Raw genomic sequence first — 112,930 nt, 5'->3', positions numbered from 1 at the left:
ATTCGCCATCACCTTGCTGCCATGCGCACAGCGGCTCTGGGCGATTTCGTTTTCGTGATGGGGGAATTGCAGGTCGATGCCGCCTGCGTGGATGTCGAACACATCGCCCAGCAGTTCCGCCGACATGGCCGAGCATTCGATATGCCAGCCCGGACGGCCCCTGCCCCACGGAGACGCCCAGCCCGGTTGCTCACCCTCTGACGGTTTCCACAGCACGAAATCCATCGGATCGCGCTTGAACGGTGCCACCTCGACCCTTGCACCTGCGATCATGTCGTCGAGCGAACGCCCCGACAGCTTGCCATATTCGTCGAATTTGCGGACCTCGAACAACACATGCCCCTCGGCGGCATAGGCGAACCCCTTGGCGATCAGCCCCTCGATCATGGCGATCATCTGGGGGATGTAATCCGTCGCCCGCGGTTCCTGCGTCGGCCGCAGCGCGCCGAGCGCGTCCATATCGTCATGATACCAGCCGATCGTCTCTTCGGTGATGTCACGGATCGCCCGCCCGGTTTCCGCCGCCCGCGCGTTGATCTTGTCATCCACATCGGTGAAGTTGCGCACATAAGTCACGGCACCCGCGCCATACACATGCCGCAGCAGCCGGAACAGCACGTCGAACACCACCACGGGCCGCGCATTGCCCAGATGCGCCCGGTCATAGACGGTCGGCCCGCAGGCATAGACGCGGATATTGCCCGGATCTATCGGGTCAAACCGTTCCTTCTTGCGGGTGCGCGTGTTGGTCAGATGGATGTCGACCATGAAGTCCCCCTTGCGGGACCCTGCTCACAGCATCTTGCCCCGCATGTAATGCGTCAGCGGATAATGCAGCAGATGGTGCGGCGAGCGAACATGCCCCCGCTTAGCCGATAAGCGCGGCGCTGCCAAGTCCATGCGGCAACGCGCCCCGTTAGCGCCGACAGGCTTGCCCGACCGCGCCGCCCCCCCTATGCAGGCGGCAACGCATTTTCATCAGGAGGACAAGATGGCCGCGCCAAAGGATTTCAATGACCGGATGCTTTCACTGGGGCTCGCGCGGGTTTCGGAAGCGGCGGCCCATGCCTCTGCCACGCTGATCGGGCGCGGCGACGAGAAGGCGGCGGATCAGGCGGCGGTCAACGCCATGCGCGAACAGCTGAACAAGCTCGACATCAAGGGCGTCGTCGTCATCGGTGAGGGCGAGCGGGACGAAGCCCCGATGCTTTATATCGGCGAAGAGGTCGGCGCGGGCAACGGCCCGGAGGTCGACATCGCGCTCGACCCGCTGGAAGGGACCACGCTGACCGCCAAGGACATGCCGAACGCCCTGACCGTGATCGCCATGGCCCCGCGTGGCACGCTGCTGCACGCGCCCGACGTCTATATGGACAAGCTGGCCATCGGGCCGGGATACGACAAGGATGTGGTCAGCCTCGACATGACCCCGACCGAGCGGGTGGAGGCGCTGGCGAAGGCGGGCGGCGTGAAGCCTTCCGACATCACCGTCTGCATCCTCGAACGCCCCCGCCACGAGGATCTGATTGCCGAGGTCAGGGCCACGGGCGCTGCGATCCGGCTGATCACCGATGGTGACGTCGCCGGTGTCATGCATTGCGCGGAATCGGAGATGACCGGCATCGACATGTATATGGGCGCGGGCGGCGCGCCGGAGGGCGTGCTGGCGGCCTCGGCGCTGAAATGCATGGGCGGGCAGATGTGGGGCCGGCTGCTGTTCCGCAATGATGACGAAAAAGGCCGCGCTGCGAAGGCCGGGATCACCGATCTGAACCGGATCTATTCCCGCGATGAAATGGTGACGGCGGATGTGATCTTCTCAGCCACCGGTGTGACAAACGGCTCCATCGTGCGCGGCGTGAAACGCGAGCCGAAATATCTGGAGACGGAAACCATCCTGATGCGCTCCAAAACCGGCTCCGTCCGCCGGATGATCTACCGCAACCCGATCCGCTGATATGACCGAAAAGGGGGCGCTCGCGCCCCCTCTGGCCTGACGGCCATTCACCCCCGAGGGTAGTTCCACGAAAACAACAGCGGCATGATATAATTGCTAAATATGTCGCTAGTCTGCTGAGCAAATGTAGGATATCCTAAGGTTATACAAGAGATTTTCCCTGCATGTATTTAAATTCGTTATAGAATCAGCTAGTGATTGTTTTACAGGACGGAACGGTATGGATAACACATGCGAAGCCCCTTGCCCGACATGAGCGGCCAAAACTCAGACCAACCTGAGTCAGGTTCAGATTTCAACGCACTCAAGGCAGAGAATGCTGAGTTGAAACAGCAACTTGCCGCGCGAGTTGAAGATATCGTCCTCCTCATGCAGCATACGGAGGCGGATCGGCAGAACAGCCGAAAATCTGATCAGGCGCTCATCCAAAAACTGCGAAAACAACGCGACGATGCCATGTCCGATCTGATTTCCGAACGTGCCGTTTTCCTGGATAAATTCACCGAACAGCGGGATGCTTACGAGGCAACACTCGCTGAATTCAGCTCCAGCTTGTCCTGGCGCATTACCAAGCCTCTCCGTGGTTTAAAGGGACTGATCGCTCGGTTACGCGGCTAGTTTCCTTCTTTCAGTTTTTTTGATCTCGCGCGGCAAAAGGTTTCCTTTACCGTAAACCGCCATGTCGCGACCGCCTTCGGTCTGATAAGACCGCTCGCCCCGACGATTTATAACCCTACCCCGCTAGGTACGCAGTATGAATAAATCCCATATACGTCATCTTTTTCAGGCTGCCGAAATTCTCGGGCAATATGGACGACATGCGTCTCAGAAATTCTTAATGGACGCCGCTCTCAAGCTAACGGCGGGCGAAGCTGCGCTGAAGGGACCGAGACAGAAGGAACCCAGACACTCCGCTCCTGGCGGGGTCGTACTCAACCGAGCAAAGCTCCAGAAAGAAACCCGCGAGGAGGCTGCGCGCAGACTCGTCGCACCTGACCTTTCCGCCGCAAGTTACGGTTTCTTTCGTGCGGGGCAGCTGCACCAACCGCATAAGATTATGGAAGAACTGGTTCGAACCCACGGGACCGGACATAAATCAGTTAACGAACTGAAAAGCGCGATCGAAGGACAGATGAGGTTGCTGTCCGGCTGGAAGCTGCCGCCGCGCCAGCCCAATCCGGGGCTTGCGCCGCAGCGTCGGCGCCTGCTTTACTGCCTCCATCAGTCCTTGCCGCATGTCACCAACGGATATGCCAACCGGTCTCATGGGATCGCTGTCGGATTGGAGAAAAACGGCTGGTCGGTGCGCGCCACCACCCGATGCGGCTTTCCGTGGGATATCAAGGGCAAGGGAATTTCAGAGCGTTTCCATGAAGCGAAGGTCGCGGGTATCACCTATGCGGCGCAGGCAGGTTACGATCTGAACAAGACTCCGCTTGATTATTATCTCGCCGAAACCGCCGATCATTTTCTGCGCGAGGCGCAGCTGAGCGGTGCGGAAATGATTGTGGCTGCATCGAACCATATTACCGCGCTGCCTGCCCTGATGGCCGCCAGACGGCTAGGGTTACCATTCATCTACGAACTTCGGGGGTTGTGGGAGCTTACCCGCGCCTCCACTCAGCCTGACTGGATGAACTCCGAACGCTACGAACTGGCGCGCACGCTGGAAAAACAGGTCGCACTTGAGGCCGATGGCGTCATTACGCTGACGCAGGAACTCGTCGATGAACTTGTTTCTTGGGGCGTGCCGCGCGACCTGATCAGCTTGGTGCCGAATGCGGTCGATACTGAGCGCTTCACCGCAACACCTGCGGACATGACAACTGCCGCCGAACTGGGGCTTGCCGACGGCGTTCCCGTTATCGGTTACGCGGGCAGCGCCGTCGCCTACGAAGGTCTGGACCTCCTGATGCGGGCGCTGGCGCAGTTGCACGAGCAAGGGCGGGATTTCGTCTTTGTTCTGGTCGGTGACGGGGCTTCGACGGACGGCTTGCAAGAAGCCGCCAAGGAACTTGGAATTGCGAAAAAATGCCGCTTTGTCGGACGTGTACCGTTCGATCAGGTGCCGCGTTACCTGTCCTGCATGGATATCATGCCGATCCCGCGACTTTCGCTGCCGGTAACCGAGATGGTCTCTGCTCTGAAACCGCTCGAAGCTATGGCAATGGGCAAGGCACTGGTTCTGTCGGATGTCTCGCCCCACAAAGTTATGTCCGGAGACGGCAAGCGCGCCAGGACATTCGCGGCCGGAGATGCGGCGGACCTCGCCCGCGTTCTGGGAGAGTTGATGGATGATCGGGCGGAGCGCGACCGGCTGGGTCGTGAAGCCCGCGCCTGGACGGAAGACGAACGGAGCTGGAACAGGGTCACGAAGACCTACAGCGATGCACTGGACGCCGTCCGGGACCGCACCATCCGTTCCGAGACGACCAAGGGGGCTGCAAAGCCTGTGGAGGAGATCACCCTAGGTCTGATCGCCGACCGCTTCACCACGGACAGCATTGCGGGTGCGGTCAACATCCTGCCTTTGTCGCCAGATGACTGGCGGCAGGAACTCGACCGGAACTCCATCGATGCCTTGTTGGTCGAGTCAGCTTGGGCCGGCAATGACGGAAAATGGCACCGCAAGGTCGGCCATTATGGAGAGGACGCCTTCGCAGCGTTGAAGGCGCTTCTGGAGCATTGCCGGGAAGCGGGTATCCCGACGCTGTTCTGGAACAAGGAAGACCCGGTGCATTTCGACCGCTTTCGCCGGACCGCAAGTCTTTGCGATCATGTATTTACCACCGACAGTCGACGGATCATTCCTTATCTCAGCACGCCAAACGCAGTTACGAAAACCGCAAGCAGCATATCCTTCTTCGCCTCGCCCCGACTGCATAACCTCTTGCCATCAAAGCGCCAATGGCAGGAAACCGCTGCCTATGGCGGCACCTATTACGGTGAACGCTATGCGGATCGGACGGAATATATCGATAAAATCGCCAGCGCGGCTTCACCCATCGGGCTTACGATTTACGATCGCCAGCACAACAACCCAGAATCTCCGTATAAATATCCGGCTGGGCTGGCAGGACATGTCGCAGGAGGGCTGGATTACGCCGATATGGTCGAGGCCTATAAGGCGCATCCGGTCCAGCTCAATGTCAATTCGGTCATGGACTCTCCAACCATGTTCTCACGCCGGGTGATTGAAGCAGCGGCCTGCGGCACGCCACAGATATCGGGACCGGCACAGGGGATGTCGCGGTATCTCGACGGCAATATCGAGGTGATCGCCAGCGAAAGCGATACAGCCGCCGCGCTGGAGCGGCTTATGGATCATCCTGCACATCGCTGGCGTATCGGGCTGGCGGCCGCGCGGGCGGTAATGCGGGCACATACAGTGCAGCACCGGCTGACGCAGATGTTGCGCACCGCCGGGCTGCGGATTGCGGCACCGCAACCTCCGGCAGTCGGCCTCATCACCGATAAGATTACCATGAAGATCGCAGAAATTCTGCGCAATCAGAGCATCCGGCCACAGATCATCGTCGCGACGGATTGGGAATCCGAGACGAAGGCGTATCTTGAGCAGGGCTTGATTGAATGTATCGAGCCCTATGAGAGAACAACCTCTGCGGGCGAAAGCTGGATTGTCACGGATGCAGCGACCCTGCTGACCTGCGAAGCAGATGATTTCGAAGATCTGATCTGGTTGTCCAGCTATGCACCGCATCAACGGATCGGCTTCCGACACGACACGGAGCCGCGTGGCGAGGACTGGCCCGGCCCGTCTTTCGAAACATCGGAATTCGATCCCGCGCCGGAGTTATTGCGTCCACCGGCGGGCCTGGCACTTACGCCCGATGCGCTCAAGGGCTGGGCTTCGACGCAGAATGGCCTCGGTCTTCGCAAGCCTGATGCGGTTTACCAACAAAAGCCCGTCTTGCAGCAACGAGAGACCTTACTGATCGCAGGCCATGATCTGAAGTTCGTCCGGCGCTTTTTCCCGTTTTTCCGTGACGCGGGATACCGTGTGCTGCTGGATTTCTGGGACGGACATAATAAGCACAACCCGAACAGCAGTCGGCGTCTGATTGAACAGGCCGATGTTGTTTTCTGTGAGTGGATGCTCGGCAATGCTGTCTGGTACGGTAACCATAAGCTGCCCGGTCAGCGATTGATTGGCAGGCTGCATCGGCAGGAAATCGTTTCGCCTTTGCTGCCCAAGGTTCCGCTCCAGGCCTTCGATTCAGTAATGTTCGTCGGTCCGCATATTCTCCGCGATGTTTCCGCGCGCTTCCCGGTGCTGCACCAAAACGGGCATGTGGTTTATAACGGCGTCGATGTGGCAGGGCTTCAGTCGGTGCCGCGGCGGACAAGCAATGGCAAGGTGCTGGGCTTTGTCGGTATGGTACCGCAGAGCAAACGCATCGATATCGCGCTGGATATCCTGCGGGAGTTGCGGCGTAGCGATGACAGCTACACGCTAAGGATCAAGGGCAAACAACCGGCGGATTTCGCTTGGATGAGCAACCGGCCAGAGGAAATGGCTTGGTTCGCGCATCAATATTCCCGGCTGGAAAACGATCCGCTGCTGAAAGGCGCGGTCGCTTTCGATCCGCAAGGCGACGATATGGCGGAGTGGTATGCGGGCGTGGACTTTGTGCTGTCGACCAGCGATTTCGAGAGCTTCCACTACAGCATTGCCGATGGCGCGGCAGCGGGTTGTCGTCCGATATGCCTGCCGTGGGACGGTGCGGATGAGATTTATCCGACAGCGTGGGTGTATGCGGATGTGACCGACGCCGTTGAGGGAATACGAAACTGGCGCGGCGATCTCGGCGAAGTTCGGGCTTTTGCCGAGCGCAACTTCGATCTGCCGCATATCGCGTCCGCGATCATCGACCAGCTCGCTCCGCATCGGATCGAGGGCGACGATAGCCAAAGGAATGTGATCGGAATCTGACTTGCATCCGACTTGCCAGGGAAAGCGGCCATCGCGGGGCAGTGGCCACTTTTCTGTTGCCGAGCTTGTTATCACATTATTTCGCCTCAAAATAACATAAAATTTGTTGAAATGTTCGCATTCCGTGTTATCAAGAGGATGAGTGAGGGAATCCCGGATGAAACGCGACGAGCGCAGGCAGATGATTATGGATCGCCTGATCCAGCGGCGGGCTGTCGATGTCGATGATCTCGCTTCGCGGTTCGATGTCTCGCGGATGACCATTCATCGCGATCTGGACGATCTGGAGCAGGCCGGTCTGCTGCGGAAGGTGCGGGGCGGGGCGACCATCGAGGCCGGCAACCAGTTTGAAAGCGATTTTCGTATCCGGGCCATGCAGGACGGCGACGCAAAGGCGCGGATGGCGAATGCGGCGCTGGAGATGATCGAGCCGGGCATGTCGGTGATGATCAATGACGGCTCCATGGCGGCGCATCTGGGCGCGCGGCTGACGGAAAAGGCACCGCTGACGGTCATCACCAATAATGGCGAGGTGATCGAGACGTTGCGCGAGGTGACGCGGGTGCAGCTGATCGCGCTTGGCGGCGTGTTCAGCGCCAAGTTCAACGGCTATTTCGGCGTCGTGACGGAGGCGGCTGTGGCCCGGTTGCGGGCCGATATCGCCTTTATCTCCACCCCCGCCGTGTCGGGGCTGCAAGCCTTTCACATGAATGCGGAGGTGGTCCGCACCAAGCGGGCGATGATGGCGGCGGCGGAGCGGAGCGTGCTTCTGGTCAATCACCAGCGGTTCCGGCGTTCGGCCCTGCATCTCATGGCCGATCTGGACGAGTTTTCATCGGTCATCACCGATGCGCCCCCTGCCCCCGATCTCGAAGCGTCGATGCAGCGTGCCGGGATCCCCCTGTTAATTGCGGAGAATGTGGATGGCTGATTTCTGGATTGGCACAAGCTGGAAGATGAACAAGACACTGGCCGAAGGCGTGGCGTTTGCCGAGGCTCTGGCCGCGGCGCATGCGGATCGCGATCCGCGCATCCAGCGTTTCGTCATCCCGCCTTTTACGCTGGTCCGGCAGGTGAAGGAGATCCTGTCGCAAAGCAGCGTCAAGGTCGGGGCGCAGAACATGCATTGGGAAGATCGCGGCGCATGGACCGGCGAGATCAGCCCGGTGATGCTGACCGATTGCGGTCTGGACATGGTCGAGCTGGGCCATTCCGAACGCCGGGCGCATTTCGGGGAGACCGATGAAACCGTCGGGCTGAAGACCGAGGCCGCCCTGCGTCACGGGCTGATTCCGCTGATCTGTATCGGCGAGACGCTGGCCGAGCGGGAGGCCGGGCGCGCGCAGGAGGTGCTGGCGGGGCAGGTTCGCGCAGCACTCGGACAATTGACCGGGGCGCAGAAACAGGCCGAAATCCTGCTGGCATATGAGCCTGTCTGGGCCATTGGCGATGGTGGGATTCCCGCGACATCCGATTATGCCGATGCGCGGCAGGCGGAGATCATCGGCGTCGCGGAAGAGGTTCTGGGCCGCCGCATCCCCTGTCTTTATGGCGGATCGGTCAACCCCGACAACTGCGAAGAGCTTATCACCTGCCCGCATATTGACGGGCTGTTCATCGGGCGCTCGGCCTGGAATGTTGAAGGCTATCTCGACATCCTCGCCAAATGCGCCGCCAAAATCTGAAGGAGTGACTTATGAAACTGGCAATTGCAGGCGACAGCGCGGGCGAAGGTCTGGCGAAGGTTCTGGCCGATCACCTGAAGGACAAGCATGAGGTGGCCGAAATCAGCCGCACCGATGCCGGGCCGGATGCATTTTACGCCAATCTCTCCGACCGGGTGGCGAGCGAGGTTCTGGCCGGCACCTATGACCGCGCCATTCTGGTTTGCGGCACCGGGATCGGGGTCTGCATCGCGGCCAACAAGGTGCCGGGCATTCGCGCCGCGCTGACCCATGACACCTATTCGGCGGAACGTGCGGCGCTGTCGAATAATGCGCAGATCATCACCATGGGCGCGCGCGTGATCGGCGCGGAAGTCGCCAAGACCATTGCCGATGCGTGGCTGGCGGAGACGCAGAACTTCGACAGCAATGGCCGTTCTGCCGGGAATGTAAACGCCATCGACGAAGTTGATGCGAAATACAGCAAGGGCTGAGGCTACCGGCCACCGGCAGGCACGGACGGCTGAAACCGTCCGTCACCGGGGCCGGTCCGGTCGCTCAGTTGTCGGAATAAAGCCCTTCATAGATCGGGCCGAGCGTATCGAGATCGAAGAGCGAGCTGACCGAGGTGCCGTTCCAGATATTGATGATCGCCTGCGCGAACATCGGCGCGGTCGGCACGATGCGGATATTGGCGGCCGATTTCACCGCAGCGGGCTGGTTGATGGAATCGGTGATGACCAGCGATTTCATGACCGAGCCCTGCACCCGCTCGACCGCAGGGCCGGACAACACGCCGTGGGTGATATAGGCGTGAACCTCGGTCGCGCCGTGATCGGTCAGAAGCTGCGCGGCCTTGCACAGCGTGCCTGCCGTGTCGCAAATGTCGTCGACGATCACGCAGGTCTTGCCCTCGACATCACCGATAACGGTCATGTCCGCGACTTCGCCCGCCTTTTCGCGCCGCTTGTCGACGATGGCCATGGGCGAATTGATCCGCTGCGCGATCTCGCGCGCCCGCGAGACGCCGCCGACATCGGGTGAGACCACCATCAGATCGTCCAGCTTGCCCTTGAAGTGGTGGCGGATGTCCAGCGCGAAGACGGGTGCGGCGTAAAGGTTATCCACCGGAATATCGAAAAAGCCCTGAATCTGCGTCGCGTGAAGATCCAGCGTCAGCACCCGGTCGACCCCGGCCTTGGTCAGCATATTGGCAACCAGCTTGGCGGAGATCGGCGTGCGCGCCTTGGCGCGCCGGTCCTGACGGGCATAACCGAAATAAGGAATGACGGCGGTGATCCGGTTGGCCGAAGACCGCTTCAGCGCATCGGTCATGATCAGCAGTTCCATCAGGTTGTCATTGGCCGGGTTCGAGGTTGACTGGATGATATACATATCCTCGCCCCGGACATTGTCGAACACCTCGACGAAGATCTCCTGATCGTTAAATCGCTCGACACGGGCATCGACAAGCGCGACATTCATCCCACGATGCATGGACATGCGCCGTGCGATGGACTGCGCCAAAGGCTTGTTGGCGTTGCCTGAAATCAATTTCGGTTCGGTCATCGCGGCCATGTTCTGTCCTTAGGGAGACGTGAATCGGAAGATTGCAGCGGACTTAGCACCACGTTAGCCTTGCCGCAAACCGCATCCGGCAAAACAGGGTATAAATGACACATATCGATTATTATCTCGGCACGATCAGCCCGTGGAGTTACCTCGCCGGAGACCGGCTGGAGCGGATGGCGGAAAAACGCGGGGTGACGATCCGGTATAAACCGCTTGATCTGATGCAGCTTTTTCCGCGCACCGGCGGGCAGCCCCCCGCTCAGCGTCATGAAAGCCGCCTTGCCTACCGGATGCAGGAACTTGAGCGCTGGCGTGATCATCTGGGCCTGCCGCTGAATACCAAACCTGCGTTTTTTCCGGTTAATATGGCCCCGTCCTCTTACGCGGTCATAGCTGCGCAGGAATCCGGGGCGGGCGATATCGGCGCGCTGGTGCGGGGTTTTCTGCGCGCGGTCTGGGCTGAGGAGCGGGATATTTCCGACGATGCCGTGATCCGCGAGATACTGGATGCAGAGGGCTTCGATCCCGGGATCGCCGATAAGGGGCTGTTCGTCGGCGCGGAAATCTATGGCCGCAATCTTGAAGACGCTGTCAATGCGGGCGTTTTCGGGTCACCTTTTTACATCGTTCGTGAAAGCGGGCAGAAATTCTGGGGGCAGGATCGTCTCGACCTGCTGGAGGCGCATCTGGACACTCTATGAGTTGCTTCGATCTTCACATCCGTCACTATCCCGGCGACCAGTCCCGCCCGGCCATCGGCCTGCATTGCATGATGGGCAGCGGCGGCATGTTCGCCCCGCTTGCGGAGCGGATAAACGGTGCTGTCGACCTTTACGCATTCGATTTCCCCGGACATGGCCGCAGCCCGGACTGGTCCTTCGATGAGAAGATCGACCTGCATACCGACGTCACAAGATGGGCCGCGCGGATGATCTCCCGGCCCGTCGACCTGATCGGTCACAGCTTTGGCGCGACCGTGGCGCTGCGCATCGCGGTCGGTGTGCCCGAAGCCATCCGCTCGCTGACGCTGATCGAGCCGGTGCTGTTCGCCGCCGCAAGCGAGACAGCGCGGCAGGCGGAGCAGGACCGTCTGGCCGGGTTCATCGAGGCGGAGGACTGGCCGGGCATGCTGCGGCGCTTTCTGGGCGATTGGGGTGCCGCCGCCCCGATTCCGACGGAGGGGCCCCGTGCGGAGCGGTTGATCCGGCAGGTGCGGATGGTCGTGGACACCAATGCCGCGCTGATGGAGGATCGTGCGCAAATCCTGCGCGAGAACGGGCTGGAGCGGATCGAGGCGCCGGTGATGTTCATTTCCGGCGCGGATTCGCCCAGCATCGTGCACGAAATCTCTGACGCGCTGGCCGACCGTCTGCCCGATGTCGCGCGCGCCACCATTCCCGGTGCCGGTCACATGCTGCCGGTCACGCATCCCGATCAGCTTGCGGATCTGACGATGGTCAATCTCGACCGCAGCTAACCGCGCAGCGCGGCGATCAGACCGTCGATGTCGTCGCCGGTCGTGTTCCAGCTACAGACGAAACGAACGGTGACCTGCTCGCCGCTATCCTCGCCCTGCGACGGCCATTTGTAATATTGCGCACCCGCCGCCCGCGCCCGGTCATCGGCATCTGCGGGCAGGATGGCAAAGACCTGATTGCTGTCCGCCGGATGCGCCAGACGCGCGCCCTCGACCTCGGCTGTCAACCGCTGCGCCAGATGTGCCGCGCAATCATTGGCGTGGGCTGCGAGTTCAAGCCACAAATCGCCGTTGAGCAGCGCATAGAACTGCGCCGCAAGGTAACGGTGTTTCGACAACAGATGTCCGCCGCGCTTGCGCAGATAGGCCAGCCGGTCGGCAAGGGCGGGATCGAAGGCGACAATCGCCTCTGCTCCCATGGCGCCGTTCTTGGTGCCGCCGAAGGACAAGATGTCCACTCCGGCAAGATGGGTCACATCGGCAGCGCTCGACCGGCTCGCGACGACCGCATTAGCAAAACGCGCCCCGTCCATATGCAGCACCAGCTCATGTTGTTTTGCCACGGCGGAGATTTCGCGGATCGCCTCCGGCATCCAGATCCGGCCCGATTCCGTGGCATTGGTGATGGAGACCGCGCCGGGCTGGCCGCCACCCAGGCCCTCGCCCGCCCAGAAGCCGGCGGCATGTTCAAGCGCATCCGCGTCGATCAGCCCACCCTCGCCCGGCATCAGCGTCAGCTTGGCCCCGCCTGTGAAGAATTCCGGCGCGCCGCATTCGGAGCCTTCGATATGCGCGTCCTCGTGGCAAAAGACCCGATGCCAGGGCTGCACCGCCGCAGCGAGTGCTATCGCATTGGCCGAGGTCCCGGTGCTGACGAACATCACCGCAGCCTCCGGCGCGTCCAGCACCTCCCGCACGCGATCCTCGGCGGCTTCGGTCAGCGCATCGCGGCCGTAGCCCAGAACATGACCTTCATTCGCGGCGGCCAGCGCCTCCATCACGGCGGGATGAACGCCAGAGGCATTATCAGAAGCGAAATTCATGACAGATCCTCGATAATATGGTCTTCCCAGTCATCCTCCGGCACCTCCGCCTCGGACAAGGTCCAGCCGCGGACAGAGACGCCCGCCCGATGCACCGACTCCCGGTCGCCGCTGATCAGATAATGCCAATCCGGCAGTTTCCGCCCCTCATGACGCAGCCGATAGGCACAGGTCGCGGGCAGCCAGTAACTTATATCCTTGATCTTCTCCGGCGTCAGCGTCACGCATTCCGGGACATAGGCGTGACGGATCTCATAGCGCGAGCAGCGGCAGGTTTCGCCATCCAGCAGGCGGCAGGCAATCCGGGTGAAGGCCAGTTCGTCGGTGTCCTCGAATTCCAGCTTGTTGAGACAGCATTTCCCGCAACCATCGCACAGCGCCTCCCATTCCTCGGAATCGAGATCGCTGAGCGGCAATTCCCAGAAACGCTCCCGCATCAGAGTGCCGTCAGCATCTCGCGGGCCTGCTGGCTGTCGCGATCCATCTGCGCACTCAGCGCCTCCAGCCCGTCGAATTTCCGCTCGGGCCGCAGATATTCGACCAGAGCCACAGACAGATGCGTCCCGTAAAGATCACCGTCGAAATCGAACAGATGAACTTCCAGATTGGGCTCGTTCTTGCCGAACATCGGCCGCACGCCGAGGCTGGCGACCCCGGGATAGCTTCCCTGATACGGGCCGCTCAGCACATCCGCGATCACCGCATAGACGCCCAGCTTCGGCAGATGCAGCCCATCCACCCCCATATTCGCCGTGGGATAGCCAAGCGCCCGGCCCCGTTTCTCGCCATGCACCACCTCGCCCTCGATCCGGTGCCAGTGGCCCAGCATCCGCTCCGCATCGCGGGGGCGCCCCTCGGCCAGCGCATTGCGGATCGCGGTCGAGGAAAATTCTTCGCCACCCTCACCGATCAGCGGCGCGACGGTGACGCCGAAACCATATCTTTCGCCAAGCGCCGACAGCCCCGCCGCATCGCCCTCCCGGCCCTTGCCGAAGCGAAAATCCTGACCGACGGTGACATGGGCCAGCCCAATACCTTCCGCCAGCACCTCGCGGGCGAACCCGTCCGGGCTCAGCCCCGCCAACTCCGGGCCGAAAGGCAGCTCGAACACATGCGCCACGCCGAGCCGCCGCAGACGGTTCGCCCGCGCCTCGGCATTCATCAGCCGGAAATCCGGGGCATCGGGGGCAAAGAACTGGCGCGGATGCGGCTCGAAGGTGATGACGCCAAGCGGGGCATCCGCCGCTGCCCGTGCCGCATCGATCACGGCGCGATGACCGCGATGCACCCCGTCGAAATTGCCCATTGCCGCGGTCGTGCCGCGCGCCGTGTCCGGCAATCCGGTCCAGTGGCGATGAATCTGCAATATGCTCCCCTTCCGGAACTGGCCGGGCGTCGTTATTCCTTGGCGGATCGCTCCGCGTCTCTCAGCATATCGCGCAGCGGGCAGGCGGTTGCAAGCACCCCGATCAGCCGCTTTTCCAGTCAGCGGGACAGTCGGCAAGCAGCGCCTCGGCCTCGATCCGGCGGGGCCGGTCCTGCATGTCATCGGGGACCACAGCCACGGCCCGCAGCCGCGCGATCCATTCCGCAGGCAAGCCATGTTCGCGCGCACCCGCAACGATCAGCGCCAGATACCAGTCGAACGGCGGCAATCCGGCATCGCGGAAACGCTCCGGCGCAATATAGGTGAAAGCGCCCGACTGATCACCGTCGCAGCGGATCGGGACGACCCGGCGGTCATAACCCTGCCCCACGCCCTCTATCACGTCGAGCAATGGCAGATCGGCGTCATCCAGTTCAAACGCCACACCATGCGCCCCGGCACCGCCCGGGGTCAGCGTCGCCTTGCCGGACCCGTCCCGCCCGATCTTGTCGAGTGCGACGTCATATCCATCCGCAAACGCCGCCCCGACAACCCGCGCCGAGGCGCAGCGCGCCCGCAGCCGTGACGACAGCATGTTCGAGCCGTAAGCGAAATAGCGCGCCACTCAGCGCAGCCGTCCTATCGAGAATGTCGGATCAAGCCCCTGCCCCGCCAGCCACTGCTCCAGCAACACCGGATCGGGCTTGTCGACATCATCGCCCATATGCTCCGCCGCCAGCCCGCCGGTGATGAACAGGCTGTCAATGCCCTCGCCGACGCCCCCGGCGATATCCGTCCTGATCCCGTCACCGATGACCAGCACCCGCGCCCCGTCCCACAGATTCAGCCGCCGTCGCGCAAGATCGTAGATCGGCGGGTGCGGCTTGCCGAAATAGAGCGAGGTGCCGCCCAACTCTTGATAAAACTCCGCGATCGCGCCCGCACAATAGATCCGCCGCTCGCCCACATCGACGACAATATCCGGGTTGGCACAGAGCAGTTTCAGCCCCTTCTGCCGCGCGATCATCAGGCGACCGCGATAATCCTCCGGCGTCTCGGTATCTTCGTCAAACGGGCCGGTGCAGACGATGCCCTCCGCATCCTCCAGCTCAACCCGCTTGATCGCTGGCGCGTTTTGCCATTCCGCAGGCACGTCGAAGAAACCGTCATCCTTTTCCGGCCCCAGATGCCAGACCCGGCGGCCAACGGCGCCCGCGAACAGGGCGTCCTGCGCGGCGTCACCGGATGTGACAATCGCGTCCCAGCAATCCTCCGGAATGCCAAGCCGCCCGAACCCCTCAATAACGCGGGCCGAGGGGCGCGGCGCATTGGTCATCAGACAAACCTGCCCGCCACCCTGACGGAAAGCACGCAACGCCTCGACCGCCGCCGGATAGGCGCTGATCCCGTTATGGACGCAACCCCAAAGGTCGCAGAACAGCACGTCGTAATTCGGCGCAATCCCGGAAAGCGCGTCGATGATCCGCGTCATGATTTCATCCTGGCTCAAATATCCTCGGGGGCCCGGGGGCAGACAGCCCCCGGCCTGACGTCAGATCACAGCTTCAGCGCCGGAATGATCTGCTTCTTGCGCGACATGATGCCCGGCAGCACGACCGTATCGCCCTCCACCGTCGCATCGAAGGAGGCTTCCGCGATCCGCTTCACCTCGTCATTCGGCACCAGCAGCGTCGCCTCTTCGTTCAGGATATCGACGACGAACAGCAGCACCTGATCGGCACCGTCCGCCGACAGAACGCCCGGCATCGCGGCCAGCAGACCGTCCTTGCGGTCCAGCAGCAGTTTCGGCGCCGTGGTTTCCAGGACCGAGACCCGCAGCTTCTTGCCGTCCAGATCGAATTCCTTGCTGTCCATCCGCAGCAATTCCTCATCCGAGAAGGCGGAGACATCGGATTTCGCGGCAAACATCTCGGCTGCATAATCAGCGATGTTCAGCCCCAGCTCGCCCGCAAGTTTCTCGGCAATGGCGCGGTCATGCGGGGTGGTGGTCGGGCTGCGGAATTCCAGCGTGTCCGACAGGATGCAGGTCAGCATCACGCCCTTCACCCATTCCGGTGCGGCGGCCAGATCATCGCCGATCAGATCGTGCATGATCGTCGCGGTGCAGGCCAGCGGGCGGATGGTGATATTGATCGGCGCACGGGTTTTCAGGCCGCCGACCAGCATGTGGTGGTCGATGATTTCCAGAATTTCAGCGTCGTTGATCGTCGCGGGAAGCTCGGCAGGGTTGTTGGTGTCGCAGATCACCACCTGATCGCCCGCGCCCAGATCGGTCACGATCTCCGGCATGTCCCGTTCCCAACGATTGAGCATCCACGCCGCTTCGGTGTTGGTCGTGCCCTGAATAATCGCACGCGCCGGGGTCTTGCGGATTTCGTTGAGATACCAGGCCCAGATAATGGGCGAGCCGGTGGCGTCGGTATCGGGCGATTTATGGCCGAGAACGGTAATCATCGCGGGCTCCTTTGCTGAATTTCGCGCCCTCGTAGCGCGCCCGCGCATGGGAGTCCACAATCCCCCGGCATGGCCAAGGTTTTTTGCGCCGGAACGGAAGCGCGAATGCGGGTTATTGCCGCAATCGGCTGATCGTCCAGCCCTGCTGTTCAAGCAGGCTCAGCACGCCGTTTTCACCCGGCAGGTGCAGCGCGCCAAAGGCCGCGACCACGGCCTTGCCCTCCGTCGCCGCCGCTTCCGCCGCGTCAGTCAGCGGACCGATCCAGCTTTCATTGCGGTTATCCATCAGGATCGCCTGCGCCTCATCGGTCAGCCGGTCCACCTCCGCGCGAGACAATCCGCTGTTGAGATAGGCGTCGAGGCGACCGAATTCCCAGATTTTCCAGACATCTTCATCCGCATAGGCATCCGCCAGCGTCACGGCGTAGTCATCGGCATAATCCGCCGCCGGCAGCGAATAGAGGATCATGTCGATCTGCTCCTCGGCGCTCAACCCGTCGAAAAGCTTCAGCACCGTATCCCACGGCTCAAGCGCCCTGATCTTGGTCCCCTCGCCGGTGGCCACATCCATCAATTGCCAGTCGAGCCCGGTCATCTCGCCGCTTGCTGCCATGCCCCGGATCATGCAGGGGGCGAGGCCGAGCATGGTCGCGGCGTACCAGGGCCGCATTTTCGCGATCATGACCGCAGGGATGCCCCGTTCTTCCATTGCCGCCGAAAGATCCTGCCATTGTTCTTCTGTCAGACGCTCGGGCAGGGTCGGCCCGTCCAGATCCAGCATCAGCGAGGGGTCCGTATTCATCGCGCTTTGCATCTGCGCCTGCTCCTGCGGTCCCATCTCGACCAGAAGCGCCCCGGCCTCCGCGATCAGCGGGGACAGCGTGGCAATGGTCTTCGCATGTTTCGGGTGATCGAAATGATAAGTGCCGACCATCGTCACCAGCGCATCGCCCTTCGCCGCCTGCCATATCAGCCCCTCATGATACGGCACCGCGTCGGTGCGCGCCGCGATCTCTGCCCGGTCAGCCGCTGGCAGCGCATCGATCAGGTTACGGCCCACACAGTCCTGCGCCGCCGCAGCGGCCCCGGACAGACACAGCAAAACGGCGGCGAGAGCGTGTTTCATCAAAGGTTCCTCATGGCTTTGCCCGACGGTCTCACAGCGCAATTGCAAAGGCCAGCCGGTTGAAAAAATTTCCGGATCACATAGTTGACAGGCAGAGGGCAGCGGCCTAGATCAGCGCTATTGGCACTCGCCCTTAATGAGTGCCAACAACACTGCAACCTGAAACACCGGAGTGTTATCATGGCTTTCAAACCGCTGCACGACCGCGTCCTGGTCAAGCGTGTCGAATCCGACGAAAAAACCAAAGGCGGGCTGATCATCCCCGACAGCGCCAAGGAAAAACCGGCTGAGGGCGAAATCGTCGCCGTCGGCGAAGGCGCCCGCAAGGATTCGGGCGAGCTGATCGCACCGTCCGTCAAGGCTGGCGACCGCGTCCTGTTCGGCAAATGGTCGGGCACCGAGGTCACGCTGGATGGCGAAGAGCTGCTCATCATGAAGGAAAGCGACATCATGGGTATCATCGGCTGATCGCCGACGCCCTGACAGACGCTTCAATTCAAAAGAAATTCCAGGAGAGAAAACATGGCTGGTAAGGACGTCAAGTTCAACACCGATGCGCGCGACCGTATGCTGAAAGGCGTGAACATCCTCGCCGATGCGGTCAAGGTCACGCTGGGCCCGAAAGGCCGTAACGTCGTCATCGACAAATCCTTCGGCGCGCCGCGCATCACCAAGGACGGTGTCACGGTTGCCAAGGAAATCGAACTGTCCGACAAGTTCGAGAACATGGGCGCTCAGATGGTCCGCGAAGTCGCTTCGCGCACCAATGACGAAGCCGGCGACGGCACCACCACTGCGACGGTTCTGGCCCAGGCCATCGTTAAGGAAGGCATGAAGGCGGTTGCCGCCGGCATGAACCCGATGGATCTGAAGCGCGGCATCGATCTGGCCACGGCAAAAGTTGTCGAGTCGATCAAATCCGCGTCGCGCCCGGTCAATGACAGCGCCGAAGTCGCGCAGGTCGGCACCATCTCCGCCAACGGCGAAGACTCGATCGGCAAGCAGATCGCGGACGCCATGCAGCGCGTCGGCAACGAAGGTGTCATCACCGTCGAAGAAAACAAAGGCCTCGACACCGAAGTCGAAGTCGTCGAAGGCATGCAGTTCGACCGCGGCTACCTGTCGCCCTATTTCGTGACCAACCCCGATAAGATGGTTGCGGAGCTGGAAGACTGCTACATCCTGCTGCACGAGAAAAAACTCTCCTCGCTTCAGCCGATGGTTCCGCTGCTGGAATCGGTGATCCAGTCGCAGAAACCGCTGCTGATCGTCGCTGAGGACGTCGAAGGCGAGGCTCTGGCCACGCTGGTCGTCAACAAGCTGCGCGGCGGTCTGAAAATCGCGGCCGTCAAGGCGCCGGGCTTCGGCGATCGCCGCAAGGCCATGCTGCAGGACATCGCGATCCTGACCGGCGGTCAGGTCATCAGCGAAGATCTGGGCATGAAGCTGGAAAACGTGACCGTCGACATGCTCGGCACCGCGAAGAAAGTTTCGATCAACAAGGACAACACCACCATCGTCGATGGCGCCGGTGAAAAGGCCGAGATCGAAGCCCGCGTCGCCCAGATCCGTCAGCAGATCGAGGAAACCACCTCGGATTACGACAAAGAGAAGCTGCAAGAGCGCGTGGCCAAGCTGGCTGGCGGTGTTGCCGTTATCCGCGTCGGCGGCATGACCGAAATCGAAGTGAAAGAGCGTAAGGACCGCGTCGATGACGCGCTGAACGCAACCCGCGCCGCCGTTCAGGAAGGCGTCGTTGTGGGTGGTGGTGTCGCGCTGGTTCAGGGCGGCAAGGCTCTGGAAGGTCTGACCGGTGCAAACTCCGATCAGGACGCAGGCATCTCGCTGGTGCGCCGCGCCCTCGAAGCGCCGATGCGCCAGATCGCCGAGAACGCCGGTGTTGACGGTGCGGTCGTCGCGGGCAAGATCCGCGAATCCAACGACAACACCTTCGGCTTTAACGCCCAGACCGAAGAATATGGCGACATGTTCAAGTTCGGCGTTATCGACCCGGCCAAAGTCGTCCGCACCGCACTGGAAGACGCTGCTTCCGTTGCCGGCCTGCTGATCACCACCGAAGCCATGGTCGCCGAGAAGCCGGAGCCGAAAGGCGCCGCCGGCGCGCCCGACATGGGCGGCATGGGTGGCATGGGCGGCATGGGGATGATGTAATCCCCTGCCCTTCATGGCAGAAAAGAGAGGCCGTCCCCCGGGGCGGCCTTTTTCTTTTGCGCAAACACAGGGCGAGCGTCCAACCGCGGGTTGACGCTTATACCGTTTCCGCTGTGTTACTTTATGGCGCAGGCGCGTCGGACCGGTGTTCTGTACGGACCGGCGAAGAAGCGTCCGCCCCGGGTGCGGTCGGACGCTCGCCCGGCGGGCTTCGCCCTTGTTCCGGGCGGGGTGTGGGCATCTGGGGAGGGGTTTGCGAACGCTAAGGAAACTGCGCCGCGACGCCTACCCCCTCACATCCCCCTCGACCCCCATCGACTTGCACAGCGACTGGAAGCGGGCTTCGGCCACCTCTCCGAACAGGGCGCGGCCGGTTTTGGTGAGCGTCAGTTCCAGCCGGTCTTTCTTCTTCGACAGCTTCAACTCCCCCGCCTCTGACGGGTCCTTGATGGAGAACATCGCACCAAAGCGCATCGCCTTGCCCAGCACCTCCGCCGACTGGAGTTCCTCGTCCGAGAGCATGGCGAACATCGGGGCCATCGACGCGCCGGAGCGGGAGTTCTTGTAGCGATGCAGCAGCGACAGGCCGAGGAACACCCGCTCGGGATGCGACAGCGCGGCCATATTGGCGCGGGTGACATTGTCGAAACAGGCATCGGCGCGGTAGTCGGGATGGGTGCGCCAGGTCGTGTCATGCAGCAGGCAGGCGGCGCGGATCAGGCGGTCGCGGGCCGGGGTGGCGTCCTCGAACAGGGGTTGCAGGAACTGATACAGCTTCTTGCCGAAACCCGGCATCCGCGCCATCTGCTTTTCCGTGAACCGCGCCGATTCCAGCAGCGGATCGCGGGCGCGCAGCGTGTCGGACATATGTTCGTAAAGCAGCCCCTCACGAATGCCATATGATGAGATGGCGAGTTCCCTGGGCCGGAACGTCTCCACCAGTTGCCGCAGGACGAGGCTTGCCAGCGGGACCAGCTCCATCCGCGAATTCGAGATGCCAACGCGGGAGCGCAGCGCCTGCAGATCGCTTTTCGCGATCCAGTTCACCGTCTGCTCGACCGCTGCGGGCGACATGACATATTCATGCAGCACCGTCATCGGATAGGCGGTGCGTTCCATATCCAGCCGCGCAATCGCCCGCCACGATCCGCCGACCAGATAGATCCGGTCGTGATCGGTGCCGACCGCAGCCGCCAGCTTCTCCATCACCCCGCGGATATGTTTGCGCAGCCCATCCTCGCCGCCCTTGACCTGTTGCAGGCGGAAGGGCCCGAGTTGAGAGGTCACGCGGCGGCCGACATTGCCCTTGCCGTCCAGCTCCGCCAGCTCCAACGAGTTGCCGCCGATGTCGCAGACCAGCCCTTTCGCCTCCGGCCAGCCGAGCAGCACGCCCTGAGCGGAAAGCCGCGCCTCCTCCTCACCGTCGATCACATTGAGCTTGAGGCCGGTTTCCTTCTCCACCCGTTTGCGGAAATCCGGGCCGTCCTTGGCATCGCGCACGGCAGCGGTCGCCACCACGGTCATCGGGCGGACCTTCATTGCGTCGGCAAGGGCGGCGAAACGGCTCAGCGCCTCGAACCCGCGTTCGATGCCGTCGGGATTCAGCTTGCCGGTTGTTGTCATGTCCTTACCAAGACCGGCCATGACCTTTTCGTTATAAAAATACGCTGGCGAGCGCGCCGCGCCGTCAAAGATCACCATGCGGATGGAGTTGGAGCCGACATCCACAACACCGACACGCGACAGCGCGCGGGCGGAGGCATCTTCGAACAACCCCTCGAACGGATCATGGTTTTTCGCCTTGCCGTTCATCTGTCCTGCCTCCTGCCGAATATCGGCGATTGTCCAGCTTCGGAAGTCTTGTTTCTCAATCGGAACTATGGGTCAAGGCGGGAACGTCGCCCGCGCCCGCGCGACCGCGACCGGACAGCGAGGGGTTTTCCATAAAGAACCTATGGCAGTTGAACAAATCGTCCCGATCTGCTGGCAAATGGCGCAGATAGCGGCCATCGGGCTGCAAAATCCAGCTTTGCGCCTCATCCGCCATATTCGCGGCCATAATCTGACTGACGATCTGGGCCTTCACGGTTTCGTTCATACACTCGACCTGGGTTTCAACGCGCCGGTTCAGGTTGCGGCCCATCCAGTCGGCAGAGCTGAAGAACACCCGCGCCTTGCGCGACGGCAGCCCGTGACCTGCCCCGAAACAGACGATGCGGGAATGTTCCAGAAACCTGCCGATGATCGACTTGACCCGGATATTTTCCGACAGCCCGGCAATGCCCGGACGAATGCCGCAAATGCCGCGAATGACCAGATCGATCTGCACCCCGGCCTGCGAGGCGGCATAAAGCGCATCGATCACATCCGGCTCGATCAGCGAATTCATCTTGGCCCAGATCGCGCCCGGACGGCCGGCACGCGCCAGTTCCGCCTCACGCCCGATCATCTCGATCAGCCGGTCCTTCATGCCAATGGGTGAGATGGACAGGTTTTCCAATCCTTCCGGCTGGACGTAACCGGACAGGAAGTTGAACACTTTCGTCGCATCCCGTCCCAGTGCCGGATCACAGGTGAACAGCGACAGGTCGGTATAGATCCGCGCCGTGATCGGGTGGTAATTCCCGGTGCCGTAATGGGTATAGGTGACGAGCGCGTCGCCCTCACGCCGAACGACGGTGCTGATCTTGGCGTGGGTCTTGTAGTTCACGAAGCCATAGACGACATGCGCGCCCGAGCGTTCCAGCCGCCGCGATTGGCGAATATTCGCCGCCTCGTCGAAGCGGGCGCGCAGTTCGACCAGCGCGGTCACGGATTTCCCCGCCTCCGCCGCCTCGCACAGCGCCTCCACGATCGGGCTTTCGCGGCTGGTGCGGTAAAGCGTCTGCTTGATCGCCAGCACATTCGGATCGCGCGCCGCCTGCGTCAGATAGCGCACGACCATGTCGAACGTCTCATAGGGGTGATGCAGCAGCATGTCCTTCTGCCGGATCGCGGCGAACATATCGCCGTTGTGATCCTGCACCCGCTCCGGCACGCGGGGGGTGAAGGTCGGCCATTGCAGATCGCGCCGCTCGTCAAGGACCAGCTCCTTCAGATCGGCCACGCCAAGCAGACCGGAGGCCTCAACCACCTCTTCGGGGCTGGCATGCAGCTCATCCATGATGATCCGGCGCAGGTTTTCCGGTGCACCCTCGGTGATCTTCAGCCGCACGACAGAGCCGCGGCGGCGGCGTTTCAGCGCGGTTTCGAACTCGCGCACCAGGTCTTCGGCCTCCTCCTCCACCTCCAGATCGGAATCGCGCAAGACGCGGAAGGCGCAATGCCCGGTGTTCCGGTAACCGGGGAAAAGCCGGCCGATATTCATCAGCAGCAGATCTTCCAGTGGAAGGAAACGCGTGCTGTGCGGCAGCCGGATAAACCGCGAAAGCTGCCCCGGAATCGGCAATAATGCCTGCATCCGCCGCCCGTCGCTGCCCCGCGTCAGTTCGAGCGCCAGCGAGAACCCGGCATTCGGAATGAAGGGGAACGGATGGGCGGGGTCGATGGCCAGCGGCGACAGGACCGGCAGCACCTGATCGAGGAAATAGCTTCTCAGGAACCCGGCGTCTTCATCGGTGATCCGGTCACGGGTCAGGATGACAATCCCCTCCTCCGCCATCTCCTGCCGCAGCCCATTCCACACCATCTGCTGCGCGCCCATCAGGCGGCGCGCATCGGCATTGATCAGTTCAAGCTGCTGCCCCGGCGTGCGGCCATCATGGGACGGCGTGGTGCTTCCCTCCCGCTCCAGCTCGCGCAGACCGGCGACGCGGACAGTATAGAACTCGTCCAGATTGGTGGCGGAGATGGCCAGAAAGCGCAAACGCTCCAGCAGCGGGACACGGGCATTCCGCGCCTCGTCCAGCACCCGCCAGTTAAAGCTGAGCCAGCTGAGCTCACGATTGAAAAACCGGGCCGGGCCAGTCGGTGTGCCCGATTCCAGTGTCTGCCCGGCAGGGGGCGGGTGTTTCAGAAAGTCAGCCTGGGTCATAGAGAAATAATACTTGTCAACCAGTTAGTTATGCACGGAAAAGGCCGGTTTTGTCCAGCCATTGAACTAACCGTTTTGCAGGCGCGAGAGAATTTCACCTGCGAGCACCCGCGTCAACCCACGATGTTGCGACATGGTCTCATTATCCAGCGTCGCGACAAGACGGCGGGCAAGACCCAGATCCCGGTCCATGCGCGGAACAAGCCACTCAACCAGCCCATGCGGCACAGCGACCTGCCGGTCGGCGAAGAGTTTCACCAGAACGGAGGCCAGCAGCGCCTCGTCCGGGGCCTCGATCCGGGTCACGGGCATGGCATTCATCCGGCTTGCCAGATCCGGCAAAGAAAGCCCCCAGCTTCGCGGCGCGTTCCGCGCGGTCAGCAGCATCCAGCATTCCCGCGCGGCGCAGAGGTTCCAGATATGGAACAGCGCCTGCTCTGCCCCCGCGGCCTGTGCGACCCGATCAGCGTCCTCGATCACGATTGCACTGCCGTCAGCGACCATGTCGTCGGCCCGCTCGGGCTGCAACGAACCCGCCGAAAAGCGCCGCGCCCCGGTTTCCGAAGCCCAGATCGTTGCAAGATGGGTTTTGCCAGACCCGTCCGGGCCAATCAGCAGCATCCTGCCCTGCGGCCAGTCCTGCGGCGCGTCAAGCGCGGCCACGGCAAGCGCATTCGCCGGGGTAACCAGAAAATCATCCCGCCCGAGCGCCGGGGCGTGGGGCAGATCGAGGATCAGTTGCCGCGCCAAATTCAGCCTGCCTTGCCGCCGTCGATCCTGCCGCCGCTGCTTCGGTCTGCACGATGCCGCGCCAGCGTTCCCTCCGGCGCGATTTCGACCAGCACCGGCGCTTTCGGTTCCGGCTCGCGCCGCCGCCCGGTATAAAGCGGGCTTTCCACATAACGCTCGGTCATAAAGCGGACCAGCACGCCAAGCGCTGCCGCCAGCGGCACCGCCACCATCAGCCCGACAAAGCCGAAAAGCGCGCCGAACACCGACAACGCCAGCAGCAGCCAGACCGGATGCAGCCCGACATGGTTGCCGACGATCTTGGGTTGCAGGTAATTCCCTTCGACCACCTGCCCGATCACAAAAATGGCTATGACAGCCCCGATCCAGACCGGCTCCCCCCAGAAATGGAACAGTGCCACCCCGATGGCTGTCGCCCCGCCGACCAGCACCCCGACATAGGGGATGAAGGAGAGCAGTGCTGCACCCATGCCGATGGCCAGCCCATAGGGCAGACCGACCGCCATCAGCCCAAGCGAGTAGAACGTGCCGAGGATCAGCATCACCGTCCCCTGCCCGCGCAGGAAGCCAGACAGCGTATCGTCAATCTCACGCGCCAGCCGCCGTATCGTCGGGGCATGCTGGCGCGGCAGCAGCCCGTCGACCCGCGCGATCAGATTGTCCCAGTCCAGCAGCAGATAGAACGCAACCACCGGCACAATGACCAGCAAGGCGATCACGCCCACAAAGCTCGCCACCGATCCCAGCACAGAGCCGATCACCGCCCCGCCCTTATCCGCAATCACCGATGACAGATCGTTCAGCGCCGCGCGGATCGTACCTCCCTCGGGCAGCAATCCGGGGAAGCGCTGCGTGACGAAGACCTGAAACTCCTGAATCATGCCGGGAATGGAATCGATCAGTTGCGAGACCTGACGCAGCAGCAGCGGACCCAGAAACAGCACGAAGGAAATAAACCCCAATGCCGCGATCAGCGTGATCAGCACGACAGCGGCGGTCCGGTTCAGCCCGGCACGCTCCAGCCGGTCGGCCAGCGGGTCCAGCAGATAGGCGACGCCCGCGCCGATGATGAACGGCAGGATCGCCTGCCCCAGAAACCACAGCACCAGCATCAGGATCAGCGCCGCCGCACTCCACCAGATCACCTGCGACCTTGTCGACATTTCCATTTTGCGCCCTTTGCCTCGCTGTTTCGGCCCTCTATATCGGGGGCATGGGTGATTACGTCAATCTGATGAAACTCTGCGTCGGTGCGGAAGGCCCCGAAGAGCTGGAGGCGTGGCAGGCGAAGCGCTATGGCGACGCCCCTGCCTGCCATGTGACGCGGATGTGGCCCAAGCGCGAGGCCGAGTTGCTGGCGGGCGGATCGATCTACTGGGTATTCAAGGGCACGATGCTGGCCCGGCAACGCCTGCTCGGGCTGGACGAGCGCATCGGCGAGGACGGCATCCGCCGCTGCGCACTGATCCTGGACCGCGACCTGATCCGCGTCGCCGCCGTGCCGCGCCGCCCGTTCCAGGGCTGGCGCTACCTGAAAGCCGAGGACGCGCCGCCCGATCTGCCCAAGGACCGCGCCCATGACGACGCGCTTCCTGCGGCACTTGCTGCTGAGTTGGCCGATATGGGACTGCGCTGACGCTTGACGCGCGCGCGGCCTTGCGATAGCCGGGGCGCATTGCGGGTGTAGCTCAATGGTAGAGCAGAAGCTTCCCAAGCTTACGACGAGGGTTCGATTCCCTTCACCCGCTCCAGCTAAAAATCCAAGCCTATGTCAGCCTCACTGGCTGAGGCGCTTTTCCCTCCATCATCAAGGGCCAGCAGAGATAGCGCATCATCGCGCTCGCAGCCATTCCCCCTCCCATTCCTATCGCCATTGCCGCCAGGACCGATTATCTGTTCACGAGAACAGCGAGGAATGCCGATGAAGGTCCTGATCCTGCCCGACCGCGCCGCCGCCATCGCGCGCGTTGCCGAGATTATCGTGGCGCAGGTCAGCTGCGCACCCGCCTCGGTTCTGGGGCTGGCGACGGGCGGGACGATGCTGCCGGTCTATGCGCATCTGCGCGAGGCGCATCGTGGCGGGCTGTCGCTGGCACGGATCACCAGTTTCAATCTTGACGAATATGTCGGGCTGCCGCCGGATCACCCGGCCTCCTATCATTGTTACATGCGGGAAAACCTGTTTGACGGCACCGATGCCGACGCGGCGCGGATTCACCTGCCACGCGGCGATGCGCCCGATCCGCAGCAGGAGGCAGACCGATATGAGGCGAAAATCGAAGCGGTTGGCGGGATTGATCTGCAACTGCTGGGCATCGGGCGGAACGGGCATATCGGGTTCAACGAACCGACCTCAAGCCTCGGCTCCCGAACGCGGGTCAAAACCCTGACGGAGGACACGCGGATGGCGAATTTGCGCTTCTTCGACGATGAAGCGCAGGTGCCACAATTCGCCATCACGATGGGTATTCAGACGATCCTGTCCGCCAGACACTGCCTGCTGCTCGCCACAGGCAGGAAAAAGGCTGCCGCCGTGCGGGGGATGGTGGAAGGGCCGGTATCGGCCTTCTGCCCGGCCTCCGCGCTGCAGATGCATCCGCGTGCGACCGTGGTGCTGGACCCTGACGCGGCGGAGGCACTGACGCTGCGGAACTATTACGACCATATCCATCCCGGCGGGCGGTCACGGCTGTATTCCGAGCTGCACAGGGGCTGAGCCTGCCGCAGGACGTGCGGCCCAACCAAGGGCGACCTTCAGCCCAGCTCAGCGGAAAGCTGATGCAGGAGGTCCATGAACTCCTGCTGCGCCGGTGTCGGCTTCCACCCCGTCCTTGTGCAGAGGCCGACGCTCAACGGCGCTGGCGTCACCGTCGTCGGCAGGACCGACAGGTCCTCACACCCCGTCGCCGAGGCGAATTGCTGCTGCGGTATAGCGGCGAGATAATCGCTCGACCGCAGCAATGCACGCATCAGCGTCTCCGACGAGGTAACGATGGCGCGCTGGAGGATGTTTTCGGGCAGAATATCCTCAAGGCTCTTGCGCACCGGGGCACCGACAGGCGGGATGACCCAGGGATAACCCGACATCTGCTCCGGCGTGACCGTATCCGTTCCATGCAGCGGGTGGTCTTTCCGTGCGACAATGACGACCTTGCTGTCGAACAAATTCTGGTACTGGAAATCGCCGTTCTGCGTCCGCGTTTCCTGCAGGCCGAAGATCATGTCGATCTCCCCACGCGACAGTCCCGTCGACAGGTCACTATAGCGTCCATCAATGACCTCGACCGCCAATCCGGGCCGCGTGGCACGGAATCGCCGGATCGCCATCGGCAGCAGAACGCCCTGCGACATCGGCAGCGCGCCGATGACCAGACGGCCGCTGTCACGCCCTGCCATCTGCGCCAGCTCCGCCTCTGCCTGCGCCATCTCGGTAAAGGCAAGCCGCGCTGCCTGTGCAAGCTGTCGGGCCGCCCGCGTGGCGACCAGCCGATGCGCCGTCCGCTCGAACAAGGGAATGCCCGCCGACTGCTCCAGCAGGCTGGTGGAACGGTGTACCGTCGGCTGCGCCAAGCCAAGCTGCCGGGCGGCGATGGTGAAGTTCTCCACCTCAGTAACTGCTATAAGTGCAGCAAGTTGCGGGCGGGTCGCCTGCAGCCGGATCGCCCGCGACATATCGGCCATCGCCGCATCCAGATAAGCTAGCGCACGGGTTGCACGAAGCGCCATGACCTCGCCCGCCTCGGTCAGGAATATGCCCTGCGGCGTGCGTTGCAGCAGCGCGATCCCCGCGTCGCGTTCCAGCTTGGTCATAGCCTGGGTCACAGCAGGTTGCGATACGTTACACAATTCCGCCGTGCGGGTGATGGAGTGCGTTTCAGCCAAGGTCTGAAACATGCGTAAATGACGAATGCTCGACTGCATCTAAATCCCCTTAGATGCAGCAAAAATACCTAACTATTTGCCGTAACACCATGATTTTTATACTATAGATTTTACTTTGGTCTGATTGATCCGCGTTTTGAGCCAATCTTTGCGCATGACCGGCAGCGGGACCGAAACAGGCCACAGCATGGCGATTACAAATCTTACAACGCATGAAATTTCAGCCACAGCATCGGCTGCGCCTTTAAAAACAGGGTTTCGTGTGCATCATTCCAGCGATCCCGCAGAACCAGTCGTCATGGCGGCCTGACCACGGCAGACATAATGAACTACTTCACCAAGCGTTTAACAGGCACTGGCATTAGCCGACTGCATGACGCAGGGGAAACTACAGGGCGGCAGACCTATTATGCTATGAAGTTTTGCATAGAATTCGTCATTCGGAATATTGCGGCAGTGACTGTGAAATGCGGGCGCGAAAATACCCGGGTCGGACAGTCGCGCGCCAGGCTTGGCCGGTGCCGGGCTCAAGCACAAAAAAAGCCAAGTATTTTCGCCGCTTGGCGACCCTGAAGATAGCCTCTGCTTTCGCGCGGGCATTATCCGCGGCGAATGCGCCCACTTCTCGAAAGCCACTGATTCGGTTGCCTTTTGATCCGAACAGATCGCGGCAGGGGTCCCCGATCTGACTCGGGAACCCGGATTTTCAACGCATCGCGCCGATGATCACTTGATCTGGATAAGGAACGGAACCTGGAAGGAGACCGACTGACGATGCGGCGGGGCCGGCATGCGCGGCAGCCGGGCGGCCTGACGGGCCAGCGAATTGTCGATCTGTCCATTGCCGGTCGAGCTGGCCAGCCGCGCCGAGGCGGAGCCGTTCGGCTGGATGGTCACGGTAACCACAGCACGCACCTGCCCCCGACGACCGCCGCGAACCGATGTGCGGGACATGTGGCGCGTCACCCGTGCGCCAACCTGTGCCGTCCAGTTGGAGATCTGCGACTGGCTGACGCCCGTGCTTTTCGGCTGCGCCTTGCTGCGACCGCCCCCGCCACCACTCGCCGCCTGCTTGCGTGCGGGCTGTTCGCTTTTCTGCTGCGCGGGCTGGGCCTTCTGAGGCGCCGCCTCACGCCGTTTCTGTTGTTGCGGCTGTGCCTGCTGCTGACGCTGCTGCTTCGGCTCCTCGCGCCGTGTCACCTGCGGTTCAGGCTTGCGCCGCTCCGGCCGGGCCATCGGGCGCTCCGAAGCGGTCAGCGCCAAGGCCGAATCCGGCAGCAGATCGGCAAACTCCGTGATCGGCGGCAGTTCCGTCATCGGCGGGGGCTCGAAGGCCGGGGCGGGCACGGGTTCGGGCACGAGATCGGCGAAATCCTCGACCGGGGGAAGCTGGGCGGGTTCAGGCGGGGTGAAATCCGCAGGCTCCGGCACCTCCTCCACAGGTTCCTCCTGAACCTCCTCCGCAGCAGCGGCAGAGGCCTGCGCCGTATCCGTCACCGGCTCGCTCGCATCAATCGGCGGACCGGGCGGCGGCTCGGGGATAGGTTCAAGCTCGATGAAAACCGCCTCCGGCGCCTCCATCCCGTTGCTCTCACGCGAAAGCTGGATAATCATCGCCCCCGCTGCGACATGGGCTGCGAGAACCGCGACACCCGCGCCGCCCCAGCGGAACGCATCTTTGCCAAACCCGGTCATTGCTCCGACCCGGACGGCACAGCAGCCGGGGCTGCCGCATCCTGACCCGCCGGCCCTGTCGCCGCGCCCGTTTCGGCGGCACTGGCTGCGCTGTTGCCGTCCATCCCGACGAGGGCGATCTTGGTATAGGCACTGTCGCGCATCCGGTTCATGACATCCATGACATCGCCATAGCTGACCGACTTGTCGGCCCGCAGATAAATCCGCGTCTCCCGGTCGCCATCGGTCGCCGCCTCCAGCGCCGCTGTCAGACCGCCTTCGGGGATCGGCTCATTGCCCAGCATCAAGGTCAGATCAGGCGTCACGGTCAGCCATACCGGCTGGTCCGGCCGCTCCGACGCCGCACCGCGCGAGGCGGGCAGGTCGACATTAATATCCACCGTGGCCAGCGGAGCCGCGACCATGAAGATGATCAGCAGCACCAGCATGACATCAATAAACGGCGTCACGTTGATTTCGTGATTTTCCTCAAGCGCGTCGTCTTCCTGGAATTTCGCGGCCATGTCAGACCCTCTGGCTCGTGTGGAAATCGACATCACGGCTGACGAGACGTTCGACACCCGCCGCCGCTTCACTCAGCCGCGCGCGATAGCCGGTGATGCCCCGTGCGAAGAAGTTGTAGATCACAACCGCCGGAATAGCCGCCACAAGGCCGAGCGCCGTGGCAAGCAGCGCCTCGGCGATCCCCGGTGCGACCACGGCGAGGTTCGTCGTTTGCGATTCCGAAATCCCGATAAAGCTGTTCATGATCCCCCAGACGGTGCCGAACAGCCCGACGAAAGGCGCGGTCGACCCGATCGTCGCCAGAATGCCCGTCCCGACCCCGGCACTGCGGCCAGCGGCAGAGACGATACCGCCAAGATATGAGGAAATCCGTTCTTTCAGCCCGTCAGCCCCCGCCGTCGCCAGAGCCGGGGCCGAGCGTTCGACCTCATGGGCCGCCACGCGCAGCATCCGGCTGGCCGGATCGCTGTTGCGGAGCGAGGCGGAAACCGCGTCATTCAGGCTCGACGCATCTGCGATCAGCCGCGTGGTCCGGCGGGCATTGCGGTTCGCGCCCCAGATCTCGAAGAATTTCACGACAAGGATCGTCCATGTCACGACCGAGGCGAAGGCAAGGCCGATCATGACCGCCTTCACGACAATATCGGCCTGCATGAACATGCCCCACGGGGTCAGATCATGCGGCAGGCTGTCGCCGGAAAAGCCGAAACCCTCGAACAGCCCCCGATCTTCTTCGGGTGCTGCTTCTTCAGTTGCGGCGTCTGCTTCGGCTTCCGCCGCATCGGTCGTGGCGGATACAGCTTGCGCCGGTGCCTCGGCCTCGGTTGCATCTTCTCCGCTGTCGGCTGCCACAGCTTCTTCGCTGTCGGCTGCCACTGCGCTGTCGGCGGCTTCGGACGCTGTCCCGGCCTCGTCCGAAACCTCAGTCGCCGTGCTTTCTACTGCGGCAGATGCATCCTCCGATGCGCTGTCCGCATCGCTTGCGCCTTCGGCAACGGTTTCTTCGGTGGTGGTCGGCGCGGTTACTGCTGCGCTATCCGGCTGCGCATCAGCAGCCGCCCCGGTTGCACCGCTATCGGTCTGCGTGGTCGTGACCGCCTCCGCCTCGACAGCGCTCTCGGTTGCGGTCGACTGGGCAATCACGGCTGCGGGCGACATGATGGTGAATGTCGCGGCTGCAAGGGTGGTAAAAATTCTGCGGGACGGCTGAGGCATCTTGAGCTCACTTAATTCATAAGCAGGGCAGCACGGCGGCTGTGTCGTCACCGCGTATTTCAAATCTGACTAATACTGTCAACATAACGAATCCATGTCCCGGACAGCCAGCATGTGCTGTGTAAATCAACAGCACCCTGCGACATGCTGCCCTCATCGGCGCATAAAATTGGCGACATGTCGCCGAGCTTTGTCCGGCTGCGTAAAATTCCGCCCAAACCGTCTTGTTGCGGCAATGTTTCTTGCCGCATACAGCGCGATGAATTAACAGCCCGCAGTCGGCTCTCCACTTGGTATCCACGCTTGAAACGTCGTTTTTTTCTGAGCTCTCTCTCCGCGCTCATGGCCGCGGGCGCGGCGACGCGAGGGATCGGGCAGTCCGCAGACAACAGCATCGATGCGGCGTCCGTCCAAACTGTCGACCCTTTCGGTTTTGAAAGCGTCGCGGCACTGGCGGCTGCGTTATCGTCACGCGATTGGGTCAATCCGTCGGCACCGCTGACCGGACCTTTCAAGGATATTGATTACGACGCCTACCGCGCCATCCGGTTTCGCCGGGAGGAAGACCCCTGGGCAGGGACCGCGGGTTTCGGTGTGGATCTTCTGCCGCCGGGAATGATTTTCCATGAACCGGTGAAGATCAACCTCGTCCGCAACGGCGTTCCGCAACCGGTCCCGTTCGATGCCTCGAAATTCGACTTCGATCCGGCATTCTTCGCTGAAGACGCCAGTCAGTCGACGCCGGATCAGATGGGCTGGTCAGGTTTTCGCATCCGCCACAATCTGAACCGCCCCGATGTCATGGACGAACTCGCGGTGTTTCAGGGCGCGTCCTATTTCCGGGTGCTGGGTCGCGGCAACAGCTATGGGCTGTCGGCGCGCGGTCTGGCGATCGGAACCGGCAGTGCCGAGGGCGAGGAATTCCCGGTGTTCCGCGAATTCTGGCTGCACGACCCGGATACCGAAAACGGTCGGATCACCATTCAGGCGCTGCTGGACAGCCGCTCGGTCGCGGGGGCCTATGAATTTGTGATCACACCCGGCAGCCAGACATTGCTGACCACGCGGGTGGCGCTGTTTCCGCGCACGGAAATGGCGCGGGTCGGCATTGCGCCGCTGACGTCGATGTACTGGTTCGGACCCGCCGACGGCGCGGCTTTCGACGATTACCGCCCGGCGGTTCATGACAGCGACGGGTTGCAGATGATCACCGGCTCCGGCCAGCTTCTGTGGCGGGCGCTCAGCAATCCGGCGAAACTGCAGATGTCGGCGTTCGTCGATGAAAATCCGCGCGGTTTCGGGCTGATCCAGCGCCGTCGGGATTTTCGCGATTATCAGGATGCGGAGGCGCGATACGAACGCCGCCCCTCGGCGTGGATCCAGCCCATCGGCGATTGGGGCAAGGGCAGCGTGTCGCTGATCGAGATCCCGGTCGAAAGCGAATTTCACGACAATATCGTCAGTTTCTGGCAACCCGCCGATCCTCTGGCAGCCGGCACCCGGGCAGATTTCGCCTATCGCCTGGGGTTCGGGGCGGATGTGGTCGAAGACAGCGCGCTGGCACAGGTGGTTTCCACCCGCTCGGGCCGTTCGATCAACAATGAAAACGCCCGCAGTTTCGTCATAGATTTCGACCTGTCGCTGTTCGAAGGCCGGGACGATCCGGTCGCCGTTGTCAACGCCAATCGCGGCCAGATCGAGCATCCCTATCTGCTGCGCCTGCCCGAGGCGGGGCTGATGCGTCTGGCCTTCGACTACCGGCCCGACGGGGCGACCGTGTCCGATCTCAGCGCGGTTCTGAAGGTCGCGGATGGCGGGAACCTGTCCGAGATGTGGCTTTATCGATGGTCGGCGGACTGATCCATGATCCGACCCGAACCGCAGATCACGCCCGAGCCTGCCAACGCCGCGCCACAACCGGCAATGCCGCCCGATGCGCCGCTTGCCATGCCGGAGCAGGATTTCCGCGCGCGCGCCCTTTCCGGTCCGGCCAGACAAGCCGTCGCCCCCGAGGTGTGGCTGGCACGGCTGATCGCCTTTGGCGGTGCCGTCGTGATCGGCGCGCTCGGGGCGTGGCAGATGTGGGCGGCGTTCGGAACGAATATCCAGCCGATGCAATATGTGCTGCTTTGCCTGTTCACCATCACCTTCACCTGGATCGGCTTCAATTTCTGTTCGATGCTCGCCGGGCTTCTGGCGCGCCAGCATGAGACGCCCGCCGAGGATGGCACTGCCCGCATCGCCATCGTCATGCCCATCTATCACGAAGACCCTGTCGAAAGCCTCGCCCTGCTCGCCGCGCTGGCTGACGAGGCCGCGGCGGCAGGTCTGGCGCAGCGGGCCGAGATAATCGTGCTTTCAGACAGCAACGACCCGGATTTCTTTCCCGCCGAGGCGCTGGCGGTCGCGAAATTGCGGGCCGCCTGCCCCCTTCCCGTCTGGTATCGCCGCCGGACGCAGAATAACGGGCGGAAGGCTGGCAATATCGCCCAGTTCATCCGCAGATGGGGCGCGCGCTATGATCAGATGATCGTGCTGGATGCCGACAGCGTCGTCTCCGGCGAGGTGCTGCGTCAGATGTCGGCACGGATGTCCGCCGACCCGGCGCTGGCGCTGATCCAGACCGTGCCGATGCTGATCCACGGCCAGACGATCTTCGCCCGCGCCACGCAATTCGCCAACCGCGTCTACGGCCCGCCCGTGGCACGCGGGGTCGCGGCATGGTCGGGGGATAACGGCAATTTCTGGGGCCATAACGCGCTGATCCGCGTCCCCGCCTTCGCGGCGTGTTGCGGGTTGCCGGAGCTTCCGGGCCGCGCACCGTGGGGCGGGACGATCCTGTCGCATGATTTCGTCGAGGCCGCATTGCTGCGCCGGGCGGGCTGGAAGCTGCGGCTCGACTGGGACCTGCGCGCCAGCTATGAGGGCAGCCCGCCGACGCTTCTCGATATGGCGGTGCGCGAACGCCGCTGGGCTCAGGGCAATCTGCAACATCTGCGCGTCATGGGCGCACGCGGCTTTACCGCCATCAGCCGGGTGCATTTCGCCATCGGTATTCTGGGCTTCCTGATGAGCCCGATCTGGCTGGCAATGATCCTGACCGGGCTTGTGCTGACCGCGAATGTGATCCTGTCCAGCCCGGTCTATTTTCCCTCGACCTATCAGCTTTTTCCGGACTGGCCGACATTTGACGCACGTCGCATGGTCTGGCTGCTCGCCGCCTCCGCCGCGCTGCTTCTGCTGCCGAAATTCATCGCCATTGGCCGGGCATGGCGGCGTCCGCTGGCCGCAGGCGCGGGCGGTCACGGGCATATCTTCCTGAGCGCGATTTGCGAGATTTTGCTGTCCGCCCTCATCGCGCCCGTTCAGATGCTGATCCAGACGCGGCAGATCGGGGAAATCCTGCTCGGGCGCAGTTCCGGCTGGGAAAGCCAGGTCCGCAAGGGGTTCATGCCGTCCTGGGGCGTGGTGATCCGGCGGCACTGGGCTCATGTCGTGGCCGGTCTGGCCGTCACGGTCACAATTGCCTATCTCTCGCCCGCGCAGCTGGTCTGGCTGTCACCGATCCTCGCCGGTCTGATCCTTGCGCCGCTGACCTCACGCTGGAGCGCCTCGGCCGTGCTGGGCCGCTGGGCACGCGCGGCAGGGCTGCTGGTCACCCCGGAGGAGCGTAATGTACCGCCGGTGATGGCCGCATCGGTCAATCAAGCCCGCCATCTGCGCGGCAAGGCCGACCCGATGACCACGCTGGGCCGGGACGCGACTGCCCGCGCTGCCTATGCAAGCATGATCCCCGCCCTGCCCCGGCGCGCGACCGCCGAGCGGCTGGACGAGATTTCTGCCGCGGCCAAGATCGCCGCCGCCGAAAACCGGTCGCAGGCGCTGAGCTTTCTTGATGGTGCCGAACGTCGTGCCTTGCTCGACAATGCAGAACTGCTCGACAGCTGGTCGGACCTGCCCGAATAATGAACCGGATCATCGCTCTCGATATGCTGCGCGGCTATGCGCTGGTGGCGATCATGCTGGACCACATGCCGGACAGCGCGTTGCGCCGCTATACGCTGTCCAATTTCGCGGTATTCGACGCGGCTGAACTGTTCGTGCTGTTGTCCGGTTTCCTCGTCGGGCTGGTCTGGCTGACGGTCGAGACGCGCGATGGCAGGCGGGCCGCACAATGGCGTTTCCTGCGCCGTGCCGTTCAGGTCTGGCTGGCGCTGGTGCTGGGCGGGGTGCTGATGGCGCTGACCTCTCGCCTGCTGTTCGAGCTGGACATGCCGCATACCGCGATCTGGTCGCAATATGCCCGCTGGGTCATCGAGAACCCGCTGGGCTATATTGGCACGCTGGCGACCATGTGGATGCAGCCGAACCTGCTGGATGTGCTGGCGCTGTATGTCGTGGTGCTGGCCTTCGTGCCGCTGACCGTGCCGCTGCTGAAGCGATACCCGTGGGCCTTCGCCGCCGGATCGGCGCTGATGTGGTATTTTGCCGAGCCGCTGAACGCGATGCTGCCCAATCATCGGTCGCAAGGCGGGATGCTGTTCAACCCGTTCGGCTGGCAGGCGCTGTTTCATGCAGGCGTCGCAATGGGGCTGTTCCGGCAGCAATTCATGCCGGTTCTGCGCCGCCATGCGCGGCTGCTGACCATTCTTGCGACGCTCATCATGATCTACAGCCTTGGTCTGGCGCAGTTGTGGCGGCACGGGCCGGAGATCAAGCAATATTGGGAGGTGCTGCGCGCACCCTTCGGCGCCATCAACAAATGGTCACTCGATCCGGTGCGGTTCACTGCCATTCTGGCGGCGGCATGGCTGGTCGCAGTGCCGCTTTCAGGGCTCTTCGCAAGACTCGCCGGAACCGCATTGGGGCGGGCGCTGGCGACCATCGGGCGTGGCGGGCTGGTCTCTTTCGTGGCCTGCGTGATCCTGTCGGTTCTGGGCGACGCGCTGATGAACATGAACGGCGATCCCGGCTGGTCCCGCAGCCTTGCCGTCGACCTCTGGACGCTCGGCGCGCTCTGGCTGGTGGCCGAACTGAACGCACGGCGGTCGACACGGTCCCGGCAGCCGAACCGCGCCGGGGCATAGGCAAAAACCTGCGCCGCCGTGACGTAAGGGCAACGCCGTGGCCCGTGCCATCTTAGCGCTGTTGCAATCCGAAGCCCGGCTGACATAGATAGACGCATATCCGCGTGAAGGCGGATATTGCTGTGGTGACCGGGCCCCTCTGGCGGATGTGGCGGCACATTCGTGATGTCGGCACTCTACCTGTCACGAGCCGCTTGGGACTTCTGCAATGCAGATCAATCCAACTTGTCCGCCCGCAACGGGCGTCGTTCACTATTTCAAATGGGCCTTCATCGTCACCATCATCGGGCTTGCGCTTGGCGCAGCACTCGGCTGGCAGATGACCGGCAGTTTCGGCGGCATGCTGTCGGTGTTCTTCATCTGCGCGGTTCTGGCGGTGCTGGAAATCTCGCTCAGCTTCGACAACGCCATCGTCAACGCCAATAAGCTGAAAACCATGACCCCGGTCTGGCAGCGGCGCTTTCTGACCTGGGGAATCATCATCGCTGTATTCGGGATGCGGGTCGTCTTTCCGCTGCTGATCGTGGTGATCGCGGCCAAGATCGGACCGTGGGAGGCGCTGGTTCTGGCGGCCGCGAAACCCGCCGAATATGCCGCGATCATGCGCGATGCCCATCTGCCGATTGCGGCGTTCGGCGGCACTTTCCTGCTGATGGTCGGGCTGAGTTTCTTCTTTGACAGCGACAAGGACGTTCACTGGCTTGGCTGGCTGGAACGCTGGATGCAGAAATACGCCTCCGTCCGCGGGGTGGAGGTTGCGATTGCGCTGATCGTGGTGATGGTCTTCACCCGGATCCTGCCGGATGAGGAGGCCGATATATTCTTCAAATCCGCCATATGGGGCCTGCTGACCTTCCTTCTGGTGGAGGTGATCGGCGGATTGCTGGACAGCTCGCAGGAGATGCTGGAGGCAGGCGCAAAAGGCGGCATCGGCGCGTTTCTGTATCTGGAAGTGCTCGACGCGTCATTCAGCTTCGACGGTGTGATCGGGGCTTTCGCGCTGACCCAGAACCTGTTCGTGATCGCCATCGGGCTTGGCATCGGGGCGATGTATGTGCGTTCGATGACCATCATGCTGGTGGAAAAAGGCACGCTGACCGAATATCGCTATCTCGAACATGGCGCGTTCTACGCCATTATCGCGCTATCGGTCATCATGTTCCTGCAATCGTTGATCCACATCCACGAGGTCATCACCGGGCTTGGCGGTGCGGCACTGATCGGGCTGTCCTTCTGGGCCTCGATCCGCTGGAACCGGCTGCACGGCCACGAAAAGACCTGACGCCGGTTCTGTGATCACAACCCGTTGCGGTCGAGAAATGCCTCGACCGCCTGGGTCGCCGCATCGCGCAGATCGGGTCGGAATTCCAGCAGCGACAGCGGCGCCCGCTCCTGCTGCTCGAACCCGTGACCGGCATCGGCGTAATAAACCGTGTCGATCATTGCCCCCCTTGCCCGCAGATCCTCGGCCATTTTCAGGCAATCGGCGGCAAGGTTCAGTTCATCCTGACCGGCGATGATCATCAGGACCGGGGGCATATCGCTCCAATCCCCGGCCACGGCCCCGTTCAGCACCCCGCAATAAGGATAAAGCACCACGGCAGCCCCGACCCGTTTCAGCATCTCGCCGGGCGGTGATGGCCATTCGGTCAGGCCGGGGGGCACATCCCGCGTCAACTCGCGGCGCAGGAATTCCAGCACCGTCCAGCCGCCATGCGACGCGCCGAGCAGGACGACATTGTCCTGCTCCGTCTCCGCCATTGCCACGGCCAGATCGCCGGCCCGCTGGGCACCGGGCAGCACCTGACCCACGCAAAGCAGCCGCCAGCTTTCCAACTGATCCAAGCCCCGCGGCTGGTGACTGTCGAGGATCAGCGCATCATGCCCGCGCTCCGCCATGACGCCGCCCCAATATTCCATATTGTCACGAACGCCATCACAGCCCGACAGCATGATCGAACCCGCACCGGAAACCGGCCCATCCGGGATCATCCGCCAGTATTCCGCCAGATCGGCGCGCCGCGCCTCCGGCGTGTCGGTCAGCGCCGCCACCCCGTAAAGATGGCGCAGCGTGTTCGCGCCCAGCCCGGCCACGACCAGAACGATCAGGCCAAGCACGACCCACCACCAGCGGACCCTCACCGGTCGCAGCCCTGCTGCAAGCCGTTATTGCAGACCTGTTTCAACCGTTCGGTGTCCTCGGCGGTCCAGCCCTCCGGTGCCGTCACGGCCTCCCACGCGCCGATATAGTCATGCGCGTAGTAGGAATGCCCATGCCCGGCAGGCGCGGCCAGCGAGAACGCCATATCAAGCGCAAGCTGGAACTGCGTCACAACCGGCATGAACCGCAGATCGGGCGAGACATCCTCCGCCGGCGGCTCCGTCATCCATGCCGGTGGCCGGAACAGCGAGGCGGGTTCGTAGAACACGATCGGATCGCTGGAGTATTGCAGGAACATCAGCCGCATATCCCCCCAACCATCAGGGCCGCCAGCGGGCTTGGTGTGGCTGGCAAAGCGGAATAGCCGCCCCTTGCCCACATCGGGCGCGACATAGGGGCTGCCCGGATTGCGCGCCGCCATCGCCTCGTTCCAGCGGGCCGACGGGAAAGGCGGTCCGGCCCAGAGCGCGCCGTCAATGGGATCGTCCAGCAATGCCTCCAGATCGGTGCCATACATCGACGCCCATGCCCCGAGGCTCAGCCCGTGGATATAGATGCGGGGACGATCGTCCTCCGGCAGGCCGCGCCAGTATTCATGGACGGTGGAGATCAGGCTGCGGGCCTGCTCAAGCCCGGCATTGGTCTCCAGAATAAGCGCCAGCGGCGATTGCAGATAGGAATACTGAACCGCGACCGTGGCAATGTCACCGTCCTGCATATATTCCAGCACATCGAAGCTTCCCGGATCGAGCCAGCCAGTCCCCGTCGGCATCGCGACGATCAGGATTTTGCGATCAAATGCCCCGATCCGCTGCAACTCGGCCAGCGCCATATCCGAACGCGCCTGTGCGGTCTCGGCATTCGCCAGCCCGACATAGACCCGCAGCGGATCAAGCGCGTCCTCGCCGGAAAAGGCCGCGATAGCATCGGCACCGGGTCCGCCATTGATGAAATTGCGACCGGGCTGACCCATTGCGTCCCAGCCGATAAGCGATTCCGCACTGCCGGAGCGCATCGGGTCGGTCGGGCGCGGTTCGTCGGTGTCGAACAGACGCTGCGCGACCGTATAAGTTTCGTCGAAGAACCCGATCATCCGGTCGACAATCCCGTCGCGCGTCACGACGAACAGCAACAGCGCCACGATCAGCAGCCCCGCGACATTCGCAGTCCGCTCCGGCATGAACCGGTACAGCCAGCGGCGCGTCCGGTCGAACAGCATCTTGACCAGCCAACCGAGAACCATCAGCGCGACAAACACCCCAAGGGCGACATAAACCATCTGCACGGTACGGAACGCCGCCAGCGGTTCGAGCTCCATGCGCGCACGAATCTCATTCTGCCAGTTCCCGGCCTCGCTCAGCGCCAGGACGACGATGACCATCACCGGAATCGCCACCAGCACATGCCCCGCGACAAAGGCGCTGCCTCGCAGTTTCGGCAGCTCCATCTGGCGCCAAAGCGACAGCAGCAGTCGTCCGATCATATAGCCGATGGCGGCGACCACCCCGCCCAGCAGCCCCTGCATGAGCCATCCGCGCGGAATCAGCGATGGCGTCAGCGAGGCGGAAAAAAAGATCAGCCCCAGAAACAGCGGCAGCCAGGAGACGCCAAACGGCTTTTTCCAATTCATTTCAAAATGCCTTTCAGTAACCGGACGCAACGGATCAGTCTGGCCGCAACCAAAGCCACAAAACAGAGCACGGCCCATACATGACACCGGCATCCCGGCGACAACATAACAAACTGTTCAGCCTTGCCAATCACCGGGCAAAAGATCGCGCGAGGATACGTTATCCATAAGACCGGAATACGCGCACTGGACCTGTGCCCGTTCAGATGTCATCCTGCCCCCGTCTTATGCTTGTTTTTTCGGGACCGCGACCTGTCCCTTCCGCACACCCAGGAGGTTGCATGTTTCAGAAAACAGACCCGATACGCGGGCTTTTGGGTGTCGTTTTGTCGCTCCTGCTGGTGACGCTGGTCGGGCGGTTGATGATCGTCGGCAAGTCGTTCCTGCTTCCGATCATCCTCGCCGTGATCTCCGTCTACATCCTCGTCGCCGCGACGGAGGCGCTGCGCCGCACACCGCTGACCCGGAAACTGCCCGAATGGGCGTTGCGGATGCTGGTGCTCATCGGGTTTCTGATCATCGTCGTCTGGTTCGGCAGCGTCATGGTCTCGACCGCGAGCCAGGTGAACGAGCGGCTTCCCGAATATCAGGACAACCTGACCGGGCTTTATCATGAAGTGACCGGGATGCTGGGCCTCGACGCCAGCCCGGACCTGCAAGAGGTTTTCAAAAACGTCCGCGAGTCACTGCCGCTGGGTGAGGTCGCGGGGATGATCCTCGGCTCCATCAGCTCCGCCGCCGGGCTGATCTTCATGGTGACGATTTACGCCATGTTCCTGATGGGCGAACGTGGCGGCTTTGCCCATAAGATCGCCGTAGCCCTGCCTGGTGACCGCTCGAAGCGCGCGGGCAAGATCATTTCCGACATCAACAGCTCCATCAGCAGTTACATCGCCGTCAAGACACTGGTGAACGCCACGCTGGGCGCGATCTCCTTCTGCGTCATGTGGGTGATCGGCGTCGACTTCGCCCTGTTCTGGGCAATCCTGATCGGGGTTTTGAACTACATCCCCTATGTCGGCTCGTGGCTGGGGGTCATCTTCCCGGTCCTGCTGTCGATGGCGCAGTTCGGATCGGTCGAGAAAACCCTGCTCGTCGCGGCCTTGCTGACCGGGGCGCAGCTTTGGGTGGGCAACTCGCTGGAGCCACGCATGGTGGGCCAGCGCGTCAATATGTCACCCTTCATCGTCCTCGTGGCACTGGCGCTCTGGTCCTCCGTCTGGGGGATCGCCGGGGCCATTCTGGCGATCCCGCTGACCTCGATCATCGCAATAATCATGGGCAGTTTTGAATCCACCCGGCCCTTTACGGTACTGATCGCCCAAGACGTGACCCCGTTTGAAACCGACACAACCGCCGAGGCGCACAACTGACCGCGTCATCACGACGCCCGGAAAGCGCCCCGGCGAGACTTGCCGAAGTTTAAGAAACCTGAAAATTGTCAAACACATGAATATCAAGGGGACAACAATATGAAATCCTGGCTTCCGATTCTGGCCGCTGGCTGCGCCGCAATGCTGGGCGGCCTGCTGGCGCTGATCAACCCGACCGGGGCAAGCGTCACCACCGTCACACTGGTGGCGTGGGTTTTGTTGATCGTGGCGGCGTTTCAGTTCTGGGCCGCGTATAAATCAGAAACCAACGGTGCCCGGATCCGCGCCGGCGCAATCGGCGTCGCGGCATTGTTCCTGTCGTTGTCACTGTTCTTCGGCAACCCCGCGGAAAGCTGGCTGATCCGCACACTGGTCGGATTGCTGCTCATCGCCTCGGGCGCTGCGAAAATATACGCATCGCGCGCCATGTCCGGCAATGACAATATGCCGCTGGTGGTCGGGTCGGGTGCCGTTTCCGTGGTTCTCGGTCTGGTCATCTGGTTCGGCCTCAACCTGAATTTCGGCACCATTCTGGGGCTGGAACTTCTTGCCAGCGGCCTCGCCCTGATCCTTCTGGCGATGCAACGGAAGGCGCATGGCTGACAGAAGAAATGCGCGGCTGAAGCCGATATACGACCTTTGGGCGGGGCTTCTGGCCGCATTCTCCACCCCTCGCGTCCGGGCGCTGGTGGTGCTGACCGGTTTCATGATCGGGATCGCATCGGTGTTCTATAGCTGGGTCGAGGGGTGGGGCTGGATCGACTCGATCTATTTTTCGGTCATTACCATTTCGACCGTCGGATACGGCGATTTTGCGCCGCAAACATTATTCGGCAAGCTTTTTACGATTTTTTATGTCCTGTGCGGGCTGGGCGTGTTCGTCGCCACAGCCACCGCGATTGCCGACAGTATCATCAACCGGGCGGAAGAGCGGGGACCGCGCGAATAGCGGTCCCGCCACCGGGGGCCAAGGGGCGCGATCAGAACCCTTTTATGGTCCCGTCCACCCAGGCCTGCATAATCACCTGCGCAACCGCACCTTTTCTTGCCGCGGCGATACCCGGATGCTCTCCGGCAAGGGCGCGGGCGACATCGGCTTTATCGACCCAGAACGCCTCTTCCAGCTCCGCCGGATCGACGGTGATCCCGGTCGTTTCCGCCCGTGCCGCACAGCCGATCATCAGCGAGTTCGGGAATGGCCAGGGCTGAGAGGTCACATAGCGCACCTCCCCGACCTCGATCGCCGATTCCTCCATCACCTCGCGGCGCACGGCCTCCTCGACCGTTTCGCCGGGCTCCATGAAACCGGCAAGCAGCGAGTACATCTTCTCCGGCCAGACCGGCTGCCGGCCAAGCAGTAATTTGTCACCATCCAGAACAAGCATGATGACAACCGGATCGGTGCGCGGAAAATGCTGCCGCCCGCATGCGGGACATTCCATCCGCCAGCCAGCATGAGCGACGGTGTTCTTATGACCGCAATTGGCGCAGAACCCGTGGCTTGTCCGCCACTCGAATATCCCCTTCGCCGCAGCGGCGATCCCGGCATCCCGGTGATGGATATCAGGCATGATCGCACGCAGGTCGATGAATTTTCGCGTGTCCGACAGGTCCAGCGTGCGCTTGTCGACAAACTCCGCCGGGGTCTCCTCCGGCGGCGCGATATAGGAGACATCAGCGGCAAAATGGGCCAAGCCGCCATCATCCAACCCCATGAAGATCGGCCCCTCGGGACCATCCGCGATCAGATCATCCGTGACCTTCACCCAGCACAGGCGCGGACCGGAATCGGTCAGATCGAATAGCGGCTTTCCGCGCCAGAACGGCACCGCAAGAGCTGCAGGATTGGAAAGCTGTTGCGCGATATAAGCGTCATCCCCCCGCAGCCGGTCGGCGCGATCCAGAAAGCTTCCCGCAAAAGTGACGGCTGATTCAGGTATCATCCGGCGCAGATTGCCCTGTTCAGAGAACGGCGGCAAGCCGGAACGGTCACATCAGGAAATCGTAGAGCGACAGATAATAGTCCAGCCTTGGCCGAAACGCTTCCGGGGTGGCGTCGATAATATCTTCCCGGCTTGTCTCCCATTTATCGACGCCGAATTTCCGGGCGGTCGTATTCTCGCGCGGCAATTTGATTTCCTTGCCGGTAAAGGGCAGCGCACCGCCCAGCATCGCCTGCAACTGCCGGGTATCTGGCCGCTCGACAAGAATGGGTTGATCGAGATCCGAAATCTTGGCGGCAAGATCGTTCCACAGCACGAAAGAGGTCGCCGCCGCCGTCAGCGGCGACATCTCATCCAGATCGACATCGAATTCCTTGCTGAGGATCCATTGCCGGAACTGGTAGGAGTTGTTCTTGCGTTCGCGGAACTGGTTCTCGATCAGGATCGAAGGGATCGCATCGATCGGGTTGCGGATATAGTGGCCAATCACCCGCGATGTGAACTCTGAAGGATAAAGCCTCGGATCCTTGAATGAGTGATCGCCCTGATAACGCGCTGTGTTCCACCAGGACACGATCCCATCCCGCTCAAGCTTCTCATGCCCAACTTTCAGACCAAGCTGGCCGAAGGCCGTTGCCAGCGATCTGCTCCCGCAACGCGGATGGCCTACAATAGCGAAGCCGACTTGGATGCTTTTCATCCGGGAACCTGACAAACCTCTTTTAATGGGGTGGATAGATGAGCCATCACAGCCGGATTCTCAACCCCAACCGGGGGTACATAGCCGCCTTACCCGCTATCCACCTGAAGTAGAATTATTTTTCTTTTGCGAATACCGTTTTCAAAACGGCCCAATCTCGATTTGACGCCTGAATCGGCAATAAGCCGGATCATAAGGTGCAGCAAAATTATGGCCTTTTTGACTCTGACAGCCCCCCGGCAAGTTCCGCCACCAGAAAATCTATGATAAGCCGCAGCTTTACCGGCATCGGGCTCACCGGGGGCCAGACCGCCATGATCGGCAGGCGACGGCTTTCCGCATGGCTCAGCAACTCGACAAGTTGCCCCTCCTCAACCGCGCGACGGGCGATGAAACCGGGCAACATCGCCACCCCGAGCCCCGCGACCGCCATATCCCGGATCGCCTCGCCATTATTCAGCGTCAGCCGCCCGCCGACCTGCGGCGAAACCGTCTTTCCGTCACATAAAAACTGCCAGACCTGCGTATTGGAGACATGGCTGTAGCCGATGATCTGATGACCGGACAGATCGGCAGGCGTCTTCGGCACCCCGTAGCGGTCCAGATAATCGCGGCTGGCGACCAGATATGATCGATCCTCACACAGCTTGCGCGCCTTCAGCGCGCCGTCGCGCGCCTCCCCGATGCGGATGCCCAGATCGAACCCCTCCCGCGCCAGATCGCGGACCCGGTCGTCATAATCTATGCGCATTTCAAGCTGCGGGTGCGCAATCGCAAAACGGGCCAGCACCGGGTTCAGATAAACCGTGCCGAAACTGATCGGCACCGCAATCGCCAACTGCCCCTGCAAGGGCGCGGCACCGTCCATCCCCCAGCTTGCGCTTTCAGCTGCCGCAATCAGATCGCTCAGCGCAGGGCGCAGGCGTTCGGCAAGCCGTCCTGCTGCTTCCGTCGGGGTGATCCGGCCCGCGTTCCGGCGAAACAATGCCGCGCCGACGACCGCTTCAAAATCGGAGATCCGCTTCGACACCACTGATTTCGACAGGTTCAGCCGCGCCGCCGCCGCGGTCAGCGTGCCAAGCTCCATCACGGTCAGAAAGGTTTCGATCTGGTCGAGGTCATAACGCATGGCGGGATGATAGCGCCTCCCTCGGCGTTCGCAATTCCCGAACGCCGATTTCGTCAGCTTACTGCTGGCGGAAACGGGTTCTCCGTCTGATATTGTGTCCAACAGAACAAAGGAGGCCAATATGGACCTTACCGGCATTCATCACCTGACGGCGATCACCGCCGACGCACCCGGCAATAACCGCTTCTACACCGACACGCTCGGGCTGCGCCGGGTCAAGAAAACCGTCAATCAGGACGACACATCCGCCTATCACCTGTTCTTCGCCGATGGCGCGGGCAGTCCGGGCACCGACATCACCTTCTTCGACTGGCCCGCAGCGCCCGAGCGTCGCGGCACCCATTCGATCAGCCGCACCGGGCTGCGCGTGAACGAGGCAAGCCTTGATTACTGGGCCGCCCGCCTGCGCGATCAGGGCGTGAAAACGGGCGAGATCACGACGCTCGACACCCGCGCGACGCTCGATTTCGAAGACCCGGAGGGGCAGCGCATCCGCCTGACCGCCGACCAGCCCGGCGAGACCCACCCCTGGGATCGCAGCCCGGTTCCGGCGGAACACCAGATCCGTGGCCTCGGCCCGATCACCATTTCCGTGCCGGAACTGGAACTGACCGAGGCGGTGCTGACCCGCGTCATGAATATGCGCAAGGTGCGGGATTATCCCAGCCCCGACGGCTCTGGTCAGGTGCATGTCTATGAGATGGGCGCAGGCGGCCCGGCGGCGGAACTGCATGTCGCCGTCCAGCCCGGCCTGCCGGTCGCGCGCCAGGGCGCTGGCGGTGTTCACCACGTCGCCTTCCGCACCCCGGATGTGCAAACCATCCATCAATGGGCCGAGCGGCTGAACCAGTTCCGTATCCCGAGTTCGGGCGAGGTGGAGCGTTATTATTTCCGCAGCCTCTATTTTCGCGAACCCGGCGGCAACCTGTTCGAGATCGCGACGGACGGGCCCGGCTTCGACGTCGATGAGCCGTTCGACACAATGGGCGAGGCGCTGTCCCTGCCCCCCTTCCTCGAACCGCGCCGCGCGCAGATCGAGGCCGGTCTGAAACCGCTGGTCTGAACATCACGCGGGGCGGCCCTGCTGCCCCGCATAACAAGGCGAGAACACAATGACCTATCCAGTCGAAATCTCCTATGTCGCGCTGACCGTGAACGATCTGACCGGGATGCGCGATTTCTACGCCAATATCATCGGCCTGACGCCGCTGACCGGGGATGGCGAGACCGCCACCCTTGGGGCGGGCGGTCGGACGCTCCTCGAACTGCGCGCGGACCGCCACGCGCCGCGCCCGCCACGCAATGCGGCCGGGCTGTTTCACACGGCGTTTCTGATGCCCGAACGCGGCGATCTCGGTCGCTGGCTGCGCCACGCGGCGGAGACCGGACAGCAACTCTCCGGCGCATCCGATCACGCCGTCAGCGAGGCGGTGTATCTGTCCGACCCGGAAGGCAACGGCATCGAAATCTATATCGACCGCCCGGAAAGCAGCTGGCAGCGCGACGGTGACAAGGTGCATATGATCACCGAGCGGATGGATGTCGAGGGCGTGCTTGCCGCCGGTCACGGTCCCTGGATGGGAATGCCGGACGGAAGCAAGGTTGGTCATGTGCATCTTTCCACCTCCGAGCTGTCGGCGGCGCGGGACTTCGCGACCGGGCAACTCGGCCTGACCGAAACGCTGGTCGGGCAAGGCGGGGCGTGGTTCGGATCGGGTGGTTACCACCACCAGCTTGCAGCGAATACCTGGAACAGCCGGGGTGCGGGACCGCGCCGGTTCCCGTCCATCGGGCTGGCCGAAATCGGACTGACGGTCACGCCGGAAAGCGGGTTGTCGTCAGCCCGCATCACCGACCCCGACGGGACCGGGTTCATTCTGAAAGCCGCATGATCCGGCCATGAACAGCAAAAGGGCGGCCCCGTGCCGGGAGCCGCCCTTTTCGATGCGCAGAACCGCCGCCTAGCCACGCCCGTGCGGCGCGTCCCAGTCTATCACCGGGTTGATCGGGATGATCCGGTGCGGGTTAATCGTCTCATGGCTGTAGTGATAATGACGCACGATATGGTCGAAATTCACCGTCTCCGCGACGCCGGGGAACTGGTAAAGTTCTCGCGTCCAGCCCCAGAGGTTCGGGTATTCCCTGAGCCACGCCCGGTTGCATTTGAAATGCGTGTGATAAACCGGATCGAAGCGCAGCGCGGTCGTGAACAGACGCCAGTCAGCCTCCGTCAGCCGGTCGCCGGTCAGGTAGCGGTTCTCTGCCAGCAGCCCCTCCAGCCAGTCGAGGCTGTCAAATAACGGCCCGACCGCCTCGTCATAGGCCTCCTGCGAGGTGGCAAAACCGGCCTTGTAGACGCCGTTATTCACCGTGTCATAGACGCGGTCATTCACCTCGTTGATACGGTCGCGCAGCGCCTCCGGGTAATAATCATCCTCGTTCCCGGTCAGCCCGTTGAAGGCCGAGTTGAACATGCGGATGATCTCTGCACTTTCATTGCTGACAATCGTATCGCGCGCCTTGTCCCACAGCACCGGCACCGTCACCCGGCCCGAGGCTTTCGGGTCCGCGCGCAGATAGATGTCGCGCAGATATTTCGCACCGAACAGATCGTCGCCGGTCGCACCGGGATAATCGCTACGAAACTCCCACCCCTCCGTCAGCATGTCGGGATGCACGACCGACACCGAAATATGCGGCGTCAGCCCCTTGATCGCCCGAAAGATCAGCGCCCGATGCGCCCAGGGACAGGCGAGGCAAACATAGAGGTGATAGCGCCCGCTCTCCGCCGCGAACCCGCCCTCGCCCGAGGGGCCCGCGCTGCCATCCGCCGTGATCCAGTTGCGCCACGCCGTCGTCGTGCGCTTGAACCGCCCGCCGGTGCTTTTCGTGTCATACCACTGGTCGTGCCATTCGCCGTCGATAAGCTGGCCCATATTCAGCCTTTCGCCTTGGGTTTCGCCGCGAAACTACCCGACCATTCAGGATGTTTCGCATATTGTTTCGCGATGAACGGGCAGACGGGGATAATGCGGAAACCGTTCGCCCGCGCGTCGTCCAGCATGAAATCCAGCATTGCTTTCGCGACGCCCTGCCCGGCCATGCTGTCCGGTACGCCGGTGTGGTTCGCGCTGATGAGGTCGGGGCCGGGGCGGGTCCATGTGATCTCCCCCTCCCCTTCGACGCCGTCGATCACGGCGACATAGCGGCCCCGCTTGCCGTCATCTTCCTTGGAAATCTTGATCTCGGACATGCTAGAACTCCCGTTTCAATATCGTGCGATCGACAGAGATCGGACCGGCCCCGAACGCCGCGAGGAACAGCGCCGCGACCGTCCACAACAATGACAGATCCTCGGCCTTGGACTGCACCTGCGCCAGGAACAGCGCCCCGCCATCGGCCCGCAGATTGGCCAAGCCGGCCTCGCTGAACAGTGCGGCATTTTCGGACAGCGTCTGCATCCCTTCAGGCGACAGGAAAACATCGCCGTAAGGATGGGTCACATGAAACCACAGCGTCACCGCCAGCATGACCGCATTCGCCAGCACCACCGGCCGGGTCAGAAAACCCACCACGATCATCAGCCCACCGACGAATTGCATCACCGCCAGCGCCGCCGACCAGAACCAGCCGGGATAGAAGCCGAGGCTTTCGGTAAACCCGGCCTGCGCGAACGGCGCCACGATCTTCGGCCACCCCTCCATCATCAGCATCACGCCGACGACGACCCGCAGCCCGAGATGGGCCAGCGGCTTGGCGAAATTTTCGTAAAACGGCCCCATAAAGGGCAGGATCAGTCGGGTCTGGTGACGGTCATAGCGGCTCATTCTCAACTCCCGTGATGGAGAAAAGGCGGCCCAAAGGACCGCCCTGACAGAGTTACGCGGTTTTCGCCCGCGCCGTCCTGGTCGCGTCGGTCCACCATGCCAGCTCATCCAGCATCGCGTCCAGCGACGGTTTCAGCACATCATGAACCTCGGCCATCTCGCCATTCTGGCCCAGCGGGCTGACCTTCATGAACTCGCCGCCGCCGAGATGGACCGCATTGCGCAGCGGCACCATCTGCAGCTCGACCGCGATGTTGCGCAGATGCTCGACCGCGCGCGCAGCACCGACCCCGCCATAGCCCATAGCCGCTGCCGGTTTGCGGATCCATTCCTTGTAAGCCTGATCCAGCGCGTTTTTCAGCGGCCCGGTGATGGAGTGGTTATATTCCGCGACAAGGAAGATGAACCCATCGAAACCGGCCAGCGTTTCTTGCCATTTGACCGCGTTCGGGTCCTGCGACGGCATCCAGTTATTGGAGGCAGGCTCATTGAAGAACGGCAGATCGAAATCGCGAAGATCGAGCAATTCAAACTCCAGATCGTCGCGCTGACGGGCGTTTTCCAGCAGCCATTGCGCCGGTTTGTCCGCAAAGCGTGTGTCGCGGGTCGAACTGATGATAATGCCGATTTTCGGTTTACTCATAACATGCTCCTTGTCTGTCGCGACCATAACGGATCAGTCGCGCGGTTGTTCCGGGTAACAGACTGCGCATCCCACGCCGGAAGCGCCAGAACCGGAATTGGTAATGCGGCGTTCTGTTTTGCCGAACGGATTAAACCTTGCCGTCAGGCCATGCCGTCCCAACCTTTCTGGCAACGGCGGCAACCCGCCCCATAATGTCAGGAGTTTTCCGATGCGTCAGATCCTCTCTACCAGCACCGCGCCGCAGGCCCATTGGGTCGGTGACGGCTTCCCGGTCCGTTCGCTGTTTTCACATATGGGCGGCGGCAACGGGCATTCGCCGTTCCTGCTGCTCGATTATGGCGGGCCATATCAGTTCGAACCGGCGGACATGCCGCGCGGCGTCGATGTTCACCCGCATAAGGGCTTTGAAACCGTCACCATCGTTTATGACGGCGAGGTCGAGCACGGCGATTCCACAGGTCGCGGCGGCGTGATCCGCAAGGGCGACGTGCAGTGGATGACAGCGGGCAGCGGCATTCTGCATAAAGAATTCCACAGCCATGATTTTACCGCGACCGGCGGCAATTTCGAGATGGTGCAGCTTTGGGTCAACCTGCCCGCCAGGGACAAATCCGCCGAGCCGGGCTATCAGGGTATCCCCGATGGCGAGATCCCGTCGGTTCCCCTGCCGGATGACGCCGGGCAAATGCGGGTCATCGCCGGTTCGTTCGACAACACGGAAGGGCCCGCGAAGACCTTCACCCCGATCGACGTCTGGGATCTGCGCCTGAACCCCGGCAAGTCGGTCACGCTGCATCCGGTCGACGGTCATAACGTGACGGTGGTTGTCCTGAGTGGCAAGGTCACGGTGAATGGTGAAACAAAGCTCTCCGACGCCTCGACCGCGCTGCTGTCACGCGACGGGGGCGAGTTCACCGTCGCAGCCGCGTCCGATGCCAAGCTGCTGATCCTCTCCGGCGAACCGATTGATGAGCCGGTCGCGGCTTATGGGCCGTTCGTCATGAACACCGAAGCCGAAATCCGTCAGGCCATCACGGATTTCAACGCAGGCCGCTTCGGCAAGCTGTAAGTGAGACGACAGGAAAGGCGGCGGATCGCGCCGCCGCCTTTCCGCTCAGCGATTTTCATGCGCGCTCAGCCAAGCCTCAACGGCTGACAGATCCTCCGCCGCGAGTTCATGCCCTGCCGCGATAACCCGCGCATCCAGATCGACCCCAGACTTGCGAAGCGAGGTTTCAAGCGCCGGTGCCATGCGCGCAAACGGATCACGCGCCCCGGTCAGGATCAGCGCCTGTTTGCCGGAAAGCGCCGAAGACGGTGCGTCCTCCAATATCTCGATCCCGCGCAGCATGATCGCCCGGCTGACTGCATCGGGGTGCAGGCGCATGACCGCGCCCAACAGGTTCGCGCCGTTCGAATAGCCCAGATGGGTGATCCGCGCCGCGTCGAGCCCATATCCACGGATCGCATCCCCCATGAATGCGGCAAATGCAGCCGCCTCCGCCAGGATATCGGCCTGATCGTAGGTGACAGCGTCATAACGGCGGAACCAGCGGTTGATCCCTTCTTCCGTCGAACGTCCCCGCACGCCCAACAGCGTGGCGCGTGGCGCGGCGCGATGCGCCAGCGGCATCAGATCGGTTTCGTCGCCGCCAGTGCCATGCATCAGCACGATGACCGAGCCATCGGCATCGTCGGGCCGGTGAAAACGGTGTATGAATTGCAGATCGCGCATCGGCCATCTCTCCTCTCCGGGCAGGGCGAATTGCGGCAGGATCACCCGCAGATCATCGGCGCGGGCTGCATCGGCGGGCGGAATCATCAGGGTCTGGCCAAGATCCTCCGCCGCCTCATCGACCGTCATGCCGGGCCCGTCCGTGGCATATTCGAACAGCGTCCCCGCCGGTTCGCGAACGTAAAGCGACAGGAAATATTTGCGGTCATGCACATTAGTCACGCCGTCATGATCCCGCAGGTCCAGCCGCATCTGCCGTACCGCATCCACATCAGGCGCGCGAAAGGCGACATGATCGAACACCCCCGTTCCCGGTGCGCCGTCCACAAAACCGGCGGATTGGCGCAGGTCGATCACATCCGTATCTGAGGCCATTCGCGTGAACGGCCCGTCCTGCGCAACCCGGCGATAACCGAACCGGGCCGCAAATTCAGCCGTCGCTTCGGCATCCGCCGTCAAGATGGTGACCGAGCGGATGCGACGCAGGGCCTGCATATCGGGTAGTGCTGCGGCGGCAGGCAGATCGATCCCGATCAGCTTCACGATAATCCCGTCAGGATCGCGCAGCCGCAAAACCGTCTCGCCCAGTTCCTTTTTCGGGCCATCGACGGACACCCCTGCCGACATCGCCTTTTGCAGCCACTCGCCGATACTGTCCGGCGGCACGGCAAAACCGATCTCGCTGATCTGGCCCAGCCCGACGCGACCCGGTGCGCCATGCTGCCATACCAGAAACGTGATCAGCGAACCCGGGCTGCCCAGTTGATCCCCATAGATCAGATGCAGCTGCGCGCCGTCCTCAAAACCGCCGGTCTGCTTGACCAGCCGCAGCCCAAGAAACCCGGCATAGAAATCGACATTCCGCTGCACATCGCGCGTGATCGCGGTGACATGATGAATGCCGGTGACGCTTTTTCCGTCCACCTTGCTGCCCCGTATAACTCGTTACCCTTTGCGCACAGCAACGCCGATACCGGCGCGAATGTCCAGACGCGGATCAATCACCAGACCCGCAACCAGCGGCGGACGCATAAGTCGAAAAGCCAAAACCCTCCCTGTCAAAAAAACTCATTTCACACGGCAAATAAAAAAGCGGGTGATGGGCCGGGGCCGCACCACCCGCAGGAACCTTTCCGGGGCCGGGGAGCCGTCACGGAACAGGTCAGGCAGACAAAATCGCAGGAAGCCAGAGCATCGCCACGGTCGAAACCGAGATCGCGATCACCCCAAGCGCATCCGCAGCAAGTTCGCGGAGCGAGGTATTTTCGGACGTCAGAACGGATTTTACGGCGTCAGTCATGGCAATCTCCCTTAGAGTTGCCTCTTTGTTCTCACATCGAACGCGATTCGGCAAGAACTTTTAGAGAACATTTAACCGGATTTTATCAATCTGATCGCCTGATCCTGTTCCATCAGCCATAAAAGCGCCCGCACGGCACGGCCCCGTTCGCTGCTCATCTCCGGGTCTTTTTCCAGAAACGCACGGGCATCGCGCTGCGCCACCTGCATCAGCGGCGCCTGCCGTTCCAGATCGGCAATGCGGAAGCGCGGCAGGCCGGATTGCGCGGTCCCGATCAGATCGCCTGCACCCCGCATCTCCAGATCGACCTCGGCAATACGGAAACCGTCCTCCGTCTCGCGCAGGGTCTGTAGCCGCTTCGCCCCGCTTTCCGACAGGGGCGCGTGATACATCAGCACACAGCTCGACGCCGCCTGCCCCCGCCCGACACGCCCGCGCAGCTGGTGCAGCTGCGCCAGCCCGAAACTCTCCGCCCGCTCGATCACCATGATCGAGGCTTCGGGCACGTCCACCCCGACCTCGATCACCGTGGTCGCAACGAGGATCTGCGCACGCCCCGCGACGAAATCCGCCATCGCCGCGTCGCGTTCGTCGGCGGGCATCTGGCCGTGTACCATCCGCACAGCCTCGCCAAACCGCGCCCGCAGCGCCGAGAACCGCGCCTCGGCGGCGGTCAGGTCCGAGAGTTCCGATTCCTCGACCAGCGGGCAGACCCAATAGGCCCGCGCCCCGCCCGCGACGGCCTTGCCGATGCGGTCCACGATCTCATCCATGCGGCGATCATCCAGCATCACCGTGGTGATCGGCTTGCGGCCCGGCGGTTTCTCATCCAGCACCGACAGGTCCAGATCGCCATATTGCGACAGCGCCAGCGAGCGCGGAATCGGCGTGGCGGTCATCACCAGCACATCGGGCGGCGCGGTTTCGCCCTTCGCCGCCAGCTTCACCCGCTGCGCGACGCCGAAACGATGCTGCTCGTCGATCACGGCAAGGCGCAGGTCGTGAAACCGCACCTCATCCTGAAACACGGCATGGGTGCCGACCAATATGTCAATCCGCCCCTCGGCCAGATCGGTCAGGATATTGGCCCGCGCCTCGCCCTTGTCCCGGCCGGTCAGCGCCTCGATCCGGATCCCCGCCGCCTCGGCCAGCGGCAACAGCGCCTTGAGATGCTGCCGCGCCAGAAGCTCCGTCGGGGCCATCATGACGCCCTGCCCGCCCGCCTCGACCGCGATCAGCAGCGAGAGCATCGCGACCAGCGTCTTGCCCGCCCCGACATCGCCCTGAAGCAGCCGGTTCATCCGCTCCGGCGCGGCCATATCGGCGGCAATCTCCGCCACGGCGCGGCGCTGCGCCCCGGTCGGCGGCCAGGGCAGATGATCGAGCACCTGCGCCTGCAACCGGCCATTGCCCCGCGTCACCCGCCCCTTGCCGCGCCGGTTCTGGCGGCGGGCAAGCGCCAGCGTGATCTGATGGGCGAACAGCTCATCATAGGCCAGCCGTGCGCGCGGTTTCGCGGATGCCGCCAGATCGGCGGGCGATACGGGCGCGTGCGCCTGCGCCAGCGCCTCCTGCCAGCCGGGCCAGCCCTCACGCGTCAGCAACGCCTCATCAATCCACTCCGCCAGTTCCGGCGCGCGGGTCAGCGCCGCCTCGACCGCCTTGCCCATCTGGCGCTGCGTCACGCCCGCGGTCAGCGGATAGACCGGCTCAAAATCCGCGGGCGGGGCCTCGCTCACGGGCAGGATATGGTCGGGATGGACCATCTGCGCGATGCCGTCGAACAGCTCCACCTTGCCAGAGACGATGCGCTTCTGGCCGACCGGCAATTCACGCTCCAGCCAATCCCGGCGGGCGTGAAAGAAGATCAGCACCAGATCGCCCCCGTGCCCGTCCGAACAGATCACCCGATAGGGCCGCCCCCGAGCGGTCGGCGCAGCATGGCGGTCAGGCGTCACGGTGATCGTCGCAATTTCCGGCGGGCGCAGTTCGGCAACGGCATTGACCGCACGCCGCCTGATGCCGCTGTTGGGAAGCGTAAAGATCAGATCGCGCGGACGGGTCACGCCGATATTCTCAAGCGCCGCCGCCGCTTTCGGGCCGATCCCCGGCAGGGTCTCGACGCCCGCAAATAGCGGGAACAGGACCGGCGGGCGGCCCTTGGGCGCTATCCGATCAGGCTCAGCCATGCATCCTCGTCGATCACCTCGACCCCCAGATCCGCCGCTTTCCTGGCCTTCGACCCGGCACCGGGACCGGCGACCAGAATATCGGTTTTGGACGACACCGACCCGGCGACCTTGGCACCCAGAGCTTCCGCCCGCGCCTTCGCCTCCGCCCGTGTCATCTTTTCCAGCGTGCCGGTGAAAACGATGGTCTTGCCCGCAACCGCGCTGCCTTCGGTATCCGGCTGCTCCGCGTCTTGCGGATCGAGAAGTGCCACGAGCGTCTCGATCATCTCCCGCTCGCGGGCTTGGGCGAATGTCGCGCAGAGCGATTGCGCCACGACCGCGCCGATCCCGTCGATATTGATCAGCGATTCATAGGCTGCGACCGCCTCACCCGGCAAGGCAGGCGCGCGCGCCAGAACGGCGTCCCGCGTGGCGGACACCCGCGCCCGCCGGCCCTCGCTTGCCGCCGCCGCGCGCTCATGCAGCACGGCCTCATCGGCTTCCATGTGACGCTCCGCCGCCGGGATCGCCGCGTCGACCTCGGCGGCGAAACTGGCCCAATTGCCGTAATACCGCGCCAGATCGGCTGCGACGACCTCCCCGACATGGCGGATGCCGAGCGCATAGATCAGCCGGGCCAGCGGAATATGCCGCCGCGCCCCGATCGCCTCGAACAGGTTGCTGGCGGAGGTCTCCCCCCAGCCATCGCGGTTCTTCAGCTTCGGGATATTGGCGTCATCGCGCGCCTTCAGCGTGAAAATATCGGCGGGGCTGCGGATCGGCAGGGTGTCGTCATGGTAAAACGCCTCCACCTGCTTTGCGCCCAACCCCTCGATGTCAAACGCCCCGCGACTGACGAAATGTTTCAGCTTCTCAATCGCCTGCGCCGGACAGATCAGACCGCCCGTGCAGCGGCGCACCGCGTCACCAGGCTCCCGAATGGCGGCGGAGCCGCATTCCGGGCAGGTTTCGGGGAACGCGAAAGGCTGCTCCGCCCCGCTCCGCTTCGCCTCATCCACGTCCGAGATCTTCGGGATCACGTCACCGGCGCGATAGACCTTCACCCAGTCCCCGACGCGGATATCCGTGTCCCGGATCTTCTCGCCGTTGGAATTCACCCCGGCGATGTAATCCTCGTTATGCAGCGTCGCGTTAGAGACGGTAACGCCGCCGACCGTCACCGGGTCCAGCCGCGCCACCGGCGACAATGCCCCCGTCCGGCCGACCTGAATGTCGATCCCGTTCAGCCGCGTCCACGCGGTTTCGGCCGGGAATTTATGCGCCAGCGCCCAGCGGGGCGTTGTCGCGCGAAAGCCGAGCCGCGCCTGATAGCCAAGGTTGTTCACCTTGTAGACCACCCCGTCGATGTCATAGCCGAGACTTGCCCGCTGCGCCTCGATCAGCGCCCAATGGGCGATCATGTCCTTGGCGTTGTGACACAGCCTGGTCAGCGGATTGGTCTGAAACCCAATACTTGCCAGACGCTTAACCGCACCGATCTGCGTTTCTGCCAGCGGCGCGCTCACCTCGCCCCAGCTATAGGCGAAGAAGCGCAGCGGACGGGACCGGGTCACCTCCGCATCAAGCTGGCGCAGCGATCCGGCGGCAGCGTTGCGCGGATTGGCGAACACCCGCGCGCCATCGCCCGCATTCAGCGCCGCGAAATCGGCGTGGGACATGTAAACCTCGCCCCGCACCTCCAATATCTCCGGCACATCGCCGCTGAGTTCCTGCGGGATGTCGCTGATCGTCCGGGCATTCGCGGTGACATTCTCACCGACCGTGCCGTCGCCCCGCGTCGCCGCCTGCACCAGAACACCGTTTTCGTAGCGCAGCGACAGCGACAGCCCATCGATTTTGGGTTCCGCCGTGAAGTCGAGTTCGGCCTCCGCCCCCAGCCCCAGAAAGCTGCGGACCCGGCCGACAAAATCCGTGACCTCTTCATCGGAAAACGCATTGCCGAGCGACATCATGCGCTGTGCATGGGTGACCTTGCCAAACGCCTCCGACGGGGCGGCGCCGACTTGCCCGGTCGGGCTGTCGGGACGGGCGAGCGCGGGAAACGCCGCTTCCAGTTCGGCCAGACGCCGTTTCGCCCGGTCATAATCCGCATCCGAGATCACCGGCGCATCGTCCCGGTGATAGGCCAGATCTGCGCGCGTCAGGATCTCGGAAAGCTGCGCAATGTAATCGCCTGCTTCCGCCTCCGCCAGCGCGGCGGTGTCGGTCGCATCCAGGGCGGCAAGCACGGCCTGAACATCCGTGCCGCGATCCTGCGCCCCGGCATCGCCACTATCCGAACCGCCCCGACCCGGCTTCGACATCGCTCGCTCCCGTCATGTTCCCGGCCCGGATGATGCGGGCCGCCCCTGACGGGTGATAGACCGTCCTCGCCCGCCTGACCAGAGATCAGCGCGGCCATCGTGAACGTCCCGCCGGTCAGGCGCCCACGGCCAGCCTTTCCTGCGCAGTGGGTTGCGGGTCGCGCAGCACATAGCCGCGGCCCCAGACGGTTTCGATATGATTTTCGCCGTTCATCGCCGCCGACAGCTTCTTGCGCAGCTTGCAGATGAACACATCGATGATCTTCAATTCCGGCTCATCCATGCCGCCGTAAAGATGGTTGAGGAACATCTCCTTGGTCAGCGTCGTCCCCTTGCGCATGGTCAGCAATTCAAGGATCTGATACTCCTTGCCAGTCAGGTTGACCGGCTTGCCATGCACCTCGACCGAGCGGGCGTCGAGATTGACCACCAGATCGCCGGTCTGGATGATCGCCTGGGCGTGACCCTGCGACCGCCGGATGATCGCCGCGATCCGGGCCACCAGCTCCGCCCGGTTGAAGGGCTTGGTCATATAGTCATCGGCACCGAAGCCGAAGCCGCGCAGCTTGACCTCCGTATCGTCGGAGCCGGTGAGGATCAGGATCGGCGTGTCGATGCGCGACAGACGGATCTGTCGCAGCACGTCGATCCCGCTCATATCCGGCAGATCCAGATCGAGCAGGATCAGATCGTAATCATACAGCTTCGCGAGATCGATCCCTTCCTCACCCATATCCGTGGTAAACACGTTATAGCTTGCATGGGTCAGCATCATCTCAATGCCGCGTGCCGTTGCCGGGTCATCTTCAACCAGAAGGATACGCATTACTTTTTTCCCGTATTGTATCGTGACACAAGGAAACGATCACGATCAAAGCTTAATATATTGTTACTAAATATGAATTCAGCGACAAATACAACTTAAAATTGTCTGTAATTTTGAAGGGTAGTCACACGCAAAGCGTGTATGCCGTGTTTCTCGATGGCACGCCGCCAGCTTTCAAACTCCTCATCCGAAAGCCCGTAGCGCTCAATCGCCTCTTTCCGGGTGATGAGATCGTATTCGACCGCATACACCACGGTCGCCTTGCGCGAGGCGACCCAGCGCGTGTCCACCGGCGGCAGATCGGCATATGACAGCACCGTGCCATTGGGCAGTGTCACAGTTCGCGGCCCGGCTGTTTTTCGCAGATACATAAATGGCTCCTTTCTCAACGCATTGCTGCCATGCATGGCTTAATCAGCAATGAACCCGCCCTTTAAGAACGGACGAATAGTTCCTATAATTTTCAACAAAGAACCGGCGGAGACGCCGCCTGAAAGGACGTCCGTGACAGCCACAACTCTAAAACATGCCCATAGTGGCCTGAATTCCTTGGGTTTTGTCAATCCCCCAGAGAAGACGCGCGTCGTCGTTGCCATGTCCGGCGGCGTCGACAGTTCGGTCGTGGCCGCGCATCTGGCACAGGAAGGTTATGACGTCATCGGCGTGACGCTACAGCTTTACGATCACGGCGCGGCGCTGGCGAAAAAAGGCGCATGCTGTGCAGGGCAGGATATTCACGACGCAAGGCGGGTGGCCGAGCGTGTCGGATTCCCGCATTACGTTCTGGACTATGAGAATAAATTTAAGGAGTCGGTGATCGACGAATTCGCCGATGCTTATCTCGCCGGCGCGACTCCGGTTCCTTGCATTCGGTGCAATGAACGGGTGAAATTTCGCGACCTTCTGGAAACGGCGCGCGATCTCGATGCCGATTGCATGGCAACCGGACACTATATCCAGCGTCGAATGGGGCCGGAACGGGCCGAATTGCACATGGCCGCCGACCCGGCCCGCGATCAGAGTTATTTCCTGTTCTCCACCACGCAGGAGCAGCTCGATTTCCTGCGCTTCCCGCTTGGCCATCTGAAAAGCAAGGCAGAGACGCGGGCAATGGCGGCGCAATACGGGCTGTCAGTGGCGGATAAGCCGGACAGTCAGGACATCTGTTTCGTGCCGAACGGCAACTACGCCTCGGTCATCGAAAAGCTGCGTCCCGGTGCGGCCGATCCGGGGGAGATCGTGGATATGGACGGCAATGTGCTGGCCGAGCATCGCGGGGTCATCCACTACACGATCGGTCAGCGGCGCGGGCTTGGCATCGGCGGTCTGGGCGATCCGCTTTATGTGGTGAAGCTCGACCCCGAGACCCGCCGCGTCATCGTCGGCCCGCGTGAGGCGCTGTCGACCCGGATCGTCCCTGTGGGCGAGGTCAACTGGATCGGTGATGGCCCGTTCGAGGGCGAGCCGCGCGAGATCGCCGTCCGCATCCGCTCCACCCGTCCACCACGCGGGGCGATTCTGCGGGCAATGGGGCCACGCACCGCGGAGGTCGAATTGCTGGACCCGGAGGAAGGCGTCAGCCCCGGTCAGGCCTGCGTGTTCTACGAAACCGACGGCACGAGGGTGCTGGGCGGCGGCTGGATTCAGGCCCGGCGCTGAAGGAAGTCCAGCACGGAATGCGCGGCCCGCAAGCCGGGCGGCGCACCACCTTCGCCCAGACGCTGCATCGTCGCCGACATCGCAGCCATCTGCGCGGCACGGCCCTCGGGATATTCCAGCAGATTGAGCAGCGCCCCGGCGATCTGATCCGGGGTGCATTTGCGGCCCAAGAACTCCGGCACGGCGCGGGTCTCGCTGACCAGATTGACCAGCGTCACCGTATCGGTTTTCAGCAACATCCCGATCATCCAGCGTGAAACCGGCGCCATGTCGTAAGCGATCACCATCGGCACCGCATTCGCCGCCAGTTCAAGGCTGACCGTCCCCGACGCCGCCAGCGCCAGATCAGCCGCCCGGAACGCCGCCCGCTTCTGGGCGGGGTCCTCCACCACCACCGGGGCGGTCGGCCAGCGCCGGGTCATTTCCCGCACCATGCGCGACACGCCGGGCACGGTCGGAATCACCACCCGCATTTCCGGGATACGGTCGCGGACCCGAATCAGCGCCTCGTCAAAACGCGGCGCAAGCCGGGCGACCTCGCCCTGACGGGAACCGGGCAGGCAGATCACCAGCGGCACATCCGCGCCGATTTCATGCGCTTCGCGGAACGCAAGCGCCTCCTCCGGCGTGGCACGTTCTTCCGCGACGACCGGATGACCGACGAAATCGCAGCTCATCCCGGCGGCTTCCATATAGGGCGGCTCGAAGGGCAGCAGGGCGAGGACGTGATCCACCACCTTCGCCATTTTCTGCGCCCGCCCCGCACGCCACGCCCAGACAGAGGGGGCGACGTAATGCACGACCGGCCCGGTGTAGCCGCGCGCCTTCGCCGCCGCCGCCACACGCAGGCAGAAATCCGGGCTGTCGATGGTCAGCAGCACATCCGGCGCGGTTTCGGCCACAGCCGCAGCGGTCTCCGCTATGCGGCGCTTCAGATGGCGGTATTTCGGCAGCACCTCGGCGATGCCCATCACCGACAGCTCGTCCATCGGAAAGCGCGATACCAGACCTGCCGCCTGCATCTCCGCGCCGCCGATCCCGTCGAAGCCCGTATCCGGCGCAAGCGTCCGCAGACCGGCCATGAGCGCCCCGCCCAGCTTGTCGCCCGAAGCCTCACCCGCAATCAGGAAGACACGCATCCGGGACCTCCTTCGCATTGCCGAATTGCACGAAAACCGTCACGCCGCTAGTCGCGCGCCCACAGGAATATACCGGCATCGCGGGCGCGTTCCAGTGCCGTTTCACGCTCAAGCAGAATTACGCCACCCGCCTGCCACGCGATCCCGGCCAGCCCCGCCGCCGCCGCCTGATCGACCGTCTCCGGCCCGATGGTCGGCAGGTCGATCCGCCGGTCCTGCCCGGGCTTCGGCGCTTTCCAGAACACGCCGCGCGCGCCATTCTTGCGCGGGCGCATATCCTGATGCTGGGCGACGAATTCCAGCATCGCGGCGGTGCCCGGTATCGTCTCGACCGCAAGGCACAGCCCCTGTGCCACGACCGCCCCCTGCCCGAGATCGAGCGCACCCAAGCCCTCGACAATCTTCGCGGCGCGGTCTGCATCGGCAATATCCGCCGCCGACGGCTCCCCGGCCAGCATGCCCGCGCCGGGCACCAGATTGGGGGCGATCTCGGCGGTGCCGGCAACGGTGAAGCCGAACTCCTCGAACAGCGCGATCACCTCGCGCAGCGCCGCGTCATCGCCTGACTGCATCGCGGTCAGTATGCGCGGGACGAGGCTGGCTGTGCGCGGATCGAACGCCTCCGGGTCCAGACGCGGGCGGCGAACGGCGCCTGCGAAGGTCACGCGGCTGACATCCTGATCGGCCAGCCAGTCGAAAAACGGCACCAGCCGTTCCAGCCGGAAGGTCTCATGCGGGATCGGCGGCGCAAAGCCTTCAAGGGCTGCGACTACGGGATTATCCAGCATGGCGGCGACAGTCGGGGCAAGCGCGCCCTGCCCGGCAATGATGGCGGTCCGGCTCATAGCGGTTTCAAGAAGCTCCGATCCGAGGGGCCGAGGATGAAGTCCAGCATCTCCCGCGCCCGGTCGCCGTGATCCTGACCCTGCATCTCGCGCGCACGGTCACGGAACGCGCCCTCGCTCAACCCGGCGAGCATCTGGCGAAGCTCGGCAATCTCGCCCCGCGTCGCGCCGCGGCGTTTCAGCCCGACAAGGTTCAGCCCGTCCAGATGTGCGCGCGGCCCCTGCACCAGCCCGAAGGGCAGCACATCGGCGGTCACCATCGACAAGGCCCCGATCATGGCACCGCGCCCGATGCGGACGAATTGATGGATGCCCGACAGCCCGCCGATCACCACGTCATCGCCGATATGGCAATGCCCCGCCACCGCGACGGAGTTCACCAGCACCACGCGGTCCCCGATCCGGCAGTCATGCGCGACATGGCAGGAGGACATGAACAACCCGTCATCCCCGACCTGCGTGACCCCGCCGCCGCCTTCGGTGCCGGGGTTCATGGTCACATATTCGCGGATGCGGTTGCGTGCGCCGATCTCCAGCCGCGTCTGCTCGCCCTTGAATTTCAGATCCTGAGGTGCCTGCCCGATGGAGGCGAAGGGAAACACCACGCTATCCTCGCCCACGGCGGTATCGCCCTCGATCACGACATGGGATTTCAGTTCTACCCGGTCGCCCAGCCGGACCTGCGGGCCGATGCAGCAGAACGGCCCGATCCGGGCCCCCTGTCCGATCTGCGCCCCCTCTGCGATCACGGCAGAGGGGTGGATGAGCGTCTCAGCCATCCGCACCGCCTTTCGCGGGCGGGTCCATCATCGCGGTAAACTCCGCCTCGCAGGCAAGCTCGCCGTCGACCGTGCCGCGTCCGGCGAATTTCCAGATCTTGCCGCCGCCGCGCTTGACCTCGACCGCCAGTTCCAGAACGTCGCCGGGAACGACCATGCGGCGGAACTTCACCTTGTCGATGGCCATGAAATAGGTGTTCATCCCCTTATCGGCCAGATCGAGGCTGACGCCCACAACAACCGCCGCCGTCTGGGCCATCGCCTCCACGATGGTCACGCCGGGCATGACCGGCTGGCCGGGGAAATGGCCCTGAAAATGCGGCTCGTTGAAGGTCACATTCTTGATGCCGACGCCGGATTTATGCGGAACGATGTCGCGCACCCGGTCGATCAGCAGGAATGGATAACGATGCGGAATAATCCGCTGGATCAGGCCGATATCGGCGTCGGTCGTCTGGGTCTCGGCCATTATGCTACCTTTCCTGACAGGTTGAACACGGTGCTACCAAAGCGTGGGGCGGATTGGCAAGAACATGGCGGCGCTTATGTTGCCGCGATCACGCCGCCCGCCGCCCCTCGATCAGCCATCCGGCCAGCATCGCGCCGCCGATCAGGCACAGCCACAGCCAGCCCGGCAGCAGCGGACGGCGCGACAGCCCGGTCACGGTTTCCGCGCCGCGCGGCGTCAGCCCGATCCAGTTGCGCGAGACCCCGCGACCCTCGGACACCCGCCCTTCGGCGATGCGGCGCAGATCCGGCACCCCGTCGGAGAGAAGCTGGATACTGCCGCCCGACGCCTCCGTCAGCCCGGCAATGGCGGCGGCATTGGCGACGGTACGGTCAAACTCGCGCGGTGCCGCGGGGCCGATGGCAATGGTGCGCGACAAATCGCCCTGCCGCACGGTGTAAAGCCCCGGCTCAGCTGCCTCGAACCGCCCGGTGAAGCGTCCCGGCCCGTCCTCGGCCAGCGCCACCTCGCTTGCCTCGCCACCCGGGCCGGTGATCTGCGCGGGCGGCGCGGTATCCTCCAGCGTCCGGCGGGTGATTTCGACGGCGAGTCCCGGCAGGTCGCGCAACTCCAGCGATTCTTCCTCAAGCTGCGGCTCTTTCATCGACCAATGCGCCACCCGCCGCATCAGGTCGAGTTGCGGACCGCCGCCCTCGAACCCCCGCCCCCAAAGCCAGAGCTGGTCAGAGGCGATCAGCGCCACCCGGCCCTCGCCCTCACGCCGCAGCAGCAGGAGCGGCTGATTATCCGCCCCGGTCATCGCCACGGTGCTGTCGGGGGCGGGCGAGGTCTCGATCATGCGCAGCCAGCGGCCCCACTGATCGGGCCGCGCCTCGCCGCTTTCCAGCGGCGCACCGGGCAGATCGCGGGTCACGGGATGGCGGCGGCCCTGTTCGGTCAATTCCGGCGTAAACGCCCCCTCGATCAGCCGCCCCGTTGGCCGCGCCGGCAGGATCGGGCCGAGCAGAGATCGGGCGATGCTTTCCACCCCGGCAAATTCCGGCCCGGCAGAGACCAGAACCGCGCCGCCCCCTTCCACATAGCGGCGGATATTGTCGTAATATTGCGGCAACAAAATGCCGCGCATCCGGAAGCGGTCGAAGATGATCAGGTCGAAATCCTCGATCCGCTCCATGAACAGTTCCTGGGTGGGAAAGCCGATCAGGGCCAGTTCGTTCACCGGCACGCCGTCGAATTTCTCCGGCGGGCGCAGAATGGTGAAGTGGATCAGGTCGATATTCACGTCCGATTTCAGAAGGTTGCGCCATGTTCGTTCGCCGGGATTGGGCTCCCCCGACACCAGCAGCACCCGCAACCTGTCGCGCACCGCATTGATGCTGAGCGCGGCGGTATTGTTGACAGATGTCAACTCCCCAGAGAGCGGTTCCACCGACAGCATGACGACATTGCGCCCTGCCGTGTCCAGCGTCACCGGCAACTCGATCCGGACGCCGGGTGTCACCGCGACGGTCGCGATCACCTCCCCATCCAGCGTGGCGGTCAGCGTCGCAGGACCGGCCCGGTCGGCAGGCACGGCGCCCTCATCCGCGATATGCAGGCTGATGACCGTGGGTTCCCCGATCAGGGCAAATCCCGGCGCCTCGTCCACCACGATGCGGCGATCCCAGTCCTGCGGCGTGCCGGTTTGCAGGAAATGCACCGGCGCGGGCGCATCGGCGGGCATGGCGGCGGCGTCATGGGCCAGCCCGTCACTGACCACGACCGCCCCGGCAAAGCGATCCGCCGGTTCCGCAGCAATCGCCTTCGCCAGCGCGTCGCCCAGCAAGGTGCCGTCCTCATCGTCGCCGACCGTGATCCGGCGGACCTCCGTATCCGGCCACCCGGAGAGTTCCGCCGTGTAACGCTCAAGCGCTGCCTCGGTCTGCGCGCGCCGTCCCGGCAGCGACTGGCTGGCGCTGCGGTCATCGACCAGCAGCACTATATCGCTGAGCGCGCGCGCCGTGCCCCGCTCCACCCCCGGTCCCGCAAGCGCAGCAGCGATCAGAAGCAGCGTTCCGCCGCGCCACCACGCGCCACGCAGGCCACGCCAGAGCGCGACCGTCAGCACCAGCACTGCCAGCCCCGCCACGGCCACAGCCGCCCAGATCGCCGCGACCCCGCCGATCAGCGGGGCCAGCACCGGGTCAAAGACCAGCCCGCCCCAGCTCATCCGCCCTCCTCCTGCTGAAGCCGGTCGAGCAGGGCCGGGATATGGATCTGGTCGGATTTATAATTCCCGGTCAGCACATACATGATCAGGTTCACGCCGAAACGATGCGCCATCTCCCGCTGCCGCTCGCCATCGAGACCGGCACCGATGGCGAATAGCGGCAGGCCGCGATCATCGACCGCCCATGCCTCCGCCCAGCTATTGCCGCCGAGAACGACCGGCGACACCCCGTCATTGACCGATCCCGTGGCAGAGGCGGCAGCCTCCACCCAGACATCGCCATCGCTGTAACGGCCCGGCATGTCGTTCAGCAGGTAATAGCTGCGGGTCAGAACGTGATCCTGCGGCACGACCTCAAGCGGCGGCATGTCAAGCGGTCCGACCAGCCGCCGCAGCGCGCCTGAATCGTCCAGCCCGGCCCCGGTCAGATCGGCATTGCGGGTGTCGATCAGGATCATGCCGCCGCCGCGCAGGAAACGGTTCAGCCGCAGATAGGCCTGCGCAGAGGGCATCGGCTGCGCCTCCGACACCGGCCAGTAAAGGAACGTCATCAGCGTCAGATCGGCGGTTTCCAGATCGATCACGACCGGGGCCGATGGCTCCACCGTGGTTCGCCCGGTCAGCGTGGCCGACAGCCCGGTCAGACCGGCGCGCGAAATCTCGTCCAGCTCGGCATCGCCGGTCAGCACATAGCCCATGGCGAATTGCGATGCGGCCCGGGCAAGCTCCGGGTCGACCTCCTGCGCGCGGCCATCCACCGGCAGCAGCAGCGCCGCGATCAGCGCGGCGGCAAGGCTGCCACGGCGCAGCACCACGCTGCCCATCAGATCGGAGATCAGCATCGCCGCCGCCGCCAGCAGCAGCCAGCCCGCCAGCGGAACCCCCGCGCCCGCGCCGCTTTCCACCTGCGCACCGGGCCAGCCCGCCACGGCAATCGGTGTGCCGGCATTCACCGCCATATAACGCTCGCCGGAACGATAGATCCCCGCTGGCAGGTCCGGCGCGGCACCGGCCTGCAGCAATTCCGCCGCGACCGGGGCCGGGTTCTGCGGCTGTGACAGCCGCCCGAACCCGTCCAGCACCCGCTCCGCCGTCCACAAACCACCCGCTGCCGGAGCCTCGCCGTCGCCCGCGCCGCGCCGGGCGGTTTCGACGAGCCGGTCGATCATCGACAGGAACAGGCCGGAAATCGGCAGCGACGACCACTCCGCACTGGCCGTGGTGTGGAAGAACACCAGCCGCCCCTCGCCCATCTCCGCCCGTGTCACCAGTGGCGTGCCATCGGTCAGGCTGGCCATGCTGCGCTGCGCCAGATCGGGCGCGGGCTCGGCCATCAACTGCCCCCGGATCGTCACCTCGTCAGGGATCGTCAGCCCCGCGAATGGCCCGTCCGGCGGAAATGCCGCGATGCCGCGCGGCTCGCCCCAGCTCAGCGCGCCGCCCATATCGCGACCACCGGGGCGGAGGCGGACCGGCAGCAGCGGCTCCGTGCTCAGCCCCGGATCGGCGGCCATGCGCGGCCCGGCAAAGCGGATCAGCAGCCCGCCATCGGTCACCCATTGCGCCAGCGCCCCGTCCGGCTCCAGCCCGACGCGGTCCATCAGCACGATAACGTCGGGATTGGCGGTCAGCGCATCGTCCAGCCCGGTCTCGATCAGCCGCGCCGAACCGGACAGCGCGCTGCGCAGGTAATGCGCGGGCGACAGCAGGCTCTGTGCCTCGGACGTGGCCTGCCCGTCCCCGATCAGCGCCACCAGCGGGCGGCGCAGCCGGTCATCGCCCAGAACCACGGCAGCGGCAGAATCGACCCCGTCAATCTGGAACCGCGTCACACGGGCGAGCAATTCCGCCGGAAGCTCCGCCACAACGCGACGCGTGGTGACGCCCTGACGCTGCACAGGCACAGCAGGGTCGAGCCGCGCGAGCTCACGGTTGATGCCCTGCGGGTCCGGCCCAAGGGCGCGGATCGCGGGTGCATCGTCACCCGTCGCCGCCAGTTCCAGCACCGGCGGGGCGGCGTCCTCCGCCAGTCTCAGGCTGTAGGCGGGACCGGCGGGCGGAACCACGCTGACCGGACCCAGATCGCCAAGCGCCTGAAGCCATGCCTGCCGGTTCGGGTGGTCCAGACCGTCGCTGAGCCACAGCGTCCGCAGCGCGCCATCCGGCAGGTTGGCCAGCATCTCCGCCACCGTTTCGGGGTATGCTCCCGGCCACGGCTGCGGCATGGCGGCGCGCAGACCGGCGGCGACCCCGCCATCCGCCCCGAAGCTGAGCGGATCGGTCGCGCGCCCGTCAGCCAGCAGCACGGCCACCGGACGCCCGCCGGAAATCGCCGTCTCCGCCGCCCGGACCGCCCGTGTCTGCGCCTGCGCCCAGCCCGGTGCCGCCGTGGCGCCTGCATCCATGACGATCAGAAGCGCATCGCCCTCCTCAACCGGCGGGGCGGGACGCCAGACCGGCTGGGCAAAGGCCAGAATGGCCGCCCCCACGGCAAGCAAACGGATCAGCAGCAGCCACCAAGGCGTCCGCTGCGCCACCGGGTTCGGATCCTGCAAACCGACCAGCAGCGCCGTGCCGGGAAAGCGGACCCGGCGCGGCACCGGCGGCAGCGCCCGCAAAAGCCACCAGAGCAGCGGCAACACCGCCAGCCCCGCCAGCAGCAGCGGCGCGCCGAAACCTATCGGGCCGAGCATCATCATCGCGCCGACAGCACCCCATGCAGCCAGATCAATGCCTCGGAGGACGGGCGGCCCAGATCATGCGTACCGAAGACAAAGCCTGCCTGACCTGCCATTCGCGCCAGCGCCTCCCGCCGGGCCTCAAGCCGGTTGCGATAGGCGTCCCGCAGCCCCTCCGCATCGCGGGTGGCGTGGCGAATGCCGCCTGCAGTTTCAAACCTGACCGCGCCGCCGAAGGGAAAATCCTCTTCATCCGGGTGCAGAATTTGCAACATTACCCCGCCCGATCCAAGACCGGAAACAGCATTAAGAAACGATATCAAATCGTTATTTTCAAACAAAAAATCATCAATAAGAATAGCAATCCGGCCCGACCGCGCCGCCGCTGCATCAGGCGCATCCAGATCAAGGCGGCTCAGGGGCAGACCGGCAAGATCATGGCTCAACCGCTCTGCCTGCACCGCGCCACCTCCGGGCTTTTGCCCCAGAAGCGCCACCCGCTCACCGGCGCGGATCAGAGACAGCGCAAGCGACAGGCCGAGCAGCTTGGCGCGGTCAAACTTGCTCTCCCCGCCCGGTTTCTGCCCGGCATAGCCCATGCCCGCGCCGCTTCCGATCCAGATCGCGGCGCTGCGCGCGGTCTGGCGTTCGCGGTCACGCACGAATTGAGCATCCCCCCGGGCCGAGCGGCGCCAGTCGATGCTGCGTGCCGTATCGGCCTCATGGGCGGGGCGGTATTGCCAGAAATCCTCCCCCTGACCCGGCCTGCGCAGACCATGCCCGCCGGGCGCGACCGTCGCCGCGACGGGTCCGCGTGCCAGCTGAAGCGGCGGCAGAACGGCAGATGCCGCCTCCGCCCGCGCGCGCAGCATAGCCGCAGGGTTGATATCGTCTGGATTCACGCCGCTTGCCGGAACTGCGCGTCGCGGATACGGGCGATGACGCTGTCCGTCGTCTCACCCTGCGCCCTTGCGCTGAAATTCAGCGCCATCCGGTGACGCAGCACCGGGGCGGCCATGACATCGACATCCTCCAGCGTCGGGGCGTAACGCCCGTTCAGCACGGCGCGCGCACGGGTGACCATCATCAGCGCCTGCGCGGCGCGTGGACCCGGCCCCCAGCTTAACGCATCATCCACCCAATCGGCGCTCTCCGGCCCCGGACGCAGCGCGCGGACCAGATCGAGGATCGCGTTCAGCACCGTCTCACCGACCGGCATCTGCCGGATCAGCGCCTGCCCGGCCATCAGATCCTCCGGCCCCATGACGGCATGGGGCGCATCCTCCTCCGCCCCGGTGGTCGCCAGCAGGATCGCGCGTTCGGTGTCACGGTCGGGATAATCCACGTCGATCTGAAGCAGGAAACGGTCGAGCTGCGCCTCGGGCAGCGGATAGGTGCCTTCCTGTTCGATCGGGTTCTGCGTTGCCAGCACATGAAACGGCTTGCCAAGCGGACGATGCGCGCCGCCAACCGTCACCTGCCCTTCCTGCATCGCCTGCAGCAGTGCCGACTGGGTGCGCGGGCTGGCCCGGTTGATCTCATCGGCCATCAGAAGCTGGGTGAAGACCGGCCCCTCGACAAAGCGGAACTCACGCCGGCCATCGGCCATCTGATCCAGCACTTCGGAGCCGAGAATATCCGCCGGCATCAGGTCCGGCGTGAACTGGATGCGCGCATCGTCAAGGCCCAGCACCGTCGCCAGCGTATCGACCAGCATGGTCTTGCCCAGCCCCGGCTGACCGACCAGCAGCGCATGCCCGCCTGACAGGATCGCCGCCAGAACCTGCTCCACCACCTCATGCTGACCGACGAAACGCCGCTCGATGCTGCCGCGCGCGGCGGTCAGCTGTTCACCTAAATTCCTAACTTTATGGACAAGTTCGCCGTCGTCGGACATGACAATTCTCTCAGTATACTCTAAATGGCATGAAACCACGGATCGGACGCAGGTGAAATGGTCAAACCGACCCAAACATCAACACCCGCTGCTCCGGCGGCGAACCGCGCAGGCGGGATCATGGCGGCTGCCCGAAAGCAGGGCACCAGGGGTCCGGCGCCGGTTCATCTGTGGAATCCGCCCTATTGCGGCGAAATGGATATGGAAATCCGCGCCGATGGCACCTGGTTTCACGAAGGCGGGCCGATTGGCCGGCCCGAAATGGTGCGGATGTTTGCCAATATCCTGAAATATGAGGACGGCAGACACTATCTCGTGACCCCGGTCGAAAAGATCGGCATCAAGGTCGAGGATGCGCCGTTCGTTGCGACAGATGTGGAGATCGGGGACGACATCCGCTTCGTCACCAATGTCGGGGACGAGGTGCGGCTTGACGCAGACCACCCGCTGACCGTGACCGGGACTGCCGAAAACCCGCGCCCTTATGTCGAGATCCGTGGCGGGCTGCGCGCCCGGATCGACCGCAAAACCTATTACCGCCTTGCGGAAACCGTCAGCGAGGGCCCGGAGGGGCGCATGGGCATCACCTCCGCCGGTCATTTCTTCCCGCTGGAACCCTGATGCCACGCCTCGCTGCAAATCTCACGCTCCTGTATAATGAGCTGCCGATCCTGCAACGCTTCGAGGTGGCGAAGCGGGCGGGTTTCCGGGGGGCGGAAATCCTGTTCCCTTACGACATCTCGGTCACCGATCTGCAGGCTGCGGCGCGCGCCTCGAAGATGGATATCGTGCTGATGAACTGCCCCGCACCCAACTGGGCCGGCGGTCCGCGCGGCTTTGCGGCGGTGCCGGAGCTGCGGGCGCGGTTCCGCGCGGATTTCGAGCGGGCGCTGCGCATCAGCGAGGCGCTTTCGACCCGTCATATCCGCATCATGGCCGGTCGCGCCAAAGGCGACGCGGCGAGGGCGTGCTTCGTCGACAATCTTCGCTGGGCGGCGCGGCGCGCGCCCCATGCCAGCCTGACCATCAAACCGATGAGCAGCGCGGAAGCGCCGGGCTATTTCCTCTCCGATTTCGAAACCGCTGTCGAGGTGATCGACGCGGTTGGCGAGCCAAATCTGGGGCTGCAATTCGACCTGTGTCAGGTGCACCAGATCACCGGGGACGTGATGGCCTGCTGGAAGCGCCACGGCCCGCATGTCCGCCATGTCCAGATCGCGGGGATCAAAAAGCGGCACGAACCGTCAAAGCATGATTTGGATTTCGAGGCGTTTTACGCTGCACTTCAGGCGTCACATTATCCCGGATGGATATCCGCCGCTTATACCCCCCGCAGCACGACGGAGGCCGGGCTGGGCTGGCTGCCGACCCATGCCCGCCTGATCCGCGACAGCCAGCGGGGCAATCTGATCCTGCCGAGCATGCAGCCGGGATCGAATATCAGGCACGCTTCAGCGCGATAACCGCGTTCAGCCCGCCGAATGCGAAGGCGTTTGACAACACCGCCTCCACCCGTGCCTCGCGCGCCTCGTTCGGCACGACGTCGAGCGCGCATTCCGGGTCCGGCTCTTCATATCCGATGGTCGGGGCGATAATCCCGTCACGCAGCGCCATGACGCACGCCAGAAGCTCGATCGCGCCGGTGCCGCCGATCACATGGCCATGCATGGATTTGGTCGACGACATCATCAGCCGGTCGGCGTGATGGCCGAACGCGTGGGACACCGCGGCGCATTCGGTCTTGTCATTCGCCGCCGTGCCGGTGCCGTGGGCGTTGATATAACCGACTTCCTCGGGGTTGAGCCCGGCATCGCGCATCGCGCCGGTAATCGCCCGCTCCGCCCCTTGCGCGGAAGGCATGACGATGTCCTGCGCGTCCGAGGACATGGCGAAGCCGACCACCTCGGCCAGAATATCGGCACCGCGCGCACGGGCATGTTCATAATCCTCGAACACGAAGACCCCGGCCCCCTCGCCCTGCACCATGCCGTTGCGGTTGGCGGAGAACGGGCGGCAGGCGTCGCGGGACATGACCCGCAACCCCTCCCACGCCTTGACGCCGCCGAAACACAGCATCGCCTCCGACCCGCCGGTCACCATCACCCGCGCCGCGCCGGAGCGGACCATCTGGAACGCCTGACCCATAGCGTGATTGGACGAGGCACAGGCGGTCGCCACGGTAAAGGCCGGACCGCGCAGCCCGAATTCCATCGAGACATGGCTGGCGGCGGCGTTGTTCATCAGCTTCGGGACGACGAAGGGGTGAACGCGGTTCTTCCCCTCCTCATACACCACCCGGTAATTTTCATCCCAGGTGTTCAGCCCGCCCCCCGCCGTGCCCAGAACGACACCCGAGGAGAGACCCAATTCGCCCTGAAAATCCAGCCCGGATTGCGCAACCGCCTCTTTCGCGGCGAGAAGCGTGAACTGGGTGAATTTATCGTAAAGCAGGATCTGCTGCCGGTTGAACCATGTTTCCGGCTGCCAGTCATGGATCTGCCCGCCGATCTGGATCGACAGCCGGTCGACATCGCGGAAATCGAGTTGGGTGATCCCGCAGCGCCCCTCGCGAAACGCCTCCAGCGTGGTGTCCACATCCAGACCGAGCGCATTGACCGTGCCCATGCCGGTGATGACGACCCGGCGCGGACCCTGTCCGGCACCAGCTATGGCCGCAGGCGCGGATCGGGTTTTGGCCTTGTCGCCCTTGTTTTTCTTCGGACTCATTCCTGCGCGGCCACCAGCTTCTCCACCGAAGCGATGATGCTGCCCATATTGGAAATGTCGAATTCCGATTTCTCGGGTTCATTCGCATTGAACGGGATCGAGATGTCGAATTCCGATTCGAGCGCGAAGATCGATTCCACCAGCCCCATACTGTCGATGCCAAGATCGGCCGGGCTGGCGTCGTCCGTGACCTGATCGACCTCCAGCATGGCCTGCTCTGCGATGATCTCTCTGATACGGTTGCGGATTTCGGTCATAGGATTCTCCAGTCGGTCAGGACTTGTCCAGTAATTCTGTAACAGTTTTCTGAAGCTTTGACACCGTGGCGGCCAGACGCGGCAGACGGCGGGTGGCGCGGTCCATCTCCATCCGCGTGGTCATCTCGACCGCCGGGCTGCCCAGAATGACGCGCCCCGCAGGCACCCGGCTGAAAATCTTTGTCGCGCCGCCGGCAATGACATCGTCGCCAATGGTGATATTGTCCGACACCCCGCATTGCCCGGCCAGCACCACGCGGTCGCCGACCACTGACGAGCCTGCGACGCCGACCTGCCCGCAGATAAGGCAATCCTCGCCGATCACGACATTATGGCCCAGATGCACGAGATTATCGAGCTTCGTGCCCGATCCGATCCGCGTCGCCCGGATGGTGCCGCGATCTATCGCAGCGCCCGCCCCGATCTCGACATTATCGCCGATTTCGACATGGCCCAGCGAATGAATACGCTCCCAGCTTTGTTGCCGGATTTTTTCGCGTTTTCCAAGATTTCTGCGAATTTCCTCGACGCCGGATTCCTCCGGCGTGACGAAGGAGAACCCGTCGGCACCGATCAGCGCACCGGGCTGGATCACCACATTGTCGCCGATCACCGTGCCGTGCTGAAGCCGCGCACCGTTCAGGATCAGCGCGTCATCCCCGATCCGGCAGCCGCGCGCGATGGAGACATGGCTCGCGATCCGCGCCCGCGCCCCGATGCGCACGCCCGCCCCGATGACCACGAACGGACCGATGGCCGCATCCGGCCCGATTTCGGCGCTGTCATCGATCACGGCACTTGGATGCACCCCCGGCGCGATCTCCGGTCCCGGATCGAAACTGCGGGTCAGCCCGGCCATCACCAGCCGTGGACGCGGCGCGAAGATCGCCGCACTCAGCCCATATTCCGCGGGGTCCATCCCCTCGGCCAGAATGGCGGCACCGCCGGGTTGAAGCGCCTCGGCGTATTTCGGCGTCATGGCAAGCGCGATCTGCCCCGCCCCGGCCTGTCCCGGCTCTGCCGCGCCCTCGATCCGCATCGACAGATCCCCCCAGGCCCGCGCATTCAGCGCCTTGGCGAGATCCTCTATCGTCACATGCATCGCGGACTCCTTTCGGGCAGAGACTTAGTCATCCCCGCGCCGCAACACCAGCCCGGATCGGCAATTCTAGCTTCCGGCCTCCGCCGCCTTCTGAATCGCGGCCCAGACACCGGCGTCGCGACCGTAAACGTCGCGGTAATTGCGCAATTGCCCGTCCGGTCCCGGAATCGTGGTGAAATAGACCAGATGCACCGGCAGCGGCTCCTCCAGCTTGATCCAGCGTTCCTTGCCGGTGCTCAGCGCCTGCTGGAAATAACCGCGCGGATCGGAGGAGTTTCCGCGCAGCAGCAGCGTCGCGAAATCGAACGGATCGCGCAGCCTGACACATCCATGAGAGGCGGCGCGGCTGCTGTCGCTGAACAGACCCTTGGACGGGGTGTCGTGCAGATAGATGTTCCAGCGATTCGGGAACATGAACTTCACCAGCCCGAGCGCATTGCTGTCAGACGGTTTCTGGCGCAGGAAATACGGGAAATTGCTGCCGTTATACTTGTTGAAATTGATGCTGTCGCGCGACACCGGGCGACCGTTGCGGTCCACCACCTCAAGATGACCGGCGGCGTTCGGATTGGCCTGTAGCTGCGGCAGATAGGTGGCCGCGGTGATCGAGCGCGGCACGTTCCAATACGGGTTCGGCACCACGAATTCCATCGTGTCGCTGAATTCCGGTGTCTGCCATTCGGGATCGGATTTTCCGACCACGGCACGGGTCTGGAACACCGGCTGCCCGTCCTCAAGCACCTCGGCCATGTAGCTGGGGATATTCACCCAGATCATGCGTTTGCTCAGATCGTGACCGTTCAGCCAGCGCATCCGCTCCATCGCGATCATCAGCCGGCGCACCTCAGGCCCCGTGAGCCCGTCACGCAGTTTTCCGATGGTCTGCGGCCCGGCCACGCCATCGGCGGGCAGACCTGTCGCCTGCTGATAATCGCTGACCAGCTGGGCCAACCCCTCGTCATATATCTCCGGATCGGCAGGCACGACTTCGGGCGTAAACCCGATGCTGGCCAGCCTTTCGCGCAGCTTCGCGACCTCCGGCCCGGTCACCCCGAGCTTGTAAAGACCCGACGCAACCTGCGGCGCATCGGCGGGCGGGACCAGCGTCAGATGCTCCGACAACAACTCCTTCAACCGCAGATAGGCCGGGTTCTGCGGCGGCAGCGCGTCGAGCGCGGCGGCAGGATCGTCCGACAGCATGCCGTCCAGCAGTGCCGCCATATCGACCGGCACCACCTCGCGCACATTCATCCGGCCCGTCTTGCGCGGATCGACAATGCCATTGCCGACATCGTCCGCCCAGCGGGACAGCGCATTGGCAAAGCGCACCTCGGCCACGGCGTCATCCGCCCCGCCCATTTCGCTGAGCGCGGCAAGATCGTAGCGCGCGCTTGGCAGGCCATGTTCCGGCGCGCTTTTGATCGCATCCAGCAGCGCCTGCCGCCGCGCCTCCGACTCGGGCCCGGTGAAGACCGGCTTCAGCGCATTCGCGCCGTAAAACGCCGCCAGACCGGGATCGCTTGCCACGGTCTGCGCAAGCTGCATTTCGAAATCCGTAAACTCCAGCTTCGGGGCCGGAGCGGCATTGGTGACATGGCCTGACACAAGCAATGCGCACGCGGCCGCACTCGCCACGCGCCAAAGCCGATTCGCTGGGATGTTCACTGTTTGACCTCTGCTCGAACGTTGCAGCAGTTTTGCCAGCCCGCGCCGCCCGCGTCCAGAAACCTGCACGGATCATGGTTATCACATTGGAATTACTCGCCCAAGCGTTGCGCGCGGACCACAATCCGGCAATATTTTGCCGATCTGCCCGTCTGACGGCTTCGTGGGGAACGATTTACTTCCCTCAGGGCAGCTTTGTTAACATAATCTTAAGCAGTTCCCGGTAACGAGGAGCATGTTAACGAGGAACGGCCGCCGAGCATTACAGTTCGCGCGGTTTTATAGAAAAAGCAGGACAGGCGATCTAAAATGACATTCGATATTTCCCGCCGCGGCATTTTGGGAGTTTTTGCCGCGACCACCGTCGCCGCAGCGCCGGTTGCCGGCAACGCGTTCGGCATTCTCCGCCGCTCTGGCGATTACCGCCGCATCAGCATGTATTCGCCCCGGACCGGCGAAAGCATCGATACGGTGTACTGGATCGACGGAAAATATATCCGCGACGCGCTGAAGGAAATTAACTACTTCATGCGCGACTGGCGCACCGGCCAGGCCATCGGCATCGATCCGCGTGCGATCGACGTCGCCGCCGCCTCGCACCGGATGCTGCAAACCAACGAACCCTACATGATGCTGTCGGGCTACCGCTCGCCCAAGACCAACGCGATGCTGCGCCGGACATCTTCGGGCGTTGCGCGCAACTCCCTGCACATGAAGGGTCAGGCCGCCGATCTTCGCCTGAAGTCGCGCTCGGTCAACCAGATGTACAAGGCCGCGATGGCCTGCAAAGCTGGTGGCGTCGGCAAATATTCGCGCTCCAACTTCGTGCATATGGATTGCGGCCCGGTCCGCAGCTGGGGCGCTTAAGCGACCTTATAAACTGACAACAGTCCTGCACATGGCCCGCCCCGGCGGGCCTGCATGCACGTCGACGCACGGCTGTTAACAGGCCTCAGCGTCGAAAACGGCCCGGCACCGATCAGCCAGCGCCACCCGCCAATTCGTCAATCACCTGCCGCCACAGCGTCGCCGGCTGCGCGCCAGAGACGACATGCGCACCGCCGAGAATATAGGTCGGCACCGCCCTCACCCCGCGCTCCCGGGCATGGGCCTCCCGCGTCAGAACCTCATCCCGGTCGGCATCGCTCGCCAGCAACCGCCGGATCATGTCCGCGTCCATCCCGGCACCCTTGCCGATATCCGCAAGCACATCCGCCGCGGCAATATCGCGCCCCTCGCGCCAATAGGCCCGCATCAGGCCGGACATCACCCGGCTCTGCGCGCCCTCGATCCCGGCCCAATGCATCAGGCGGAACGCGTCCAGCGTCTGCGGCACCCGCTCGATGGCGGCCATATTGATCCACAGCCCCAGCCGTTCGGCGGCGCGCAGAACCGGCTCATTGGCCTCCAATATGCCTTTCTCATCCCCGAACTTCGCCTTCATATAGGCGACATGCTCCATCCCCGACGGCGGCATGTCCGGGTTCAGCCGGAACGGATGCCAGACGAGGTTCAGCCCGTGATCGGGCCGCGACTCAAGCGCCTGATCCAGCTCCGCCTTGCCGATCAGGCACCACGGGCAGGTCGGGTCCGCGAATATATCAAGCGTGGTCATCTGCATGTTCCGGTCCGTTCGCAACTGAACCGCAGCGTTACCGAAGCCACCGGGGTATTGCAAACCGCAGGAAGATCAGGCCCAGAGATCGGGCAGCGCCGTCAGCGCGACATCCTCCAGCACGACGCTGCCGCCATCCCAGTCGATCACCGTATCGCGGCCCTGCTGTTCAGCAACCAGCCTTGCGCCATCAGGAAATCTCAGCCGATCCTCATCGGGATCGAAATCCTGCACGAGATCGTCGCCGCGCGAAAAGACGAACAGATCGGCACCGGCCCCGCCATGCAGCGTGTCGTCGCCCGCATCACCGCTAAGCCGGTCCGCCCCCGGCCCGCCCCGGATCAGATCGTCGCCCGCGCCGCCCGAAAGCCGGTCATCGCTGTGCCAGCCATACAGCGTGTCATCGCCACCGTCGCCCATCAGATGATCACCGCCGAGCCCGCCGCCCAGAAAATCACCGCCGGCCCCGCCAAACAGCGTATCCGCACCCTGGTTCCCATAAAGACTGTCCTGCCCCGGACCCCCGACGATGCGGTCGTCACCACCATGCCCCAAGGCCCGGTCATCGCCCGCCCGAAGCGAAATCCGCTCGCCCCGCGCCGAGCCGACGACAAGATCGTCACCTGCGGCACTGATGACCTCCTCCAGATCGCCGCCCATATAGATCCGGTCATCCGCGCTGTTCGCGATCAGCCGCTCGACGGAATTCAGTTCAAGCCTGCTCTCCCCGGCACGCGTGCGAAACGCCGCGCCATCATCGCCAAAACGCAGGATCGGCGCGGCCTCGCGCTGCGTGAACACCAGCGTGTCGGTGCCTTCGCCCCCCCAGATCGCCCGGTCCCGCCCGCCGTGATCGACAAAGCGGTCAGCGCCCGGCGTTCCGAGTTCGATCTCCACAGCATCCGGCACCCGCAGCCGCGCCATCAGCGCCGTACCCAGATCATCCCCGAACGCAGCGTTATAGTGGCGCTGATCGCCCCGGAACATCTCTGCGGTCTCCAGCCCGCGCAGCCCCGCAAGCGCATCGGGGTCGAGCAGGCTGACCGTCTCGCGCGCCGCCGCGACCTCTGCCTGCGCCTCGCGCACCTCAGCCCAACTCGCCACGATCTTCGCCCGGTCACCACGCAGCGAGGTCACTTCGCCGGACAGTTGAGAGATCACCATCCGATGCGCCCCGAACCGCGCCGTTATCTCGTCATGCAGCGCCAGCAGCCGCGTGGCATAGCCCTCTGCCGCCCGCGAATCGCGCCCGTCCGCCTCGCCCTGTATCCAGATCACCCCGGCAAGATGTGACGGGCCGTCGCGCATCGCCGCCCCGATCTTCCCGCTCAGCGTCGCCAGCAACTCGCCCTCGAACGGGCGCGAACCCGGAGACCAGTCACCATTGCCATGCACGTCCAGATAGGGACTCAGCGAAGACCCGTTGACCGCGTGATGCACCAGCACCCCGCCAGCGGCCCGCGCCTCAGCCTCTATCGTCGCGATCAATTGTCGGTTATTTGCATTCGACTGACCGGCAAGAACATAAATCGGCTTTGTCGGCATCACCTTTCCTTGAGTCTGTCGATTCTGGCAGATGAACCGTATAAGTTTGATTTTTGGTTAATAGATTGAGCAGAAGAACCCCCGCGATGCAGATAAACCCCGAAAACACCAATGTCTGACCCCGGAAGGGTCATCTTCGACGGCCAGCATGTCCGTGCGGTCCATTTCGGAGAGACGGCGCGGATATGCGTCCAGTTGGATCACGGCCGCAAGGATCGCGACGGCTTCCCGGCACAGAAACCGTCCCGCTGGCTGGAACGCAAGGGGATCGGGACGCTTTCCATCGTTCTATCAGACAATAGCTGGTTCCTGACGCCCGAGAATAACGCCCTTCGAGATGCGCTCGATGCCCATTGCGGGCAGGCGCAGGATGTGCGCGCGATTGGCTTCTCGATGGGCGGATATGGCGCGGTTCTGCTGTCGCAGGCGCTGCATCTCGACCACGCGCTGCTGTTTTCGCCGCAATACTCGATCTTTCCGTCCCGCGCGCCGTGGGACAAGCGGCGCAACCGGATTTCGGCCGCGTTTTGCGAGGAGTGGGACGATCTGGAGGCGCGGATAAAGCCCGACCTGAAAGGTGCGATCCTGTTCGATCCGCGCATCAAATGGGACGTGCTCCACGCCCGTGCCCTGCATGCCGCCCTGCCCGGTATGGGAATGGTGGCGGTGCCGTTCGGCGGCCATCCGTCGCACAAACATCTGATCGGCAAGAAAGACTTCTGGCGGATCACGAAAGAACTGTTCGACCAAAGCGACCTGCCCGCATGGGCGCATCGCTACCGGCGGGTGCAGCGTGAGACGACGGAGGTCTATCTCAGCGGCATGACGCGCTATATCGACATGCGCGACAGCCGTATCCCGCAGGAGGAAAACGCCTGAGCGCCCCCCTGCAGGCTGTTTTACGCAACCAGGGCGATCAGAGCAGTTTCAGATCCGACGCAGATTCGCGGCCGTCACGGCCCGACTGCAATTCGTAGCTGATTTTCTGATTGTCCTGCAGGCCGGTCAGACCGGCGCGCTCGACAGCAGAGATATGGACGAAAACGTCCTTTCCGCCGGTGTCGGGTGCAATAAACCCGTAACCTTTGGTGGTGTTGAACCATTTCACGGTGCCAGTGGCCATTCCGCTTCTCCTTCAAGTTTCCCGATCCGCGGGTTTGCGACCGGGCCGTGCAGCCCTTTCGATATTCCGGCTGCCCCGTGAAGGGAGCGGTAGAAAGTCATGCTCACGCGCCATAAGCATGTCGTTTGGGACAGGAAACGCAAGCAAGAAACGCGGTTGACTGTATCAACCACGTTAATATTTGATGACTTAGGCGTAAATCAGCCCAAATCCGGCGGAGTTGCCTCATTTTCAAGCTGCGTCACCACCTCCGAGAGGCTCAGGGTCCTGCTGCCCTGCTGATCCAGACGACGCATCGAGACGGATCTGTTTTCGACTTCCTTCATACCAATCGCAAGTATAGCGGGAACTTTCGCAACAGAATGCTCGCGTACCTTGTAATTGATCTTCTCGTTTCTCGTATCGGCCTCGGCCCGGACACCAACGGCGCGCAGCGCGTCCACGACCTCGTTCACATAATCATCTGCGTCCGAAACGATGGATGCAACAACTACTTGCCGGGGAGCTAACCAGAAAGGCAGCTTTCCTGCGAAGTTTTCGATCACAATTCCGATAAAACGCTCAAAACTACCCAAAACGGCGCGGTGCAGCATAACCGGACGCTGTTTGGAGCCATCCGCCGCGACATATTCCGCATCCAGCCGCTCGGGCAGATTCGGGTCCACCTGCAAGGTGCCGCATTGCCAGTCGCGCCCGATGGCGTCGGTCAGCACGAATTCCAGCTTCGGCCCGTAAAACGCGCCCTCGCCCGGAAACAGCTCATAATCATAACCTGCCGCCTGACAGGCATTGCCAAGCGCGGCCTCGACCCGGTCCCAGCTTTCATCGCTGCCGATTCGTTTTTCCGGCCGCGTCGACAGCTTGATCTTCCAGTCCTCGAAGCCGAGATCGGCGTAGATGCCGGCCAGAAACTCGATGAAAGTCTTGGTCTCGGCCTCGATCTGATCCTCGGTGCAGAAAATATGCGCGTCGTCCTGCGTGAAACCGCGCACCCGCATGATCCCGTGCAGCGCGCCCGAAGGCTCATAGCGCGCGCAAGAGCCGAACTCCGCCATGCGCAGCGGCAGATCGCGATAGGATTTCAGCCCGGTGTTGAAAATCTGCACATGGCAGGGGCAGTTCATCGGCTTCAGCGCGTTGATGGTCTTGGTCCGTGCATGTTCCTCGTCCACTTCGACGATGAACATATTCTCCTGATAATTGTCCCAATGCCCGGATTCTTCCCACAGCTTGCGGCTGACCACCTGCGGCGTGTTCACCTCGACATAGCCGCCCGCCCGCTGCTTGCGGCGCATGTAATCCTGCAAGGTGGTGTAGATATTCCAGCCATTCGGATGCCAGAAGATCTGGCCCGGCGCCTCCTCCTGCATATGGAACAGGTCCATCTCGCGGCCCAGCTTGCGGTGATCGCGCTTCGCCGCCTCCTCCAGCATGTGCAGATGCGCCTTCAGCTCATCCTTGTTGCGGAAGGCCACGCCATAGATGCGCTGCAACATCGGACGGCTGCTGTCGCCCAGCCAATAGGCCCCGGCGACATGGGTCAGCTTGAACGCATCCGCCGGGATTTGCCCGGTATTCTGCAAATGCGGACCCCGGCACAGATCCTGCCAGTCGCCATGCCAATACATGCGCAGATCCTCGCCCTCGGGGATGCGGTCGATCAGCTCGATCTTGAACGGCTCGTTCTGGTCCTTGTAATAGGCGACGGCCCGGTCACGGTCCCAAACCTCGGTGCGCACCGGATCGCGGGCGGCGATGATCTGCTTCATCTTCGCCTCGATCTGGCCGAGATCCTCCGGCGTGAACGGCTCTTCCCGGTCGAAATCGTAGAACCACCCGTAATCGCGCACCGGGCCGATGGTGACCTTCACATCCGGCCAGATCTCCTGCACGGCCCGCGCCATCACATGCGCTAGATCGTGCCGGATCAACTCCAGCGCCGGGGCCGCGTCCTTCATCGTGTTGATCGCTATCGCGCCAGAGGCGGTGATCGGCCAGGCCAGATCGATATGCTGCCCGTCGAGGCTGGCGGAAATCGCCTTCTTCGCAAGGCTCGGCGCAATCGACTGCGCCACCTCGGCAGCGGTCACGCCTGCGGGATAATCACGGCTCGCGCCATCGGGGAATGTCAGGGAAATCTGGCTCATGGCCTTCTCCTCGTCGGTTTGGCGCCCACGGAACGCCCGGTTGCGGGTTATATATCGGCCTTGGAAATGCGCCGATTCAGCCGGGGTGTCAACCGCTTGGCGGGGCCAGCGCATGGGGGTTTTGTAACAACCCTGCGAAACTTGCCGTCCGGACAATACGGGTATATGGGCGGGCCATCCACATATGGTGACAAAGATGCAAACGCCCGAGCAGACAGCCCCTGCCGCCCCCGCCGCACGCACTCTCGCGATGCCGGAATTCGTCGCCATGCTGGCTGTCCTGTTCGCGACCGTCGCCTTCTCCATCGACGCCATGCTGCCGGCTCTTTCGGAAATCGCCGATGAGCTGTCGCCGCAGGACCCGAACCGCGCCCAGCTTGTGCTGATGACCTTCGTCGCCGGGATGGGCATCGGCACTGCACTTGCCGGGCCGATATCGGACGCCATCGGGCGCAGGCGCGGCATTCTGCTTGGCTCGACCATCTACATCATCGCCTCCGCCGCCGCGATCTTTGCCGATAACATGACCCTGCTTCTGGTGCTGCGCTTCGTTCAGGGCATGGGCGCGGCTGGCCCCCGTATCGCCGGGACCGCGCTGATCCGCGACCTGTATTCGGGCCGGGAAATGGCCAAGATCACCAGCTTCGTCATGATGATCTTCATCCTCATTCCCGCCCTCGCCCCGGCTTTGGGCGAGCTGGTGATGGAGACCGCCGGAAGCTGGCGCGGCGTGTTCCTCTCCTTCATCGCCTTCGGTCTGATCGGGGCCTGCTGGGTCGGGTTCCGCCAGCCCGAAACCCTGCCGCCGGAACGCCGTGTCCCGCTCAGCATCCGCAGGCTTTACCTGTCCACGAAAGAGATCCTGAACAACCGCCAGATCATGCTTTGCACATTGGTGCTGACGCTGGGCTTCGGCCAGATGTTCTCGCTGCTGTCCAGTTCCGAGCAGCTTTTCGGCGAGACCTATGGCCGCCATGAAAGCTTCACCCGCTGGTTTGCCTTCATGGCGCTTCTGTCGGGCATCGGCACGGTTGCCAATGCCCGTTTCGTGATGCGCTACGGCATGCGCCGCATCGCCCGTTCGGCCTACGGGATGCAGATCGTCTCCGCCTCGCTGGGCCTGCTGCTGGTCGCCAGCGGTGCGTTACACGGCGATGCCGCCTTCTACGGGTTCTTCATCTGGGCCGTGTCGGTGTTCTTCATGGCCGGGGTGACCTTCGGCAATCTGAACGCGCTGGCCTTGCAGAGCGTCCCGCATCTTGCCGGAATCGCCGCCAGCATCGTCGCCGCGCTCTCCTCCCTCGGGGCCGTGCTGATCGCGATCCCCGTAGGGCTTGCTTATAATGGCACGCCGACGCCGGTGATGTTCGCGGCCCTGATCTGCTCCGGTGCCGCCTTCACCCTGATGCGCTGGCTGCGCGACTAAGGCGCTATAGCGTCACACTATGAAACCTGTGTACAGGCTGTGAACGCGTGGTGTACGGGCAGTGTACGCGCTGTGCAGCCCGGTCAAAGCGCCGCCAAAGATGCCGTCAGCGCATGGTAGATATCCGGTTTCCCCGGAAAAAGCGTCTCCACCGGCTCCCCGTCCGGGCTGATTTCCGCATACCAGCCGCCATGTTCGTGGTCGATGTGATGCCGGTCCAGATGTGACCAAAATTTGCCGACCGGCTCAAGCCATGTCTTATCGCCAGTCGCCCGGTGCAGCGCATGCGCCGTCGCAACCGCCTCCGCCACCGGCCACCACAGGCGGCGGCGCTGATCTATCTTGCCGTCCCAGCCCATCGTATAGGCGAAACCGCCCTCCGGCAGCCACGCCTCCTCCAGGGCGCGGGCATATAAGCGCGGTGCCGCCTCCAACATCCACGCATCCTGCGGATCACTGCCGCCCGCTGCCCGCAACTCAAGGATCAGCCGCGCCCATTCGATGGCGTGACCCGGCGTCGTTCCCGGCGGGCGGAACATCGGATCGCCCTCGAAATCCCGGTCGAGTTGCCAGTCCGACGTGAAATGCTCCGGCACCACCCAGCCCTCTGCACGGGCATGCCGGTTGATCATGAACCCGGCGATCGAGCGTGCCATATCCAGATAGGCAGGGTCTTTCCACGCTTCATAGGCTGCAATCAGCGCCTCTGTCAGATGCATATTCGCATTGCCGCCGCGATAGGCGGGCGGGTTGGTCCAGTCGGCGTCGAACGTGTCGGAGACCGCGCCGGGATCATTCTCCCAGAAGCGCGAGCGGATCACCCCCATCACCATCTCGCGCAGCCGCGCCGCGTCGGGATGGTCCAGCTTCGCCGCCCAGGCGGAGGCCAGCAGCACGAAGGCATGCCCATAAGCTTGCTTGAGCGGGTCGAGCGGCCCGGCCTCGTCCACGGCCCACCAGAACCCGCCATGTTCGGGGTCCAGATGCCCATGCAGCAGGAAGGCGACACCATGATCGACCACCTCTCTCGCGCGCGGATGGTTCAGCGCCGCGCCGCGCGCATAGGCATGGATCATCCGGGTGGTTTCATGCAACTCGCGGGTATTCCCCTGCCCGCGCGGACTGTCCGGCAGCGGCGTGCCATCTGCCGCCAGCTTATGAAACCCGCCCTCCGGGTTCACCGCCGCCGCATGAAAATCCAGCAGCCGCAACGCCTCCGCCCGGCACCAATCCGCATCATATTCCGCCATGATCTCACCCCCCGAAGCTGCGGCGCTTTGCCCCTATGGCTTGCCCGCCGCGCCAGAAAGGTCAATATGCAGCGGATAAATACCGCAGAAAGCCGCCCATGTCATCCGCCGCCAAACTCGCCATAGCCCTTGTTTTGCTGCCCGGAATCGCGTTTTCGGAGACGGTGACGGTGTTTGCGGCAGCATCGCTGAAAGACGCGCTCGACGAGGTCGCCGCCGGTTTCGAGGCCGCCACCGATCACGACATCGCCATCAGCTACGCCGGCTCCGGCCTGCTCGCCCGCCAGATCATCGCCGGCGCGCCCGCGGACATCTATATCTCGGCCAATCAGGACTGGATGGACGAGGTCGAAGCGGCCGGGCTGATCGCTGACGGCACGCGCCGCGATTTGTTGGGTAATGAGCTTGTCCTTATTGCGCATGAACCGCCCCCCGAACCGTTGGAGATCACCGCCGATCTCGACCTGCCCGCGCTGATCGGGGATAGCAAGCTGGCAATGGCGCTGACCGAGGCAGTGCCTGCGGGCCAGTATGGCAAGGCTGCGCTCGACCATTTCGGGCTTTGGGATGGCGTCGCGCCGCTGGTGGCAGAGGGCGACAATGTCCGCGCAGCACTCGCCTTTGTGGCGACGGGTGAGGCAGCTTTCGGCATCGTCTACGCCACCGACGCCAAGGCGGAACCGCGCGTCAGCATAGCCGCAACTTTCCCGGCGGAGAGCCACGATCCGATCACCTATCCCGCCGCCCTGCTAAGCGGTGCCGCCGACGATGCCGACCGGGCATTCTTCGAGGCGCTGAACGGGGCCGAGGCACGGGCGATCTTCGCGGTTCACGGGTTCCGCCCCCTTGATTAGGCGGTTCGGATAGGCGTGGATTATCTCACCCCAGAGCAATGGCAGGCGGTTTTCCTGTCGCTTCGCGTCTCTCTCTGGGCGGTCGCCGTCAGCCTGCCATTGGGGATCTTATGCGCCTATGCGCTGGCCCGCTGGCGGTTTCCGGGGCGGCAATTGCTCAACGGGCTGGTCCATCTGCCGCTGATCCTGCCGCCGGTCGTGACCGGCTATCTGCTGCTTATTGGCTTTGGACGGCAGGGACTGTTCGGCGCGCCGCTGGCCGAATGGTTCGGCATCAGCTTTGCCTTTCGCTGGACCGGGGCCGCGCTTGCCGCCGGGATCATGGCGTTTCCGCTGATGGTCCGCACGATCCGGCTGGCCATCGAGGCGGTCGATCCGAAGCTGGAACAAGCCGCCGCCACGCTCGGCGCGCGCGGCATCCCGGTCTTTGCGACCATCACCCTGCCGCTGATCCTGCCCGGTATTCTTGCTGGCAGCATTATAGCTTTTGCGAAAGCCATGGGAGAGTTCGGGGCGACGATCACCTTCGTCTCCAACATCCCCGGCCAGACCCAGACCCTGCCAACCGCGATCTATTCCGAATTGCAGATTCCGGGCGGCGAGGCGCAGGCTGCAAGGTTGGTCGCGGTCTCGCTGGTCATCGCGCTCGGCGCGCTTCTGGCCTCCGAATGGGCAGGGCGCGCGGTCGCCAGACGGATTTCCGGCGCATGAAACTGACCGCGCATATAGATCATGGTTTTGCCGGTTTCACGCTGAATGCCGGGTTCGAGGCGCCGCGCGGCGTCACGGCGCTGTTCGGGCGTTCCGGCGCGGGCAAGACAACGCTGGCCAACGCCGTCGCCGGATTGCTGCGCCCGGACAAGGCGGAGATTATGCTGGGCGACACGGTTTTGACCGACACATCGCGGCGGATTTTCCTGCCACCTGCTGCCCGTCGCATCGGCTATGTGTTTCAGGATGCGCGGCTGTTTCCGCATATGACCGTGCGCCGCAATCTCGATTACGGCCGCCGCTTCGCCCCCCGCCCCGAACGCCCGGATGCGCAGCGCGTCGCGGAAATCGTGGAATTGCTGGGCATCGGGCCGCTTCTGGACCGCCGCCCCGGCGCGCTTTCAGGGGGCGAGCGGCAGCGGGTGGCGCTTGGCCGAGCCATTCTGTCGGGGCCGCGCATGTTGCTGATGGACGAGCCGCTGGCTGCGCTTGATGAGGCGCGCAAGGGCGAGATCCTGCCCTATCTCGAAAAGCTGCGCGATCTTGGTATGCCGATCCTTTATGTCAGCCACAATCTGGCGGAGATCGTCCGCCTCGCCGATCAGGTGGTGATGCTGGAGGCCGGACGCGTCGTCGCATCCGGCCCGGTTCAGGACGTGCTGTCGGACCCGGCCAGCGACATCGCCCTTGGGCGGGAAACCGGCGCGCTGATCCCGGCAACCGTGGCGGCGCAGGATACGGACGGCCTCGCCCGGCTCGATTGCGCGGCGGGTCCGGTCTGGGTCGCGCGCCCGGATCTTTCCGTCGGCGCGCATGTCCGCGTGCGGGTGCTGGCGCAGGAGGTGATGCTGGCCACGGAAAAACCGCAGCAAATCTCGGCGCTGAACGTCCTGCCGGGTGTCGTGGAAACGCTGGAGCAGGACGTCACGGGCAGCGTTCTGGTCCGCCTGAGACTGGGCGAGGACGCGGCCATCCTGTCACGGATCACGCAGCGGTCGCTGCGCGCGCTCGACCTGTCGCCGGGCAAGCGGGTCTATGCGATCCTCAAGACGGTTTCGATTGCCGAAGTGGCCCGGGGCTGAACGCCCCGGCACTCAGGCATTGAACAGGAAATGCAGGACGTCGCCGTCCTTGACCTCATAGGTCTTGCCCTCGACCCGCAGCTTTCCGGCCTCGCGCGCCCCGGCCTCGCCATTGCCGCTGACATAATCGTCATAAGCAATGGTTTCAGCACGGATAAAGCCGCGCTCGAAATCGCCGTGGATCACACCTGCCGCCGCCGGGGCGAGCGTGCCTTTGCGGATGGTCCAGGCCCGCGCCTCTTTCGGGCCGACGGTGAAATAGGTTTGCAGGCCGAGCAATTCGTAGCCCGCCCGGATCAGACGGTCGAGACCGGCCTCTTCCAGCCCCATCTCGCCCAGGAACATCTCGGCCTCCTCGGCGTCGAGCTGGCTGATCTCCTCCTCGATCTTGGCGGAGATCACCACATGCCCAGCCCCCTGCTCCGCCGCCATTTTCGCGACCTGCGCGGAATAGGCATTGCCTTCCGCCGCCTCGTCCTCGGCCACGTTGCAGACATAGAGCACCGGCTTCGCGGTCAGGAGTTGCAGCATGTTCCACGCCTTGCGGTCATCTTCTGCTACCTCGACGCTGCGGGCGGGACGGCCTGCCTCCAGCGCCTCTTTCGCGGCGTTCATCAGGCGCGCATCTTCCTTGGCCTGCTTGTCGCCCGCGTTGATCTTGCGGCTGAGATTGGCGATGCGTTTCTCAAGGCTTTCGAGATCGGCAATCATAAGCTCCGTCTCGATGGTCTCGGCATCCGCCAGCGGATCGACACGCCCCTCGACATGGGTGACATCGCCATCTTCAAAGCAGCGCAGCACATGGGCAATCGCGTCCACCTCGCGGATATTGGCGAGGAACTGGTTGCCGAGCCCCTCGCCCTTGCTGGCCCCTTTCACGAGACCGGCGATATCGACAAAGGTGATGCGCGTCGGGATGATCTGCTTGGACCCCGCGATCCCCGCCAGCCGGTCCAGACGCGGGTCAGGCACGCCCACCTCACCCACATTCGGCTCAATCGTGCAGAACGGAAAATTCGCCGCCTGCGCGGCGGCGGTGCGGGTGAGTGCGTTGAACAGAGTGGACTTGCCGACATTCGGCAGCCCGACGATCCCCATGCGAAAGCCCATGTCGTAATCCCGTGCGGTAAAACTTGTTGCGGGGGTCTTTACGCGTCACGGCGACCAAGGTCCAGCGGCAGCGGGCGAGAACGACGCGTCGGGCAGATTTATGGACATGGTCGGGGCGAGAGGATTCGAACCTCCGACCTACGGTACCCAAAACCGTCGCGCTACCAGGCTGCGCTACGCCCCGACAGCCTGCCTTCTAGCGAGTGTTGCGCCGGGGGGGAAGCCCCGATTGCAAACTAGTTGCAGGGCAAGGCGGCGCGGTCGGTTGCAAAGCCGGGATGGGCCACGGTCATCCCCTCCTCAATCCCCAGCCGTTCGGCTTCGCCGCCGCCAATCTCCAGCACCATCAGCCGTTCGGGTGCGGGATCGTTTGGGGCAGCGCCGGGAATGGGGGTTTCGTCATGCGGGATCGCATTGGGATGGATCCGGCGGATTTCGCCGGTATCGTCGATGAACAGCAGATCCAGCGGGATCAGCGTGTTCTTCATCCAGAACGACGCGGGACGGGGCTGTTCGAAAATGAACAGCATGCCGGTCTCTGGCGCGAGGGTTTCGCGGAACATCAGGCCAAGCGCGCGTTCGGCATTGTCATCGGCAATCTCGACCGTGATCGAGACATCCGCATCGGGGATAATCGCCTGATCCAACGCGCATGTCACATTCTGCGCGCCGGTCTGGTCACTGGTCTGTGCAATCGCGGCCGAAACGGGCAGCAACACGGCCATCAGCAGGCCGAAGCCGGTTTTGATTAACAACTCACCTTTTCCCACGGCGCAATCTGGGCCGCCATCAGCCCGCGCCTGCCTTCCACAACCCGCAATGCAACGGCTTCGCCGACGGCCAGATCCGACAATCCGCAATGGCGCAGCACCTCGCAATGAAGGAATACGTCACCCGGCTTGCCGAAAAGATTTGCGAAGCCAAACCCCTTCGACTTGTCGAACCACTTTACGCGCGCCGGAAGGAAAGGCAACGCCGCAAGCATGGCGGGCGGCGTGTCGGCAAGGTCGCTGATCGGCGGTGCGCCTTCGTTTTCGACCGGCTCGATCTCAAGCACCTTGACTGCCTGATAACCGCGCGCGGTCGGCTGAACCAGAACCCTGATCCGCGCCCTGTCAGACACCGATCCCTGACCGAAATTTCGCAAAACATTCGCGTGCAGCAAAATATCCGGGCCGCCTTCGTCGCTGAGAATGAAACCGAAGCCACGAGTCGGGTCGAACCACTTGATCGAACCACTCACCTCGGCAGCTGTGCTGTCGTCAAAAATCGTCATGTTACCATTTTGTCTGGACTGACTTACTATAGGTCAATCTTGTTTCTGATGCGGCAAGGAGAATGCCATATTGCTTGAATAGCGTCCCGTAGGAAAATGGATGCTGACGCTACGTTAGTACCTCACATTTGTATACATTTCAAGCAAATAGACAGCAACATGACTATGGGGACAGGCGTGTGACGCGCCACGGGCCTCGAATCTCGCCTTCGGCAACCGCTCTAGCTTCAGCTTTTGTCCACAAAAACCTATTATGCAGCCGGAAAGCGCCGTCTGCCCAAAATTCCATCTGTACCGGAGCGATACGGTAGCCGCCCCAGAAGGACGGGCGCGCCGGGTTGGTGCCATGTTTTGCACCCTGCCGCGCCACCTCGGCCATCAGCGCCGCGCGTGATGACAGCGGACGGCTCTGGGCAGAGGCCCAGGCCCCGATCCGGCTTTGCAGCGCCCGGCTGGCGTAATAGTCATCTGCCTGCGGCCCCTCCTCGCGGGTGACGGTTCCGCGCACGCGGATTTGCCGGCGCAGCGACTTCCAGTGCATGACGAAAGCGGCCTTGCCGGTCGCCTCGATCTGCGTACCCTTGGCGCTTTCGTAGTTGGTGTAGAAGACGAACGCCCCGCCACCATCGTCATGCGCCTCGATCTCTTTCAGAAGCACCATACGCGCATCCGGCAGGCCCGACGCATCCACGGTGGCCAGCGCAATCGCATTGGGATCGTTCGGCTCCGTCGCCTCTGCCTCGGCCAGCCAGGACCTTGCAATTATGAACGGATTATCGCCGGTGAAAATATCGTCAGATGCGCTCATGCTTGATGACTCCGGGGGTTTGGCCTAATCCTGCCCAAAAGGTAAGACGGAGACTGGCATGTCAAGCAGCGAACGGGGCGGGCTGATGAAAGGTCGTCGGGGCCTCATCATGGGGTTGGCCAACGACAAATCCATCGCCTGGGGGATCGCCAAGGCGCTCGCGGATGAGGGGGCGGAACTAGCGCTTTCTTATCAAGGCGATACGATGAAGAAACGGGCAGAGCCGCTCGCGAAAGAGCTGGGCAGCGATTTGTTGTTCGACTGCGATGTTACAGACGAAACAACCGTGGAACAGATGTTCGCGGATATTGCGGAAAAATGGGGAAAGCTGGACTTTCTTGTCCACGCCATCGGCTATTCGGACAAATCCCAGCTTCGCGGGCGCTATGTCGACACCACCCGTGACAACTTCCTGACGACGATGGATGTCTCGGTCTACTCCTTCACGCTGGTGGCGCGCCACGCAGCGGCGCTGATGGAGGCGGGCGGCAGCATGGTGACGCTGACCTATTATGGTGCCGAGCGGGTCATGCCGCATTACAACGTCATGGGCGTCGCGAAATCGGCGCTGGAAGCTTCGGTGCGCTACATGGCCGAGGATCTGGGCAAGGATGGGATTCGCGTCAACGCGATCAGCGCCGGTCCGATCAAGACGCTGGCCGCATCCGGCATCGGCGATTTCCGCTATATCCTGAAATGGAATGAATTAAATTCGCCGCTGCGCCGCAATGTCACCCAGGATGAGGTCGGCAAATCCGCGCTTTATCTGCTGTCCGATCTGGGCAGCGGTGTCACCGGAGAGACCCATCACGTCGATGCGGGCTATCACCTCGTCGGGATGAAGGCGGTCGATGCGCCTGATATCGACGCGGTTTCAGGACGCAAGGACGGCTGATCTGTCTGGTATCGAGCCTTATCTGACGCTGGTCGGGCTGATCTCGGTCGCGCTGTTGTCGCCGGGGCCGGCCATCGTGGCAGCCATTCAGACCTCCTTCTCGCGCGGGCGGGAGGAGGCGCTGCCTTTCGGGCTGGGCCTTGCCATCGGTGCATCGCTGTGGTGCCTGTTCGCGCTTGCCGGGCTGGCGCTGATCTTCCGGTCCCATCCACAGGCCTATATGGCCGTGAAGATCATCGGCGGGGTCTATATCATCTGGGTTGCGTGGCAGTTGTGGAAGAACGCGCGCGGTCCGCTGCCGGAAGCGGCGGAAAAGAAATTCGGGCGGGGCTTTTTTGGCGGCGTGCTTCTGAACCTGTCCAACCCCAAACCGGCCCTGTTCTACGCCGCACTGATCCTGCGCCTGTTTCCGGGCGAGCTTTCGCTGGGCAAACAGATATCGATCTACCTGACCGGGGTCTCGACCGAGTTGTTCTGGTACACAGTCGTTACGCTTGCCATGTCGACAGCCACCATGCGGCGGCGTTACTTTGGCGCAAAATTCTGGATCGACCGGCTGGCCTCGGTGGTGCTTTTCGCGCTCGGGCTGATGCTGATCTTCAAAAGCTGAGAGGGAACTATGTCCGACGCCACCCGCCTGCCCCATGAAAAAGGCTTTCACGTTAGCTGGGATCAACTGCATCGCGATGCCCGGGCCCTTGCGTGGCGGCTCGACGGGACCGATTGGCGGGCCGTGGTTGCCATCACGCGTGGCGGCATGGTGCCCGCGATGATCGTCGCGCGGGAGCTGGATATCCGCACCATCGACACGATCTCCGTCCGATCCTATCGCGGCACCGGCCCGGTCGATCAGGGCGATCTGGAGGTGCTGAAACGGCCCGACGACACGCTGATGGGCGAAGGTGAGGATATTCTGATCGTCGACGATCTGGTCGATTCCGGGCGCACGCTGGAGTTGGTCCGGCAGATGTATCCGAAGGCGCATTTCGCCACGGTCTACGCCAAACCGAAGGGGAAACCCATCGTTCAATCCTATGTGACCGAGGTCAGTCAGGACACCTGGATCTTCTTTCCGTGGGACATGGCGCTGCAATATGTCCGCCCCTATCGCGGAGAAGATTGATTATATATCAAATATTTACATCTTATATCTGATGTTGGCGGCAGAATTCTGCCGGCTAGCATTTGTTACAGGAACTTAATCTGTATCTTTCGTATTGGTTTTCCGATGCGGCTGCCGGTCCGGTGGCTGCGCAACTCTGAAGGAGGAACCCATGCGTAAGATTCTTCTGACGACCGCCCTTGTGCTGCCCTTGTCAGGCTTTGTTTATGCGCAGGAAACTGAAAACGCTGCCGAAGACGCCGCTGAGGCGACGGAAAACGCGGCGCAGGATGCCGGTGAAGCGGCCAGCGATGCCGCGGATGCGACCGCTGAGGCCGCAGGCGACGCGGCGGATGCCGCTGGCGATGCCGCAAACGAAGCGATGGATGCGGCAGGTGACGCCGCCGATGCCGCGACCGACGCTGCTGGCGATGCGGCAGAGGCAACCTCGGACGCAGCGAATGAGGCCGCTGACGCGGCTGGCGACGCTGCCAACGAGGCCGCGGATATGGGCGATGCAGCCGGTGACACTGGTGAGTCGACCGAAGGTGCCGAAATGGCGGATGACGCTGCCATGAGCGAAGGCACTGACGGCGACATGGCGGCCGAAGAAGCGCCTGCCGAAGGTGCTGACACCATGCCGGACGCCGCAGCAGATGCGGAGGAGACGGACGCCGCAGCCCTCGAAGCGGAAATGGCCAGCAGCGACAAGGTCGAGCGGGAGCAGGCCGCGAATGAGCTTCGCACCGACTGGATCGTCGGCGCCAATGTGACCTCGCCCAGCGGCGACAATATCGGTCGCATCAACGATCTGATCGTCGATACCGAAAACGGCGCGATGATCGCGGCGATTGTCGGCGTCGGCGGTTTCCTCGGCATCGGTGAAAAGCAGATCGCCCTGCCCTGGGATCAGCTTACGGTGAACTATGACGCCGAAGAAATCACGGCTGAGCTGACGGCAGAAGAAGCCGAAGCCGCGCCGGATTATGTCTTCCGCGAGCGCGCGCAGGCCCCGGCCCCCGCAGCAGCGACGGGCGACACGATGGCCCCCGCCCCGGCGGAAGGTGAAGTGGCCCCGGCCAACTGATCCTTGTTCATGTAATCGGAAAGGGCGGCCTGCGGGCCGCCCTTTCTCCGTTTGCCGATACAGCCGACGCGGGGTTTACCCGTTTCCGCGCACGAACCGCGCCGCATCCTCTGCCGCGCGGCGCAGCGCCCGCGACTTGTTGACGGTTTCCTGAAACTCCGCCTCCGGATCGCTGTCATAGACGACGCCGCCACCTGCCTGGATGTAAAGCTGGCGGTCCTTGATGACCCCGGTGCGCAGCGCGATACACATATCCATCTCGCCATTCGCGGCGAAATAGCCGACCGCGCCCGCATAAACGCCACGCTTCTCCGGCTCCAGCTCGTCGATGATCTCCATCGCACGGACCTTGGGCGCGCCAGACACCGTGCCAGCGGGCAGACCTGCCAGCAGCGCGGAGAGCGCATCCTCCCCCTCACGCAGCTCGCCCACCACGTTGGAGACGATATGCATGACGTGGCTATACCGCTCGACGATGAACTGCTCCGTCGGGCGCACCGTGCCGATCTTCGCCACGCGGCCAACATCGTTGCGGCCCAGATCGAGCAGCATCAGATGTTCCGCCAGCTCCTTCTGATCGGCCAGCAGATCGGCCTCAAGCGCACGATCCTCGGCCTCATTCGCGCCGCGCGGGCGGGTGCCGGCGATCGGGCGGATGGTGACCTCGCCATCGCGCAGCCTGACGAGGATCTCCGGGCTTGCACCGACGATCTGAAAGCCGCCCTCCTCCGGTTCGAGGTTCAGGAAGAACATGAACGGTGACGGATTGGTGCGGCGCAGGCTGCGATAGAGCGCAAAGGGCGGCAGCGGGAAATCCATCGCCCAGCGTTGTGCGGGAACGACCTGAAAAATATCGCCCGCCCGGATATATTCCTTGGCCTTCGCGACCGCCTCCAGATAGCCCTGATGGGTGAAGTTGGAACGCGGCGCGCCGACCTCATGCGCGGTGCCGATCTCGCGCGGCTCATGCGGCATCCGGTCAAGGCTGCGCAGCGCCTCCGTCAGCCGCTCGGCGGCCTGGGCGTAGGCGGCACGGGCCGGCATCTCAGCATCGTGCCAGACCGGCGCGCAGAGCGTAACCTCGCCCTTCACCCCATCCAGCACGGCCACAACCGACGGCCGGGTCAGCATCGCGTCGGGGACGTTCAGCGGGTCGGGGTTCACATTCGGCAGATGCTCGACCAGCCGGATCATGTCATAGCCGAGATAACCGAACAGCCCGGCTGCGGCAGGTGGCACATCCTCCGGCATCTCGATCCGGCTTTCCGCGATCAAGGCGCGCAGGCTGTCGAGGGCCGGGCGGTCATCCTCGGCAAAACTGTCGGAGTATCGCGCCTCGCGGTTGATCCGCGCCTTGCCCGAACGGCATTCCCAGATCAGATCGGGCTTCATGCCGATGATCGAATAACGCCCCCGCACCTCGCCGCCGGTAACGCTTTCCAGAACGAAACTGTTCGGCGCGGCCTCGGCCAGTTTCAGCATCAGACTGACCGGCGTGTCGAGATCGGCGGCGAGCCGCATGGTCAGAAGCTGGTTCTGCCCGGCCTTCCAGCCGGGCTCGAAAGCCGCGAAATCAGGGGCGATCTGCATGCTCACAGCTGCGATTCGACCGAGGCAATGGCCGCCTGATTAAGCGTGATGCCGTTCTGGGCCTGAATGGCGCGTGCGTAGTAGTCGAACAGATCGGCCTGCAACGATGCATCCAGCCGCTGCGCCGCAGTCGCCGCGACATCCTTGGCGAGATCGCTTTCCAGATCGGCGGGGATGATCCGCTCCACCCGGATCAGGGCGACACGGTTATCCTCGGCCAGCAGTTCGGTTTCGCCCTCCTCCAGCGCGAATGCCTTTTCAACCAGGCTCGGCGGGGCGGTTTCCAGATAGCCGTCACGGAAAATCCCGGTCTCGCTGGTCCAGTTGCCGGTCGAGGGCGTTGCGGCATTCGCATCGGCCTGATCCTGCCCGTCTTCCGCCTGCGCATCATCGCTTTCGGAGGCAACCGGGGGAATCGTCTCCGCTACGGTTTGCAGCTTCAGTTCCTCGCCAAGCGCCACAAGCTGACGATGGGCTTCCGCCTGTGCCCAGTCGGCGGCGACCTGTTCACGAACATCTTCGAACGGGATCAAAGCAGGGGCGACAACCTCGTCCAGACGCAGCGCAAACACCCCGCCATCGTCGAGTTCGAACAGTTCCGGGAAATCGCTTTCCGAGACCACGGCGGCCTGCTGACGGAAGGCGGTATATCCACCGATCTCGCCCGGTACAGCCTCGGCATTCGCGGTCCAGTCAATCTGGCCGAATTCCATGCCGGTTTCCCCGGCCACCTGCTCAAGCGTCGAACCGCCTGCCAGCAGATCCTCGATCCCGGAGGCCTGATCGTCGATCAGACGGCGCGCGCGCGCCGTCGCAGCCTCGGCCCGCAGATCCGGCAGTGCGTCCTCAAAGCTGATGCTGACCGGGTCGAGGATCGCGTTCACCGAAAACAACGCCGGTCCCAGATCCGTCTCGACCGGGCCGACTACACCGTTATCCTGCGCCGCGAATACGGTTGCCCCGGCAGCGCCCAGCTCCGCCTCGCTCATCTCACCCAGATCGGCATCGGCCAGCGTCAGGCCGCGCTCGGCGGCGATGACCTCAAAATCCGCCTCACCCGCATCGATCCGCGCCTTTGCCGCCTCGGCGGCCTCCGGGCTTTCGAACACCAGCCGCCCGACCATGCGGCGCGAGGGCTGGTTGAACTCCGCCGAACGGGAATCGTACAGCTCACGCAGCGCGGCATCGTCCAGTTCCACCGTCTCCGCCAGCATTTCCGGGGTCATCCAGACATAGGAAATCTTGCGCACCTCCGGCGAGGTGAAGCGGTCTGCATTGGCCTGATGCCACGCCTGAAGCGTTTCTTCATCCGCCGGATTGACCGGGCCGGGCAGATCGGCGGCGGTCAGTTCCAGCCATGAGAAATCCCGCTGCTCCAGCCGCCATGCGGTTGTCTGATCCACCTGCGCCTGCGGGGCAACCGCGCCGGACACGACAGCCGTTTGCAGGATCGTGCGGGCCATATCCTCGCGCACATCCTGTTCGAATTCTTCCTCGTTCAGCCCCTGACGACGCAGGGTCTCGCTGTAGGCGGCACGGTCGAAGCCGGACGGACCCTGAAACGCCGGGGCGGTCACAATCGCCTCCGCGACATTCTGGTCCCCGACCGAGACACCGGCCTTGCGGGCTTCCTCCGCCAGCGCCGCTGCGGTGAAAAGCTGCGCCTGAACCGATTGCGGCAGGCCGAAGGCCCGCGCCTCCTCGATGCTCATCCGCTGTCCGGTCTGGCGGGCGATATTCTGCAACTCGCCATCCAGCACCCGCATATAGGTCTGCGCATCGACCTCGGTCTCGCCAACCGCGCCGATTTCGGTCGAGCCGCCGGAGAAGCTGGTCACGCCGAACCCGCCCAAGCCCAGCAACAGAAGGCCCATGAGGATCCAGACAATCGTGGATTTGCCCTTGGTGCGCAGGTTCGTCATTAAGTATATCCTTACTTATCCTGTCAGCGGTTTTAGGGCGGCTATCGGCCCGCATCAAGGGCGGCCGCGCCGCGCCGTTCAACTATCGGAAAATCAAGGATCAGAGATCGCCCAGCGAGGGCAGCGCCGGGACCGAAAGATCGGGACCGGATTGCAGGGGCGACACAGCCTCGCTGGCAGGTCCCGCGGCCCCGGCGGACGGCGTCTCGGCGGGCATGTCCGCATCCTCTGACGCGCCCGGCGGTTCCGGCACCTCCTCACGCTGGTTGTCCGGCGTGCTGAGGGCCGGGGGCGCGTCGCGCGAAGGCTGCGCGGCTTCCTGCGGCAATGGCACCTGCGCTGTCTCCGGCACGGGCGCGGCAGCGGTTTCCGCCGTGCCGGTCTGCGACACCGGCGCGGAAGGGTCATCCTGCATTGCCGGAGGGGTCGCACCCGGTGCATCCGGGGCTGCGGGACGGGTCGGGGTTGCCGTCTCCGGGCCACGGTCGGTTTCGGGAACGGTGACGCCCGGCTCGGCCTGCGCTGGCGGGACGGGGGCGGCACGGGATTCGGGCATCGGGCCGGTATCCTGCCGGGGCGTGCCAATCCGTTCCGGCGCTGCGACCCCGGCCGGCGCATCTGCATCGGCGGAAGGCGTGACCGGCACCGTGACTTCCGCGTCTGCCGGTTGGGGTGGTTCCGCGCCGGTCAGCGGATCGGGTTGCAAAGCCGTCTCCGTCGAAGGATCAGGCGGCGGCTCGACCGCCGGGGCATCGAATGGCAGCGCCACGGCGTCGCTGCCGGAAAGCGGGGCCTCACTCTGGCCCGGTATGGTCGGAGGAACATCCTCGGCGCGCGCGAACTCGGAACCGGGCGGGGGGCGCAAGCTCGTGGTGGCCTCATCCGGTCCGGTCGGCTGCGGTTCGCTCGGCTGCGGTTCGGCAGCGTCGGGTTCGGGCGTCTCCGCGATCTCCGGCACTGACGCGGCATCCGTGTCTTGCGGTTCGGGTCCGGGGCTGACCGGCGCGGTCGGGCTGCTGTCCGGCATGGACGTATTACCGACCGAGATGTCATCCGTGACCCTTGCCGCATCGGGCGAAACCGCAGGCGCCTCCGGCATCCGAACCGAGGGCGCTTCACCCGGCGTCGACGGAACGGCAGCACCCGGATCGGTCTGCGTCGCGGCAACAGCCGCCGGATCGCCCCCCCGTTCCGGCTGCGGCAGGACCAGCGAAAGCGCCGCAATGGTGGCCGCGCCGAGCAACCCGCCATGCAGCACGCCGCGTCCGAATCCTGTGCCTTTCGCCATTCCTGCCCCATTTCTACCGTCAGGCGGCTTGCCCCGCCCGACCATTTCGCACACATATAAGGCCAGTTCTCACCGGGTTCACCCCATTTTGCGACCGAATGACATGATCCTGCTCATCGACAACTATGACAGCTTTACCTGGAACCTCGTCCACTATCTCGGCGAAGAGGGCGCGGAGGTGGAGGTTTTCCGCAACGATGCGCTCTCTGTCGACGCGGCGCTGGCGATGCAGCCCGACGGAATCGTGATCTCGCCCGGCCCCTGCGATCCAGCACAAGCTGGCATCTGTATCGAGCTGATCCGCGCCGTGGCGGCACGCGGCGATCTGCCGCTGTTCGGGGTCTGTCTGGGCCATCAGGCGATCGGCGAGGCGTTCGGCGGCAAGGTCATTCGCGCCGACCGGATCATGCATGGCAAGGTCGATGAGGTCAGCCATGACGGCACCGGCGTGTTCGACGGCCTGCCCTCGCCGCTCAAGGCCACGCGCTACCATTCGCTGACCGTCGCGCCGGACAGTATCCCCAACACGCTGCGGGTCACGGCGCGCACCGACGACGGCACGATCATGGGGCTGATCCATAATGATCTGCCTATCGAAGGCGTGCAATTTCATCCCGAATCCATTGCCTCCCAACATGGCCACGCCATGATCCGCAATTTCCTGAAACGCTGCAAAATCACGGAAACCGCATGACGACCGATATTCGCCCTCTGATCGGCCTCGCCGCCGAACGCCCGCTGACGCAAGGCGAGGCTGACGCCGCCTTCGCCGCCCTGTTCGAGGGCGCGGCGACCCCGGCCCAGATCGGCGGGCTCTTGATGGCGATGCGGGTGCGGGGAGAGACCGTCGACGAAATGGCCGCCGCAACCGGCGCGATGCGCGCCCGGATGAGCCGGATCACAGCCCCCGAAGGCGCTATGGACATCGTCGGCACGGGTGGCGACGGGCGCAAGACGCTGAATATCTCGACCGCCGCGGCGCTTGTTGTCGCGGGCGCGGAGGTGCCGGTGGCCAAGCACGGCAACAAGGCGCTCTCCTCCCGCTCCGGCTCGGCGGATGTTCTGGGCGAGCTGGGCGTCAACAGCGCCGCCACGCCGGAGAATTCTCAGGCCGCTCTCGACAATATCGGGCTGTGCTTCATGATGGCCCCGATGCATCACCATGCCATGCGCCATGTCGGCCCGACACGGGCGGAGCTCGGCACGCGCACCATCTTCAACCTGCTCGGCCCGATGACGAACCCGGCGGGGGTGAAGCGGCAATTGACCGGCGCGTTCGATTCCAAGTGGTGCCGACCGATGGCCGCGACGCTGCGCGAACTCGGGTCGGAGCATGTCTGGCTGGTTCACGGCAGCGACGGCACCGATGAGCTGGCGATTTCCGGCGACAGCTATGTCGTCGAGATGAAGGACGGGGAGATCCGCGAATTTACCGTCGCCCCCGAGGATGCCGGGCTGAAGCGCCATGATTTCGCCCAGATCGTCGGCGGTGACGCGGCCCATAACGCCGCCGCCATGCGAGAGATCCTGGACGGCGCGCAGAACGCCTATCGCGACGCCGTGCTGCTGAACGCCGCCGCCTCGCTTGTCGTGGCCGGTCGGGCCGGTGACCTGCGCGAGGGTGCCGTTATCGCCGCCGAGAGCATTGATACGGGCGCGGCCAAGGCCAAGCTGACGGCGCTCGCCAAAGCGGTTCCGGTGTGACCCCGCCCGAGGCATGGGCGCATCTGCCCTTTTTCACGAGCGAGTGGCCCGCGATCCGTGATCGGCTGGAGGGCGTGGATTTCCTGCCCGGCCCGGCGCATATCTTCCGCGCGCTCGACATGACCCCGCCGGAGGCGGTCCGGGTGGTGATCCTTGGACAGGACCCCTACCCGACGCCGGGTCACGCGGACGGGCTGGCATTCTCGGTGACGCCGGAAACCGGCCTGCCGCGATCCTTGAAAAATATCTTCAAGGAAATGCAGGAGGATCTCGGCGCGGTGCCCGTGAACGGCGATCTGACACATTGGGCCCGGCAGGGTGTGCTGCTGCTGAACACCTCGCTGTCGGTTCTGCCCGGTCAGGCGGGGGTTCACGCGAAATGGGGCTGGGACCGGCTGGCGCGGCAGGCTGTGGCGGAGGCGCAGCGCCACGGGAATCTGGCGTTTATCCTGTGGGGCAATCACGCGCAAAAGGCCCTCGCCGGATTGCTGCGTGATACCGATCTGGTGATCGCGACGGCGCATCCCTCCCCCCTCTCCGCACGGCGCGGCTTTTTCGGGTCGCGTCCGTTTTCGCAGGTGAATGCGTGGCTGGCAGCGGCGGACAGCCCGGTTATCGACTGGGCGGGCCGCCAGAGATTTTCGTGAAACATCCCCATTCGTGATTTACCGATCTGTCGGCGCGCAACCGGCTTGACCTCCAGTGTACATTTATGTACATATCGGATATGTACACTTAAGTACGATTGTCCAACTGCGATCAACGGGTGCGATATGAAACAGTTCACGATCTTTATGGTTTTCCTGTCCCTGCTGCTCAGCGCGGCCGTGTTCGGGTTCTTTTATGCCTGGGTCTGTTCGACTATGTGGGGGCTGGACGCGGCCGATCCGCGTGTCGCGATTGCGGCGATGCAGGCGATGAATGCCTCGGTCAGGAATGCCGTGTTCTTTCCGGCCTTCTTCCTGACGCCGGTCGCGCTCGGCGGCGTCGCGGTGCTGCTTTACCGCACACAACGCCACCCCGCGATTGCCTTCGCCGCCGCCGCCATTGTCTATCTGATCGGCGGGTTCATCCTGACCGCGACGGTCAATGTGCCGATGAATCAGGAACTGGCGCTGATCGCCGTTCCCGACGACATAGACGCCGCCGCGACCATCTGGCGCGACTATTCGCAGCCGTGGCAGGTCTGGAACCAGACCCGCACGATTGCTTCTGGCCTTGCATTCCTGCTGGCGGCCTATGGCACGTTTCTGCTGGACCGCCGCGCGATCTGACGCATCCCGACGCGCCGGGGCTTTCCTCTGCACCCGGCGCGGCTTATGGTCTGCGGCATGGATATTCTGGACAAGATCAAGCGCTACAAGCTGGAGGAGATCGCGGCAGCGAAAGCCGCGCGTCCGCTGGCAGAGGTCGAGGCAGCAGCAAAGGCCGAAGGCGTGCCGCGCGGCTTCGCCCGTGCGCTGCGCGAGAAAGCGGCGACCGGCTACGGGCTGATTGCCGAGATCAAGAAGGCCAGCCCTTCGAAAGGGCTGATCCGTGCGGATTTCGACCCGCCCGCCCTCGCCCGCGCCTATCAGGCCGGGGGGGCGGCCTGCCTGTCGGTGCTGACCGATACACCGTCCTTTCAGGGCGCACCGGAATTCCTGACCGCCGCCCGCGCCGCCTGCGATCTGCCTGCGCTGCGCAAGGATTTCATGTATGATCCCTATCAGGTCGCGGAGGCACGAAGCTGGGGGGCCGATGCGATCCTGATTATCATGGCCTCGGTCGGGGATGCGCAGGCCGCCGAACTGGAAGACGCCGCCCTTCATTGGGGCATGGATGCGCTGATCGAGGTGCATAACCGCGAAGAGCTCGACCGGTCCTTGCGGCTGAAATCGCCGCTGATCGGGGTCAATAACCGCAATCTCAAGACGTTTGAGCTGGATCTTGCGACGACGGAAACGCTCGCCGCCAGTCTGCCCGAGGGGCGCGAACTTGTCTGCGAAAGCGGGCTGTTCAGCCGCGCCGATCTGGACCGCATGGCGCGGGCCGGGGCGCGGCGTTTCCTGATCGGGGAAAGCCTGATGCGTCAGCCCGATGTCACCGCCGCCACGCGGGAATTGCTGGGGGCGGCATGAGCCTGACGCATTTCGACGCCGCCGGTCAGGCCCATATGGTCGATGTCTCGGAAAAACCCACAACATCGCGCGAGGCGATTGCCGAGGGCTGTGTCATCATGTCACCGGAGACACTGGCGCTTGCCCAGGGCGGCGCAGCCAAGGGCGACGTTATGGGGGTTGCGCGGCTGGCCGGGATTATGGGGGCCAAACGGACCGCCGATCTGATCCCGCTCTGCCATCCCTTGCCGATCACCAAGGTCGCGCTCGATCTGCTACCTGACGCGGAACTGCCGGGCATCCGCGTGACGGCGACGGTGCGCACCTCCGGCCAGACCGGGGTGGAGATGGAGGCGCTGACGGCGGTCTCAACCGCCTGCCTGACGATCTACGACATGCTGAAGGCGGCAGAGAAGGGAATGCGGATCGAGGGCATCCGGCTGCTGCGAAAATCAGGTGGTAAATCAGGCGATTACGAGGCGAAATGATCACGGTAGACGAAGCCCTGTCCCGCGTCCTCGCGCTTGCCGCACCGCTGGAAGCGGAGGAAATCGCGCTGACCGATGCCCTCGACCGGGTTCTTGCGGAGCCGGTCCGGGCACGCCTGACGCAGCCGCCGTTCAACGCCGCCGCGATGGATGGATATGCGCTGCGCCGCGCCGATCTGGATCAACCGCTGCGCGTGATCGGAGAGGCTGCGGCAGGCCGTCCGTGGCAGGGGACGCCCGACGCAGGCACCGCCATTCGCATCTTCACCGGCGCGCCGGTGCCGGAGGGTTACGATCATGTGGCGATGCAAGAAGATGTCAGCCGCGATGGCGACACGATCCGGGTCGCTGCGCCACAAAATCGCGACAATATCCGCCCGCAAGGGTCTGATTTTCATGTGGGATCGGAAATTTTCCCGCGCCGCCCGCTGACCCCGCGCGATCTGGGCACAATCGCCGCGATGAATGTCGCGCGCGTAAAGGTACATCGCCGCCCACGGGTTGCCGTGCTGGCCGGTGGCGATGAGCTGGTGACGCCCGGAACGGAGCCGGGACCGGGCCAGATCATCTGCTCGAACGACATCGCCGTCGCCGCCATTGCCCGCCGAGCCGGGGCGGAGGCGACATGCCTGCCAATCGCACGCGATACGCTAGACAGTCTGCGCGCACGTTTTGCGGATGCGGCCTCCGCCGATCTGATCGTCACCATAGGCGGCGCATCGGTCGGCGATCACGATCTGATCGGTGCCGCGACGGCGGAGCTGGGCATGGAACGCGCCTTCTACAAGGTCGCCATGCGCCCCGGAAAACCGCTGATCGCTGGCAAAATCGGGGGGAAGGCAATGATCGGCCTGCCCGGAAACCCGGTTTCGTCCTTCGTATGCGCGGAATTATTCATCGCCCCCCTGTTGCGGCGGATGCAAGGCTTGCCCGACGAAAGCCGCGAGGAATATGGCATTCTCGGCCACGATATCGGCCCGGAAGGGGATCGGCAGCATTATCTGCGCGCGCAACTTTCGCACGAAGATGGGCAAACGGTCGTCACACCGTTCGACAATCAGGATTCTGCCAGGTTGCGCCTGCTATCGGATGCCGACGCCCTGATGATCCGGCCCGCCGGTGACAGCGCACGAAAATCTGGCGAAAAAGTGCGTTTTCTTCGCCTGCGTTAACGCGGCTTTAAGCAAATTTTCGTGAAACTATTGACCGGACGCCGATTGCGTGGCAGAACATTTATCGAACGCAGGTGAAACATGGCCGGAACATGCTGACCAAAAAACAGATAGAGCTGCTTGAATTCATTCACAAACGCATGATGCGCGACGGTGTTCCGCCGTCCTTTGACGAAATGAAGGTGGCGCTCGATCTGCGATCCAAATCCGGCATTCACAGGCTTGTGACCGCGCTTGAGGAACGGGGGTTCATCCGTCGGCTTCCTCACCGGGCGCGGGCGCTTGAGATCATCAAATTGCCGGAATCCCTCGCCGCGGCGACGGCAAAGAAGCCGGAAGGATTCTCGCCCAAGGTGATCGACGGAAACCCCGATGCGCGTGGCACGGGGGGGCGTACCCCGGCCCAGCCTGCAATCCACGCAATGGAACTGCCGGTCATGGGACGCATCGCGGCTGGCGTCCCGATCGAGGCGATTTCGGAAATCTCCCATCATGTCGCCGTGCCGGGCAGTATGCTCTCCGGTCAGAAAAGCCACTACGCGCTTGAGGTCAGGGGCGACTCCATGATCGACGCGGGGATCAATGACGGCGATATCGTCGTGATCCGTGAACAAGATGCGGTTGAAAATGGCGATATAGTCGTGGCGCTTGTCGAAGGGCAGGAAGCGACGCTGAAATATTACCGCAGAAAGGGTGCAATGATAGCCTTGGAAGCGGCAAACCCGGCCTATGAAACCCGTATCCTGCCGGAGGAGCAGGTGAAGGTTCAGGGGCGTTTGGTGGGCCTTCTTCGCAGTTATTGAGCATCGTTATCCCCCTTCGCAGCGGGCTGGATGGGGATAGCCGTTCTAAGATGACAGAAGAGATCAGGCGATCAGGGCAACACTCATTGCAGCCTGAGTATGTCGCAGTCAGAGCATCTCGGGCCGATAGAGAATGATGCACTGCCGCGTTTCTGTTTTGGCAGACATATCTTGCCTGAAATGCGTTTAGCAGACAGGCCTTGAAGACCAGCGCATCGCAGGCCGGGGACAGGATCAGTCCTGCTTAGGCCTCGCCGGGGTTTCATCCGCCGATGGCAGACGCAGGCGCACGCGCTTGATCCGGCGCGGATCGGCGTCGACGATTTCGAACTCAGCGCCGGAATCATGCGGGATCACCTCTCCACGCACCGGCACGCGCCCGGTCAGCATGAAGATCAGCCCGCCCAGCGTATCGATATCGTCCTCTTCCTCCGCCGGGACCAGACGCAACCCGGTCTCCTGCTCCAACTCGTCCAGCGGCGCGCGGGCCTGTATCAACCATTGACCCGGCTTCTCCGACAGCCAGAGACCGCCCTCGACCTCGTCATGTTCGTCCTCGATCTCACCGACCACCTGCTCGATAAGATCCTCGATGGTCACCAGCCCGTCGACCCCGCCATATTCGTCGATGACCAGCGCCATATGTTTGCGGTCCTTCTGCATCTGCTGCAGCAACACCCCGATCGGCATCGATGGCGGCACATATAGCAGCGGCCGCAGCATCGGGCGCAGAGAGAACTTTCCGGCCGGCTTCGCCCCGAACCCATGTTTCAGCGCCAGATCCTTCAGGTGAATCAGGCCCAGCGGACTGTCCAGCGTCCCGCGATAGACCGGCACGCGGGAAAATCCGTGTTCGCGGAACATCTCGACCAGCTCTTCAAGGCTGGCCGTGACCGGGGCCGCGACGATTTCCACCTTCGGGATGGCGACATCATCGACCCGCATCCGGCGCAGATTGACCATACCGGGGGCAGCGGGTTCCGGCGCGCGATGCGCCTCCGGTATATCGCTGTCATTATCGGCACTGCCACCGAACGCCCCGAAAATCCGGCCCAGAAATCCCCGCGAACTCGGCAGATCGCGGCCTTCGGAGCCGACCCCGTCAGCCCATCCGGCAGGGTCCGCGCCGACTTCGTCGCTATGGCCGGGACTTCGGGACGGGTCGCTGTTCATCGGGTCCTCTCCAGATAAGGGTCGTCTATGCCGAGGGGCTGAAGAACGGAACGCTCAGCCGCCTCCATGGTTTCCGCATCTACGTCATTCAGATGATCGTAACCGGCGAGATGCAGGATCGCGTGGACCAGAAGATGGGTCACATGCGCGTCAAACGCCTTGCCTTGCACGGTCGCTTCACGCTGGCAGGTCTCCCACGCAATCGCGATATCGCCCAGCTCATCGGTGTCGGGCCGCGGCGGATGCGCACCGGGCGGATGCGCGACATGCTCGACCGCCGGCCATGACAACACATTGGTCGGCTGGGGCTTGTCGCGGAAATCCCCGTTCAGCGCCGCGATGCGCGTGTCATCGCAGCCCATGATGCAGATATCCGCATCCATGCCGAGCCAGTTCAGCGCCGCCTGCCCCGCACGCTGCGCCAGGGCGTCGAGCCCGGCTTCAATCCATCGGTCATCCTCGATGACCACGTCGATATCAGCCATCCGCGCGACCCTGACGGGAGGAACCCGGGGTGCGGCGCGGGGCGTAGCTGCCACGCGGCGCCTCCCCCCCGTTCGCGAGGGCATCGGCATCGGCGGCGTCATACGCCTCGATAATCCGCGCCACCAGCTTGTGCCGCACCACATCTTTCGCGGTGAAATAATTGAAGCTGATCCCCTTGATCCCGGCGAGGATCTTTTCGGCGTCGACCAGCCCCGATTGCGTTCCGCGCGGCAGGTCGATCTGGCTGCGGTCGCCGGTGATGACCATGCGTGAGCCCTCCCCCAGCCGGGTCAGGAACATCTTCATCTGCATGGTGGAGGCATTCTGCGCCTCGTCCAGCACCACGAAAGCATTCGACAGCGTCCGCCCGCGCATGAAGGCCAAAGGCGCGATCTCGATCCGCTTTTCCTCCATCAGCTTGGCGAGTTGCTTGCCGGGCAGGAAATCGTTCAGCGCGTCATAAAGCGGCTGCATATAGGGATCGACTTTTTCCTTCATGTCACCGGGCAGGAAGCCAAGCCGTTCCCCCGCCTCGACCGCCGGGCGGGACAGGATGATGCGGTCGACATGGCCGCCGATCAGCATGGTGACGCCAGCCGCGACGGCGAGATAGGTTTTGCCGGTCCCCGCCGGACCGATCCCGAAGGCCATCTCATTGGCGAAAAGATTGCGGACGTAATCCTTCTGCGCATCGGTGCGCGGCTCGACGGTTTTCTTGCGGGTGCGCAGCTCGATGGGGCCGGTGCCGAACATTTCAAGCTGCTCGTCGGGCGACAGCGAGGCCGGTTCGGCATCCGGTCCCATGCGCAACGCGGCGTCGATCTCCGCCCCGGTCACCGGGCGGCCCTGCTCCAGCCGTGCATAAAGCGCCTGCAAAAGCTGCGCTGCCTCCTCCCGCGCCTGCGCCGGACCGACCACGGCCAGCAGATTTCCACGCCGCAGCACATGCACGCTGAGCGCGGACTCGATCTGCTGAAGATGCTGGTCGGCGGGGCCGCACAGCTCGATCAGCAATCGGTTGTCGGGGAATTCCAGAAGCGTCTCGCCCTGATTGGCGGCAGGCGCGGCGGTATCGGGTGCGGTCGGGGTCAGGCCCAAGGAGGTCTCCGGATTGTTCTTCCCCCCATTCTTGGTGTGCCGCGCGGCGTTACACAAGTGTTTGTGTCAAAAACCGCCGACCTGTCACAAAAACTTCACGGTGCAGGTCTTTCAGACATAGCTGCGCGGATAGCGCGCGCCGAGTGAGGTCAGAACCTCATATCCGATGGTGCCGATGATATCGGCCACGTCGTCGACGGTCTGCGCCGGTGACAGCAGATCAAGCGCCGCCGGAACCTCATCAAGGGCGGAGACATCCGCTGTGATCAGATCCATCGACACCCGCCCGAGGACCGGACAGCGATTGTCGCCCGCCAGCAGGTCAATCCGGCGCCGGTTTCCGTCCGATGACAGGGCACGGTGAATTCCATCAGCATAGCCAGCGGCCACGGTCGCAACCCGCGTCGTCCGGCGGGCGGTCCATGTGTTGCCGTAGCCGACCGTTTCCCCGGCAATAACCTCGCGGGTCTGGATGACCGGCAGGGACAGGCGGACCACGGGTTTCGCATCAGCGAATGGCTGGCCGCCATACATGCCGATCCCGGCGCGTGTGATGTCGAAATGATAATCCGGCCCCAGCAATATCCCGCCTGTTGCGGCAAGGCTGCGGGGCACGGTGACACCGTCGGTCATCTCGCGGAAGCACTGCAATTGCTGGCGGTTCATCGGGTGATCCGGCTCATCCGCGCAGGCCAGATGCGACATGATCAGTTCCGGTGCGGCGGCAAGCGCCTCCGCCTTCAGCCCGGCCCATTCGCCCGGCTCCATCCCCAGCCGGTTCATGCCGCTGTCCAGCTGGATGGCGAAGGGTCTGCCGGGGCGGGTCGCGCGGTCGCGGAAGAACTGCTCCGCACTGTTCAGGACCGGGATCGCATCGCCAAGGGCCGCGCCCTCCATATGGCCGGACAGCACGAAAATCCGTGACTCTGCGCCCGCACCCCGACGCACCGCCGGGACTTCCGATGCAAGCGCCACGAAGAAATCCGTCGCGCCTTCTTGCGCCAGAGCACGGGCGACATGCTCCGCCCCTAGCCCATATCCATTCGCCTTCACGACAGCCGCAGCGCGCGCGCCGGGTGCCAGACCCGCAAGGGTGCGATAATTTGCCCTGAGGGCGGAAAGATCGATCTGCAAAACCATAGGTTTTGCTTTCCGACAAAGCCCGCCCGCCGTCAAGGGCCCGTGGTCATTGCAGATTTTCGGTTTGTTCCCGCGCAAGCTTTCAGTCATGATCTGTGAAATTATCGGCTGGGGCGGACGATGAAGCACATCTTGGAGCAGCTGGAGGCGCGGCGCAAAGCCGCGCGTCTGGGCGGCGGACAGGCGCGGATCGACGCGCAGCATGCGCGTGGCAAGCTGACGGCGCGCGAGCGGCTGGAATTGCTGCTGGACGACGACAGTTTCGAGGAATTCGACATGTTCGTCACCCATAGGTCAACCGATTTCGGCATGGCTGAAAACCGGCCTGCGGGGGATGGCGTGGTGACCGGATGGGGCACGATCAACGGGCGGCTGGTCTATGTCTACGCGCAGGATTTCACGGTGTTCGGCGGCTCGCTGTCCGAAACCCATGCCCGCAAGATCTGCAAGATTCAGGATATGGCCATCCGCAACGGCGCGCCGCTGATCGGGCTGAACGATTCGGGGGGCGCGCGGATTCAGGAAGGCGTGTCGAGCCTTGCCGGTTATGCGGAGGTGTTTCAGCGCAATATCCTCGCCTCCGGGGTGGTGCCGCAGATCTCGCTCATCATGGGGCCATGCGCTGGCGGTGCGGTCTATTCACCCGCGATCACCGATTTCACCTTCATGACCCGCGGCACGTCCTACATGTTCGTGACCGGCCCGGACGTGGTCAAAACGGTGACGAATGAGCTGGTGACAGCGGAGGAGCTTGGCGGTGCCGATGCGCATACGCAGAAATCCGGGGTGGCCGATGCGGCGTTTGAAAACGATGTCGAAATTCTGATCGAGACCCGCCGCTTTGTCGATTTCCTGCCCCTGTCCAACCGGGAAGTCCCGCCGACCCGGCCCTTCTTCGACGATCCGGCCCGGATCGAGCTCGGCCTCGATACGCTGGTCCCGGACAACCCGAACCTGCCCTATGATATGCGCGAGCTGGTGGTGAAGATCGCGGATGAGGGCGATTTCTTCGAGATACAGCGGGATTTCGCGGGCAATATCCTGTGCGGCTTCATCCGGATCGAGGGGCGGACGGTCGGCGTCGTTGCCAATCAGCCGCTTGTGCTGGCCGGGTGTCTGGACATTGACAGCTCACGCAAGGCCGCGCGTTTCGTGCGGTTCTGCGATGCGTTCTCGATCCCGATCCTGACCCTGATCGACGTGCCGGGATTTCTGCCGGGCACCGGGCAGGAATGGGACGGGATCATCAGCCACGGCGCAAAGCTCGCCTTCGCTTATGGCGAGGCCACGGTGCCCAAGGTCACGCTTATCACCCGCAAGGCGTATGGCGGCGCTTATATCGTCATGTCGTCAAAGCAGATGCGCGGCGATTTCAATTACGCCTGGCCCACGGCTGAGATCGCGGTTATGGGCGCGAAAGGCGCGGTCGAGATCCTGCACCGCGGCGAGCTTGACGACACCGACCGCATCGCCGCCCTGACCGAGGATTACGAGGACCGCTTCGCCAACCCATTCATCGCAGCCGAGCGCGGCTTCGTCGACGAGGTGATCCAGCCCCGCTCGACCCGCCGCCGTATCGCGCGCGCTTTCGCAAGTCTGCGCAACAAACAGCAGAATAATCCATGGAAAAAACACGACAATCTTCCGTTATGAAACTTATTACGACAGCCTTTCTTCTCGCAACCGCCACATCGGTCAGTGCCGCCGGTCCCAATCCGAACCTTTTGCCGGTGCCGTCGGGCCAGCCGATCTATTGGCTGGAAACGATCCACGGCCTGCCCGGCGTGGACGGCCTGACCTATCGTTTCCGCTTTGTCGCGCCGGAGCTGGATAATCTGGTGCCACCTGCCCCCGATGGACCGATGGAAGAGCTGACGGATGAGGAAATCGCCGCACTTGAGCAGCTGGCAACCAGTGAAGAGGATCCCGGCATCTCGATCTTTCTTCAGGCCGTCGACAGCGGCGTAATGCGGGCGGAGGAAATCGATCAGCGACCCGTTCCCGGCGTTGAGGCAGCCGACACGGCCGGGAGCGTCGAGGTTTTGCCGGATCCGGAAACCAGCGATCCCGACGGGATGGAAGGCGCGGCCAACAGCCCGGCGCTGCCGCGTGCGCCCGACAGTCTGGTCCGCGATCCGATGCATGACGACATCGTCTGGCTTTGCGAAAACTTCGTGCTGCCGCGTATCGCCAGCCCTGCACCCCGCCCCTCCGAAATCCTGATTTCGCTGGCCGACCGCGAGACCAAAGCCGGGGAAATCGCCATCGGTGCGGTCCAGTTGTTCGAGGCTTTCACGCTGCCGCCCGACCGCGATGAATGTGTCTGGGCCCCGTTCTGATGGTTGATGCAACCGTGCCACAGATCGGCAATGTCCCGCCCGCTGCCCCGAAAGCCAGCTATCGCGGCGGGTTTAATCTGATTACTCTGCTGCCATGTGCGCATATTGCGCCATGCCTACCATATAAAAGGGGCGAAAAAGCCCCTGATCACAGGAGCAGTCAATGTCGAAGAAAATCGCGTTCGCCCTCGTCGCCGTGGGTATCCTTGCCGCATGTCAGCCGCGTCAGCCTGACTACACCACCACGGGCCCGGTCGTGCCGGTCACGCAGGAGCCGGTCTATCAGGGCAAATACGGCGCGAACTGATCACGTTATCCGGTTGTGCGGGCAGCGGGTCTGTCCGTGCGATCCAGCCGGGGCGGAGGCCATATGCTGAAACATCGCGGCTTTCCGTCCCGCCTGCCATCGACCGATTTCCAGTTCACCATTCGCCGCGCCAATCCAAAAGGCGCGACGAAGCTGATCGCGCGGGAGCGTTTCCGTGATCGCAGCCCGGCGGATCGCCGTGCGGATGCGGGTTTCCTTACCGCGCTGATCGAGCATTTCGGTGAAGAGGAATTCGAGCGCGGCAATTTGGATGCGGGTCGCCTGTCCTGGCTTCTGGGCCGCGAGGTGGTCGCGGTCGGCAAGCTGGATCCGGTCTCCTACGACCAGCTTTTCCGCGTCGATATGGCGAAGGCCCAGGCGAACTTCCCGGAGATATTCGCCGATGAAGATCAGTGGGAAGACGACTGGGATGACGAAGACCCTGACGGAGAGGATCCTGACGGAGACGACGAATTCCGGGGCGATATATGAGCGCCGCGTCGCCGCTCTCGGATTTTTCACGCGGTTGTCAGTTTTCCGTGCCAAGCCATTGTGGCAGAATGGAAAGCGAAATCAATCACGCCCGATTCCAACGGGCCATAAAACAAGGCAGTGTTTCATGCAGAACAAGACTTTCCTCCGCTTCGCAGGTGCAGCGTTTGTCGTGGGTTCCCTCGCCGCTTGTGCGACCAGCCCTTATGGCGGCGGCACCTATATGTCGGCTGACGCGCAGCGCGCCCTCGTCGGGGCCGGTGCGGGTGCGGTCGCAGCCAAAGCGTTCGACGAAGATATCGGAACCGGCGCGCTTGTCGGCGCTGCAGCCGGTGCGCTTTGCGACGACGCAGGCGTTTGCGCCAGCCAGTAAGCTGACGATCCGGGCAGTCGCCGTTGCGGCTGCCCCATCCTATCCGGGCGGGGATAGCTTCGCCGCATCCCGCCGATCCAAATACAGAGAAAAAACATGGCTAAAGTCACAAGCGCGGCTATGGCCGCCATTTTTGCAATCGGTGTTGCCGGTTGCACGCAGAACATCAATCCGACCGACATCGACCGTGCCGCCATCGGCGCTGCCGCAGGGGCCACAATCGCCCATGTCGCCGGCAAGGATGAAAGCGACGTCTACAAGG

The 112,930-nt window shown here is 63.5% G+C and carries 111 protein-coding genes and 2 tRNA genes (2 of these 113 running past the window's edge); 51 read left to right on the top strand and 62 right to left on the bottom strand.

Features of this window, described 5'->3' with window-relative positions; translation table 11 throughout:
- Positions 1-768, bottom strand: the 5' portion of a protein-coding gene (gene cysS, locus PAF12_RS05775; protein WP_271109104.1) for a cysteine--tRNA ligase. It extends 615 nt beyond the left edge of the window; only the first 768 of its 1,383 coding nucleotides appear in the window; it begins with the start codon at positions 766-768; its stop codon lies off the left edge, out of view.
- A 223-nt stretch (positions 769-991) separates the two neighbouring features.
- Here cysS and glpX point away from each other — a divergent pair, with 223 nt between their 5' ends.
- From glpX to PAF12_RS05745, 6 genes are all read left to right on the top strand, one after another.
- Positions 992-1,957 carry a class II fructose-bisphosphatase gene (glpX, locus tag PAF12_RS05770; protein WP_271109103.1) on the top strand — a complete coding sequence of 322 codons (966 nt, stop codon included), beginning with the start codon at positions 992-994 and terminating at the stop codon, positions 1,955-1,957.
- A gap of 252 nt (positions 1,958-2,209) precedes the next feature.
- Positions 2,210-2,575 (top strand): hypothetical protein, encoded by a 366-nt coding sequence (locus tag PAF12_RS05765; RefSeq protein WP_271109102.1) that lies wholly within the window; start codon positions 2,210-2,212, stop codon positions 2,573-2,575.
- Between the two features lie 514 nt (positions 2,576-3,089).
- Positions 3,090-6,911: a glycosyltransferase gene (locus tag PAF12_RS05760; protein ID WP_271109101.1), complete on the top strand. Its 3,822-nt coding sequence runs from the start codon at positions 3,090-3,092 to the stop codon at positions 6,909-6,911.
- A gap of 157 nt (positions 6,912-7,068) precedes the next feature.
- Complete coding sequence (locus PAF12_RS05755) at positions 7,069-7,842, top strand: DeoR/GlpR family DNA-binding transcription regulator (protein ID WP_271109100.1); 774 nt, start codon at positions 7,069-7,071, stop codon at positions 7,840-7,842.
- Entirely contained in the window at positions 7,835-8,596 is a 762-nt protein-coding gene (locus PAF12_RS05750) for a triose-phosphate isomerase (protein WP_271109098.1), read from the top strand. Before PAF12_RS05755 ends, PAF12_RS05750 begins: the two co-directional genes overlap by 8 nt.
- Before the next feature lie 11 nt (positions 8,597-8,607).
- On the top strand, positions 8,608-9,069 hold the full coding sequence (locus PAF12_RS05745; protein ID WP_271109096.1) for an RpiB/LacA/LacB family sugar-phosphate isomerase: 462 nt from the start codon (positions 8,608-8,610) through the stop codon (positions 9,067-9,069).
- 64 nt (positions 9,070-9,133) lie between these two features.
- Here PAF12_RS05745 and PAF12_RS05740 read toward each other — a convergent pair whose 3' ends face one another.
- Positions 9,134-10,153: a ribose-phosphate pyrophosphokinase gene (locus PAF12_RS05740; RefSeq protein WP_271109094.1), complete on the bottom strand. Its 1,020-nt coding sequence runs from the start codon at positions 10,151-10,153 to the stop codon at positions 9,134-9,136.
- A gap of 95 nt (positions 10,154-10,248) precedes the next feature.
- On the opposite strand from PAF12_RS05740, the gene PAF12_RS05735 reads away from it, so the two are divergent.
- Both PAF12_RS05735 and PAF12_RS05730 read left to right on the top strand, forming a co-directional pair.
- A complete protein-coding gene (locus tag PAF12_RS05735) occupies positions 10,249-10,848 on the top strand; it encodes a 2-hydroxychromene-2-carboxylate isomerase (protein ID WP_271109092.1) in 600 nt (199 codons plus the stop codon).
- The gene (locus PAF12_RS05730; RefSeq protein WP_271109091.1) at positions 10,845-11,624 is read left to right on the top strand and encodes an alpha/beta fold hydrolase; all 780 of its coding nucleotides are present in this window, start codon (positions 10,845-10,847) and stop codon (positions 11,622-11,624) included. Before PAF12_RS05735 ends, PAF12_RS05730 begins: the two co-directional genes overlap by 4 nt.
- Here PAF12_RS05730 and PAF12_RS05725 read toward each other — a convergent pair.
- From PAF12_RS05725 to PAF12_RS05695, 7 genes are all read right to left on the bottom strand, one after another.
- Positions 11,621-12,667: a low specificity L-threonine aldolase gene (locus PAF12_RS05725; protein WP_271109090.1), complete on the bottom strand. Its 1,047-nt coding sequence runs from the start codon at positions 12,665-12,667 to the stop codon at positions 11,621-11,623. The genes PAF12_RS05730 and PAF12_RS05725 overlap by 4 nt on opposite strands.
- Positions 12,664-13,104: a YcgN family cysteine cluster protein gene (locus PAF12_RS05720; RefSeq protein ID WP_271109088.1), complete on the bottom strand. Its 441-nt coding sequence runs from the start codon at positions 13,102-13,104 to the stop codon at positions 12,664-12,666. Before PAF12_RS05720 ends, PAF12_RS05725 begins: the two co-directional genes overlap by 4 nt.
- Positions 13,104-14,033, bottom strand: coding sequence for a bifunctional riboflavin kinase/FAD synthetase (locus tag PAF12_RS05715; protein WP_271109087.1), 930 nt, complete (start codon positions 14,031-14,033; stop codon positions 13,104-13,106). Before PAF12_RS05715 ends, PAF12_RS05720 begins: the two co-directional genes overlap by 1 nt.
- Positions 14,034-14,136: 103 nt before the next feature.
- On the bottom strand, positions 14,137-14,658 hold the full coding sequence (locus PAF12_RS05710; protein WP_271109086.1) for a gamma-glutamylcyclotransferase family protein: 522 nt from the start codon (positions 14,656-14,658) through the stop codon (positions 14,137-14,139).
- The gene (locus PAF12_RS05705) at positions 14,659-15,525 is read right to left on the bottom strand and encodes a TIGR01459 family HAD-type hydrolase (RefSeq protein ID WP_271109085.1); all 867 of its coding nucleotides are present in this window, start codon (positions 15,523-15,525) and stop codon (positions 14,659-14,661) included. It abuts the gene before it with no gap.
- Between the two features lie 65 nt (positions 15,526-15,590).
- Positions 15,591-16,508, bottom strand: a complete 918-nt coding sequence (locus tag PAF12_RS05700; RefSeq protein WP_271109084.1) for a manganese-dependent inorganic pyrophosphatase — start codon at positions 16,506-16,508, stop codon at positions 15,591-15,593.
- Between the two features lie 112 nt (positions 16,509-16,620).
- Positions 16,621-17,634: a TraB/GumN family protein gene (locus PAF12_RS05695; protein ID WP_271109082.1), complete on the bottom strand. Its 1,014-nt coding sequence runs from the start codon at positions 17,632-17,634 to the stop codon at positions 16,621-16,623.
- Between the two features lie 180 nt (positions 17,635-17,814).
- Here PAF12_RS05695 and groES point away from each other — a divergent pair, with 180 nt between their 5' ends.
- Together groES and groL are read left to right on the top strand one after the other, a co-directional pair.
- Entirely contained in the window at positions 17,815-18,102 is a 288-nt protein-coding gene (gene groES, locus PAF12_RS05690; RefSeq protein WP_271109080.1) for a co-chaperone GroES, read from the top strand.
- 54 nt (positions 18,103-18,156) lie between these two features.
- A complete protein-coding gene (gene groL, locus PAF12_RS05685) occupies positions 18,157-19,806 on the top strand; it encodes a chaperonin GroEL (protein WP_271109078.1) in 1,650 nt (549 codons plus the stop codon).
- A 285-nt stretch (positions 19,807-20,091) separates the two neighbouring features.
- Here the strand turns inward: groL and PAF12_RS05680 are convergent, their stop codons facing one another.
- The 4 genes from PAF12_RS05680 to PAF12_RS05665 all read right to left on the bottom strand — a co-directional run bounded on the left by PAF12_RS05680 (position 20,092) and on the right by PAF12_RS05665 (position 25,758).
- Positions 20,092-21,618 carry a Ppx/GppA family phosphatase gene (locus PAF12_RS05680; protein ID WP_271109076.1) on the bottom strand — a complete coding sequence of 509 codons (1,527 nt, stop codon included), beginning with the start codon at positions 21,616-21,618 and terminating at the stop codon, positions 20,092-20,094.
- 55 nt (positions 21,619-21,673) lie between these two features.
- Complete coding sequence (locus PAF12_RS05675) at positions 21,674-23,839, bottom strand: RNA degradosome polyphosphate kinase (RefSeq protein WP_271109074.1); 2,166 nt, start codon at positions 23,837-23,839, stop codon at positions 21,674-21,676.
- Between the two features lie 66 nt (positions 23,840-23,905).
- Positions 23,906-24,589, bottom strand: a complete 684-nt coding sequence (locus PAF12_RS05670; protein WP_271109073.1) for a chromosomal replication initiator DnaA — start codon at positions 24,587-24,589, stop codon at positions 23,906-23,908.
- 2 nt (positions 24,590-24,591) lie between these two features.
- Positions 24,592-25,758: an AI-2E family transporter gene (locus tag PAF12_RS05665; protein WP_271109072.1), complete on the bottom strand. Its 1,167-nt coding sequence runs from the start codon at positions 25,756-25,758 to the stop codon at positions 24,592-24,594.
- A gap of 44 nt (positions 25,759-25,802) precedes the next feature.
- On the opposite strand from PAF12_RS05665, the gene PAF12_RS05660 reads away from it, so the two are divergent.
- The 3 genes from PAF12_RS05660 (at position 25,803) to nagB (ending at position 27,305) form a co-directional block, all read left to right on the top strand.
- The gene (locus tag PAF12_RS05660) at positions 25,803-26,225 is read left to right on the top strand and encodes a DUF1489 family protein (protein WP_271109071.1); all 423 of its coding nucleotides are present in this window, start codon (positions 25,803-25,805) and stop codon (positions 26,223-26,225) included.
- 41 nt (positions 26,226-26,266) lie between these two features.
- Positions 26,267-26,340, top strand: a tRNA-Gly gene (locus tag PAF12_RS05655).
- Positions 26,341-26,510: 170 nt separating this feature from the next.
- The gene (nagB, locus tag PAF12_RS05650; RefSeq protein ID WP_271109070.1) at positions 26,511-27,305 is read left to right on the top strand and encodes a glucosamine-6-phosphate deaminase; all 795 of its coding nucleotides are present in this window, start codon (positions 26,511-26,513) and stop codon (positions 27,303-27,305) included.
- Between the two features lie 38 nt (positions 27,306-27,343).
- Here the strand turns inward: nagB and PAF12_RS05645 are convergent, their stop codons facing one another.
- Complete coding sequence (locus PAF12_RS05645; RefSeq protein WP_271109069.1) at positions 27,344-28,510, bottom strand: LysR family transcriptional regulator; 1,167 nt, start codon at positions 28,508-28,510, stop codon at positions 27,344-27,346.
- Between the two features lie 85 nt (positions 28,511-28,595).
- Between PAF12_RS05645 and PAF12_RS05640 the strand changes: the two genes are divergently transcribed.
- Positions 28,596-28,781: a hypothetical protein gene (locus tag PAF12_RS05640; RefSeq protein WP_271109067.1), complete on the top strand. Its 186-nt coding sequence runs from the start codon at positions 28,596-28,598 to the stop codon at positions 28,779-28,781.
- A gap of 416 nt (positions 28,782-29,197) precedes the next feature.
- On the opposite strand, the gene PAF12_RS05635 is transcribed toward PAF12_RS05640, so the two are convergent.
- From PAF12_RS05635 to PAF12_RS05620, 4 genes are all read right to left on the bottom strand, one after another.
- The gene (locus PAF12_RS05635; protein ID WP_271109065.1) at positions 29,198-30,166 is read right to left on the bottom strand and encodes a TonB C-terminal domain-containing protein; all 969 of its coding nucleotides are present in this window, start codon (positions 30,164-30,166) and stop codon (positions 29,198-29,200) included.
- Positions 30,163-30,669, bottom strand: a complete 507-nt coding sequence (exbD, locus tag PAF12_RS05630; RefSeq protein ID WP_271109063.1) for a TonB system transport protein ExbD — start codon at positions 30,667-30,669, stop codon at positions 30,163-30,165. Before exbD ends, PAF12_RS05635 begins: the two co-directional genes overlap by 4 nt.
- Before the next feature lies 1 nt (position 30,670).
- Complete coding sequence (gene exbB / locus PAF12_RS05625; RefSeq protein WP_271109061.1) at positions 30,671-31,828, bottom strand: tonB-system energizer ExbB; 1,158 nt, start codon at positions 31,826-31,828, stop codon at positions 30,671-30,673.
- A gap of 116 nt (positions 31,829-31,944) precedes the next feature.
- Entirely contained in the window at positions 31,945-32,229 is a 285-nt protein-coding gene (locus PAF12_RS05620; RefSeq protein WP_271109060.1) for a hypothetical protein, read from the bottom strand.
- Between PAF12_RS05620 and PAF12_RS05615 the strand changes: the two genes are divergently transcribed.
- From PAF12_RS05615 to PAF12_RS05600, 4 genes are all read left to right on the top strand, one after another.
- Positions 32,228-33,745, top strand: a complete 1,518-nt coding sequence (locus tag PAF12_RS05615) for a glucan biosynthesis protein (RefSeq protein ID WP_271109059.1) — start codon at positions 32,228-32,230, stop codon at positions 33,743-33,745. The two genes, PAF12_RS05620 and PAF12_RS05615, sit on opposite strands and share 2 nt — an antisense overlap.
- A gap of 3 nt (positions 33,746-33,748) precedes the next feature.
- Positions 33,749-35,851: a glucans biosynthesis glucosyltransferase MdoH gene (gene mdoH, locus PAF12_RS05610; RefSeq protein WP_271109058.1), complete on the top strand. Its 2,103-nt coding sequence runs from the start codon at positions 33,749-33,751 to the stop codon at positions 35,849-35,851.
- Positions 35,851-36,972, top strand: coding sequence for an OpgC domain-containing protein (locus PAF12_RS05605; protein ID WP_271109057.1), 1,122 nt, complete (start codon positions 35,851-35,853; stop codon positions 36,970-36,972). Before mdoH ends, PAF12_RS05605 begins: the two co-directional genes overlap by 1 nt.
- A gap of 208 nt (positions 36,973-37,180) precedes the next feature.
- Positions 37,181-38,254: a DUF475 domain-containing protein gene (locus PAF12_RS05600; RefSeq protein WP_271109055.1), complete on the top strand. Its 1,074-nt coding sequence runs from the start codon at positions 37,181-37,183 to the stop codon at positions 38,252-38,254.
- A 14-nt stretch (positions 38,255-38,268) separates the two neighbouring features.
- Here the strand turns inward: PAF12_RS05600 and PAF12_RS05595 are convergent, their stop codons facing one another.
- Complete coding sequence (locus PAF12_RS05595) at positions 38,269-39,114, bottom strand: dienelactone hydrolase family protein (RefSeq protein WP_271109054.1); 846 nt, start codon at positions 39,112-39,114, stop codon at positions 38,269-38,271.
- The gene (locus PAF12_RS05590) at positions 39,111-40,763 is read right to left on the bottom strand and encodes an alpha/beta-hydrolase family protein (RefSeq protein ID WP_271109053.1); all 1,653 of its coding nucleotides are present in this window, start codon (positions 40,761-40,763) and stop codon (positions 39,111-39,113) included. Before PAF12_RS05590 ends, PAF12_RS05595 begins: the two co-directional genes overlap by 4 nt.
- 281 nt (positions 40,764-41,044) lie before the next feature.
- Between PAF12_RS05590 and PAF12_RS05585 the strand changes: the two genes are divergently transcribed.
- The 3 genes from PAF12_RS05585 (at position 41,045) to PAF12_RS05575 (ending at position 43,085) form a co-directional block, all read left to right on the top strand.
- Positions 41,045-42,136, top strand: a complete 1,092-nt coding sequence (locus tag PAF12_RS05585) for an AI-2E family transporter (protein ID WP_271109051.1) — start codon at positions 41,045-41,047, stop codon at positions 42,134-42,136.
- A 99-nt stretch (positions 42,137-42,235) separates the two neighbouring features.
- A complete protein-coding gene (locus PAF12_RS05580) occupies positions 42,236-42,739 on the top strand; it encodes a DUF308 domain-containing protein (RefSeq protein WP_271109049.1) in 504 nt (167 codons plus the stop codon).
- Positions 42,732-43,085, top strand: a complete 354-nt coding sequence (locus tag PAF12_RS05575; protein ID WP_271109048.1) for a potassium channel family protein — start codon at positions 42,732-42,734, stop codon at positions 43,083-43,085. The genes PAF12_RS05580 and PAF12_RS05575 overlap by 8 nt, the downstream gene beginning before the upstream one ends.
- A 31-nt stretch (positions 43,086-43,116) precedes the next feature.
- On the opposite strand, the gene nudC is transcribed toward PAF12_RS05575, so the two are convergent.
- The 3 genes from nudC to PAF12_RS05560 all read right to left on the bottom strand — a co-directional run bounded on the left by nudC (position 43,117) and on the right by PAF12_RS05560 (position 45,908).
- On the bottom strand, positions 43,117-44,079 hold the full coding sequence (nudC, locus tag PAF12_RS05570; RefSeq protein ID WP_271109046.1) for an NAD(+) diphosphatase: 963 nt from the start codon (positions 44,077-44,079) through the stop codon (positions 43,117-43,119).
- 46 nt (positions 44,080-44,125) lie between these two features.
- Complete coding sequence (locus PAF12_RS05565) at positions 44,126-44,779, bottom strand: hypothetical protein (RefSeq protein WP_271109043.1); 654 nt, start codon at positions 44,777-44,779, stop codon at positions 44,126-44,128.
- 208 nt (positions 44,780-44,987) lie between these two features.
- Positions 44,988-45,908 (bottom strand): LysR family transcriptional regulator, encoded by a 921-nt coding sequence (locus tag PAF12_RS05560; RefSeq protein WP_271109042.1) that lies wholly within the window; start codon positions 45,906-45,908, stop codon positions 44,988-44,990.
- 121 nt (positions 45,909-46,029) lie between these two features.
- Between PAF12_RS05560 and PAF12_RS05555 the strand changes: the two genes are divergently transcribed.
- Together PAF12_RS05555 and PAF12_RS05550 are read left to right on the top strand one after the other, a co-directional pair.
- Entirely contained in the window at positions 46,030-46,971 is a 942-nt protein-coding gene (locus PAF12_RS05555; protein ID WP_271109040.1) for a ring-cleaving dioxygenase, read from the top strand.
- 49 nt (positions 46,972-47,020) lie between these two features.
- Positions 47,021-47,800, top strand: a complete 780-nt coding sequence (locus PAF12_RS05550; protein WP_271109038.1) for a VOC family protein — start codon at positions 47,021-47,023, stop codon at positions 47,798-47,800.
- A 69-nt stretch (positions 47,801-47,869) separates the two neighbouring features.
- On the opposite strand, the gene PAF12_RS05545 is transcribed toward PAF12_RS05550, so the two are convergent.
- Genes PAF12_RS05545 through PAF12_RS05530 form a run of 4 tightly spaced genes read right to left on the bottom strand, consistent with a single transcriptional unit; the run spans position 47,870 to position 50,378 of the window.
- Positions 47,870-48,844: a glutathione S-transferase family protein gene (locus PAF12_RS05545; RefSeq protein ID WP_271109037.1), complete on the bottom strand. Its 975-nt coding sequence runs from the start codon at positions 48,842-48,844 to the stop codon at positions 47,870-47,872.
- A gap of 2 nt (positions 48,845-48,846) precedes the next feature.
- A complete protein-coding gene (locus PAF12_RS05540; RefSeq protein WP_271109035.1) occupies positions 48,847-49,161 on the bottom strand; it encodes a GNAT family N-acetyltransferase in 315 nt (104 codons plus the stop codon).
- Position 49,162: 1 nt separating this feature from the next.
- The gene (locus tag PAF12_RS05535; protein WP_271109033.1) at positions 49,163-49,735 is read right to left on the bottom strand and encodes a DoxX family protein; all 573 of its coding nucleotides are present in this window, start codon (positions 49,733-49,735) and stop codon (positions 49,163-49,165) included.
- 52 nt (positions 49,736-49,787) lie between these two features.
- The gene (locus tag PAF12_RS05530) at positions 49,788-50,378 is read right to left on the bottom strand and encodes an NADPH-dependent FMN reductase (protein WP_271109031.1); all 591 of its coding nucleotides are present in this window, start codon (positions 50,376-50,378) and stop codon (positions 49,788-49,790) included.
- 211 nt (positions 50,379-50,589) lie between these two features.
- On the opposite strand from PAF12_RS05530, the gene PAF12_RS05525 reads away from it, so the two are divergent.
- Positions 50,590-51,450: a pirin family protein gene (locus tag PAF12_RS05525; RefSeq protein WP_271109029.1), complete on the top strand. Its 861-nt coding sequence runs from the start codon at positions 50,590-50,592 to the stop codon at positions 51,448-51,450.
- Positions 51,451-51,495: 45 nt separating this feature from the next.
- Here PAF12_RS05525 and PAF12_RS05520 read toward each other — a convergent pair whose 3' ends face one another.
- The 6 genes from PAF12_RS05520 to PAF12_RS05495 form a co-directional block, all read right to left on the bottom strand.
- Positions 51,496-53,040 carry a VOC family protein gene (locus tag PAF12_RS05520; RefSeq protein WP_271109027.1) on the bottom strand — a complete coding sequence of 515 codons (1,545 nt, stop codon included), beginning with the start codon at positions 53,038-53,040 and terminating at the stop codon, positions 51,496-51,498.
- A gap of 238 nt (positions 53,041-53,278) precedes the next feature.
- A complete protein-coding gene (locus tag PAF12_RS05515) occupies positions 53,279-53,416 on the bottom strand; it encodes a hypothetical protein (protein ID WP_271109026.1) in 138 nt (45 codons plus the stop codon).
- A gap of 71 nt (positions 53,417-53,487) precedes the next feature.
- A complete protein-coding gene (gene recG, locus PAF12_RS05510) occupies positions 53,488-55,605 on the bottom strand; it encodes an ATP-dependent DNA helicase RecG (RefSeq protein WP_271109025.1) in 2,118 nt (705 codons plus the stop codon).
- The gene (gene ligA / locus PAF12_RS05505; protein ID WP_271109024.1) at positions 55,584-57,911 is read right to left on the bottom strand and encodes an NAD-dependent DNA ligase LigA; all 2,328 of its coding nucleotides are present in this window, start codon (positions 57,909-57,911) and stop codon (positions 55,584-55,586) included. The genes recG and ligA overlap by 22 nt, the downstream gene beginning before the upstream one ends.
- Before the next feature lie 115 nt (positions 57,912-58,026).
- Complete coding sequence (gene ctrA / locus PAF12_RS05500; protein ID WP_271109023.1) at positions 58,027-58,737, bottom strand: response regulator transcription factor CtrA; 711 nt, start codon at positions 58,735-58,737, stop codon at positions 58,027-58,029.
- Positions 58,738-58,832: 95 nt separating this feature from the next.
- Positions 58,833-59,108 (bottom strand): DUF1153 domain-containing protein, encoded by a 276-nt coding sequence (locus tag PAF12_RS05495; RefSeq protein WP_271109022.1) that lies wholly within the window; start codon positions 59,106-59,108, stop codon positions 58,833-58,835.
- 169 nt (positions 59,109-59,277) lie between these two features.
- On the opposite strand from PAF12_RS05495, the gene mnmA reads away from it, so the two are divergent.
- The gene (gene mnmA, locus PAF12_RS05490) at positions 59,278-60,396 is read left to right on the top strand and encodes a tRNA 2-thiouridine(34) synthase MnmA (RefSeq protein ID WP_271109654.1); all 1,119 of its coding nucleotides are present in this window, start codon (positions 59,278-59,280) and stop codon (positions 60,394-60,396) included.
- Here the strand turns inward: mnmA and lpxB are convergent.
- The 8 genes from lpxB to PAF12_RS05450 all read right to left on the bottom strand — a co-directional run bounded on the left by lpxB (position 60,381) and on the right by PAF12_RS05450 (position 70,412).
- Positions 60,381-61,553, bottom strand: a complete 1,173-nt coding sequence (lpxB, locus tag PAF12_RS05485) for a lipid-A-disaccharide synthase (RefSeq protein WP_271109020.1) — start codon at positions 61,551-61,553, stop codon at positions 60,381-60,383. The two genes, mnmA and lpxB, sit on opposite strands and share 16 nt — an antisense overlap.
- A gap of 29 nt (positions 61,554-61,582) precedes the next feature.
- Positions 61,583-62,380: an LpxI family protein gene (locus PAF12_RS05480; protein WP_271109019.1), complete on the bottom strand. Its 798-nt coding sequence runs from the start codon at positions 62,378-62,380 to the stop codon at positions 61,583-61,585.
- Positions 62,377-63,159, bottom strand: coding sequence for an acyl-ACP--UDP-N-acetylglucosamine O-acyltransferase (gene lpxA / locus PAF12_RS05475; protein WP_271109018.1), 783 nt, complete (start codon positions 63,157-63,159; stop codon positions 62,377-62,379). Before lpxA ends, PAF12_RS05480 begins: the two co-directional genes overlap by 4 nt.
- Positions 63,152-63,628, bottom strand: a complete 477-nt coding sequence (fabZ, locus tag PAF12_RS05470; RefSeq protein ID WP_271109017.1) for a 3-hydroxyacyl-ACP dehydratase FabZ — start codon at positions 63,626-63,628, stop codon at positions 63,152-63,154. The genes lpxA and fabZ overlap by 8 nt, the downstream gene beginning before the upstream one ends.
- An 88-nt stretch (positions 63,629-63,716) precedes the next feature.
- Entirely contained in the window at positions 63,717-65,837 is a 2,121-nt protein-coding gene (locus PAF12_RS05465) for a hypothetical protein (protein WP_271109015.1), read from the bottom strand.
- Positions 65,834-68,536 (bottom strand): DUF4159 domain-containing protein, encoded by a 2,703-nt coding sequence (locus PAF12_RS05460; protein WP_271109013.1) that lies wholly within the window; start codon positions 68,534-68,536, stop codon positions 65,834-65,836. The genes PAF12_RS05465 and PAF12_RS05460 overlap by 4 nt, the downstream gene beginning before the upstream one ends.
- The gene (locus PAF12_RS05455; protein ID WP_271109011.1) at positions 68,533-69,417 is read right to left on the bottom strand and encodes a DUF58 domain-containing protein; all 885 of its coding nucleotides are present in this window, start codon (positions 69,415-69,417) and stop codon (positions 68,533-68,535) included. The genes PAF12_RS05460 and PAF12_RS05455 overlap by 4 nt, the downstream gene beginning before the upstream one ends.
- A complete protein-coding gene (locus PAF12_RS05450; protein ID WP_271109009.1) occupies positions 69,414-70,412 on the bottom strand; it encodes a MoxR family ATPase in 999 nt (332 codons plus the stop codon). The genes PAF12_RS05455 and PAF12_RS05450 overlap by 4 nt, the downstream gene beginning before the upstream one ends.
- 120 nt (positions 70,413-70,532) lie before the next feature.
- On the opposite strand from PAF12_RS05450, the gene PAF12_RS05445 reads away from it, so the two are divergent.
- Both PAF12_RS05445 and PAF12_RS05440 read left to right on the top strand, forming a co-directional pair.
- Positions 70,533-71,033: a DUF1285 domain-containing protein gene (locus tag PAF12_RS05445; RefSeq protein ID WP_271109007.1), complete on the top strand. Its 501-nt coding sequence runs from the start codon at positions 70,533-70,535 to the stop codon at positions 71,031-71,033.
- Positions 71,033-71,875, top strand: a complete 843-nt coding sequence (locus PAF12_RS05440) for a hydroxypyruvate isomerase family protein (protein WP_271109005.1) — start codon at positions 71,033-71,035, stop codon at positions 71,873-71,875. Before PAF12_RS05445 ends, PAF12_RS05440 begins: the two co-directional genes overlap by 1 nt.
- Here the strand turns inward: PAF12_RS05440 and PAF12_RS05435 are convergent.
- The 4 genes from PAF12_RS05435 to PAF12_RS05420 all read right to left on the bottom strand — a co-directional run bounded on the left by PAF12_RS05435 (position 71,853) and on the right by PAF12_RS05420 (position 76,103).
- Positions 71,853-73,139, bottom strand: coding sequence for a beta-ketoacyl synthase (locus tag PAF12_RS05435; RefSeq protein WP_271109003.1), 1,287 nt, complete (start codon positions 73,137-73,139; stop codon positions 71,853-71,855). The genes PAF12_RS05440 and PAF12_RS05435 overlap by 23 nt on opposite strands.
- Positions 73,136-73,396: an acyl carrier protein gene (locus tag PAF12_RS05430; RefSeq protein ID WP_271109001.1), complete on the bottom strand. Its 261-nt coding sequence runs from the start codon at positions 73,394-73,396 to the stop codon at positions 73,136-73,138. Before PAF12_RS05430 ends, PAF12_RS05435 begins: the two co-directional genes overlap by 4 nt.
- Before the next feature lie 16 nt (positions 73,397-73,412).
- The gene (locus tag PAF12_RS05425) at positions 73,413-74,498 is read right to left on the bottom strand and encodes a UDP-3-O-(3-hydroxymyristoyl)glucosamine N-acyltransferase (RefSeq protein ID WP_271109000.1); all 1,086 of its coding nucleotides are present in this window, start codon (positions 74,496-74,498) and stop codon (positions 73,413-73,415) included.
- A gap of 66 nt (positions 74,499-74,564) precedes the next feature.
- Entirely contained in the window at positions 74,565-76,103 is a 1,539-nt protein-coding gene (locus tag PAF12_RS05420) for a murein L,D-transpeptidase (protein WP_271108998.1), read from the bottom strand.
- A 369-nt stretch (positions 76,104-76,472) separates the two neighbouring features.
- Here PAF12_RS05420 and PAF12_RS05415 point away from each other — a divergent pair, with 369 nt between their 5' ends.
- Entirely contained in the window at positions 76,473-77,030 is a 558-nt protein-coding gene (locus PAF12_RS05415) for a DUF882 domain-containing protein (RefSeq protein ID WP_271108997.1), read from the top strand.
- Positions 77,031-77,142: 112 nt separating this feature from the next.
- On the opposite strand, the gene PAF12_RS05410 is transcribed toward PAF12_RS05415, so the two are convergent.
- On the bottom strand, positions 77,143-77,778 hold the full coding sequence (locus PAF12_RS05410; protein ID WP_271108995.1) for a DsbA family oxidoreductase: 636 nt from the start codon (positions 77,776-77,778) through the stop codon (positions 77,143-77,145).
- Between the two features lie 75 nt (positions 77,779-77,853).
- Positions 77,854-79,323, bottom strand: a complete 1,470-nt coding sequence (locus PAF12_RS05405) for a sialate O-acetylesterase (protein ID WP_271108993.1) — start codon at positions 79,321-79,323, stop codon at positions 77,854-77,856.
- A gap of 111 nt (positions 79,324-79,434) precedes the next feature.
- On the opposite strand from PAF12_RS05405, the gene PAF12_RS05400 reads away from it, so the two are divergent.
- Positions 79,435-80,202, top strand: a complete 768-nt coding sequence (locus PAF12_RS05400; protein WP_271108991.1) for a hypothetical protein — start codon at positions 79,435-79,437, stop codon at positions 80,200-80,202.
- Between the two features lie 37 nt (positions 80,203-80,239).
- Here the strand turns inward: PAF12_RS05400 and PAF12_RS05395 are convergent, their stop codons facing one another.
- On the bottom strand, positions 80,240-80,446 hold the full coding sequence (locus tag PAF12_RS05395) for a cold-shock protein (RefSeq protein ID WP_271108989.1): 207 nt from the start codon (positions 80,444-80,446) through the stop codon (positions 80,240-80,242).
- A 200-nt stretch (positions 80,447-80,646) separates the two neighbouring features.
- Positions 80,647-82,593, bottom strand: a complete 1,947-nt coding sequence (gene thrS, locus PAF12_RS05390; protein WP_271108988.1) for a threonine--tRNA ligase — start codon at positions 82,591-82,593, stop codon at positions 80,647-80,649.
- A 196-nt stretch (positions 82,594-82,789) separates the two neighbouring features.
- Between thrS and PAF12_RS05385 the strand changes: the two genes are divergently transcribed.
- The gene (locus tag PAF12_RS05385) at positions 82,790-84,019 is read left to right on the top strand and encodes a multidrug effflux MFS transporter (RefSeq protein ID WP_271108986.1); all 1,230 of its coding nucleotides are present in this window, start codon (positions 82,790-82,792) and stop codon (positions 84,017-84,019) included.
- An 83-nt stretch (positions 84,020-84,102) separates the two neighbouring features.
- Here the strand turns inward: PAF12_RS05385 and PAF12_RS05380 are convergent, their stop codons facing one another.
- Positions 84,103-85,269, bottom strand: coding sequence for an AGE family epimerase/isomerase (locus tag PAF12_RS05380; RefSeq protein WP_271108984.1), 1,167 nt, complete (start codon positions 85,267-85,269; stop codon positions 84,103-84,105).
- Between the two features lie 98 nt (positions 85,270-85,367).
- On the opposite strand from PAF12_RS05380, the gene modA reads away from it, so the two are divergent.
- Genes modA through modC form a run of 3 tightly spaced genes read left to right on the top strand, consistent with a single transcriptional unit; the run spans position 85,368 to position 87,916 of the window.
- Positions 85,368-86,123 carry a molybdate ABC transporter substrate-binding protein gene (modA, locus tag PAF12_RS05375; RefSeq protein ID WP_271108983.1) on the top strand — a complete coding sequence of 252 codons (756 nt, stop codon included), beginning with the start codon at positions 85,368-85,370 and terminating at the stop codon, positions 86,121-86,123.
- 15 nt (positions 86,124-86,138) lie between these two features.
- Positions 86,139-86,834: a molybdate ABC transporter permease subunit gene (gene modB, locus PAF12_RS05370; RefSeq protein ID WP_271108982.1), complete on the top strand. Its 696-nt coding sequence runs from the start codon at positions 86,139-86,141 to the stop codon at positions 86,832-86,834.
- On the top strand, positions 86,831-87,916 hold the full coding sequence (gene modC, locus PAF12_RS05365) for a molybdenum ABC transporter ATP-binding protein (RefSeq protein WP_271108980.1): 1,086 nt from the start codon (positions 86,831-86,833) through the stop codon (positions 87,914-87,916). The genes modB and modC overlap by 4 nt, the downstream gene beginning before the upstream one ends.
- A gap of 12 nt (positions 87,917-87,928) precedes the next feature.
- On the opposite strand, the gene ychF is transcribed toward modC, so the two are convergent.
- The 5 genes from ychF to pdxH all read right to left on the bottom strand — a co-directional run bounded on the left by ychF (position 87,929) and on the right by pdxH (position 91,110).
- Positions 87,929-89,026 carry a redox-regulated ATPase YchF gene (ychF, locus tag PAF12_RS05360; RefSeq protein ID WP_271108978.1) on the bottom strand — a complete coding sequence of 366 codons (1,098 nt, stop codon included), beginning with the start codon at positions 89,024-89,026 and terminating at the stop codon, positions 87,929-87,931.
- Positions 89,027-89,133: 107 nt separating this feature from the next.
- A tRNA-Pro gene (locus tag PAF12_RS05355) sits at positions 89,134-89,210 on the bottom strand.
- A gap of 52 nt (positions 89,211-89,262) precedes the next feature.
- Positions 89,263-89,781 carry a DUF192 domain-containing protein gene (locus PAF12_RS05350; RefSeq protein WP_271108976.1) on the bottom strand — a complete coding sequence of 173 codons (519 nt, stop codon included), beginning with the start codon at positions 89,779-89,781 and terminating at the stop codon, positions 89,263-89,265.
- Positions 89,775-90,302 carry a cold-shock protein gene (locus PAF12_RS05345; protein WP_271108974.1) on the bottom strand — a complete coding sequence of 176 codons (528 nt, stop codon included), beginning with the start codon at positions 90,300-90,302 and terminating at the stop codon, positions 89,775-89,777. Before PAF12_RS05345 ends, PAF12_RS05350 begins: the two co-directional genes overlap by 7 nt.
- 163 nt (positions 90,303-90,465) lie before the next feature.
- Positions 90,466-91,110 (bottom strand): pyridoxamine 5'-phosphate oxidase, encoded by a 645-nt coding sequence (gene pdxH, locus PAF12_RS05340; protein ID WP_271108972.1) that lies wholly within the window; start codon positions 91,108-91,110, stop codon positions 90,466-90,468.
- A gap of 58 nt (positions 91,111-91,168) precedes the next feature.
- On the opposite strand from pdxH, the gene fabI reads away from it, so the two are divergent.
- From fabI to PAF12_RS05320, 4 genes are all read left to right on the top strand, one after another.
- Positions 91,169-92,005, top strand: a complete 837-nt coding sequence (gene fabI / locus PAF12_RS05335; protein ID WP_271108971.1) for an enoyl-ACP reductase FabI — start codon at positions 91,169-91,171, stop codon at positions 92,003-92,005.
- Positions 91,962-92,615 carry a LysE family translocator gene (locus tag PAF12_RS05330; RefSeq protein WP_271108968.1) on the top strand — a complete coding sequence of 218 codons (654 nt, stop codon included), beginning with the start codon at positions 91,962-91,964 and terminating at the stop codon, positions 92,613-92,615. The genes fabI and PAF12_RS05330 overlap by 44 nt, the downstream gene beginning before the upstream one ends.
- 9 nt (positions 92,616-92,624) lie before the next feature.
- Positions 92,625-93,128, top strand: coding sequence for a xanthine phosphoribosyltransferase (gene gpt / locus PAF12_RS05325; protein WP_271108966.1), 504 nt, complete (start codon positions 92,625-92,627; stop codon positions 93,126-93,128).
- 151 nt (positions 93,129-93,279) lie between these two features.
- Positions 93,280-94,194, top strand: a complete 915-nt coding sequence (locus tag PAF12_RS05320; protein WP_271108964.1) for a PRC-barrel domain-containing protein — start codon at positions 93,280-93,282, stop codon at positions 94,192-94,194.
- Positions 94,195-94,269: 75 nt separating this feature from the next.
- On the opposite strand, the gene trpE is transcribed toward PAF12_RS05320, so the two are convergent.
- The 3 genes from trpE to PAF12_RS05305 all read right to left on the bottom strand — a co-directional run bounded on the left by trpE (position 94,270) and on the right by PAF12_RS05305 (position 98,994).
- Positions 94,270-95,784 (bottom strand): anthranilate synthase component I, encoded by a 1,515-nt coding sequence (gene trpE / locus PAF12_RS05315; protein ID WP_271108962.1) that lies wholly within the window; start codon positions 95,782-95,784, stop codon positions 94,270-94,272.
- Between the two features lie 2 nt (positions 95,785-95,786).
- Positions 95,787-97,706: a SurA N-terminal domain-containing protein gene (locus PAF12_RS05310; RefSeq protein ID WP_271108960.1), complete on the bottom strand. Its 1,920-nt coding sequence runs from the start codon at positions 97,704-97,706 to the stop codon at positions 95,787-95,789.
- 100 nt (positions 97,707-97,806) lie between these two features.
- Positions 97,807-98,994 carry a hypothetical protein gene (locus PAF12_RS05305; protein ID WP_271108958.1) on the bottom strand — a complete coding sequence of 396 codons (1,188 nt, stop codon included), beginning with the start codon at positions 98,992-98,994 and terminating at the stop codon, positions 97,807-97,809.
- Between the two features lie 103 nt (positions 98,995-99,097).
- Here PAF12_RS05305 and PAF12_RS05300 point away from each other — a divergent pair, with 103 nt between their 5' ends.
- From PAF12_RS05300 to lexA, 8 genes are all read left to right on the top strand, one after another.
- Complete coding sequence (locus PAF12_RS05300) at positions 99,098-99,688, top strand: aminodeoxychorismate/anthranilate synthase component II (RefSeq protein ID WP_271108957.1); 591 nt, start codon at positions 99,098-99,100, stop codon at positions 99,686-99,688.
- The gene (trpD, locus tag PAF12_RS05295; protein ID WP_271108956.1) at positions 99,685-100,698 is read left to right on the top strand and encodes an anthranilate phosphoribosyltransferase; all 1,014 of its coding nucleotides are present in this window, start codon (positions 99,685-99,687) and stop codon (positions 100,696-100,698) included. The genes PAF12_RS05300 and trpD overlap by 4 nt, the downstream gene beginning before the upstream one ends.
- Entirely contained in the window at positions 100,695-101,345 is a 651-nt protein-coding gene (locus tag PAF12_RS05290) for a uracil-DNA glycosylase (RefSeq protein WP_271108954.1), read from the top strand. The genes trpD and PAF12_RS05290 overlap by 4 nt, the downstream gene beginning before the upstream one ends.
- Positions 101,346-101,471: 126 nt before the next feature.
- Positions 101,472-101,972 carry a DUF1772 domain-containing protein gene (locus tag PAF12_RS05285; RefSeq protein WP_271108953.1) on the top strand — a complete coding sequence of 167 codons (501 nt, stop codon included), beginning with the start codon at positions 101,472-101,474 and terminating at the stop codon, positions 101,970-101,972.
- Between the two features lie 57 nt (positions 101,973-102,029).
- Positions 102,030-102,818, top strand: a complete 789-nt coding sequence (gene trpC / locus PAF12_RS05280) for an indole-3-glycerol phosphate synthase TrpC (RefSeq protein ID WP_271108951.1) — start codon at positions 102,030-102,032, stop codon at positions 102,816-102,818.
- The gene (gene moaC / locus PAF12_RS05275) at positions 102,815-103,285 is read left to right on the top strand and encodes a cyclic pyranopterin monophosphate synthase MoaC (protein WP_271108949.1); all 471 of its coding nucleotides are present in this window, start codon (positions 102,815-102,817) and stop codon (positions 103,283-103,285) included. Before trpC ends, moaC begins: the two co-directional genes overlap by 4 nt.
- Positions 103,282-104,457: a gephyrin-like molybdotransferase Glp gene (gene glp, locus PAF12_RS05270; RefSeq protein WP_271108947.1), complete on the top strand. Its 1,176-nt coding sequence runs from the start codon at positions 103,282-103,284 to the stop codon at positions 104,455-104,457. The genes moaC and glp overlap by 4 nt, the downstream gene beginning before the upstream one ends.
- A gap of 92 nt (positions 104,458-104,549) precedes the next feature.
- The gene (lexA, locus tag PAF12_RS05265; RefSeq protein ID WP_271108945.1) at positions 104,550-105,260 is read left to right on the top strand and encodes a transcriptional repressor LexA; all 711 of its coding nucleotides are present in this window, start codon (positions 104,550-104,552) and stop codon (positions 105,258-105,260) included.
- A 234-nt stretch (positions 105,261-105,494) separates the two neighbouring features.
- Here the strand turns inward: lexA and PAF12_RS05260 are convergent, their stop codons facing one another.
- The 4 genes from PAF12_RS05260 to alr form a co-directional block, all read right to left on the bottom strand.
- On the bottom strand, positions 105,495-106,433 hold the full coding sequence (locus PAF12_RS05260) for a hemolysin family protein (protein ID WP_271108944.1): 939 nt from the start codon (positions 106,431-106,433) through the stop codon (positions 105,495-105,497).
- Positions 106,430-106,918, bottom strand: coding sequence for an rRNA maturation RNase YbeY (gene ybeY, locus PAF12_RS05255; protein WP_271108942.1), 489 nt, complete (start codon positions 106,916-106,918; stop codon positions 106,430-106,432). Before ybeY ends, PAF12_RS05260 begins: the two co-directional genes overlap by 4 nt.
- A complete protein-coding gene (locus tag PAF12_RS05250) occupies positions 106,911-108,017 on the bottom strand; it encodes a PhoH family protein (RefSeq protein ID WP_271108941.1) in 1,107 nt (368 codons plus the stop codon). Before PAF12_RS05250 ends, ybeY begins: the two co-directional genes overlap by 8 nt.
- A 111-nt stretch (positions 108,018-108,128) precedes the next feature.
- Positions 108,129-109,157 (bottom strand): alanine racemase, encoded by a 1,029-nt coding sequence (gene alr / locus PAF12_RS05245; protein WP_271108940.1) that lies wholly within the window; start codon positions 109,155-109,157, stop codon positions 108,129-108,131.
- Between the two features lie 120 nt (positions 109,158-109,277).
- On the opposite strand from alr, the gene PAF12_RS05240 reads away from it, so the two are divergent.
- The 6 genes from PAF12_RS05240 to PAF12_RS05215 all read left to right on the top strand — a co-directional run.
- On the top strand, positions 109,278-110,810 hold the full coding sequence (locus PAF12_RS05240) for an acyl-CoA carboxylase subunit beta (RefSeq protein ID WP_271108939.1): 1,533 nt from the start codon (positions 109,278-109,280) through the stop codon (positions 110,808-110,810).
- On the top strand, positions 110,807-111,496 hold the full coding sequence (locus PAF12_RS05235; RefSeq protein ID WP_271108938.1) for a DUF6497 family protein: 690 nt from the start codon (positions 110,807-110,809) through the stop codon (positions 111,494-111,496). Before PAF12_RS05240 ends, PAF12_RS05235 begins: the two co-directional genes overlap by 4 nt.
- 163 nt (positions 111,497-111,659) lie before the next feature.
- Positions 111,660-111,803 (top strand): hypothetical protein, encoded by a 144-nt coding sequence (locus PAF12_RS05230; protein ID WP_271108937.1) that lies wholly within the window; start codon positions 111,660-111,662, stop codon positions 111,801-111,803.
- Between the two features lie 63 nt (positions 111,804-111,866).
- Positions 111,867-112,295, top strand: a complete 429-nt coding sequence (locus PAF12_RS05225; RefSeq protein ID WP_271108936.1) for a hypothetical protein — start codon at positions 111,867-111,869, stop codon at positions 112,293-112,295.
- A gap of 127 nt (positions 112,296-112,422) precedes the next feature.
- Complete coding sequence (locus tag PAF12_RS05220; RefSeq protein WP_271108935.1) at positions 112,423-112,668, top strand: hypothetical protein; 246 nt, start codon at positions 112,423-112,425, stop codon at positions 112,666-112,668.
- Between the two features lie 96 nt (positions 112,669-112,764).
- On the top strand, positions 112,765-112,930 hold the 5' portion of the coding sequence (locus PAF12_RS05215; protein ID WP_271108934.1) for a glycine zipper 2TM domain-containing protein. Its footprint extends 59 nt past the window's final position; the window shows 166 of its 225 coding nt (coding positions 1-166); it begins with the start codon at positions 112,765-112,767; its stop codon lies beyond the right edge, outside the window.

It is taken from the genome of Paracoccus sp. SCSIO 75233, from assembly GCF_027912675.1.
Lineage (GTDB): Bacteria > Pseudomonadota > Alphaproteobacteria > Rhodobacterales > Rhodobacteraceae > Paracoccus.
This window is presented reverse-complemented; position numbering and strand designations above follow the sequence as displayed.

Bases quoted from the DNA above. Each gene is read 5' to 3' on its own strand.
- PAF12_RS05465 (WP_271109015.1), bottom strand. From the start codon at position 65,837: ATGAGCTGGGGCGGGCTGGTCTTTGACCCGGTGCTGGCCCCGCTGATC.
- thrS (WP_271108988.1), bottom strand. From the start codon at position 82,593: ATGAGCCAGATTTCCCTGACATTCCCCGATGGCGCGAGCCGTGATTAT.
- PAF12_RS05395 (WP_271108989.1), bottom strand. From the start codon at position 80,446: ATGGCCACTGGCACCGTGAAATGGTTCAACACCACCAAAGGTTACGGG.
- nagB (WP_271109070.1), top strand. From the start codon at position 26,511: ATGAAGGTCCTGATCCTGCCCGACCGCGCCGCCGCCATCGCGCGCGTT.
- PAF12_RS05230 (WP_271108937.1), top strand. From the start codon at position 111,660: ATGTCGAAGAAAATCGCGTTCGCCCTCGTCGCCGTGGGTATCCTTGCC.
- PAF12_RS05450 (WP_271109009.1), bottom strand. From the start codon at position 70,412: ATGTCCGACGACGGCGAACTTGTCCATAAAGTTAGGAATTTAGGTGAA.
- PAF12_RS05615 (WP_271109059.1), top strand. From the start codon at position 32,228: ATGGCCGCGGGCGCGGCGACGCGAGGGATCGGGCAGTCCGCAGACAAC.
- PAF12_RS05590 (WP_271109053.1), bottom strand. From the start codon at position 40,763: ATGAATTGGAAAAAGCCGTTTGGCGTCTCCTGGCTGCCGCTGTTTCTG.
- lpxA (WP_271109018.1), bottom strand. From the start codon at position 63,159: ATGGCTGAGACGCTCATCCACCCCTCTGCCGTGATCGCAGAGGGGGCG.
- PAF12_RS05745 (WP_271109096.1), top strand. From the start codon at position 8,608: ATGAAACTGGCAATTGCAGGCGACAGCGCGGGCGAAGGTCTGGCGAAG.
- PAF12_RS05260 (WP_271108944.1), bottom strand. From the start codon at position 106,433: ATGAACAGCGACCCGTCCCGAAGTCCCGGCCATAGCGACGAAGTCGGC.
- PAF12_RS05345 (WP_271108974.1), bottom strand. From the start codon at position 90,302: ATGACGATTTTTGACGACAGCACAGCTGCCGAGGTGAGTGGTTCGATC.
- PAF12_RS05755 (WP_271109100.1), top strand. From the start codon at position 7,069: ATGAAACGCGACGAGCGCAGGCAGATGATTATGGATCGCCTGATCCAG.
- fabI (WP_271108971.1), top strand. From the start codon at position 91,169: ATGTCAAGCAGCGAACGGGGCGGGCTGATGAAAGGTCGTCGGGGCCTC.
- PAF12_RS05440 (WP_271109005.1), top strand. From the start codon at position 71,033: ATGCCACGCCTCGCTGCAAATCTCACGCTCCTGTATAATGAGCTGCCG.
- PAF12_RS05530 (WP_271109031.1), bottom strand. From the start codon at position 50,378: ATGAGTAAACCGAAAATCGGCATTATCATCAGTTCGACCCGCGACACA.
- PAF12_RS05585 (WP_271109051.1), top strand. From the start codon at position 41,045: ATGTTTCAGAAAACAGACCCGATACGCGGGCTTTTGGGTGTCGTTTTG.
- ligA (WP_271109024.1), bottom strand. From the start codon at position 57,911: ATGTCGAAGCCGGGTCGGGGCGGTTCGGATAGTGGCGATGCCGGGGCG.
- lpxB (WP_271109020.1), bottom strand. From the start codon at position 61,553: ATGCGAAGGAGGTCCCGGATGCGTGTCTTCCTGATTGCGGGTGAGGCT.
- PAF12_RS05310 (WP_271108960.1), bottom strand. From the start codon at position 97,706: ATGACGAACCTGCGCACCAAGGGCAAATCCACGATTGTCTGGATCCTC.
- modA (WP_271108983.1), top strand. From the start codon at position 85,368: ATGTCATCCGCCGCCAAACTCGCCATAGCCCTTGTTTTGCTGCCCGGA.
- recG (WP_271109025.1), bottom strand. From the start codon at position 55,605: ATGGCTGAGCCTGATCGGATAGCGCCCAAGGGCCGCCCGCCGGTCCTG.
- PAF12_RS05555 (WP_271109040.1), top strand. From the start codon at position 46,030: ATGGACCTTACCGGCATTCATCACCTGACGGCGATCACCGCCGACGCA.
- gpt (WP_271108966.1), top strand. From the start codon at position 92,625: ATGTCCGACGCCACCCGCCTGCCCCATGAAAAAGGCTTTCACGTTAGC.
- PAF12_RS05305 (WP_271108958.1), bottom strand. From the start codon at position 98,994: ATGGCGAAAGGCACAGGATTCGGACGCGGCGTGCTGCATGGCGGGTTG.
- trpE (WP_271108962.1), bottom strand. From the start codon at position 95,784: ATGCAGATCGCCCCTGATTTCGCGGCTTTCGAGCCCGGCTGGAAGGCC.
- pdxH (WP_271108972.1), bottom strand. From the start codon at position 91,110: ATGAGCGCATCTGACGATATTTTCACCGGCGATAATCCGTTCATAATT.
- PAF12_RS05225 (WP_271108936.1), top strand. From the start codon at position 111,867: ATGCTGAAACATCGCGGCTTTCCGTCCCGCCTGCCATCGACCGATTTC.
- PAF12_RS05480 (WP_271109019.1), bottom strand. From the start codon at position 62,380: ATGAGCCGGACCGCCATCATTGCCGGGCAGGGCGCGCTTGCCCCGACT.
- PAF12_RS05580 (WP_271109049.1), top strand. From the start codon at position 42,236: ATGAAATCCTGGCTTCCGATTCTGGCCGCTGGCTGCGCCGCAATGCTG.
- PAF12_RS05660 (WP_271109071.1), top strand. From the start codon at position 25,803: ATGGGTGATTACGTCAATCTGATGAAACTCTGCGTCGGTGCGGAAGGC.
- PAF12_RS05680 (WP_271109076.1), bottom strand. From the start codon at position 21,618: ATGAACGGCAAGGCGAAAAACCATGATCCGTTCGAGGGGTTGTTCGAA.
- PAF12_RS05635 (WP_271109065.1), bottom strand. From the start codon at position 30,166: ATGACCGGGTTTGGCAAAGATGCGTTCCGCTGGGGCGGCGCGGGTGTC.
- fabZ (WP_271109017.1), bottom strand. From the start codon at position 63,628: ATGGCCGAGACCCAGACGACCGACGCCGATATCGGCCTGATCCAGCGG.
- PAF12_RS05695 (WP_271109082.1), bottom strand. From the start codon at position 17,634: ATGAAACACGCTCTCGCCGCCGTTTTGCTGTGTCTGTCCGGGGCCGCT.
- PAF12_RS05540 (WP_271109035.1), bottom strand. From the start codon at position 49,161: ATGTCCGAGATCAAGATTTCCAAGGAAGATGACGGCAAGCGGGGCCGC.
- PAF12_RS05405 (WP_271108993.1), bottom strand. From the start codon at position 79,323: ATGCCGACAAAGCCGATTTATGTTCTTGCCGGTCAGTCGAATGCAAAT.
- PAF12_RS05560 (WP_271109042.1), bottom strand. From the start codon at position 45,908: ATGCGTTATGACCTCGACCAGATCGAAACCTTTCTGACCGTGATGGAG.
- moaC (WP_271108949.1), top strand. From the start codon at position 102,815: ATGAGCCTGACGCATTTCGACGCCGCCGGTCAGGCCCATATGGTCGAT.
- PAF12_RS05765 (WP_271109102.1), top strand. From the start codon at position 2,210: ATGAGCGGCCAAAACTCAGACCAACCTGAGTCAGGTTCAGATTTCAAC.
- mdoH (WP_271109058.1), top strand. From the start codon at position 33,749: ATGATCCGACCCGAACCGCAGATCACGCCCGAGCCTGCCAACGCCGCG.
- ychF (WP_271108978.1), bottom strand. From the start codon at position 89,026: ATGGGCTTTCGCATGGGGATCGTCGGGCTGCCGAATGTCGGCAAGTCC.
- PAF12_RS05575 (WP_271109048.1), top strand. From the start codon at position 42,732: ATGGCTGACAGAAGAAATGCGCGGCTGAAGCCGATATACGACCTTTGG.
- glp (WP_271108947.1), top strand. From the start codon at position 103,282: ATGATCACGGTAGACGAAGCCCTGTCCCGCGTCCTCGCGCTTGCCGCA.
- PAF12_RS05460 (WP_271109013.1), bottom strand. From the start codon at position 68,536: ATGATGATGCTCGGCCCGATAGGTTTCGGCGCGCCGCTGCTGCTGGCG.
- PAF12_RS05535 (WP_271109033.1), bottom strand. From the start codon at position 49,735: ATGAGCCGCTATGACCGTCACCAGACCCGACTGATCCTGCCCTTTATG.
- groL (WP_271109078.1), top strand. From the start codon at position 18,157: ATGGCTGGTAAGGACGTCAAGTTCAACACCGATGCGCGCGACCGTATG.
- PAF12_RS05665 (WP_271109072.1), bottom strand. From the start codon at position 25,758: ATGGAAATGTCGACAAGGTCGCAGGTGATCTGGTGGAGTGCGGCGGCG.
- PAF12_RS05435 (WP_271109003.1), bottom strand. From the start codon at position 73,139: ATGAGTCCGAAGAAAAACAAGGGCGACAAGGCCAAAACCCGATCCGCG.
- PAF12_RS05495 (WP_271109022.1), bottom strand. From the start codon at position 59,108: ATGTATCTGCGAAAAACAGCCGGGCCGCGAACTGTGACACTGCCCAAT.
- PAF12_RS05740 (WP_271109094.1), bottom strand. From the start codon at position 10,153: ATGGCCGCGATGACCGAACCGAAATTGATTTCAGGCAACGCCAACAAG.
- exbD (WP_271109063.1), bottom strand. From the start codon at position 30,669: ATGGCCGCGAAATTCCAGGAAGACGACGCGCTTGAGGAAAATCACGAA.
- PAF12_RS05565 (WP_271109043.1), bottom strand. From the start codon at position 44,779: ATGAAAAGCATCCAAGTCGGCTTCGCTATTGTAGGCCATCCGCGTTGC.
- PAF12_RS05730 (WP_271109091.1), top strand. From the start codon at position 10,845: ATGAGTTGCTTCGATCTTCACATCCGTCACTATCCCGGCGACCAGTCC.
- groES (WP_271109080.1), top strand. From the start codon at position 17,815: ATGGCTTTCAAACCGCTGCACGACCGCGTCCTGGTCAAGCGTGTCGAA.
- PAF12_RS05545 (WP_271109037.1), bottom strand. From the start codon at position 48,844: ATGGGCCAGCTTATCGACGGCGAATGGCACGACCAGTGGTATGACACG.
- nudC (WP_271109046.1), bottom strand. From the start codon at position 44,079: ATGATACCTGAATCAGCCGTCACTTTTGCGGGAAGCTTTCTGGATCGC.
- PAF12_RS05430 (WP_271109001.1), bottom strand. From the start codon at position 73,396: ATGACCGAAATCCGCAACCGTATCAGAGAGATCATCGCAGAGCAGGCC.
- PAF12_RS05385 (WP_271108986.1), top strand. From the start codon at position 82,790: ATGCAAACGCCCGAGCAGACAGCCCCTGCCGCCCCCGCCGCACGCACT.
- trpC (WP_271108951.1), top strand. From the start codon at position 102,030: ATGGATATTCTGGACAAGATCAAGCGCTACAAGCTGGAGGAGATCGCG.
- PAF12_RS05330 (WP_271108968.1), top strand. From the start codon at position 91,962: ATGCGCCTGATATCGACGCGGTTTCAGGACGCAAGGACGGCTGATCTG.
- PAF12_RS05600 (WP_271109055.1), top strand. From the start codon at position 37,181: ATGCAGATCAATCCAACTTGTCCGCCCGCAACGGGCGTCGTTCACTAT.
- ctrA (WP_271109023.1), bottom strand. From the start codon at position 58,737: ATGCGTATCCTTCTGGTTGAAGATGACCCGGCAACGGCACGCGGCATT.
- PAF12_RS05320 (WP_271108964.1), top strand. From the start codon at position 93,280: ATGCGTAAGATTCTTCTGACGACCGCCCTTGTGCTGCCCTTGTCAGGC.
- PAF12_RS05380 (WP_271108984.1), bottom strand. From the start codon at position 85,269: ATGGCGGAATATGATGCGGATTGGTGCCGGGCGGAGGCGTTGCGGCTG.
- PAF12_RS05620 (WP_271109060.1), bottom strand. From the start codon at position 32,229: ATGAGCGCGGAGAGAGAGCTCAGAAAAAAACGACGTTTCAAGCGTGGA.
- PAF12_RS05445 (WP_271109007.1), top strand. From the start codon at position 70,533: ATGGCGGCTGCCCGAAAGCAGGGCACCAGGGGTCCGGCGCCGGTTCAT.
- PAF12_RS05425 (WP_271109000.1), bottom strand. From the start codon at position 74,498: ATGCATGTGACGATAGAGGATCTCGCCAAGGCGCTGAATGCGCGGGCC.
- PAF12_RS05240 (WP_271108939.1), top strand. From the start codon at position 109,278: ATGAAGCACATCTTGGAGCAGCTGGAGGCGCGGCGCAAAGCCGCGCGT.
- PAF12_RS05750 (WP_271109098.1), top strand. From the start codon at position 7,835: ATGGCTGATTTCTGGATTGGCACAAGCTGGAAGATGAACAAGACACTG.
- ybeY (WP_271108942.1), bottom strand. From the start codon at position 106,918: ATGGCTGATATCGACGTGGTCATCGAGGATGACCGATGGATTGAAGCC.
- glpX (WP_271109103.1), top strand. From the start codon at position 992: ATGGCCGCGCCAAAGGATTTCAATGACCGGATGCTTTCACTGGGGCTC.
- PAF12_RS05415 (WP_271108997.1), top strand. From the start codon at position 76,473: ATGACATTCGATATTTCCCGCCGCGGCATTTTGGGAGTTTTTGCCGCG.
- PAF12_RS05525 (WP_271109029.1), top strand. From the start codon at position 50,590: ATGCGTCAGATCCTCTCTACCAGCACCGCGCCGCAGGCCCATTGGGTC.
- PAF12_RS05705 (WP_271109085.1), bottom strand. From the start codon at position 15,525: ATGACGCGGATCATCGACGCGCTTTCCGGGATTGCGCCGAATTACGAC.
- alr (WP_271108940.1), bottom strand. From the start codon at position 109,157: ATGGTTTTGCAGATCGATCTTTCCGCCCTCAGGGCAAATTATCGCACC.
- PAF12_RS05515 (WP_271109026.1), bottom strand. From the start codon at position 53,416: ATGACTGACGCCGTAAAATCCGTTCTGACGTCCGAAAATACCTCGCTC.
- trpD (WP_271108956.1), top strand. From the start codon at position 99,685: ATGACGACCGATATTCGCCCTCTGATCGGCCTCGCCGCCGAACGCCCG.
- PAF12_RS05675 (WP_271109074.1), bottom strand. From the start codon at position 23,839: ATGACCCAGGCTGACTTTCTGAAACACCCGCCCCCTGCCGGGCAGACA.
- PAF12_RS05735 (WP_271109092.1), top strand. From the start codon at position 10,249: ATGACACATATCGATTATTATCTCGGCACGATCAGCCCGTGGAGTTAC.
- PAF12_RS05410 (WP_271108995.1), bottom strand. From the start codon at position 77,778: ATGACCACGCTTGATATATTCGCGGACCCGACCTGCCCGTGGTGCCTG.
- PAF12_RS05720 (WP_271109088.1), bottom strand. From the start codon at position 13,104: ATGCGGGAGCGTTTCTGGGAATTGCCGCTCAGCGATCTCGATTCCGAG.
- PAF12_RS05645 (WP_271109069.1), bottom strand. From the start codon at position 28,510: ATGCAGTCGAGCATTCGTCATTTACGCATGTTTCAGACCTTGGCTGAA.
- PAF12_RS05700 (WP_271109084.1), bottom strand. From the start codon at position 16,508: ATGATTACCGTTCTCGGCCATAAATCGCCCGATACCGACGCCACCGGC.
- PAF12_RS05725 (WP_271109090.1), bottom strand. From the start codon at position 12,667: ATGAATTTCGCTTCTGATAATGCCTCTGGCGTTCATCCCGCCGTGATG.
- PAF12_RS05220 (WP_271108935.1), top strand. From the start codon at position 112,423: ATGCAGAACAAGACTTTCCTCCGCTTCGCAGGTGCAGCGTTTGTCGTG.
- modC (WP_271108980.1), top strand. From the start codon at position 86,831: ATGAAACTGACCGCGCATATAGATCATGGTTTTGCCGGTTTCACGCTG.
- lexA (WP_271108945.1), top strand. From the start codon at position 104,550: ATGCTGACCAAAAAACAGATAGAGCTGCTTGAATTCATTCACAAACGC.
- PAF12_RS05605 (WP_271109057.1), top strand. From the start codon at position 35,851: ATGAACCGGATCATCGCTCTCGATATGCTGCGCGGCTATGCGCTGGTG.
- PAF12_RS05285 (WP_271108953.1), top strand. From the start codon at position 101,472: ATGAAACAGTTCACGATCTTTATGGTTTTCCTGTCCCTGCTGCTCAGC.
- exbB (WP_271109061.1), bottom strand. From the start codon at position 31,828: ATGTCGCCCGCAGCCGTGATTGCCCAGTCGACCGCAACCGAGAGCGCT.
- PAF12_RS05760 (WP_271109101.1), top strand. From the start codon at position 3,090: ATGAGGTTGCTGTCCGGCTGGAAGCTGCCGCCGCGCCAGCCCAATCCG.
- PAF12_RS05300 (WP_271108957.1), top strand. From the start codon at position 99,098: ATGATCCTGCTCATCGACAACTATGACAGCTTTACCTGGAACCTCGTC.
- PAF12_RS05550 (WP_271109038.1), top strand. From the start codon at position 47,021: ATGACCTATCCAGTCGAAATCTCCTATGTCGCGCTGACCGTGAACGAT.
- PAF12_RS05400 (WP_271108991.1), top strand. From the start codon at position 79,435: ATGTCTGACCCCGGAAGGGTCATCTTCGACGGCCAGCATGTCCGTGCG.
- PAF12_RS05235 (WP_271108938.1), top strand. From the start codon at position 110,807: ATGAAACTTATTACGACAGCCTTTCTTCTCGCAACCGCCACATCGGTC.